The sequence below is a fragment of the Marinovum sp. PR37 genome, from assembly GCF_028807375.1.
In the GTDB taxonomy this organism is placed as follows: domain Bacteria; phylum Pseudomonadota; class Alphaproteobacteria; order Rhodobacterales; family Rhodobacteraceae; genus Marinovum; species Marinovum algicola.
Map to the genome: position 1 here is coordinate 1 of NZ_JARAML010000009.1, position 110,467 is coordinate 110,467.

Here is a 110,467-nt window from a genome sequence, read left to right on the forward strand (position 1 = left end):
CAACATTCGGCATGATGGCACCACAGAAATTGAGTCGGACCCAATTTTGCATGCCGATTGACAGCGTGGAACGCCCTGAATACCTGCTCGGTGATGCCGGGCTGATGAAAGAACTGAAGATCAAGCTGATGGAGCGGATGCTGGGCGCCGAGCTGACCGCGCATCTGGGCTATGAGGAGGGCAAGGAGGTTCCACCGGGTCAGGGCAACCGCCGGAACGGCACCTCGACCAAGGTGCTGAAGGGGCAGGACGGAGAGATGCCGGTGGCGGTGCCCCGCGACCGCGACAGCAGCTTCGAGCCCGAACTGGTGAAGAAGGGCCAGACCCGGATCGACGGGATGGATGACAAGATCATCGGGCTCTATGCCGCCGGGCTGACGGTGCGGGATATCCAAGCTCATCTGCTCGATCTCTACGGCCTGAAGGTCTCGCCCGACCTGATCAGCCGCGTGACCGACGCCGTTCTGGACGAGGTCCGGGAATGGCAGAGCCGGGCGCTGGAACGGATGTATCCGATCGTGATCTTCGACGCGCTACGGGTGAAGCTCCGCGATGCCGACAGCCGGACGGTCAAGAACAAGGCCGTGTATGTCGCCTTGGGCGTTACCCGCGATGGCCAGCGCGAGGTTCTTGGCCTCTGGATCGCCGAAAATGAAGGTGCCAAATTCTGGCTGTCGGTGATGAACGAGCTGAAGAACCGCGGCACCCAGGACATCCTGATCGCGGTCGTGGACGGTCTGAAGGGCTTCCCCGAGGCCATCACCGCCGCCTTCCCGGAGGCCATGGTCCAGACCTGCGTTCGCCATCGGTCTCGAACCGATGGCGACCAATGCCTCACTGCATCTGGTGCGCCATTCCCTGAATTTCTGTTCCTGGAAGGACCGCAAGGCCGTGGCCGCCGACCTGCGCCGGGTTCACAGCGCCCCGACCGCAGATATGGCCGAGGCCGAGCTCGATGCCTTCGAGGAGAAATGGGCCGGGAAATACGCCTCCATCGCCCCGGCCTGGCGCCGGGCCTGGCAGGAGGTGATCCCGTTCTTTGGTTTCGATCCCGCGATCCGCAAGATCATCTACACCACGAATGCCATAGAAAGTCTGAACCGCGTCATCCGGAAATCTATCAAGACACGGGGCTCGTTCTCGACCGACGAGGCCGCGACCAAGCTGATCTACCTTGCAATCCACAAATTCGAAAAGGATGGCCGAAATGTCCGGGAATGGTTTGCCGCCCGCAATCAGTTCGCCATAATGTTCGGCAAGCGCTTCGACGCCTGAGTATCTGAAACCGCATGGACCGGGCCAGATACACAGAGTTCATGACACTCCCGTGCGCGGCGCGAGGCCATCGGCACACGGGCCCCGATCTTGGTCGAGGCACGGCCCAACGCCCGGTGGCCGTTGGATTTCGTCCATGACCATCTCGCCTGTGGCCGCCGGTTCCGTATCCTGAACGTCGTCGACGACGTGACCCGGGAATGCCTCGCCGCGATCCCAGACACGTCGCTCTCCGGGCAGCGAGTCGCCCGGGAACTGGGTCGTCTGATTGAGCGACGCGGCAAGCCAGGCATGAGTGTCAGTGACAACAGTACCGAACGTACCTGCCGTTCGGCGCCCCGGGCGGTGCGTTGCTGTGCCATTTTCTCAGCAAACTCTACGAGCGCACAAGCGTCATCATCACCACCAACCTGAGCTTCAGCGAGTGGGCCAGCGTCTTCGGTGATGCCACGATGACCACCGAACTGCTCGATCGCCTGTCCCATCGCTGCCACATCCTCGAGTCTGGCAACGACAGCTACCGCTTCAAGGCCAGCTCCGAGACGGCGGAAAAGAAACGGAAGGAGGCAGCAGCATTGACCTCATCATGAATTAGCAAACATAGCGACAGCGCTAACACCGGGCGGGTCAGATCTCGATGACAATGCTGGGTCAGTTCTCATTGACATCCAACAAGCCGCTGATCCTGCACGCCGTCCGGCCCGTGTTTCCGGTCGCGCGTCACGCCGGCCAAAGCGCGTCGTTCGGCCCCGGTTCTCCGGATGGGGCCGCTTTGCGCAGGGGCGACTCACCCCGCCTGGCCGGAACAGCCATGCCGCCCGGTGTCGCGGCCCTCAGGCCCGAGCCAGCACCTCGACGCAGAGCACCGTCGGCAAGTGGCGCGCGATCTCGTGCCAGGTTTCGCCTTCGTCGCGGCTGGCAAAGACCGAGCCGGAGTTGGTGCCGAAATAGACCCCGGCCGGGCGGGCGCGGTCGGTGGCAAGGGATTGACGCAGCACCGTGAAAAAGCAGTTCTCCGTCGGCAGCCCGGCCTGTTTCTGCTGCCAGCTGTCGCCGCCGTCGGTGGATTTCCAGATCGCGGCCGAGGCGTCCGGCGGATACCGCCCCTGGCTGTCGCCGTTGAGCGGCAGCACCCAGATCGTGCGGCTGTCTTCGGGATGCACGGCGATGGGAAAGCCGAATGTCGACGGCAGTCCGGTGGTGATCTCATGCCAGCTGCGCCCGCCATCCTCGGAGCGGAAGGTGCCGTGGTGGTTCTGCTGATAGAGCAGGTCGGTGCCACCACCCTGTTCGGCGCGCACCATGTTGTGCACGCAAAGCCCGGTCTCGTCGCCGGTGCCGGCCGCCGGATGGTCCGACGCAGGGGCCGGGCCGTCCAGATTGCTGCGGCGGTTGCGCCGCTCCCAGCTTGCGCCGCCGTCCTCGCTGGCAAAGACCCCGGCGGCGGAGATGCCCAGCCAGAGCTTGGCCGGATCTCCCGGATCGGTGAGAATGGTGTGCAGCGTCAGCCCGGCGGCGCCGGGCTGCCAGTCTTCGGCCGAGGGGTGCTGGTTGAGCGCCGGCAGCTTCTCCCAGCTTTCGCCGCCGTCGGAGCTGGCGAAAAGCGTGGCGGGCTTGGCTCCGGCATACAGCCGGTCGCCGCCCCGGCGAATCGACCACAGCGCCTCGATCTCGCCGGTAAAGGGCGCCGGCGGGCTGGGCTCCGTGCCGAAGGTCCTGGCCATCTCGGGGTCATCGGCCAGCCAGGCGTCCATCTGGCCGTTGGCCAGTTTGCTCAGTTGCCAAGAGGCGCCATGATCGGACGACCGCCAGACCCCGGCGCCACACCAGTCGTTGCCGCCCGCCGCCCAGAGCGCGCCGCTTTCGGAGTCGCCGGCCATGTGGTTGATCGGCCAGCCGTCACAGAACGGGCCGGCGACGGACCAGGCGTCGCGGTCTTCGGTGCCGTCCAGCAGGAAGGCACCTTTGGTTGTTCCGACAAGAACGGTCGTCCGGGGCATGGGGCACCTCGAGGCAGGGCAAAGGTGGCGCGAGGATACCATCGGTGCGCCCCGGGACCGAAGGGATTTTCAGCTTACCCGTTCGAACGAAAGCCGGGTCTCGCTGCGCCAGGTCTCGCCGGGGCGCAGGAGCGCCTGCGACGCCCAGCTCTGGTTCGGCGCGTCGGGCCAGGCCTGCGGTTCCAGCGCGATGCCGGCATGGGGACCATAGGGCGCGCCTTGCAACCCGGGCCGATTTGTCCTGCCGAGCGCGGCGCCGTCATAGACGTGGAGCCCGGGTTCGGTGGTTTCGAGCGTCATGTGCAGCCGTGCGGCCTCGAGCGTGGCGGCGGGGCCAAGCGCGGTGCGGGCTTCGGCGCGGCAGAAGGTGTGATCGAGCGGAGCGGTCAGCCCGGCGGGGGTGCGGAAATCGAACGGCGTTCCCGCCACATCCGCGGGCGCACCCAGCGGGATCTGGCGCGCATCGACCGGCAGATAGCGTTCGGCGGTGATGCAGAGCCGGTGCTCTTTGATATCGGCCGCGCCGGTGAGGTTGTAATAGGCATGGCTGGCCAGGTTGCAATAGGTCGTCGCGTCGCTGCGCCCGGTCAGCAGGATGGTCAGCGTCGACCCTCGAGTGCTGTAGCGGCAGCGCAGGTCGAGCGCGCCCGGAAAGCCCATGTGACCGTCTTCCAGCATCAGCCCCAGGGTGACGTGATCGTCGGCGGATTCGAGCAATTGCCAGCTTTGCGCCGAGGTGCCCAGGCTGCCGCCATGCAGGCATTGCACGCCGTTTTCATTGCGGTCGACCTGGTGGCCGCGGCCGTCGAGCGTGAACCGCCCATCGGCGATGCGGTTCGCGTAGCGGCCGACAATCGCCCCGAGATAGCCGGGATTGTCGAAATAGGCCTCGGGTTCGGCATGGCCCAGCACCACCGGCACGTCATGCCCGCCCAGCCGCAGGTCCTGCAAGGCCGCGCCGAAGGTCAGGATGCGGGCTGTCAGCCCGCCGCCGCCGATGGTGATGCTCTGAAAGACCTTGCCGTCCGGTGCGATTCCGAGGTCGGTGATATGTCGCTGTGCCATGCGCGCCCCCTTTGCCGCGCAGCAAAGTCGATGCCGACGGGCGCGTCAATGGGCGCGACGCGTCACTTGGTCAGGATCAGCTTGCCGGCCTTGGTAATGCGCAGGGTATAGACCTTGCCATCAAGCAGGATGCGGGCGGTGGCATTGTTGCCCACCAGCATGCGGGCGTCATAGATCGGCCCAGTGTCTTCGGGGGCAGGCGAGGCATTGGCGCGGCGCAGGTCCATGGGGCGGGCAATGGCGTTCAATTCCGGCCCTCCAGACGGTCAAAGAGCGCCTCGAGCCGGATATCGGCCGGGTAGCTGCCGCCGAGGGCGGTGCTGAGAAGATCGACCCACTGCGGCGTGGGGCGGGTGAGATCACGGGAATATTCTGTCGCCATTTTAACTCTCCAGAACTAGGGAAAAACCGGGCTGTCCTAGGAGGATGGCTGGGCGTTGCATTTAAGTTGACTGAAATAGTAGGATATGTCAAGCGAGGCCGGGCCGACGTTTTCGGCGCGCGGGCGCGGGGTTTCGGTCGGGTTTTTGCGGAGCGCAGGGAGACGGCGGGACGTGCCCGGCGCCGCCGGGCCGCACGACACCGGCGGTTGGCGCGCCGGATTCGCAGGTCGGGAGATCAGAGAGGCTGGTGGCGGTTACGATCGGGGCGCGGAAAATTGCCCGCTCAGGCCACCAGGCCACCGTCGCTGTCTTCGCCGGCCTCTTCGAGCAGCCGGTCGAAATCGGGCACCGACACCTGGCGATTTCCCGTCAGTTCGATCACCCCGTCGCGTTTCAGCGACGACATCTGCCGGCTCACCGTCTCGAGCGTCAGGCCGAGGTAATCGGCCATCGCTTCGCGCGTCAGGGGCAGTTCGAAGGACATGCCATCGACGGTACCGATCAGCCGCAGCGAGGCGTCGCGCCGGCCGATGATCGACAGCAGCGAGGCGATCTTTTCGCGCGCGGTCTTGCGGCCCAGCACCAGCATCCATTCGCGCGCGGCATCGAGCTCGTCCAGGGTCATTTCCAGCAGCCGATGCGCAATATGCGGCGTGCGGTTCATCAGCGCTTCGAAGGGTTTCTTGCGAAAACAGCACATCACCAGATCGGTGGTGGCCACCACGTTGTAGGCGGCGCTGTCGCGCCCCGGGCGGCCGACGAAATCGCTGGGCAGCAGCAGGCCCACCATCTGGGTGCGGCCATCCTCCATGGTCTGGGTCAGCGTGGCGATGCCGGTGACCACCGAGCCCACGAATTCCATCCGGTCGCCGGACCAGACGATGGTCTGGCCGGCCTCGTAGCTGCGGTAATACTTGATGTCTTCGAGCAGGCTCAATTCGTCGCTGTCACAGCGGGCACAGACGGCCCGATGCCGGATCGGACAATCGCCGCATTGCAGGGACAGGTCGGGGGACATCTTGCTTGGCATTGTCGTAAATCGTGGCTTCGGCTTGATCTGGGTCAAGGATCGCGGCGCGTCCCTTGCCCTAGAGCTATGCCCATGGTTACGAGAACACAACTGTCCGCACTGGGGCTTTTTGACGCGAAGGTCCCGCGCTACACCTCCTATCCCACCGCGCCGCATTTTTCGCCCGAGGTGGGGCCGGAGCATTTCAGCCAATGGATCGCGGAGGTGCCGCCCGGCGGCGAGATTTCGCTTTACGTGCATGTGCCGTTCTGCCGGCGGCTCTGCTGGTTCTGCGCCTGCCGCACCCAGGGCACCCAGAGCGACGCGCCGGTGCGTGCCTATCTGGGGACACTGCTGGCCGAGTTGCGGCTGCTCAAGGCGCATCTGCCGGCCGGGGTGCATCTGTCGCGGCTGCATTGGGGTGGCGGAACGCCGACGCTGCTGGCGCCCGACATGATGGAAGAGCTGGGGCAGGCGATCTTCGAGGTCGCGCCGCTGGGCCCCGCGGGCGAATTTTCGGTCGAGATCGACCCGAACGAGATCGACGCCGCCCGGCTTGACGCGCTGGTGGCCTTGGGCCTGACCCGCGCGTCGATCGGGGTGCAGGATTTCGACCCGGCGGTCCAGGAGACGATCGGACGCTTGCAGAGCTTCGAGGTGACCCGCGCCGCCTGCGACATGCTGCGGGCGCGCGGCGTGGCCAGCCTGAACGCCGATATCCTGTATGGGCTGCCGCATCAGACCACCGCGCGGATCACCGATTCCGTGCAGAAGCTGTTGTCGCTCGGCCCCGACCGGGTGGCGCTTTACGGCTATGCACATGTGCCCTGGATGGCGCGGCGGCAGGCGCTGATCCCGGAAGCGGCGCTGCCGTCGCCGGAGGCCCGGCTCGACCTGTTCGAAACCGCGCGGCGGCTCTTTTTCTGGGATAGCTACGACGAGATCGGCATCGACCATTTTGCCGCCCGCCACGACGGGCTGGCCGAGGCCCGGCGCATGGGCCGGCTGCGGCGAAATTTCCAGGGCTATACCGACGACACGTCCGAGGTGCTGATCGGGGTGGGGGCCTCGTCGATTTCTCGGTTTCCGCAGGGCTATGCCCAGAACGCGCCGAGCACCGGCAAACATACCGGCGCGCTCCGGCAGGCGCGGTTTTCCACCGTCAGGGGCCATGTGTTCTCTGACGAGGACCGGCTGCGCGGCCGGATGATCGAGGCGCTGATGTGCGATTTCCGCATCGACGCGGCGGAGATGGCGGCGCGCTTTGGGCTCGACGCCGCCGGTTTTGCGCGGCGCGTGGCACCGCTGCGACAGCGGTTCGGCGCGCTGGTGCAGGTGACGGAGACCGAGGTTTTCGTGCCGGTCGAGTCCCGGCCCCTGACCCGGATCATGGCGCGGACGCTTGATGCCTATGACCTGAGCAGGGCGGGGCATTCCTCGGCGGTGTGAGGGGGCGTGCCATGGCGGGGGGGGATTGCGTGGCGCCGGGGGCGCTGCCCCCCGGCGCCAGCGGTATTTTCAAACAGAAGAAGCTGGGTCGGGCGCCTCAGGCCACCGCGGCAAGCAGAGTGCGGGCATAGTCGGTCTGCGGCGCGGTAAAGATCCGTTCGGCCGGGCCGGCCTCGACCACATCGCCCTGTTTCATCACGATGACATGGTGCGACATGGCCCGGACAACCTTGAGATCGTGGCTGATGAAGAGATAGGCAAGCCCGTATTTGCGTTGCAAGGCGCGCAGCAGTTCGACGATCTGCACCTGCACGGTCATGTCGAGCGCCGAGGTCGGCTCGTCCAGAACCACCAGCTTGGGCCGCAGGATCATCGCGCGGGCGATGGCGATGCGTTGCCGCTGGCCGCCGGAGAATTCATGCGGGTAGCGGTCCATCATCGCCGGGTCGAGGCCGACCTCCTCCATCACCTCTGCCACCTTCTCGCGTCTCGGGCGGGTGTCGCCACGGTCGCCGTGCACGCCCAGGCCCTCGGCGATGATCTCGGCGCAGGACATGCGGGGAGAGAGCGAGCCGAAGGGATCCTGAAAGACGATCTGCATCTCGGCGCGCAGCCGGCGCAGGTTGCGGGTGGTGTAATTGCGCAGGTCGGTGCCGTCGAAGGTGATCGCGCCCTCGGAGGAGATCAGCCGCATGATCGCCAGCGCCAGGGTGGTCTTGCCGGAGCCCGACTCGCCGACGATGCCGATGGTCTCGCCGGCACGGACGGCAAAGCTGGCGTCATTGACGGCCTTGACGTGGCCGACGGTGCGTTTCAGCAGGCCTTTCTGGATCGGGAACCAGATCTTGAGGTTTTCCGCCTTGGCCACCACCGGCGCATCCGATGCCACCGGATCGGGCTGGCCGGTGCTTTCGGCGGCCAGCAGCATCCGGGTGTAGGGATGGCGCGGGTTGGCAAAGATTTCCGCGGTCTTGCCGGTTTCGACGATTTCGCCGTTCTTCATCACGCAGACCCGGTCGGCGATGCGGCGCACGATGCCGAGATCATGGGTGATGAAGAGCAGCGAGAGGTTCTCGGCCTCCTTGAGCTCGGCCAGCAGATCGAGGATCTGCGCCTGAATGGTGACGTCGAGCGCGGTGGTAGGCTCATCCGCGATCAGCAGGTCGGGGCCATTGGCCAGCGCCATGGCGATCATCACCCGCTGACGCTGGCCGCCGGAGAGCTGGTGCGGATAGGCGGTGAGCCGGTCCTCGGGGTCGCGGATGCCGACCTTGTTGAGCAGGTCGATGATGCGGGCGCGCGCCTCGGCGCCGGTGACCTGCTGGTGCAGCTCCATCGACTCGCGCAGCTGTTTCTCCAGCGTGTGCAGCGGGTTGAGCGAGGTCATCGGCTCCTGGAAGATGAACGAGATGTCGTTGCCGCGGATCTGGCGCAGGGTCTTGTCGTCGGCATGCACCATCTCGCGGCCGTCATAGGTGACCGAGCCCTCGACCTCGGCCGAGCCGCCCAGAAGCGAGACGGTCGAGAGCGCGGTGACCGATTTGCCCGAGCCCGATTCACCCACCAGCGCCACGGTTTCACCGCGTTCGACATCGAAGGAGACGCCCTTGACCGCCGCGACGCGCTGGCCATCCTGGCGGAAGCCGACCTTGAGATTTCGGACCTTGAGAAGCGCCGTCATTGAAAGGTTTTCCTTGGGTCGAAGGCATCCCGCACGCCCTCGAAGATGAAGACGAGCAGCGAGAGCATGAAGGCAAAGACGAAGAAGGCGGTAAAGCCCAGCCAGGGCGCCTGGAGGTTCTGTTTCGCCTGAAGCGTGAGTTCGCCGAGGCTGGGCGCCGAGGATGGCAGGCCGAAGCCGAGGAAGTCGAGGCCGGCCAACTGGCTGATCGTGCCGGTCACCAGGAAGGGCAGGAAGGTGACGGTGGCGACCATGGCATTGGGCAGCATATGGCGGAACATGATGGTGCGGTTCGGCACGCCGAGCGCCTTGGCGGCGCGGACATATTCGAGGTTGCGGGCGCGCAGGAACTCGGCCCGCACCACGCCGACCAGCGCCGTCCAGCCGAAGAGCACCATCAGGAACACCAGCAGCCAGAAGCTGCGTCCGAGGATCGCGAAGAGGATGATGATGATGTAAAGGCTGGGGGTGGCACCCCAGATCTCGATCACCCGCTGGAAGATCAGATCGAGCCAGCCGCCGAAATAGCCCTGGAGCGCGCCGGCGATGATGCCGATCACCGAGGCCAGGGTGGTGACGATCAGGGTGAAGAGGATCGACAGGCGGAAGCCGTAGATGATCCGCGCAAGCACATCGCGCTTGGTGTCGTCTGTGCCGAGCCAGTTCTGCTCGTTCGGGGGCAGGGGGGCGGCGCCGGGGCGATCGACCGGTGTGTCATAGCTGTAGGGAATCGGCGGCCAGATCATCCAGCCCTCCACGAAATCGCCACTGGGCGTGCCGCCGGCATCGACCGTCTCGACAAGGCCTTCGGGGTCATCCCAACAGGTCTCGAGCCCGCCGGTGCGGATCAGGCATTTGACCTCGATGTCGCGATAGATCGCTTCGGTCCGGAAATCGCCGCCAAAGGTGGTTTCGGGGTAGAAGTTGAAAACGGGGGTGTAGAACTCGCCGCGATACTTGACGAGGATCGGTTTGTCGTTGGCCACGAATTCGGCAAACAGCGTGATGGTAAAGACGATCAGGAAGATGATCAGCGACCAGAGCGCCCGGCGGTTGGCCTTGAAGTTGCGCCAGCGGCGCTGGTTGATCGGAGAGAGGGCCATGGCTCAGCCCTCCCGCTTTTCAAAGTCGATGCGGGGATCGACGAAGACATACATCAGGTCCGACAGGATGCCGACCAGGAGGCCCAGCAGGCCGAAGACGAAGAGCGTGCCGAAGATCACCGGGTAATCGCGTGCCACCGCCGCCTCGAACCCCAGCCGGCCGAGACCGTCGAGCGAGAAGATCGTCTCGATGATGATCGAGCCGCCGAAGAAGACGCCGATGAAGACCGCCGGGAAGCCGGCGATCACGATCAGCATGGCATTGCGGAAGATATGGCCGTAAAGCACCCGCCGCTCGGTCAGCCCCTTGGCGCGGGCAGTCATCACATATTGCTTCTTGATCTCGTCCATGAAGCTGTTCTTGGTCAGCAGGGTCAGCGTGGCAAAGGCCGAGATCGTCGAGGCCAGCACCGGCAGCGTGATGTGCCAGAAGTAATCGCCGATCTTGCCCAAGAGGCTGAGGTTTTCGAAATTGTCCGAGGTCAGCCCCCTGAGCGGGAAGATCTGCCAATAGGAGCCGCCGGCAAAGAGCACTAGCAGCAGGATGGCAAAGAGAAAGCCGGGGATGGCATAGGCCACGATGATCACGCCAGAGGTCCAGGTGTCGAAGGTGGTGCCATCCCTGACCGCCTTGCGGATGCCCAGCGGGATCGAGACCGCATAGGCGATCAGCGTCGACCAGAGGCCCAGGGTGATCGAGACCGGCAGCTTTTCCAGCACCAGCTCGAGAACGCCGATCGATCGGAAATAGCTCTCGCCGAAATCGAGCCGCAGGTAATTGCCCATCATGATGAAGAAACGTTCGCCGATGCCGATGTCTTCCTTGAGACAGGCCGGATCGTCGAGGTCGGGTGCGCCGGTGTGACCTTCGTCACAGACGATGCGGGCAAAGCCGAAATCCACCTCGAGCTGTTCGATGAATTCCTTGTCGAGCCCGCGCGCGCCGACATAATCGCTGTCGGAGCCGAAGGTCTCTTCTCCCACGTCCTCGCCGCCCCCGGAGAAGCCGCCAAAGACGTCGCCCTCGCCCTGGATCTGGGCGAGCATCTGTTCCACGGGGCCGCCGGGCACGAATTGCACCAGAGCGAAGTTGATGATCATGATCCCCAGAAGCGTGGGGATCACGAGCAGAAGTCTGCGAAGGATATAGGCGCCCATGGGTTACTTCAGTGCGCCCGCGGTTTTCAGAGCCTCGTATTTCTCCTGGTTGAACCACCAGAAATCCAGCACTCCGAGCGCCAGAGGCGGCAGCGGGTCGGGCCGTTCGAACATGTCGTAATAGGCCACCCAGTACTCCGGCACATAGCCGTCATGGGTCACGATCCGCTCGTACCGCAGCGCCCGGTCGAGCGCCTTGAGCGCGGTGATCTCGTCTTCGCGGTTGTCGGTGTCGAGAGCGGCATCGATCAGCGCATCCACCAGCGGGCTGCGCAGGGCGGCGCTGTTGTACGACGACACTTCGGCGGTCTCGGAGCCGAAGAGCTGGCGCAGCCCGGTGCCGGCGACCGAGAAGGTCAGATAGCGGGTGTGGATCAGGTCGTAATCCTTGTCGAGGAACCGCTGCTGGCCCTGGGCGCTGTCGATCGCCTCGGCGCGGACGGCGATACCCCAGCTTTCCAGTGTCTGGGCATAGGTCTCGATGATCGCCTTGCGGGTGTCGTCCCAGCTCGACAGCACGAGGAAATCGAGGCTGAGTTGCTGGCCCTCGGCGTCGACCATCCGGCCCTGGTCGTCGACGTTGTAACCTTCGTCAGCCAGCAGTTTCAGCGCGGTCCGCTGGTTGCGGCGGTCGCTCGGGTCGCGCGGGTTCGAGCTGTGCGGCATGACCACCTCGGTGGTCAGCATCTCCGGCGGCACGACGTCGCCCAGCGATTTGAGCAGTTCGAGCTCGTCGCCCTCGGGTACGCCGGTGGCCTGCCAGTCCTGGCCTTCGGCAAAGGAGCTACGCTGGGTGGTCAGGCCGAATTGCAGCGAGTCGCGGACCCATTCGAAATTGAACGCCAAGGACAGCGCATGGCGCACGTTGCGATTGTCGAGTGGCGGGCGCAGGGTGTTGAAGATGATGCCCGAGTTGTTGGGCGCGGTGCCGTCGGCGATCTCTTCGCGCACCACATGGCCCCTGTTGAGCGCGGGAAAGTCGTAGCCGGTTGCCCAGCGCTTGGTCGAGCCTTCGGCGCGGAAGGTGTAGATGCCCGCCTTGAAGGCCTCGAATTCGGCGGCGTCATCGGCAAAATATTCAAAGCGGACGCGGTCGAAGTTGTGCCGGCCGACATTGAGCGGATGATCCCAGCCCCAGTAGTTCGGGTTGCGTTCGTAGACGACGTAGCGATTGAATTCGTAGTCGCCCACCTGATACGGCCCCGAGGCCATCGGCGAGGCCACTGAGGGTTCATCCAGCCGTTCGCCGGTCTCCTTGTACCAATCCTCGGAAAAGATCGGCGTGCCGCCGACCTGGGAAATCAGCGACCGGCGCGAGATCTCGTCGGCGAAAGTGTAGCGGATGGTCAGATCGTCGATCACCTCGACGCCGGTGATCCGTTCTTTCACCGCGCGGGCGTAAGAGCGGATGCCCTGTTCGAGAAACAGGTTGTGGGTAAAGGCCGCGTCGCGGGCGTGCAGCGGCTGGCCGTTGCGAAAGGTGACGTCGTCGCGCATGTGAAAGACGCACCAGGTCTTGTTCTTGGGGTATTCGACCTCGCGGGCGATCAGGCAATAGGCATCGGTGATCGAATCCGCCGGCAGCCCGCCGCCCCAGGGCATTTCGCCGAACATCGCCTCGGCGACGATGCCCGAGTTGCTCTCGGCATTGCCGCGCCAGGCCCAGCGGTTGAACCCGTCAAAGGTGCCGCGGGTGCCAAGCGAGATCTGCCCGCCCTTGGGGGCGTTCGGATTGACATAATCGAAATGCTTGAAGCCTTCGGGGTATTTCAGGTCGCCGTAGAAGGAATAGCCGTGGCTGACGATGATCTCTTCGCCCTCGCTGGTCTGGGCGATCACCCGCGCGGGCGGCAGAGCGGCACCAAGCGCCGTCGCGCCGAACATGCCGAGGGCGGCACGGCGTGAGAATTCGAACCCTGTGCGGGGGAGGTATCGTTCGTCGGTCATTCAGTCGCTCCTGTTGGCCACGTGACGCGGGGCGCGCAAGCTCAAGGCGTCTTGGCCCTGTACGCTAGAGCGGTGCGGCGGGATCAATCAAGTCGATATTCCGTGAACTTGAGTGAGAACCTGCCGAAACACCGGGACGCAAAGAAAAACCGCCGCTCCCGAGGGAACGGCGGCCAAAATCGGTGCGGGGTGCGCGCGCGATCAGCCGTCGAGGCTGTCGAGCCATGCGATCAGGTTGGCCCGGTCCTCGGCGTCCTTCAGACCCGAGAAAGACATCTTGGTGCCCGGTGCAAAATCCCTGGGATTCTCGAGGAAGGCTTGCAGGTTTTCCGGTGTCCAGACATCGGCGACGGCGACAAGCGCGCCCGAATAGCCAAAGCCGGCAACAGAGCCCACGTCACGGCCCACAACACCGAACAGGTGCGGGCCGGTGCCGTTCGCGCCGTCCTCGACCTTGTGGCAGGCGCGGCATTTGCCCCAGACGCGTTCGCCCTTGCCCGGATCGGCCGCGGCCAGAAGTTCGGCGAAAGGTACGGCCTCTTCGGCTTCGCCGCTGGTTTCTTCTTCGCCGGTATCGATGACATAGGCCTGCTCTTCGCCGCCATGGCCGCTACCGGTTTGATAGATCTCTTCCGCCGCCCATTTGCCGAGCAGGAAGATCAGGAAAGCGCCGCAGAAGCCCCCCAGAATCTTGGTCGAGGTCATTGTATCCATAACACGCGAGTCCCTTAGCTTGGTCTTGTTCGGGGTCTTACGGCTTCCCCTTCGCGGAGGCAAGGTATAGAAACCGCGACGAAACGCCCGGGGCCGGGCCGAAATATGGAAAATCAGCCATGACAGGACGCATCGCCTTTCAAGGGGAGCCCGGAGCCTACAGTCACGAAGCCTGCCGTGACGCACGGCCGGATATGGAGCCGCTGCCCTGCGGCAGTTTTGAAGAAACCATCGCCGCAGTGACGTCCGGCGCGGCCGAGCTGGCGATGCTGCCGGTCGAGAACACCACCTATGGCCGGGTGGCCGACATTCACCGCCTGCTGCCGCAGAGCGGGCTCAGGATCGTCGGCGAAGCCTTTGTGCGGGTGCATGTGAGCCTGATGGCGCATCACGGCGTGCAGATCGAGGATGTCGAAACGGTGCGCGCGCATATGGTGCTCTTGCCGCAATGCGCCGACTTCCTGAAGACCTATGGCATCCGCGGCGAGGCCGCCGCCGACAGCGCCGGGGCCGCCGCCGAACTGGCCGAGAGCGGTGACCGGCGCTCCGGTGTGCTGGCCTCGGACCTTGCGGCCGAGATCCACGGGCTGCACATCCTCGCGCGCCATATCGAGGACCATGCACACAACACCACGCGTTTCCTGCTGATGGGGCGCGAGCCCGACATGTCGCGGCGCGGCGATCACGGCATGCTGACGACCTTTGTCTTTCAGGTGCGCAACATTCCGGCGGCGCTGTACAAGGCGATGGGCGGCTTCGCGACAAATGGCGTCAACATGACCAAGCTGGAAAGCTACATGGTGGGCGGGTCGTTCACCGCGACGCAGTTCTATGCCGATATCGAGGGCCATCCCGACGATCCGGCGGTGCAACGCGCGCTGGACGAGTTGGATTACTTCACCGACATGCTGGAAATCCTCGGCACCTATCCGCGCGATCCGCGGCGCGATTGAGGCGTCCTGCGGTTGCCGTCGACTGGGACGGTGGCCGATCGGCGGGGGCTAGATCAGCAGGCTGGCGGCCCCTTCGTGCCGCAACAGCCAGACCTTGGTTTCCACGCCGCCCTTTGCCGAGAATCCGCCCAGGCCCGAGGCCCCGAGAATGCGGTGACAGGGGATCAGCACCGGGATCGGATTGGCGCCGCAGGCCTGACCGATGGCTTGAGCCGGCACCTGCATCTCGCGCGCTAGATCGCCATAGGTGCGGGTTTCGCCAAACGGGATGGCCTGCATCGCGGCGCAGGTGCGGCGGGTGAGGTCTGAGCCGCGCGGCGTGAGCGGCAGATCAAAGCTCTGGCGGGCTCCGGCAAAATAGGCGTCAAGCTGGCGCGCGGCCTCGATCAGCAACGGATCGTCATCGCAGCCGCCGGCCCGCCAGTGCAGGGCGGTGATGGCGCCGTTTTCCGCTTCCAGCGTCACGGGGCCGAGGGTTGTGGTCAGGCTGCGTTCCGGCATGGAGGCAGATTGGCCTGTCTTGGCGGCAGGCTCAATCCGGTTCCTGCGGATATCAGGCGTTTTCCAGCTTGTCCTGGGTGCGGGTCTCGAAATCCTCGGCCGCGTGACGCTCGTGCAGTTGCGACGAGAGGTCGCCGCCGGTGCGGTTGACCATGCGGCCGCGCCGTACCGCGGGGCGGGCGTCGATGCGTCTGGCCCAGTCCATCACATGGGCATAGCTCTCGACGTCGAGGAATTCGGCGGCATTGTAGAGCCGGCCCAGCACCAGCTGGCCGTACCAGGGCCAGATCGCCATGTCAGCCAGGGTAAATTCGCCGCCGACCATCCAGTCGCGCTCGGCCAGGTGCCGGTTCAGCACGTCGAGCTGGCGCTTGCTCTCCATGGCATAGCGGTTGATCGGATATTCGTATTTCTCCGGCGCGTAGTTGTAGAAATGGCCGAAGCCGCCGCCGAGGAAAGGCGCGCTGCCCATCTGCCAGAACAGCCAGGACAGAAGCTCGGCCCGATGCTCGGGCGCGCCCTGGAAGGCATTGCCGAATTTCTCCGACAGATGCAGCATGATCGCCACGGATTCGAACACCCGCACCGGGGTCTCGCCCGAGCGGTCCATCAAGGCGGGGATCTTGGAGTTCGGGTTGATCTCGACGAAGCCCGAGCCGAACTGATCGCCATTGCCGATGCGGATCAGCCAGGCGTCGTATTCGGCGGCGTGGCCGGCGGCCAGCAGCTCTTCGAACAGCACCGTGGCCTTGACCCCGTTGGGCGTGCCCTGGGAATAGAGCTGGAAGGGATGTTTGCCGACCGGCAGCTCCTTGTCATGGGTGGGGCCGGCGATGGGGCGGTTGGTCGAGGCGAACTGGCCGCCGTTTTCCTGATCCCATGTCCATACCTTGGGGGGCGTGTAGCTGTCGGTCATCGGTCCGTCCTTGGATTGCGTCTTGGTGCAGACCTAGGGCGTAGCGCGGGTTCAGCCAAGGTCTGCACAGGGCTTGTGCGTTTATATGGGGGCTTTGCCCCCCGGCCTGCGGCCGCCCCCCAGGAATATTTGGGGCCAGAAGAAGCCGGGGGGCGGTTCGGGATCGCTCAGGTCAGCGCGGCGTTGCAGCGGGCGCAGGTGGCGGGGTGGGCATGCGTGCCGACGTCGGGCAGGATCTTCCAGCAGCGCTGGCATTTCTCGCCTTCGGCTTTCTCGAAGACCACGCCGACGCCGTCGATCTCGGGCAGGCGGAAGGCCTCGGCCGGTTGCGGATCGCCGGTCAGCGACATGCCGGAGGTGATGCAGATGTCGTCGAAGTTGATCGACGTCAGCGCCGCCAGCATCTCCTTGTCGCGGATATGGACCACCGGGGCCGCCTCGAGCGAGGCGCCGATCACCTTGTCGCTGCGCTGGATTTCCAATGCGGCGGTGACCACGCGGCGGGCCTGGCGGACCTTGGCCCATTTCGCCGCCAGCGGCTCGTCGAGCCAGTCGGCGGGGGTTTCCGGGATGTCGGTCAGGTGGACCGAGCTGTCCTCGCCGGGGAAGCGTTCGAGCCAGACCTCTTCCATGGTGAAGACCAGGACCGGTGCCAGCCAGGTGGTCAGCCGGTGGAACAGCAGGTCCATGACGGTGCGCGCGGCCCGGCGGCGCTGGGTGTCGCCGTCGCAATAGAGCGCGTCCTTGCGGATGTCGAAGTAGAAGGCCGAAAGCTCGACCGTGGCGAAGTTGAACAATTGCTGGAAGACGCCCTGGAAATCGAACGCCGCATAGCCCCTGCGCACCACATGATCGAGCTCGGCCAGCCGGTGCAGGATGTAGCGCTCGAGCTCGGGCATCTCGGCGGGTGCGACCCGGTCGCTTTCCTCGAAATGCGACAGCGCCCCCAGCAGGAAGCGCATGGTGTTGCGAAGCCGTCGATAGCCGTCGGCCACGCCCTTGAGGATCTCGGGCCCGATGCGCTGATCGGCGGTGTAATCGGTCTGCGCCACCCAGAGGCGCAGGATGTCGGCGCCGTATTGCTTGACCACCTGGTCGGGGGCGATGGTGTTGCCGAGCGATTTGGACATCTTGTTGCCCTTCTCGTCCAGCGTGAAGCCATGGGTCACCACGTTGCGATAGGGGGCACGGCCGAGGGTGCCGCAGGCCTGCAACATCGAGGAATGGAACCAGCCGCGGTGCTGGTCGGTGCCCTCCATGTAGACATCGGCGATACCGTCCTCGGTGCCATCCTCGCGGTCGCGCAGCACGAAGGCATGGGTCGAGCCTGAATCGAACCAGACGTCGAGGATGTCGAAGACCTGATCCCAGTCGTCGGGGTTGTGATCCGCGCCCAGGAAGCGTTCCTTGGCGCCGTCCTTGTACCAGGCGTCGGCGCCCTCGGCCTCGAAGGCTTCGAGGATGCGGGCGTTGACCGCCTCGTCCCGCAGCAGGAACGCGGGATCGGTGGGCAGGGCGCCCTTTTTCGTGAAGCAGGTCAGCGGCACGCCCCAGGCGCGCTGCCGCGACAGCACCCAGTCGGGCCGGTCCTCGATCATCGAATAGAGCCGGTTGCGGCCGGTCCTGGGCGTCCAGTGCACGAGCTGATCGATCGAGGTCAGGGCGCGTTGGCGGATGGTCTTGCCGTATTGATCCTGGCCGTCGCCGACCTCGCGGTCGATGGCGGCGAACCATTGCGGCGTGTTGCGGAAGATCACCGGTGCCTTGGAGCGCCAGGAATGCGGGTAGGAGTGCTTGATCTTGCCGCGCGCCAGAAGGCCGCCGACGGAGGCGAGCTTGTCGATGATCTTCTTGTTGGCGTCGCCTTCGCCGCCCTTGCGCGACAGGATGTAGCTGCCGCCAAAGAACGGCAGATCGGGCCGGAAAGACCCGTCGTCGAGCACGTTGTAGGTGATGACCTTGTCGAGCATGTTCAGGTCACGGTAGAGCTCGTATTCCTCCATCCCGTGGGAGGGCGCGCAATGCACGAAACCGGTGCCTTCGGTATCGGTGACGAAATCGGCGGCGCGGAAATCGCGCGGCGCGTCCCATTCGCCGTTCGCGCCCTCGGCGCCCGCCAGCGGGTGCAGCAGGGTCAGCCCGGCCAGCAGATCGGCGCTGACGCTGCGGACACGGGCGTACTGATCCTCGTTCAGGCGGGCGCGCTTGAAGACATCGGCGGCCAGGTTGTCGGCCAGCAGGAAGCGGTCGCCGGGGGCGGCCCAGCACTCCTCGGGCGCGCCGGTCACCTCGTAGAGCCCGTAAGAAATGTCGCGGCCGAAGACCACGGCCTTGTTCGAGGGCAGGGTCCAGGGGGTGGTGGTCCAGATCACCACATGCGCGCCGATCAGGTCATGGGCGACTTGTTCCTCGGCGGCCATGACGGCGCGGCCTTCCTCGGCCTCGGTCTCTTCGCCGGCCAGCGTCAGGTCGGGGAAATCGACATTGGAGACGCGGAACTTGACCCAGACGGTAAAGCTCTCCTTGTCGTGGTATTCGACCTCGGCCTCGGCCAGGGCGGTCTTTTCCACCGGTGACCACATCACCGGCTTGGAGCCCTGGTAGAGTGTGCCGTTCATCAGGAATTTCTGGAACTCTTCGGCAATCACCCGCTCGGCGTGGAAATCCATCGTCAGATAGGGCGCGGGCCAGTTGCCGGTGACGCCCAGCCGTTTGAATTCGTCGCGCTGGACATCGACCCAGCCTTCGGCAAAGCGGCGGCATTCCTGGCGGAAATCGATGACCTCCACCTCGTCCTTGTTCTTGCCCTTCTTGCGGTATTGTTCCTCGATCTTCCATTCGATCGGCAATCCGTGGCAGTCCCAGCCGGGGATGTAGCGCGCGTCGAAGCCCATCATCTGGTGGCTGCGGACGATCATGTCCTTGATCGTCTTGTTCAGGGCGTGGCCGATGTGCAGGTGACCGTTGGCATAGGGCGGGCCGTCGTGCAGGGTAAAGGGCTTGCGGCCCGCTGCACGCTCGCGCAGGCGGTCGTAGATGCCGATGCTTTCCCAGCGCTCGAGCCATTCGGGTTCGCGCTTGGGCAGGCCGGCGCGCATCGGGAAATCGGTCTTGGGCAGGTTCAGAGTGTCTTTGTACTCAGGCGTATCGGCGCACATGAAGGGCGTCCTTGTCGGTTTATTCGGATGTCAGGGGTGAGGCGGCGCGGCAGTCCATACGCCTTGTCCCGGCGGCTCGTCTGATCAGAGCGCCGGGCATGTAATTCGAATGATGATCGCGAAATGTGCCATCTTGGGGTTGCTTATAGGCGCGGGGGAAACGGGCGTCCAGTGGGCCCGGATGGCATGGGGGCGGGCGCCGGGGCGCAGGTGCACCCGATAGACCGCGCTGCAAAATGAAAGGCCGGCCTCGGTGGTGCAACTCCCCCAGGGTCATTGCGCCATCCAGGCCGGCCCGCTCTAGAACACGCACCTTCAAAGGTGCGGCGGTTTGGTCATGGGTCCGAAGACCCGCAAAAGAACTGTAAGAAACGCTCCCCCCTGAATATCGCGGCAGGCTCAGGTATCAAACGCCCGAATCCCGGATCGGCCTAGTTAATCTTCGTAAATTTTTGCTGGATTTCGTGAGTTACCTAGGGTCAAATTTCACGATGCGTGAAACTTTGGCAGAGATCTGGGCCTCCATCGACTGGGAACGCAAGATCATCGCGTTCTTTGGCGGGGTGCTGGTGATGACCCTGGCCGGGCCCTTCGGAACCTATGAGTACATGAGCTTCAACCAGAGGCTGGTGTTCTGGCTCGTGGTCTTTACCGGCGTCGGGTTTTTCATGCATGTGTTCCAGACCACGGCGCTCAAGTCGGCTTATCTGGGCCGGATGCCCAGGCTGTTGCGCCTTGGCATCGGAGCGGTGCTGGCCGGGCTGCCGGGGGCGGCGGTGGTGATCTTTGTCTACGGCGTGTTCCGCCCGGCGATGATCTCGGCCGAGGCGTTGCCTGTGATCTGGATGCAGGTGGCACTGATCGGCTGGGCCGTGGGGACCGTCGAGTTCTTTGAGTGGCGTCAGGCCAGCGCGCCGGAAGAGACGCCGACCCGGCGCACCGTCTTTCACAAACGCCTGCCACCGGCGCTGGGCGACGATATCATCTCGATCTCTATGCAGGACCATTATGCAGAGGTCACCACGCCGCTGGGTTCGCATCTGGTGCTGATCCGCCTGTCGGACGCGTTGGCCGAGCTCAAGGGCGCCGCCGGGCTTCAGGTGCATCGCTCGCATTATGTCATGACGGCACATATGGAACGGCTCTGCCGCGAGGGGGGGCGGTTGCGCCTGCGTCTGACGGACGGACGCGAGCTGCCGGTCAGCGCGCGCTACGCCGACAAGGTGCGCGTCGCGCTGAAACAGAAAGCGGCGGCGTGATCACAAGTGCGCTCCGGACCGCTGTTGTCGCGCCGGGCAATGCCCGGGGGCCGGCCGGCCCCGCTGGAACGGCCCGGATTCGCAGGGAATCACTGATGTGATCACAAATCGGCGGTCATGAGACCATAGTCGCGGTTTTTCCGCCCCGGATGGCATCGCCGGGACGCGGCGGCGACACGCCTGCAAATTTGTCGCAGGCCTCGCGCAAGATTGTTAGCGTCCCAAATCTGGCGGCCGAGCGGAAATTTACTAATTCCTGTCGGCGCGGGCAAAAATGCAAACATCTGACGTAACGGCATTTTTCGCTGCAATGGCACAAAAATTTACTGATTGACAGCGCCGCCTGTCGATTTCTTTACAGAAAAAGCCTTAAGCTTGAGTGACCCGCATCAAATTCCCGCAATCCTCTGTAAACTTGCCGCGACGTTGTTCATCGGGGCGCATGGAGGAGCCATGCTGCGCCCCGGCAAAGGGAAAAAAGGGGGACCACATGCCCAACGATCATTCCGCACGCCAGTACCATGTCGACGCAGCCAAATATCAGGAAATGTATGCCGCATCGGTTGCTGATCCGGAGGCGTTCTGGGCCGAGCAGGGCAAGCGTATCGACTGGATCAAACCCTACAGCCAGGTCAAGGATGTGAGCTTTGCCCCCGGCGACATTCACATCAAGTGGTATCACGACGGCACCCTGAACGTTTCCGCCAATTGCATCGACCGCCATCTCGAGACCCGCGGCGACCAGACCGCCATCATCTGGGAGCCGGACGACCCGGAGGAGCCGGCGCAGCACATCTCCTACAGGGAACTGCACGCCAACACCTGCAAGATGGCCAATGTGCTGACCGATCTGGGCGTGACCAAGGGCGACCGGGTGGTGATCTACCTGCCGATGATCCCCGAAGCCGCCTATGCCATGCTGGCCTGTGCCCGCATTGGCGCGATCCATTCCATCGTCTTTGCGGGGTTCTCGCCCGATGCGCTGGGTGCACGGGTCAACGGCTGTGACGCCAAGGTTGTGATCACCGCGGACGAGGCCCCCCGCGGCGGCCGCAAGACGGCGCTGAAATCGAATGCCGATGCCGCGCTGGCGCAATGCAAGGACAGCGTGAAATGCCTGGTGGTCAAGCGCACCGGCGGCGAGACCTCCTGGAACGACGACCGCGATCACGATTATACCGCGCTGGCCAAGGATGCCGCCGACAGCTTCGATCCGGTCGAGGTCGGCGCCGAGGATCCGCTTTTCATCCTCTACACCTCGGGTTCCACCGGTCAGCCCAAGGGCGTGGTGCATTGCTCGGGCGGCTATCTGGTCTACGCCGCGATGACGCATGAGATCACCTTCGACTACCACGATGGCGATATCTACTGGTGCACGGCGGATGTCGGCTGGGTCACCGGCCACAGCTATATCGTCTATGGGCCGCTGGCCAATGGCGGCACCACGCTGATGTTCGAAGGCGTGCCGACCTACCCGGATGCCAGCCGCTTCTGGCAGGTCTGCGAAAAGCACAAGGTCAACCAGTTCTATACCGCGCCCACCGCCATCCGCGCGCTGATGGGGCAGGGGCCGGAGTTTGTCGAGAAATGCGACCTGAGCGATCTGCGCCTTCTGGGCACCGTGGGCGAGCCGATCAACCCCGAGGCCTGGAACTGGTACAATGAGGTTGTCGGCAAGGGCAATTGCCCGATCGTCGACACCTGGTGGCAGACCGAGACCGGCGGCCACATGATGACGCCGCTGCCCGGCGCGCACGAGCTGAAACCCGGCGCCGCGCAACAACCGTTCTTCGGCATCGAGCCCAAGGTGCTCGATCCGCAGACCGGCGAGGAAATCACCGGCAATGGCGTCGAGGGCGTCCTGGTCATCGCCGACAGCTGGCCGGGGCAGATGCGCACCGTCTGGGGCGATCACGAGCGGTTCGAAAAGACCTATTTCTCCGACTACAAGGGCTATTACTTCTCCGGCGACGGCTGCCGCCGCGACGAAGACGGCGATTACTGGATCACCGGCCGTGTCGACGACGTGATCAACGTCTCGGGCCACCGGATGGGCACCGCCGAGGTCGAAAGCGCGCTGGTGGCGCATCCCAAGGTCGCCGAGGCCGCGGTGGTGGGCTATCCGCATAGCATCAAGGGGCAGGGCATCTATTGCTATGTCACGCTGATGTCGGGCGATGCACCGACTGACGCGTTGCGCAAGGAGCTGCGCGATTGGGTCCGGCAGGAGATCGGGCCGATCGCCAGCCCGGATCTGATCCAATGGGCGCCGGGCCTGCCCAAGACCCGTTCGGGCAAGATCATGCGCCGCATCCTGCGCAAGATCGCCGAGAACGATTATGGCGCGCTGGGCGATACCTCGACGCTGGCCGATCCGTCGGTCGTCGATGACCTGATCGACAACCGGATGAACCGGGACTGATGGGCATGGAAGCTTCTGTGCAGACCCGTCCCGCCGTTCTGATCCTTCTCGGGCCTCCGGGCGCCGGGAAGGGCACCCAGGCCCGCAAGCTCGAAGAGACCTTCGGGCTGGTGCAACTCTCGACCGGCGACCTTCTGCGCGCCGCCGTGGCCGCCGGCACCGAGGCCGGCCGCCAAGCCAAGGCGGTGATGGAGGCCGGCGGGCTGGTGTCCGACGAGATCGTCATCGCCATCCTGCGCGACCGGCTGGCCGAGCCCGACACCGCGCGCGGCGTCATCCTCGATGGCTTCCCGCGCACAAGTGCGCAGGCCGAGGCGCTCGACCGGCTGCTCGACGAGAGCGGCCAGAAGATCACCGCCGCGATCTCGCTCGAAGTGGAGGATGCGGCCATGGTGACGCGGATTTCCGGCCGCTACACCTGCGCCGACTGCGGCGAAGGTTATCACGACAGCTTCAAGCAGCCGGTCGAGGCCGGGATCTGCGACAAATGCGGCGGCACCGAGTTCAAGCGCCGGGCCGATGACAATGCCGAAACGGTGGCGTCGCGGCTTGCCGCCTATCACGCGCAGACCGCGCCGCTGATTGCCTATTACGACGGCCAGGGCGTGCTGAAGCGCGTCGATGCCATGGGCGAGATCGGCGCCATCGCCGCCGCGCTCGAAGAGATTGTCGCCAAGGCCCGCTAGGGCCGGGGCGACAGACCAACCTACGCACAATCTGCGTTGGAGCAACGCGGGGGGCCTCGGCCGCCCGCGCACAGGGAAGGTGCGTCCGCGCCATGGTGGCCGGATGCTTTGGAGAGAGAGGGGAGAGACCGACATGTCGGACAACTCTGAAAACAATGGCTACTGGCAGGCGAATATTCGTCTCGTCAAGATTTGCCTGGTCATCTGGGCCCTGGTGTCCTTCGGCTTCGGCATTCTGCTGCGGCCGATGCTCGGCGGCATCCCGGTCGGCGGCACCGACCTGGGCTTCTGGTTCGCCCAGCAGGGATCGATCATCGTCTTCCTGGCGCTGATCTTCTTTTACGCCTGGCGGATGAACAAGCTCGATGCCGAACACGGCGTCGACGAGCAATAAGGGACGGAGATCATGGATCAATTTACCATCAACCTGCTGTTCGTAGGCGCCTCTTTCGCGCTCTACATCGGCATCGCGATCTGGGCCCGGGCGGGCTCGACCTCGGAGTTCTATGCCGCAGGGCGGGGCGTGCACCCGGTCACCAACGGCATGGCCACGGCGGCCGACTGGATGTCGGCGGCCTCCTTCATCTCGATGGCCGGCCTCATCGCCTTTACCGGCTATGACAATTCCACCTACCTGATGGGCTGGACCGGTGGCTATGTGCTTCTGGCGCTGCTGCTCGCGCCGTATCTGCGCAAGTTCGGCAAGTTCACCGTGTCCGAGTTCATCGGCGACCGGTTCTACAGCCCCACCGCGCGCATGGTGGCGGTGATCTGCCTGATCGTCGCCTCGACCACCTATGTGATCGGCCAGATGACCGGCGTCGGCGTGGCCTTTGGCCGCTTCCTCGAGGTGTCGAACACCGCCGGCCTCCTGATCGGCGCCTGTGTGGTCTTTGCCTATGCGGTCTTTGGTGGCATGAAGGGCGTGACCTACACCCAGGTGGCGCAATACTGCGTGCTGATCATGGCCTATACGATCCCGGCCGTCTTCATCTCGCTGCAACTCACCGGCAATCCGATCCCGGCGCTGGGTCTCTTTGGCGATCACGCCGCCAGCGGCGAACCGCTTCTGGCCAAGCTTGACCAGATCGTGCAGGAGCTCGGGTTCAACGAATACACCGCGCACCATGGCGACACCTTCAACATGGTGCTCTTTACCCTGTCGCTGATGATCGGAACCGCCGGGCTGCCGCATGTGATCATGCGCTTCTTTACCGTGCCCAAGGTGTCGGACGCGCGCTGGTCGGCCGGCTGGACGCTGATCTTCATCGCCCTGCTGTACCTCACCGCTCCCGCGGTCGGCGCCATGGCGCGGCTGAACATCACCGAGCAATTCTGGCCCAATGGCACCGAAGGCCAGGCGGTCTCGGTCGAGCAGATCGAAACCGACGAGACCTATGCCTGGATGCAGACCTGGCAGAAGACCGGCCTGCTGGGCTGGGAAGACAAGAACGGCGACGGGCGCATCCAGTACTACAACGATGCCAACCCCGAAATGCAGGAACGTGCGGCGGCCAACGGCTGGGACGGCAACGAGCTGACCAACTTCAACCGCGATATCCTGGTGCTGGCCAACCCCGAGATCGCCAACCTGCCGGGTTGGGTGATCGGTCTGGTCGCTGCCGGTGGTCTTGCGGCCGCGCTGTCGACGGCGGCGGGCCTGCTGCTGGCGATCTCCTCGGCGGTCAGCCATGATCTGCTCAAGGGCCAGCTGACGCCCAACATGTCGGAGCGCGCCGAGCTGATGTCGGCCCGGATCGCCATGGCGGTGGCCATCGCGGTGGCGACCTACCTGGGGCTCAACCCGCCGGGTTTTGCGGCGCAGACCGTGGCGCTGGCCTTCGGCCTCGCAGCGGCCTCGATCTTCCCGGCGCTGATGATGGGCATCTTCTCGAAGCGGGTGAACAACACCGGCGCGGTTGCCGGCATGCTGGTCGGCCTGCTGGTGACGCTGGTCTACATCTTCCTGCACAAGGGCTGGTTCTTCATCCCCGACACCAACAGCTTTACCGACGCCGATCCGCTGCTCGGCACGGTCAAGTCGACCTCCTTCGGGGCGATCGGCGCCCTGCTGAACTTCGGCACCGCGATCCTCGTGTCGAAGCTCACGGCGGAACCGCCGAAGCACATCCAGGAACTGGTCGAAAGCGTGCGTGTGCCGCGTGGCGCAGGTGCGGCCGTCGAAGGCCATTGAGATGGTGCGGCCCGGTATCCCCCGCGATATCGGGCCGACCTCTGGCGGCGTGCCTCGGTTTCCCGGGCGCGCCGCCGTCATTTGCTGTAAGCCTTGATCCAGAGCAAGGCGGGGCGACCGGACATGCCCCGAACCGGACCCGACACACAACCAGAGGCGCCCATGGCCCTTGAGACGACCAGCACGCTGGCATTCCTGCAATCGGTCCACCCCTATGACGCCATGGCGCCGGACCGGCTGGCGCAGGTGGCGGCGGCGATGACGCCCGCCGGCTTTCAGCCCGGCGCGCCGATCTATGCGCTGGGCGAGGTGCTGGCCGGGCTTTGTCTGATCGTCTCGGGCGAGGTCACGATTTCCGATGCCAACGGCGTGCAGGTCTCGGCACTGGGGCCGCGCAACTCCTTTGGCGAACGTGGTCTGCTGCGCGACCGGCACGCCGTCACCTCGGCCCGCGCCAAGACCGCGGTGCGCCTGCTCATACTGCCGGCGGCGCTCTTTGAGACGTTGCTGCGCGAGGACCGGGCCTTTGCCCGCTATTTCGATCGCGTCCGGCCGCGCCGGGCCGCCGCGCGCGACCTGGCCGAGATGCGGGTCGGCTACCTGATGGCGCCCGATCCGCTGTCCTGCCCGCCCGACACCACCGTGCAGCAGGCCGCCGCGATGCTGCGCGAGGCCAAGGTGTCGTCGATCGGGGTGGTCGAGGGGGGGCGGCTGCTGGGCATTCTCACCACCCGCGATTTCACCACCCGCGTGCTGGCCGAAGGCCTGCCGGGCGACACCCCGGTGAGCCGGGTGATGACGCCCGATCCCGCGGTGCTGAGCGTCAACGATCTGGGGTCGGACGTGCTGCACCTGATGCTCGAGCGGCGGATCGGCCATGTGCCGGTGACCGAAGCCGGCAGCTTTCACGGCATCATCACCCAGACCGATCTGACCCGGCAACAGGCGATCGGCGCGGCGGTGGTGGTCAGCGACATCGCCTTTGCCGAGAGCGTCGACGAGCTTGGCGGCTTCACCCTGCTGATCCCGCAGGTGCTGGCGCAGCTGGTGGCCACCGGCAAGCCGCATGATGTGGTGACCCGGCGGACCACCGATATCGCCGATGCGGTGACCCGCCGGCTCTTGAAAATGGCCGAGGCGGCGCTCGGCCCTCCGCCGGTGCCCTATCTCTGGCTGGCCTGCGGCAGCCAGGGCCGCCGCGAGCAGACCGGGGTCAGCGATCAGGACAACTGCCTGTTCCTGGACGACAGCGCACAGCCCGAAGACGACGCCTATTTCGCGGCGCTGGCCCGGTTTGTCTGTGACGGGCTCGACGCCTGCGGGTATTACCATTGCCCCGGGGAGATGATGGCCACCAACCCGCGTTGGCGGCAGCCGGTCGCCACTTGGCGCGGCTATTTCGCCGCCTGGGTGGCCACGCCCGACCCCATGGCGCAGATGTTGGCCTCGGTGATGTTCGACCTGCGGCCGATTGCCGGCGACGCGCGGCTGTTTGCCGACTTGCAGGCCGAGACGCTGGCGCGGGCGGCGGGAAATTCGATCTTTGTCAGCCACATGGTGTCGAATTCGCTGAAACACGTGCCGCCGCTCAGCCTGTTGCGGGGCTTTGCCACCATCCGCTCGGGCGAGCACAAGGACACCATCGACCTCAAGCACAACGGCGTCGTGCCGGTCGTCGATCTGGCGCGGGTCTATGCCCTGACCGGCCGGCTCGGCCCGACCAACACGAGGGCACGGCTTCTGGCGGCGCAACAGGCGCAGGTGATCTCGGCCACCGGCGCGCGCGACCTGATTGCCGCCTATGACCTGATCGCCCAGAGCCGGCTTGAACATCAGGCCCGTCAGATCAAGCACGGCGCCGCGCCTGACAATTTCATGGCCCCGACCAGCCTGTCCGATTTCGAACGCGGCCACCTGCGCGACGCCTTTGTCGTCGTGCGCACCATGCAATCCGCCCTCGGCCACGGCCGCGGCACCCTGGGATGACAGATCATGTTCTATGAACTTCTTGCCACGATCTTTGCCGGCCTCGCCGGCGGCGGCCTGATCTACGGGCTCAGCCGGCTGACCCGGGGGCGCATTCCGCGCTCCTGGACGATTGCCGGCGCGGCGCTGGTGATGATCGCCTTTTCAATCTGGAACGAATACAACTGGTTCTCCCGCAGCGCGGCGCAATTGCCCGACGGCGTCGTGGTGGTGGCGGCCAGCGAGAGCCGTGACTGGTATCGGCCCTGGACCTATGCGCTGCCGGTGGTTCCGCGCTTTGCCGCGCTCGACACCAATTCGATCCGACGCAACCCGGACGTGCCGCAGCAGCGCATCGCCGATCTCTATTTGATGGAGCGCTGGCGCGCGGCGGTGGGCGTCCGGATCGCGGTGGATTGCGCTCGCCCGGCGCAGGCGCGGCTCGAACAGGTGACCTATGGCGAGGAGGGGGCCATGATCAGCGACAGCTGGGAGCAGATGGCCACCGACGATCCGCTGATCGTTGCGGCCTGCGGGTAGGGGGAGCGATGACCGGGAGCACGGAAGGCGCGCGTATCCTTTTGGTGGAGGACGAGCAGAACATCGCGCTGGCGCTGAAATTCCTGATCGAGAAGATGGGCCACCAGGTGACCCATATCGACGACGGCCACCGGGCGCTGCAAGAGGTGGCGGGGCTGGCGCCGGATCTGGTGCTGCTTGATGTGACGCTGCCGGGGGCCTCGGGCTACGAGATCTGCCAGCACATCCGCGCCAGCCGTGCGCTCGATGCCACCCGCGTGCTCATTCTCACCGCGCGCGGTGCCGATATCGAACGGCGCAAGGCATTGGCGCTGGGAGCGGATGGCTTCATGTCGAAACCCTTCGAGATGTCGGAGCTACAGGCACGGGTCGCGGCGCTTCTGGCGCGGCCAAGGGAGGCGTGACCCGATGCTCGCCCGCAAGAGCCTGCGGCTGCGCGTCTTTCTGTTTTTTGTCCTGCTGGCGCTGGCCAGCCTCTCGCTGATCGCCGGCGGTCTCTGGCTGGGCTATGCCCGTGCCAGCGCGCCTCGCGACCCGGCCGGTTTCATGTTGGCGGGCGCTGTGGCGGGCTTTGCGGTGCTGGGGCTGGTGACCTGGATCTGGCGGCTCTTCGACGAAAATCTGGCCCGCCCGATGCAGGCACTGGCGGCGCAGATGCGGGTGCTGGCCCATGCCGAGGACACCCGCCTGCCGGACCCGGAAAGCGCCCGCTACCTCGGCGATCTGGCGCCCGCCGCCCAGGCCATTGCCGCGCGCCTGGCCGAGACCCGGGGCGACCTTGCCCGGGCCATCGAACGCGAGACCACCCGGCTTGCCGAGGAAAAGGCCCGGCTCGAGGCGCTGCTGGCCGATGTCAGCGCCGGCATCCTGCTCTGTTCGGCGGATCACATGGTGGTGTTCTACAATTCCGTCGCCCGCGATCTTCTGCAAGCCGGCAACGCACCTCGGCTCGATCAGCCGGTGACGGCCTGCCTGCGCGAAGGGCCCCTGCGGCATGCCCATGACCGTCTCTGCCGGCCGGGCGCGACTCAACAGGAAACCCAGTTTCTTGCCGCCACCCCGGACGGCCGGGCGATGTTCACCGTGACGATGCGGCTGGTCGGACAGGGCGCGGCGCGGGCCGGGGGCTACGCGCTCACCCTGCGCGACGTCACCGCCGAGATCGGCCTGCACGCCGAGCGCGAGGCGCTCTTGTCGGAGATGATCGAGGACATGCGCCGCAAGGCCGCCAACCTCGACACCCTGAGCCGGTTGCGCCGCGCCGGGGCGGATCCGCTGGAGCAGGCGTTTCAGCAGGAGACCCGTGATCTGGCGCAGGCGGTCGACACGTTCGGCCAGCGCTACAACGAGATTGCCCAAAGCCACTGGCCGCGCTCGGAGATTGCCGCGCGCGACCTGATGGACAGCCTGCGCGCCAGGCTGCGCGGCGACGGGCTGGCCTTCAGCACCGATCACCAGCGGCTCTTTGTGCTCTGTGACGGCTTCATGATGGTGACGCTGCTGGCACGGCTGGCCGGGCAGGTGGTGGCGCAGGGCCATGGCGCCTCGGTCGCGGTGGCGCTGGGCCCGGGCGCGACGCCGGACGAAGCGCTGGTGACGCTGAGCTGGCAGGGCAGGCCGGTGGCCCTTGGCGCGCTGGAGGACTGGCTTGCCGCGCCGCTCGACCCGGCACAGCCCGAGCTGACCGGGCGACGGGTGCTGGCGCATCACGGCACCGATGTCTGGCCGGAGGACGGAGCCCGGGGGGACGCGCGGCTCTGCCTGCCGTTGCCGCGTGTGGAAGAGACCGGCGCGCAGGGCCTGCGCGGCGCGGTCTATGATTTCGCGCTTTTCGACAAATCCCGCGCCGCGCCGCTGGCCGACCGGCGGCTGAACGAGCTGACCTATGTGGTGTTTGACACCGAGACCACCGGCTTGCTGCCCAGCCAGGGCGACGAGATCGTGCAGATTGCGGCGCTGCGGGTGGTGGGCGGACGGCTGCTGGAGGCCGAGCGGCTCGAGATGCTGGTCGATCCCGGCCGCAGCATTCCCGCGGCCTCGACCCGGGTGCATGGCATCACGCAAGCGATGGTGGCGGGCGCCCCGGGGATTGCCGAGGCCGGTCGCCAGTTGCACGATTTCGCCCGCGGCGCGGTGCTGGTGGCGCATAACGCACCGTTCGACATGGCGTTTTTTCACAAGCACGCGGATGCGATCGGGCGCCGCTTCGACAACCCGGTTCTGGATACCGTGCTGCTTTCGGCCGTGCTTTTCGGTCTGACCGAAGAGCACAGGCTCGATGCGCTCTGTGCCCGGCTTGGCGTCATCCTGCCCGAGGAGCAGCGCCACACCGCGATGGGCGATGCGCTGGCCACCGGCAGGGTCTTTGTGAAAATGCTCGGGATACTGTCAGCGCAGGGGTTTGACAGCTTTGGCCAGGTGCATGACGAGATGAAGAAGCAGATGCGGCTTTATCGGCGCTGATCCGGCGGCACGTGGGGGGCGTGCAGGGGCTGCCATCACGCCATGCAGGCGCTGCGCTTGCCCTCCTGTTTCGGGGCGGCGCGCGCGGAACCGAGGGTGTTCCGAGGCATTTGCGCGGGGCGGGCCTGTGGGATGGCCCGCCCCGACTTGGGTCAGGCGGCCCGGGCGGCGGGGCCGAAACGTTTGTAGAAGCTCTGACCCTTGGCGGCCATCTCGCGCAGGAGATCGGGACAGGCAAAGCGCGCGCCATGCGCCTCGGCCAGCTGGTCGCAGCGTTCGGCGGCATAAGGCGCGCCGATCATGTCGAGCCAGCTGAACGGGCCACCGGACCAGGGCGCAAAGCCCCAGCCGAGGATGGCGCCGACATCGCCTTCTCGGATGTCCTCGAGCACGCCTTCCTCGAGCGCGCGCACCGCCTCGAGCACCTGGGCAAAGAGCAGACGGTGCTGCACCTCGGTCAGATCGGGCTGATCCGCGGCCTGCGGGTACTGCGCCTTGACCGTTTCCGACAGCCCTTGGCGTTTGCCGGCGGCGTCATAATCGTAGAATCCGGCCTTGGTCTTGCGGCCGAGCCGGCCTTCGGCCTCCATCCAGAAGATCACCTCGTCGACCTCGCCATCGGGATAGGCGTCGCCCATCGCCGCCCGGGTGGCACGGGCGATCTTGGCGCCGAGATCGATCGAGGTCTCGTCTACCAGTTGCAGCGGGCCGAGCGGCATTCCGAGCATCTTTGCGGCATTCTCGATCAGCACCGGGGAGACGCCCTCCTTGACCATGCGCATGCCCTCGTTGATGTAGGGGATGATGCAGCGATTGGCGTAGAAGAAGCGGGCGTCATTGACCACGATCGGGGTCTTGCGGATCTGGCGGACATAATCCAGCGCCTTGGCCACCGCGCGGTCACCGGTTTGCTTGCCTTTGATGATCTCGACCAGCATCATCTTTTCCACCGGCGAGAAGAAGTGAATGCCGATGAACTGCTCGGGGCGGCTCGAGGCCTTGGCGAGCTGGGTGATCGGCAGTGTCGAGGTGTTCGACGCAAAGATGCAGTCGTCGCCGATCACCGCTTCGACCTTGGCCGTGACTTCGGCCTTGATCTTGGGGTCTTCGAACACCGCCTCGATGATCAGGTCGCAGCCCTCGAGCGCGGCGTAATCGGTGGTGGCTGTGATGAGCGACAGCGTGGCCGCTTTCTTCTCTTCGGTGGCTTTCTTGCGCTTGATGCCCTTGTCCATGTAATCGGCGGTATAAGCCTTGCCCTTGTCCGCCGCTTCCTGCTTCTGGTCGATCAGCACCACCTCGATGCCGGCGAGGGCCGAGACCAGGGTGATGCCTGCGCCCATCATGCCGGCGCCCAGTACGCCCACCTTCTTGACCTTTTGGTCGGGGGCCTCGGGGCGGTTGGCCCCTTTCTCTAGCGCTTCCTTGTTGATGAAGAGCGAGCGGATCATCGCCGCCGACGACGGGTTCATCAACACGTTGGTGAACCAGCGCGCCTCGACCTTGAGCGCGGTGTCGAAGGGCACCAGCGCGCCTTCGTAGACCGCCGAAAGCAGTGCCTTGGCGGCCGGATAGACGCCCTTGGTCTTGCCGTTGACCATGGCCGAGGCGCCGACGAAGGTCATGAAACCGGCCGGGTGATAGGGCGCGCCGCCGGGGATCTTGTAGCCCTTTTCATCCCAGGGTTTGACGAATTTCGGCTCGGACAGGATCCACTCTTTCGCGGCGGCGACGGGATCATCCGCCACCTCGTCGATCAGCCCGGCCATCTTGGCCTTTTTCGGATCCGAGAGCTTGCCTTCGAGCAGGAAGGGCGAGGCCGCCATGGCGCCCATCTTGCGCACCAGACGGGTGGTGCCGCCGGCGCCGGGGAAGATGCCGACCATGATCTCGGGCAGGCCGATCTTGGCCTTCGGGTTGTCGGCGGCAAAGACCCGGTGGCAGGCCAGCGGAATCTCGAGCCCGATGCCCAGCGCGGTGCCGGGCAGGGCGGCGGCCACCGGCTTGCCGCCCTTGTTCTTGTCGTCCATGCCGCCGCGCTCGATCTTGCGCAGGATGGCGTGCATCTGCATGATGCCGTCGAACAGCCCGCGCGCGGGATCGTCGCCGGCGCTTTCCTTCATCTTGGCGATCACGTTGAGATCCATGCCGCCGGCAAAATCCGGCTTGGCCGAGGTGATAACGATGCCCTTGACGGCGTCATCGGCCAGGGCGGCATCGAGATGGCCGTCAAGCTCGGCCAGCCCGTCGAGGGACAGCACGTTCATGCTCTTTTCAGGCACGTCCCATTCGATGATGGCCACGCCATCGGCGTCCTTGCGCAGGGTAAAATCGGTCATTCTGGCTCTCCCAAATCCTTGAACGGCGCTCACAGGCGCTCGATGATCGTTGCGGCCCCCATGCCGGACGCAATGCAGAGCGTGGCGAGACCCACGCCCTTGCCGCTGCGCTCCAGCTCGTCGAGCAGGGTGCCGATGATGATCGCGCCGGTGGCGCCCAGCGGATGGCCCATGGCGATGGCGCCGCCGTTGACGTTGACCTTGTCATGATCGACATCGAACGCCTGCATGAAGCGCAAGACGACGCTGGCAAAGGCCTCGTTGACCTCGAAGAGATCGATGTCGGAGATCGACATCCCGCTGTCGGCGAGAATTTTCTCGGTCACCGGCACCGGGCCGGTCAGCATGATCGTCGGATCGGTGCCGATCTTGGCGGTGGCGCGGATGCGGGCCCGGGGCTTGAGCCCATGCGCCTCGCCGAATTCCTTGTTGCCGATCAGCACGGCGGCGGCGCCATCGACGATGCCCGAGGAATTGCCGGCGTGGTGGATGTGGTTGATGCGCTCGAGATGCGGATATTTCATCAGCGCCACGGCATCGAAGCCGGGCATGGTTTCGCCCATGTCCTTGAAGGCGGGCTTGAGGCCGCCGAGGCTTTGCATGTCGGTGCCAGGCCGCATGTATTCGTCCGCTTCGAGGATCGGCAGCCCGTTGACGTCACGCACCGCGACAACGGATTTGTCGAACCGCTTGTCCTGCCAGGCGGCGGCGGCGCGCTTCTGGCTCTCCACCGCCAGCGCATCGGCGTCATCGCGGTAAAAGCCGTATTCGGTGGCGATGATATCGGCCGAAATGCCCTGCGGCACGAAATAGCTCTCCATCGCCAGCGACGGATCGACGGCAATCGCCGCGCCATCGCTGCCCATGGCGACGCGGCCCATCATCTCGACCCCGCCGGCGATATAGGCCCGGCCGGCGCCGCCGCGCACCTGGTTGGCGGCCAGGTTCACGGCTTCCATGCCGGAGGCGCAAAAGCGGTTGATCGAGAGGCCGGGAATGCGTTCGTCAAGATCGGAGGCCAGCACCGCCGAGCGCGCCAGGCAGCCGCCCTGTTCGCCCACCTGGGTGACATTGCCCCAGATCACGTCCTCGACGGCATGGCCGTCAAGCCCGTTGCGGTCCTTGACCGCGTTCAGGATCTGGGCCGAAAGCCGCAGGCTGGTCACCTCGTGCAGGGAGCCATCCTTGCGGCCCTTGCCGCGCGGACTGCGCAGGGCGTCGTAGATATAGGCGTCGGTCATCATGTCCTCCTCAGGTGGCCCGGTCGGCTGGCGAGCCGGGCATCAGGTCGTAGGGGTGTTTCCACCCCGGTGTCTCGGAAATCCGGGTGAGCCAGGCGTCGATATTGGGCCAGTCGGCCCGCTCGAAGCCGAAGGGCTCGGGATAAAAGAGATAGCCGCAGCAGCTCAGATCGGCGTTGGTGAGGCCCGCGCCGACGATCCAGTCGCGGCCGGCCAGATGGGCATCGAGCACCCCGTAAGCGGCCTTGAGCCGGCCCTGCATGAAGGCGATCACCTCGGCCGGGCGTCGGTCTTCCGGCAGAAAGTTCATCAGGAAGCGCAGCGGGCCGTTCTGGCCGGACAGCTTGTGATTGTCCCACAACACCCAGCGCAGCACCTCGCGCGCCTCTTCCGGCGTGGCGCCGCCGAACTTGCCGGTCTTTTCCGTGACATAGGACTGGATCACACCGGACTGGCTGAGCCGGGTGTCGCCATCCACCAGCACCGGCACCTCGCCCATGGCGTTGATGGTCTCGCGGTATTCCGGCGTGCGGGCCGCGCCATTGAAGAAATCGACATAGACCGGCGTCCAGTTGAGGCCGGAGAGTTCCAGCGCCAGCGCCGCCTTGTAGGCATTGCCGGATTCGCCGAAGCAGTGGAGTTTCATGGTCATGTCTTCCCATTCCTGATCTGGTCGCCCCTGGCGGGCGTGGCACTGGCGTATTTTTCAAAGAGAAGAAGCAGCAGGGGGTAACCCGTTGTTAAGGTTAATCGGCGAGGCTCGAAGGTGCGGTACAGGCTGGCGAGCCGATGACCGCAAGAGGAGAAGCCCCGTCGCCCCGCCAGCAGCCCGCCGCGGGTCCGGGCCGGGTGACGGGGTGGACCTCCCTTTCGTGTTTCTTCTCTTTCCAAATACGCCTTTCTGCGGGCGGTCCGGGCCCGCGTGACTTTGGACGCTGTCGCGCCGGTCGCTGTCACCTGCCGCGCCCTCATCGCTTCCGCGCATCCAGGTCCGAGTTGAAGAGCCGCAGCCTGTGGGTCAGCGCCTCGTTGTCGGTGATGCTGTCGAAATGCTCGAAGACGAAGGACAGCGCCTCGCCCTCGTCGAGACCGGCGGCCTCGGCAAAGCGGCGCAGCCGGCGATAGCCGTCTTCGGTCATCGCCGCGTTGAACCGGCGGGTGAGGCGAAAGCGTTTGGGCATCGGGCGGTCCTTGATCTGAGAGGTCGGGTGGGGGGTGTTCCCCCACCGTATTTTCAGAAGTTCTCGGCCGCCAGCCCCATCACCGGCGCCGCGCCGGTCTCGATCCGCGCCAGATGCGTCTTGGTCATCGGCAGTTGCCGCGCCATGTAATAGCGCCCGGTGGCGAGCTTGGTTTCGTGGAAGTCGCGGTCGGCGGTGCCGGCGGCCAGCGCTGCCTGCGAGGCCTTGGCCATCCGCGCCCACATCAGCCCGAGGCAGACATGGCCGAAGAGATGCATGAAGTCATGGCTGCCGGCCAGCGCCGCGTTGGGGTTCTTCATGCCCTGCTGCATGAAGAACATGCCGGCCGCCTGAAGATCCTTCGAGGCGGCTTTCAGCGGCTCGACGAAGTCCTCGAGATCCGCGTCGTCGGCGTTCTCCTTGCAGAAGCCCTTGACCATGTCGAAGAAGCCCATGACGTGTTTGCCGCCGTCCTGCGCCAGCTTGCGGCCGACGAGGTCGAGCGCCTGCACACCATTGGCGCCCTCGTAGATCATCGCGATCCGGGCGTCGCGGGCAAATTGCGACATGCCCCATTCCTCGATGTAGCCATGGCCGCCGTAAACCTGCTGCGCGGCGACCGTGCAGTCAAAGCCCTTGTCGGTGAGGAACCCCTTGATCACCGGCGTTAGCAGCGAGATCAGCCCCTCGGCCTGCGGGTCATCGTTGCGGTGCGCCCGGTCGATCAAATTGGCGCCCCAGAGGCCAAAGGCCCGCGCGCCTTCGACAAAGCTCTTCTGGTCGAGCAGGTTGCGCCGGATGTCGGGATGCACGATCAGCGGATCGGCCGGGCCATCCGGGTTTTCCGTGCCGGTCACCGCCCGGCCCTGAAGCCGGTCCTTTGCATAGGCCAGCGCATTGTCATAGGCCACCGCGGCCTGGCCCAGGCCTTGCAGGCCGACGGCGATGCGCGCCTCGTTCATCATGGTGAACATCGCCCGCATGCCCTTGTGTTCGGTGCCGAGCAGCCAGCCCTTGGCACCGTCGTAGTTCATCACGCAGGTCGAATTGCCGTGGATGCCCATCTTTTCCTCGATCTTGCCGACCGAGACGCCGTTGCGGTCGCCGAGGCTGCCGTCGTCGTTCACCAGGATCTTGGGCACGATGAAGAGCGAGACGCCCTTGATCCCTTCGGGGCCGCCGGGAATTTTCGCCAGCACCAGGTGGATCACGTTGTCGCTGAGGTCATGATCGCCGGCCGAGATGAAAATCTTCTGTCCGGTGATGGCGTAGGAGCCATCGGCCTGCGGCTCGGCCTTGGTGCGCATGAGCCCGAGGTCGGTGCCGCAATGCGGCTCGGTCAGGTTCATGGTGCCGGTCCAGTCACAGGTGACCATCTTCGGCAGGTACATCGCCTTTTGCGCCGCCGTGCCATGGGCATGGATGGCGGAATAGGCGCCATGGGTCAGGCCCGGATACATCTGGAACGCCATGTTCGATGCGGTCAGCATTTCGCCCACCGCGGTCTGAACCAGGTATGGCAGCCCCTGCCCACCATACTCCGGGTCACAATCCAGGGCCGTCCAGCCACCTTCACGCAGCTGATCGAAGGCTTGTTTGAACCCCTTCGGCGTGCGCACGACGCCGTTCTCCAGAGTGCAGCCTTCGGTATCACCCACCACGTTGAGCGGTGCGAGCACATCGCGCGCGATCTTGCCGGCTTCTTCCAGCACCGCGCTGGTGAAATCAGCATCCAGCTCGTCATAGCCGGGCACATCCTGCGCCGGTGCGTTCAGCACCTCGTGCAGAATGAATTGCAGATCCTTGGTAGGCGGTGAGTAGCTGGGCATCTGGGTCTCCCTAGGGGTCTTACATGGCCGCTATTCTGCGGCCTTCTTGTGAGCGGACATCGAGGCGATCATCTTTTCGCCCCACTTCAACTGGTCCTTGAGGTCCTTGATGTTGGCGTCGAGTTCGGCACGCTGGCGCTCCAGATCGTCAAGCCGCTTGCTGGCAAGCTCGTAAGTCTGGCGCAGCTGCGTCTGCTGCTGATCGCCGATATCGTAGAGGTCGAGAAGCTGGCGGATTTCCTCGAGCGAAAACCCGAACCGCTTGCCGCGCAGGATGAGCTTGAGCCGGGCCCGGTCGCGGCGGGAAAACAGACGTTTCTGCCCGTCGCGTCGGGGGAACAAGAGTTCCTTGGCTTCATAGAAGCGGAGAGTTCTTGGAGTGACCTCGAATTCATCGCACATCTCGCGGATTGTCATCGTTTGTTCTGTCATTGGTAGCACCTGTTGATCATCGTCGACCAAGGTGCAGTTGCAAATCGCACCCTCTGCCTACAATGGGAAAAATGGGTGACGTAACCCAAACGCTACGTCAGTTTCAGGGTGACGTAAGATCACTGCGCATCACCCTACGTCAGCGCAACATTCTAACCGCTTTGAAAAGGGCCGGAGGCCGCTTCGGCCCCGTCGTTCAAGGTCTCTGCGGTCTCTTTGCGAAGGTCGCTCAGCTCGCGCATCGCGGCGTCGAGCTGTTCTTTCTGCTCGGCCAATGCGAGCAGCTGACGGTCGGCCATATCGAGAAACACCCGCATCTGCGCGCGGGTGCCTTCGTGGTCGTAGATCATCAGCCATTGCCGGCATTCCTCGAGCGAGAAGCCAAAGCGCCGGCCGCGCATGACGAGTTCCATCCGCGCGATTTCGCGCGGGCCGTAAAACCGAGAACGGCCTTCGCGCTCTGGCGAAAGCAATTCGATATACTCGTAATAACGCAAGGTTCGTGGTGTGACGTCAAACTTGGCGCACATCTCCTTGAAGCTGAGCCTTGTCTCGCTCATGCCGCATTCCCCCGGTTGCTCTGCTGCCTGCCTCACACCGAAACACCACCCCCAAGGCGGCTTGCGCTCCGGGCATCGGGCCATCCGCGGACAGATTAGGCCAAAAAGGGCGGGGGGCGCAATGACCGCTCGCCGCTTGCAACCGGTGAGCGGGAATGCGCATAAATCGGAAACACTGCAAGGACAGAACATGCCGACCGACAAGACTTCCTTTGCCCGACAGTTCATCGGCAGCATCCCGCATTCACGCGAGCTTGGCATGACGATCACCGAGGTTTCGGACGGCAAGGCCGAGATCGCCATGGGATATGACACCCGCTTTGTCGGCGACCCCGAAACCGGGGTGATCCACGGCGGCGCGGTCTCGGCGCTGATGGACACCTGCTGCGGCACCGCGGTGATGAGCCATCCGCAGGTCGGCGGCGCCACCGCCACCATCGATCTGCGGATCGATTACATGCGGGCCGCCACCCCGGGGCAGACGATCACCGCGCGGGCGGAATGCTACCATGTCACCCGGACGGTGGCCTTTGTCCGCGCCACCACCTACGACGAGGATTTCGACCGGCCGGTCGCCACCGCAACCGGCGCCTTCACCGTCGAGAAAAGCTGAGCCCCGAAACCGCCTGACCCCGAGGTCGCCCCATGCCCCAGAACCGCCGTGAACCCCTGCAACAGGTCAAGCACCGTCGCGACGCCGCCCTGCGCGCCCTGGCCGGCGGCATTCCCTATGCGCAATACCTGGGCATCACCTTCGACCGGCGCGGCGACGAGTTGACGGCGCTGCTGGCCTATGACGACAAGCTGATCGGCAACCCGATGCTGCCGGCATTGCACGGCGGGGTGACGGCGGCCTTTCTCGAGGTGACGGCGATTGTCGGCCTGTCGTGGTCGTTCATCTGGGAAGACATGGAAAGCGGCGCCCTGCCGCTCGAGGAGGTCGAGGCCGGCACATTGCCTCGCCTGCCCAAGACAATCGATTTTACCGTCGATTACCTGCGCTCGGGCCTGCCGCGCGACAGCTATGCCCGCGCCCGGGTGACCCGTTCGGGCCGGCGCTATGCCAGCGTGCACGCCGAGGCCTGGCAGGACAACCGCAACCGGCCGCATGCCCAGGCGACCGGGCACTTCCTGATGCTGCCCCGTGACTGACCCCGCCACGGGCCCGGCGCCGGGGCCCGCGCCGTTGACCCATCGGCGGGTGCTGAAAATCTCGCTGCCGATCATGCTGGCGGCGATGACGACGCCGCTGATCGGGGTGGTCGATACCGGCGTGGTGGGCCAGATCCCCGCCGCCGAACCGATTGCCGCGGTCGGTGTCGGTGCGGTGATCCTCTCGGCGGTCTACTGGATCTTCGGCTTTCTGCGCATGGGCACCACCGGGCTGACCGCGCAGGCAGCGGGGCAGGGCGATAGCGCCGAGGTGGCGGCGCTGCTCACCCGCGGGCTGATGATCGGCCTGGCGGCGGGGGTGATGTTCATCCTGCTTCAGCCGCTGCTCTATCCGCTGGCCTTCGCGGTCTCGCCGGCCTCGCCGGAAGTCGAGGCCATGGCGCGCGACTACATGCAGATCCGCATCTGGTCGGCGCCGGCCGCCATCGCCATCTACGGCATCTCGGGCTGGCTGATCGCCCAGGAACGCTCGCGTGCGCTGCTCGGGCTGCAACTCTGGATGAACGGCGCCAACATGGCGCTTGACGTGGTCTTCGTGCTGGGCCTCGGCTGGGGGGTCAGCGGCGTGGCGTTGGCCAGCTTCCTGGCGGAGTGGAGCGGGCTGGCCATGGGGCTCTGGATGTGCCGCGCCGCCTTTCGTCACCCGTCCTGGCGCGACTGGGCGCGGGTCTTCGACCGGGTGCGGCTCAAGCGGATGGCGGTGGTCAATGCCGACATCATGATCCGCTCGGCGCTGTTGCAGGCAATCCTGGTGAGCTTTCTGCTTTTTGGCGGCCGTTTTGGCGATGCCACCCTGGCGGCCAATCAGGTGCTGCTGCAATTCCTCTACGTGACCGGCTATGCGCTCGACGGTTTCGCCTTTGCCGCCGAGGCGCTGGTCGGCCAGGCCTTCGGCGCCGGCGCGGTAGACAGGGTCCGGCGCGGCGCCGCGCTCACCACGCTCTGGGCGACGATCACCGCCGGGCTGCTGTCGCTCCTGTTCTGGCTGTTCGGCCCGGCCTTCATCGACATCCTGGCCAAGGCCCCCGACGTGCGGCTTCTGGCGCGCGAATTCCTGCCCTGGATGATCGCCGCGCCGGTGATGCAGATCGGCCTGACCATGCTCGACGGCATCTTCATCGGCGCCACCCGGTCGGCCGACATGCGCAACATGATGTTGCTGGCGGCACTCTGCTATCTCGCCGCGGTCTGGTTGCTGACCCCGGTCTGGGCCAACCATGGCCTGTGGCTGGCGCTGCATGTCTCCTTTGCCGCCCGCGGCCTCAGCCTCCTGGCGCGGTATCCGGCGCTGGAGCGGGCGGCCCATGCCGTAAGCGCCGCCCGGCAGGCAGGCTGATCGCGCCGCCACCGGGGCTGAAGCTGCGGAAGGATCAGCCCGCCACCGTCTCCCGGATCACCCGTTCCAGCTTTTCCAGCAGCTTCTGGTTGTCAAAGCGGTCCTCGGCCACCTGCCGGGCCTCGGCGGCCATGGCGGCGCGGTTCCCGGCGGTCATGGCGCTGCGGATCGCGTCGGCAAAACCGGCCTCGTCGTGCTCGTCCACCAGCCAGCCGGTGCGGCCTTCGTCGACCGCCTCGGGAATGCCGGCATGGCGGGTCGAGACGGTCAGGCAGCCGCAGGCCATGGCCTCCTGGATGGCGGTGGGCAGCCCTTCGGTGTTGCCGTTGGCGGCGGTGATCGAATGCTGGAGAAAGAACTCGGTGCCGGCCAGGCGGTCGCGCACCGCCTCATGCGGCTGGGCACCGTGGAAACTCACCCTGGCCTCGGCTCCGGCTTCGGCCACCAGGGCCCGGGCCGGCGTGAGCAGGGGGCCGTCGCCGATGACATCGAGATGCGCCCCCGCCAGCCCCTCGCTCGCCTTCAGGAAGGCGCGGAGGGTCACCAGCGGCGCCTTCTTCTCGACCATCCGCCCCACTGCGAGGCACGAGAGCGGGCGTTTCTCGGCGGGCCGGAACAGCTGCACGTTCACCCCCGAAGGGATCACATGCGCATTGGGATGGGTGACGCCGCGCGCCGCCAGATTATCGAGCAGGAATTGCGAGACCGAGAACACCCCGGCCAGCCGCGGCATCATCTTGGCATAGGCGCCGGGGATATTGCCCTGGTTCAGCGCCTTGGAGGCATCGGTGCCGCGAAAATAGGAAAAGCAGGGAATGCCCATCTCGTTCGCCAGCGGCGCCACCGCCAGCGCCTGGGTGCCGAACTCGGCCAGGACCCCCTCGATGCGCTGTGCTTTCAGAAAGGCCTTCAGCTCGCGTTTGGCCTGGCCGAACGGCAGCCGCCCGGTGCCGTGGCGCAGCCGGTTGACCCCGACGGCGAGGGGCATCATCAGCCGGTCGGCCAGCCCGGTGTCGCGGCCGCGCCGGTTGAACCAGGCCACGTCATAGGAATTTTCGCCGTGATAGCGGCCGCAGACTACCGCCGCCGCGCCGCCGAAGATGTGCTGGATATGACGGTTGATGAAGGTCTCGCCGGGCAGGTGATACTCACCGGTCACGATGCAGATGCGCATGGGCGCGGGGCCTTTCCTTGGTTCCGCGCCTGCCTAGCAGCGCCCCCCGATTGCCGCAAGCGCGGCCTTAGCGATCGCTCTTGAAGACCCCGGTCAGCGCGCTCTGCACGATGCCGCGCACCGAGGGGCGGGTCTTGACCCCGAAAGGCACCGGGCGACAGACATCCATCGCGGCAACGCCGACCCGCGCGGTCAGCGCCCCGTTGACCATGCCCTCGCCAAAGCGCCGCGAGAGCTTGCCCAGCAGCGAGCCGCCGAGGATCGGCTCGAGCATGTCGTCGCCCACCGCCACCGCGCCGGTGGCCACGATATGCGCCATCACCGCCTTGGTCAGCCGCCAGCTGCCCAGCGTGCCCGAGCGGCCGCCGTAGATCTCGGCGATGCGGCGGATCATCCGCAGGTTGGAGGTCAGCGCCGCCACCACGTCGGCCAGCGCCAGCGGCACCACCGCCGTCACCGTCGCCACCTGCCGCGCCGCCGCCTCGACCTCGCGCCTGGCGGCGGCATCGAGCGGCGCCAGCAGGTCAAGCTCGACCTCTCCGAGCATGGCGTCGGCGTCAAAGGCATCCTCCATCCCGTCGCGCAGCTTGTCGCGGCCCCAGCGCGTGTCCTCGCGCCCGGCGTAGAAGGTCAGGAGATCGGCGGCCACCGCACGCGCGGCCTTGAGATCGGAATTGGCCAGTGCCTCATCCGCTCTGAGCCGCAGCCTGTCGATCCGCCGCAGCCGGCCGAAGGCGGCGACCTCCTTGAGCGAGATCAGCGCCATCACCAGAAGCAGCGCGGCGATCAGCGCGGTCACCGCGTAGCCCAGGATCGGCTGCCGGTCGATCATCGCGGTGGCGAAATCCCAGGCCGCGACCGAGACCGCAGCGCCGATCACCGCCCCCAGCAGCCCCCAGAACCAGCGCGCCAGCCGCGACGGCCGCCGCGCCGCCAGCACCGCCGCCGTCTGCATCGCCTGGCCCTTGGGCGTCGGCGCGCCCAGTTCGGGCACCGGCGGCGCCTCGGCGGGCGAGGGGGTGTCTTCGTCAAGCTCGATCAGCACCGGTCCCTTGCTCATGTCTTGGCCTCCCAGGCATAGCGCACGTCGGGCAGTTGCTCCTGGTTGCCCGCGCCGTCGCTGCGCGTCACCTCGGCAAAGCCTTCGCGTTCATAGAATTTCTGCGCCCCGGTGTTGCGCTGGAAGGTCCAGAGCTCGAGCCGGTTCGCCCGGGCCTTGGCGTCGTCGAGCAGCGCCACCCCGACCCCCTGGCCGCGCTCCGGCGCCGCCACGAAGAGCGCATCGATCTCTTCGCCATTGCGGGCGATAAAGCCCAGGATGCGGCCGTCGCCGCTCTCGACCACCCGGACCCAGCCCTTGTCGATCATCCGGCCGCAATGGGCCACGTCCTGCGCGCCGCTGTGCAGGTTCGGCTTCCACGGCGGCGTGTCCATGGCTTCGGTCAGGATCGCGGCGATCTTGCCGGCGTCGGTCGAACGGGCGTCTCGGATGTCGGGGGTCACAGCTTGTCTCCGATCAGGAATTGCGCCGCCCGGTCAATCCGGATGTGGGGCGGGCCGTCGCCGGGTTTGAGTGTCAGCGGCGCCGGGGCGAAGCGCATCGCCTGGAAATCGCCGTCGAGCCAGCGCTCGGCGCCGTCGCGCGCCGGGCCGAGCAGGGAGTTAGGATCCTCCGGCAGTTCGCCGGGGTAGAAGGCCGCCTGCCGGCCGCCGTCGAGCAGCGCGCCGCGCACGCAATCGAGGCTGCGGCCCTTGTGGGCGAGGGTCTGTTCGGTGGTGGCGCGCAACGCCGCGATCGACATCGCCGCCGTATCGGCGCCGGCAAAGCGCGCCCGGTCGCGGGCGTCGCGGGTCAGCGCCTCCATGATCGCGGTCAGCCGGGGGTGCTGGACGTGGTGCAGGTGATCGGCCTTGGTGGCGGCAAAGAGGATCTTCTCGACCCGCTTGCCCATCAGCAGGCGGGTGAGGAAATCGTTGCGTCCGGGGCGGAAGGCCGAGAGGATGTCGGCCATCGCATGGCGCATGTCCTCGACCGCCTGCGGCCCCTTGTGGATCGCGCCGAGGGCATCGACCAGCACCACCTGCCGGTCGATCCGGGCAAAGTGATCGCGAAAGAACGGCTTCACCACTTCGCGCTTGTAGGCCTCGTAGCGCCGCTCCATCTCGCGCCAGAGCGCCTTGCGCGGGGTCTCTTCCGGCTGCGGCAGCGGCGCGAAGGTCAGCACCGGCGCGCCGGCCAGATCGCCGGGCAGCAGGAACCGCCCCGGCGTGCAGTCGTAGTATCCGGCGTCGCGGGCGGCGTTGAGATAGGTGGTGAAGCTCGCAGACAGCGCCTTGGCGACCGGCTCCCCGGCCGGCTGCGCCGCATCGGTCTGACCGGAAAGCACCAGAAAATCAGCGGCTTCCGAGCGCCCCTTGATCCGTTGCATCACCTCTTCCGACCATTCGGCATAGCTCTTGTCCAGAAGCGCCAGGTCAAGCAGCCATTCACCGGGATAATCGACGATGTCGAGGTGGATGACCCGCGGCCCCTGCAAGCCCGAAAGCAGCCCGCCGGGCTGCACCTTGAGCGAGAGCCGCAATTCGCTCACCGCCCGGGTGCTTTCCGGCCAATGCGGGCTGCGCGAGGTCAGGTCGCCCAGATGCGCCTCATAGTCAAAGCGCGGCACGGTATTGTCGGGCTGCGGCTGAAGATAGGCAGTGAGCAGCCGGCCCTCTGCGGCGGCGACCAGCCCCGGCATCCGCCCGCGATCCATCAGATTGGCCACCAGCGACGTGATGAACACCGTCTTGCCCGAGCGCGCCAGCCCGGTGACGCCCAGCCGGATCACCGGCTCGAAGAAGGTGCCGCTGACCGTATCGGTCACCGCTTCGACGCTGCGCAACACACCATCGGCCAAAGTATTGATGACCAAACCTGCCCCCTCGTTCTGACTGTTCCAGAGGATAGGCGCCGCGACGCCGCAGTTCCAGTGGCGCGAGGGGGATTGTTTCGGCCCGGCCCTCGGGGTAGATGCGCGGCCATGCCCAGATATGCGCTGAAAGTGGAATATGACGGCACCGGGTTCGCCGGGTGGCAACGGCAGGCCGATCAACCCTCGGTGCAAGGTGCGATCGAGGCCGCGCTGGCCCGTCTGGAGCCGCGCGACCACACCATCGCGGCCGCCGGTCGCACCGATGCCGGGGTGCATGCCCGCGGCCAGGTGGCGCAGTGCGACATGGTCAAGCAGTGGGATCCCTTCCGGCTCTCCGAGGCGTTGAACCACCACCTGAAACCCGCCCGCGTGGCGATCCGCGATTGCGCGCCGGTGGCCGATGACTGGCATGCGCGCTTCTCGGCGCTGGAGCGGCGCTATCTCTTCCGGCTGCTGTCGCGCCGCGCGCCCTGCACCATGGAGGCGGGGCAGGTCTGGCGAGTCAACAATCCGCTCGATCTCGAGGCGATGCGCGCGGGCGCGGCGCATCTGGTGGGGCATCACGATTTCACCACCTTCCGCTCGTCGATCTGTCAGGCGGCCTCGCCGGTCAAGACGCTCGACAGCCTCGAGATCACCCTGGCCGAGACCGATGCCGGGCCTGAATACCAGTTCCGCCTGGCGGCGCGGTCGTTCCTGCACAACCAGGTGCGCAGCTTCGTCGGCACGCTGGAACGGGTGGGCTCGGGCGCCTGGCCGCCCGATCGGGTCAAAGACGCGCTCGACGCCCGCGACCGCGCCGCCTGCGGCCCGGTCTGCCCGCCGCAGGGGCTTTACCTGATGGGCGTGGGCTATCCCGAGGATCCCTTTGCGCGATGAGCCCTTGCGCGCGGCGGCGTTCCGCCCTAGACAGCGCGCATGACACAGACACCCCGGATCCGACGAGATTTCTGATCTTCCCGCCGCGCCGCCCCGCGCGCGGCCCCGGCCTGTTTGTTTTCAATCCCATCAAAACCTTGACTTGACCGCGTGCCCTTGGCACCAATCGGCCTTCTTGCAAAGGATGACGCCATGATCCCTCCTGTCCTGCCAACCTACAACCGGGCAAAACTGCACTTCGCCAAGGGCGAAGGCAGCTGGCTGATCGAAGAGGACGGGCGCCGATTTCTCGACCTGGGCAGCGGCATCGCGGTAAATGTCATGGGCCATGCGCATCCGGCGCTGGTCAAGGCGCTGACCGATCAGGCGCAGGCGCTGTGGCATGTCTCCAACCTCTACGAGATCCCGCAGCAGGAGGCGCTGGCCCGGAAGCTGGTCGAGGCGAGTTTTGCCGACACCGTTTTCTTTACCAATTCCGGCACCGAATGCGCCGAGCTGGCGATCAAGATGGCGCGCCGGTATCATCACGCTGCCGGCCAGCCGGAAAAGACCGGCTTTCTTACCTTCGAGGGCTGTTTCCACGGCCGCTCCACGGCCGCCATCGCCGCCTCGGGCAGCGAAAAGATGACCCAGGGCTTCGGCCCCTTGATGCCCGGCTTCACGTCTCTGCCCTGGGACGATCTCGATGCCGTCGAGGCGGCGATCACCGAGACCACCGGCGCCGTGCTGATCGAGCCGATCCAAGGCGAGGGCGGCATTCGCCCGGCCTCCGACGCCTTCCTCAAGGGGCTGCGGGCGCTCTGCGATGCCCACGGTCTGCTTTTGATCTTCGACGAGGTGCAATGCGGCATGGGCCGCACCGGCCGGCTCTTTGCCCATGAATGGTCGGGGGCGACGCCGGATATCATGATGGTGGCCAAGGGCATCGGCGGCGGCTTCCCGCTGGGCGCGGTGCTGGCCACCGAGGCGGCGGGCGGCCCGATGACCGCCGGCAGCCACGGCTCGACTTATGGCGGCAATCCGCTGGCCTGCGCGGTGGGCTGCGCGGTGATGGATCACGTCGGCACGCCGGCCTTCCTCGACAGCGTCAACCGCAAGGCCGGGCTGTTGCGCCAGAAACTCGAAGGCCTGGTGGCCGATCACCCCGGCATCTTCGAGGGAGTCCGCGGCCAGGGTCTGATGCTCGGGCTGAAGTGCCGGGTCGCCCCGGGAGATCTGGTCGCCGCCGGCTATGACGCCCAGGTGATCACCGTGCCCGCCGCCGACAACGTGGTGCGCCTCTTGCCGCCGCTGACCGTCACCGAGGACGACATCGCCGAGGCCGCTCGCCGTCTCGACCGGGCCGCCGCCGCGCTCGCGGCCTGATCTTCTTCTGTTTGAAAATACCGCGGGAGCTTGGGGGCTGGCCCCAATCTTCCGCCAGAAAAGCGAATAGCCATGAACCATTTCCTCGACATCCACAAGACCGCCGCCGCCGACCTGCGGACCATCATCGACAATGCCCAGACGATGAAGAAGGCCCGGCTCGGCCGGACGCGCGGCGCGCCCGACGACGACCAGCCGCTGGCCGGCCGGATGGTGGCGCTGATCTTTGAAAAACCCTCGACCCGCACCCGGGTCAGCTTTGACGTCGGCGTGCGCCAGATGGGCGGGCAGACCATGGTGCTCTCGGGGCAGGACATGCAGCTGGGCCATGGCGAGACCATCGCCGATACCGCCCGCGTGCTGTCGCGCTATGTGGACCTGATCATGATCCGTACCTTCGATGAATCGGTGCTGATCGAAATGGCGGAATATGCCGATGTGCCGGTGATCAACGGTCTCACCGACCGCACCCACCCCTGCCAGATCATGGCCGATATCCTGACCTACGAGGAACACCGCGGGCCGATCCGGGGCAAGCGCGTGGTCTGGGCCGGCGACGGCAACAATGTCTGCGCCTCCTTCCTGCATGCCGCCGGGCAGTTCGGCTTCGACATGGTCTTTACCGGCCCGTCGCAGCTCGATCCCGAGGCCGAGTTCATCGGCCATGCCCGCAAGCAGGGTGTCAGCGTCACCATCGAGCGCGATCCGGTGCGGGCCGTGACCGATGCCGATCTGGTGGTGACCGACACCTGGGTGTCGATGCATGACAGCCAGTCCTCGAAGGAGCGGCGTCACAACATGCTGCGGCCGTATCAGGTCAATGCGGCGCTGATGCAGCACGCCCGGCCGGACGCGCTTTTCATGCATTGCCTGCCGGCCCACCGCGAGGAAGAGGCGACCTCGGAGATCATGGACGGCAAGCATTCGGTGGTCTTCGACGAGGCGGAAAACCGGCTGCATGCACAAAAGGCCGTCATGCGCTGGTGCCTGGGCGTCTGATCCCGGCGCAGAGGCGTGTCTCAGGGCGCTCAGGGCGCGTTCACGCCGATGCGTCGGCCGTGAGCGTCTTGGCCAGTGCGCCGGCCGCGGCCATGGCCGCGGCGCCGCGCAGCGGCCAGGTCTGCGTCAGCCCTTCGAACAACAGCAGCAGATGGGTCTCGCGTCCGGCAAGGCCGGTGGCGGCCGCCGCGCGGGCGGCGACTTCGGTCTTGTGGCGCTCGAGCAGGGCGCGCAGGTCGGCATTGCCGGGATCGGCGGCCACGGCGGCGTGAAACAGACAACCATGCGAGGCTTCGGTCTCCATCCATCCGCCGATCCGGGTCAGGATCTCGTCAAGCGCCGCCTCCGGCGCCGGCGGCAGATCGTCGAACACCCGCGCCAGATAGCGCCGGTGCCGGTTTTCCAGCGCCGCGCGCACCATTTCGACCCGCGAGGGGGTGTATTTGTAAAGCGTGCGTAGGCTTACCCCCGCCGCATCGCGCAGATCTTCGACGCTGGGCGCGGCAAAGCCGCCGCTGGCAAATGCGCGCTCAAGCCCGCTGGCGATCCTGGTCATCGTGTCTGTCATGCTTGACGATGTAGAATGATCTCTCTACTTGGGCAAGTAGAGAGATCATTCTACACATGGAGATTCCGCAATGACATTGCCCCGAACGATGAAAGCCGTTGTCCTGACCGGCCATGGCGGGCTCGACCGGCTCGAGTGGCGCGAGGACGTGCCGGTGCCGCAGCCGCGGGCCGGCGAGGTGCTGATCCGGGTCGGCGCCTCGGCGGTGAACAACACCGATGTGAACACCCGCACCGGCTGGTATTCCAAGGCGGTGCGCGGCGACACCGGCTCGGCCGCCGCCGGGGGTTATGACGGTGCCTCGGATGCCGATGGCGGCTGGTCGGGTGCGCTGAGCTTTCCCCGGATCCAGGGCGCCGATTGCTGCGGTGAGATCGTCGCCCTGGGCGCCGGTGTTGCGCCGGAGCGGCTGGGCGCGCGGGTGCTGGTGCGTCCGATGTACCGGCCTGAAGGGGGCGATGCGGATGCGCTGGAGACCTTCGGTTCGGAGCGTGACGGCGGTTTCGCCGAATATACCACCATCGATGCCGCCAATGCCGTCCCGGTCGACAGCGCGCTCTCGGATGTGGAGCTGGCCTCCTTCCCCTGCGCCTTCTCGACCGCCGAAGGGATGATCCAGCGCGCCGCCCTGGGCGCCGAACGGGTGCTGATCACTGGCGCCTCCGGCGGGGTCGGCTCGGCTGCGGTGCAACTGGCCAAGCGTCGTGGCGCCCATGTCACGGCGGTGACCAGCCCGGCCAAGACCAAGGCGCTCAGAACGCTCGGTGCCGATGCCACCCTGGGCCGCGACGATCAGCTGCCGCAGGACGCCTTTGACGTGGTGCTCGATCTGGTGGGGGGCACGCGCTGGCCCGGGCTGCTCGACGCGCTTGCGCCCAGGGGCCGCTATGTGACCTCCGGCGCCATTGCCGGGCCGATTGTCGAGCTGGACCTGCGCACCCTCTACCTCAAGGATCTGACCCTGATCGGCAGCACCCGGCAGGAGCCGTGGGTCTTCACCGATCTGGTGGGTTATATCGAGCGGGGCGAAATTCGCCCGGTGGTGGCCGAAACCCATCCGCTGCACGATCTGCGCCAGGCGCAGGAGGCCTTTCTGGAAAAATCCCACATGGGCAAGATCGGCATCCTGATCGCCGGCTGATGTCGTGGCGAAAATGATCGGGGCGCCCGGTGTCGGGCGCCCCGCCTGCGATCAATGCGCCGGGCGGATGAAGGTGTCGTTGCGCAGCTCTGCAAAGGCCTGGGTCAGCTCTTCGCGGGTGTTCATCACGATCGGCCCGTGCCAGGCCACCGGCTCGTTGATCGGCGCGCCGGAGATCAGCAGAAAACGAATGCCCTCGGGCCCGGCCTGCACCGTCACCTCGTCGCCGGTGCCGAAGCGCACCAGCGTGCGGTTGCCCGAAAGGTCGCGGATATTGACCTCCTGGCCCGCCACCTCCTTCTCAAGCAGCACGCCCTGCGGCCCGGAGGCATCGGCAAAGGCGCCGGCGCCCTCGAAGACATAGGCAAAGGCGCGGCGGTAGGTGTCGACCCTGAAGGTCTTCTTGACGCCCGCCGGGACAAAGACATCGAGATATTGCGGATCGGCGGCGATACCGTCGACCGGCCCGCGCTTGCCCCAGAACTCGCCGGTGATCACCTTGACCCGCGTCCCGTCGTCATCCATCACTTCGGGAATGTCCGGCGCATGGATGTCCTGATAGCGCGGCGCGGTCATCTTCAGCGAGGAGGGCAGGTTGGCCCAGAGCTGAAAGCCGTGCATCTGGCCCTTGGCGTTGCCCTTGGGCATCTCCTGGTGAAGAATGCCCGATCCGGCGGTCATCCATTGCACCGAGCCCGCGCCCAGGGTGCCGGAATTGCCGAGGCTGTCGGCATGATCCACCGCGCCCCCCAGAACATAGGTGATCGTCTCGATGCCGCGGTGCGGGTGCCAGGGAAAGCCGGCGCTGTAGTCGCCGGGCGTCTCGCCGCGGAAATCGTCGAACAACAGGAAGGGGTCGAGCTCGCTCGGATCCTGAAAGCCGAAGGCGCGGTGCAGTTTGACGCCGGCACCCTCCATCGTGGGTTGGGCGCGGCGGGTTTCTAATGTGGGTCGCAAAGACATGGTAAGGTCCTTTCTTGCCTCTTGCGGCAAAGTTAGGTCGTGCATCAGCGCGCTGCAATCGCGGTCGCCGAAGGGGTCATGTGCGTCAGGACACAGGTCCATTGGCCCGCAAGCCCCCTCGCACCCGATCGCAAAGCAGGGTAAGAGGCGGCGGAGCTGAGGAGAACGCGCATATGGCAAAGGTTTTGGCGGAACTGGCGGCATCGCCCGCACGGCGGTATTTCGGCGTCGGCACGATGTTCGGGCTGGGGCTGCTGGTGCTTTATCTGGCGCTGTCTCAGAGCTTTGATGCCTTTTACTGGCAGCTGGCGCTGATCGGGCTGGGCGGCGCGGCGCTTTATGCGGCGATGCGGATGCTTCAGGCCACCGCGCTGCGACTCGAGCTGCGCGATGACGGGCTTTTCGATTCCGAAGGTCATCTGCTGGCGGCCTTCGACGATATCGTCACCGTCGAACGCGGCATGCTGGCGATGAAGCCGTCGAACGGCTTCATGATCGTCACCCGGACCAGACAGCCCCGGCGCTGGCGGCCCGGGCTCTACTGGGTGATGGGCAAGCGGATCGGGGTCGGCGGGGTGACGGCGGCGGCGGATGCGAAATACATGGCCGACCTGATGAACATGCAGCTGGTCGAGCGGCGCGGCGGGCTCTGACAGGAGGAACAGACCGGACATTGCTGCCCGGTCTGTCGCTGGTCACAACACGTCTGTCGGTGTGCCTGTTGGGGGGTTAGCTTCCCAGCCAGACGAGTTGTGGCGCAAACCGGGGGCGGGTAAAGACGCGCGCGGTCAGCACGCCGTCATTGAACCCGAGCTCCAATGGCCAGTCGTAATCGACATAGGTTTCGACCACGATCAATTGTTCGCCGCTCACCATCACCGGCAGTTGGTCATGCTGGCCGGCAAGCTCGGCATCGGTCAGCGTCATGGCATGGGCGCCGCGCACCTCGCTCCATTCGACGTTGTAGCGTGCGCCCGGCCCGTCATAGGACACGACGCTGACGCGGATGGTGTTGTCGGCGTCGCCGGTGCCGGTGAGAAAGCCGAACAGGTCCTTGGCGCTGTCGACATACGCCGGCGTGATATAGGCGGTCTCGCGCGAGAGCATGTCGCCCAGGGTGTAGGTGGCCTTTTCGCCCATGCTGTCGCGGCGGAACGCATCGTAGAACACCATCGACACCGCCATCGTCAGCAGCAGAACCGGCATCAGGATGATGGCCTCGATATTGACGCTGCCATCGGCATCGCGGCGGAATTTATGCAGTTGCGAGGCGAGTTTTCCGAAATTTTTAACAATCATGACGAATTACCTCGGTTCCTGGACAAAGGAGGTTGCGGCCAACAGGGCATAGTCTCCGGCGTTGTCCTTCTGGAGAGACGGCGCCAGGAAGGTGATCGGAAAGATCGGCGTGACCTTGGCGCAGGCGCGCAGCACCATCAGCTCGTTGGTCTGGCCATTGACGAAGGCGCGCACCGGCGCGACCTCGAGCGCAGTGTCGGTGCAGTCGGCCGAGCCGGGCAGGGCCGTCCAGCCGCGCGGGTCGCGCTGCACCATCTCGAGCCGAAGGTTGGCGGTGCAATCGGGCAGGATCACGGCGCGTTCGCAGATCATGTCCTTGATCGCATCGTGTTGCGGCGCCGCCCCGGTCTCGAGCCGGATCGACCGGACGGTCTGATCCATGGCGCGTTCCAGCATTGTGGCACGGGCGGTATAAGCGCCCACCTCGAGCATTGTCAGCAGGATCAGCACGATCATCGGCATCCAGAGGGCAAAGGCCACGGTTTCGACCGAGCCCGACTCTTCGCGGACAAACCGGCGCATATGGAGTTTCAGGCGATGGGTCATTGGGTCAGCCTCAGTTGGGTGATGGTCCGGGCGATGGAATTGAAGGCGTCGGAGATCTCGACACCGGCGACGTCGAAGTAATGGGACGGAGAGGAGGCGCAGTTCTCCATCGCGTCCAGGCCGCGCTGGGGCGCCTCGAAGCCGATGGCGAAGACCACGATGCCTGCATCCCGGGCCTGCCCACAGATCGCCGCAAGCCGGGTGTCGGCGTGGTCGGCGTAAACGATACCCTCATAGGCGTTGTACTGCCCGGCATAGGTGCTGTAGGACACCCGGCCATCCCGGTAGGGCGTGCGATAGAACTTGGTGGCGCGGCCGCGGGTGCCCCAGCGGGCAAAGGTTTCGGCATTGCTCATCTGCCGCGCGTTGCTGCCGCCGTCGGGCGAATTGCGGTACTTGTAGCTGTTCGAGTAGTTCTCGTAGCGATCCCAGTAGTAGACATCCGAGGAGGTACCCGACTGGTCGACGATGCGGGACGAGAACCGGTCGTTCGACGGATTGTTGTCGCCGCGGTCGTCAATGAAGATCTCCGACATGCCGGTCTGGAACTCGGGCTTGAGATCATATTCGGTGGTATTGGCGCCGTCGGTCATCAGCACGATGATCTTGAGCGCGTCGGGATCGGTATAGGCGCTGGGACGGCCGGCGACGATGGGATCGGCCTGGCCATCGGCGATCATGTCGTCGACCAGCGATTGCGCGCTCGGATCGAGCAGGGCGGTGCCCCATTTCATCCCGAGGTCGATCGCGGTGTTGCCGCCGGCGCCGAGGTTGTCGATGTGGCCCTTGAGGGCCGTGGCATCGGCGCTTTGCACCACGATCGCGCCGTAATCGTCATCCGGGCACCACGGCTGCGAGATCTCGGTGGTGTATTCGTTGCTGCTCCAGGGGTCGAAATGGCTCAGCCGGTCAAGCTCGGAAGTGCGCGAAATGCCCAGAGTGTCGAAGGCGGTATCGGGAAAGATCGCGCAGCTCGAATAATTGTGCTCGGCCGAGAGGTTGAAATACTGCGACACCACCGATCCGAGGTTCACCGTGGCATTGTAGCTGACCAGGTTGACCGTGGTCAGGCTGGGGGCACCCTCGGGCTGGATCACCGTATCGACGAATTCGCGGGCGGCGGCGCGCAGGTTCTGGATCTTGTTGTTCGATCCCATCGAACCGGAGCGGTCGAGCACCAGCGAGATCTCGACGTTCGACATTCGTTCCATGGCTTCGCCGGCGGCCGGGGCGATCATCTGATCGATGCCGAGCACGCCGAGAAAGAGCGGGTTGGAGGACTGCTGGGCCGTGGCCGAGACCACGCGGTAATTCAGCCCGTCGTCCACCGAAGTGGAGCTGAGCGTGCCGTCCATGCCGGATTTGACGAAGTAATCGTCAACCACCGCGGCAGGATCGAGATCCTGTTCGAGATCGGCCGCGGCCAGGACGGCCCGGTCAAGCGTGGCCTGCAATTTGGCGCGCTTCATCTCGTTCATCATCAGATCGACGCCGAAGCCGCAGATCGCGATGATGCCGACAAAAATAATCATGGCAAGTACGGTGATGGTGCCCGCGTCGTCGCGCCGGAACCGGTGCAACCGGGTCGCCATCCTTTCCCTTACGGAAAGTGGCGGACCAGAAATGTCCTTATGCATTATTACAATCCTCACTCACTGAAGCCCCGAAGTTTCAGTCTGGCGCCGAAATGGCGGTGGAAGCAGCTGTTCCCGGGACGGACCTCGTGCTGCAATATCTATGCCCGACGAACTCGGCGAAATTAAGGCAAGTCACTGTATAATAACGTGTTTTTGTATCTGTTTCAGCGTTAGTGCAAATTCTTTCGGGGGATTGTCTGGGCGCTAGAAACAATTTGAGGGAAATTGGGCCTACTGCGCGGTGTCAGCTGTCCGACGCATGGCTTGCCCGGCCATCTCGTGCGCCGAAGCCCGGGGCGGCGGGGAAAATCCGGCAAGGAAAAACCGGAAAAAATGCTCGCGCGCCTTAACCTTAGCGTCATAGGCTTGATGCCAAAAGATTAATCAAATGGGCGAGTCGTCTGCCCGGACCCAATGGAGGAACCCAATGCAGCCAGCCAATGAACCGACATTCCGCGAGAGCGTCGATCTGATGTTCAACCGCGCGGTCTCTCTCATGGACCTGCCGCCGGGGCTGGAGGAAAAGATCAGGGTCTGCAACGCGACCTATACGGTGCGCTTCGGGGTGCGGCTAAGGGGGCGGATACAGACCTTTGTGGGCTATCGGTCGGTGCATTCCGAGCATATGGAGCCGGTCAAGGGCGGCATCCGCTATTCCAACGCCGTCAACCAGGACGAGGTCGAGGCGCTGGCGGCGCTGATGACCTACAAATGCGCGCTGGTCGAAGCGCCGTTCGGTGGCTCCAAGGGCGGGCTCTGCATCGATCCGCGGCAATATGACGAGCACGAGCTGGAACAGGTAACGCGCCGCTTTGCCTATGAGCTGGCCAAGCGCGATCTGATCAACCCGTCGCAGAACGTGCCGGCGCCCGACATGGGCACCTCGGAACGCGAGATGGCCTGGATCGCCGATCAATACGCCCGGATGAACACCACCGACATCAACGCCCGGGCCTGCGTGACCGGCAAACCGCTCAATGCCGGTGGCATCTCCGGTCGGGTCGAGGCGACCGGGCGCGGTGTGCAATATGCCCTGCGCGAGTTCTTTCGCGACCGGCAGGGCGTTGACAAGGCCGGTCTCTCGGGCACGCTCGACGGCAAGCGGGTCATCGTTCAGGGGCTCGGCAATGTCGGCTATCACGCCGCCAAGTTCCTGTCCGAAGAGGACGGCTGCCAGGTGATCGGCATCATCGAGCGTGACGGTGCGCTGTTCAGCGCCGAAGGTCTCAACGTCGAGGGCGTGCGTGAATGGATCGTCAAACATGGCGGTGTGACCGGCTATCCGGATGCCGCGCATCATTCCGAAGGCGCAGCGGTGATGGAGGAGGAATGCGACATCCTCATTCCGGCTGCGCTCGAGGGCGTGATCAACATGTCGAACGCCGAACGGATCAAGGCGCCGCTGATCATCGAGGCGGCGAACGGCCCGGTGACGGCCGGGGCCGACGATATCCTGCGCAAGAAGGGCACGGTGATCATCCCCGATATGTATGCCAATGCCGGCGGTGTCACGGTGTCCTATTTCGAATGGGTCAAAAACCTGTCGCACATCCGCTTTGGCCGGATGCAGCGCCGGCAGGAAGAGGCGCGCCACGAGCTGATCGTCAAGGAGCTTGAGCGGCTCAGCGATCACCTGGGCGACAAATGGTCGATGACGCCGCACTTCAAGGAGAAATACCTCAGGGGCGCGGATGAGCTCGAGCTGGTGCGCTCGGGCCTCGATGACACCATGCGCACCGCATTCCAGTCGATGCGCGATGTCTGGCATGAGCGTGAGGACGTCGACGATCTGCGCACCGCCGCCTATCTGGTGGCGATCGGCAAGGTGGCGTCGAGTTATCGCGCCAAGGGGCTCTAGGGCCAGACAGCTTTCGCCGCGGGGCCGACCCGCGGCGAAATGCGGCGGAGATCGCTGCGCTTTTCGGAAAGATAACGGCGCGATCACGCGCGGCCCGCTTTTGGCCCTGTTCCGTTGAATTCCCCCAACCTTCTGATTTTCAAGGAAAACACCATGTCTGCTTTGGGGCAGATGTGGCGGGATTTTCTAAATTCCTCGGATAAAACCCCTTTTTTGCCGCTTTTGCGCCCTCAGCGCGCACCAATTCTCACCCAATAGTAAATGCCTCACAGAGATCCGCTCCGTGGTCACAGAGGGAACGACAACATGACAGGATTTGCGAAAGGGCACCGCGCCTTTGTACGCCGCTTCTGGCAGGATGACTCCGGCAACGCCACCATCGTGTGCGTCTACCTGAGCCTCGCGATCCTGCTGACCACTGGCGCGGCCATTGACGTGATGCGCTATGAATCGATCCGCACCAAGATGCAGCACGTGCTCGACCGTGCCGTGCTGGCTGCCGCCGATCTCGATCAGGAGGCCGATCCGTCCGGCGTCGCCCAGGATTACGTCGCCACCGCCGGCGTCGCCGGTGCGCTGACGCAGGTCACCGTCGATGAGGGGCTCAACTATCGGACGGTCTCGGCCACCGGCAACACCGATGTCGAGACGCTGTTCATGCGCATGGCCGGGATCGACAGCCTGAACGCGCCGGCCCACAGTGTCGCGGAAGAAAAGATTTCCAAGGTCGAGATCTCGATGATCCTCGATATCTCGGGTTCGATGGGATCGAACAGCAAGATCCAGAACCTGCGCGCCGCCGCCAAGGAATTCGTCGATACGGTGATCACCCCGACTACCGACGCGATGGATCAGACCACCGTTTCCGTGGTGCCGTACAATGCCACGGTGAACCTCGGCCCGACCGTTTCGCAATATTTCAACATCGAGGACACGCACGACTATTCCAACTGCGTGATCTTCAACGACAATGAATTCGACACGGTCGATATCACACAGGACCAGCTGCTCAAGCGTCTGGCGCATTTCGATCCCTATTCGTCAAGCGAGACCACGACCGAGATCTCCAATCCCTGGTGCCCGGATGACGACTATGGCCAGATCGTCGTGGCCTCGAGCGATGCAAATGCGCTGAAGGCCCATATCGACTCGCTCGGGGCCGGCGGCAATACCGCCATCGACCTCGGCATGAAATGGGGGACGGCCCTGCTGTCCGACGCGGCCGCCCCGGTGTTCGACCAGATGCGCGCCGACGGCCACCTGTCGGAATCGGCCACCCAGCGTCCGGCAACCTTCACCGACACCGAGGCGATGAAAGTGGTGGTGCTGATGACCGATGGGCAGAACACCACGCAATATGACCTCAAACCCGAGTTCAAGACCGAATGGTCCGACGTCTGGATCGACGACCGGGGCACCACGTCGATGAGCGATGACCGCTTCTCGGTGCTTGTCGATGACAACACGGGCACCAGCAACGACACATACTACTGGGTGCGCTACGACGGCTGGAGCTGGGATTACCGCTATCGCAACTATCTCGACGGTGGCACGTCGGCTCGCCGGATGACCAACGCCGAAGTCTATGCCCGCTGGGGGGTCAAGGGCGTGGCCAAGAAGTTCTGGGAACGGCCCGAGCGCGACAACTTCATCTCGCAGAGCGCCTATTCCAACATCTACTACGGCTATACTGGCATCGTCGGTGCGACCTCGGCCGACACCCGTCTGTCGACGGTGTGCCAGGCAGCCAGGGACAAGGGCATCGTGGTCTTTGCCATCGCCTTCGAGGCGCCGACAGCGGGGCAGAACGCGCTCAAGGACTGCGCCTCCTCGGACTCGCATTACTTTGCAGTGGAGGGGATCGAGATCACCGAAACCTTCCACGCCATTGCCCGCCAGATCAACAACCTGAGGCTGATCCAATGACACGCAACCTGAAACAGGCAACCGCCCGGTTCTGCAAGGACGAAAGCGGCGCGGCCTCGGTCATCGAATTCGCCATCGTCCTGCCGCTGTTTGCAGTCTTCCTCGGCGCGATGGTCGAGATGGGCTGGATGAACATCCGCCACGCCATGCTGGAACGCGGCCTCGACACCACGGTGCGAGAAATCCGCCTCTCCACCGGTTTCGCGGCCAATTACGACACCATCCGCGAAAAGATCTGCGACACCGCCGCCATCATTCCCGAATGCACCGCAACGCTGCGGCTCGAGATGAAGGTAGTCGATCCGCGGGCCTTCGCCGGCATTCCGAGCGCCGCCGAATGTCAGAATTCGGCCGAAGACGCCCGGCCGCTGCGGAATTTCCAGAGCGGCGAGGACAACGAGATCATGCTGCTGCGTGCCTGCTACAAGTTCAAGCCGGTGTTCCCGACAACCGGTCTCGGGGGCCAGCTGGCCAAGGACAGCGAAGGCTTCACCGCAATCGTTTCTACATCCGCATTCGTCCAGGAACCGAGGTAATGGCCATGATGACCAGGATTCTGCAAAAACTGCGCCAGTTCACCGGCGACACCCGCGGCGGCGTCAGCCTCGAACTGATCATCTTCACCCCGGTGCTCTTCGTGATGCTGGCCGGCGCCTATGTCTACTATGATGCCTTCCGGCAAAAGGCGATCAACACCAATGCCGCCTATACCATCTCGGATGCGCTCTCACGCGAGACCGATGCAATCGATGACGACTATCTCGACGGGTTGCACAGCATGCTCGAATTCCTGACCCATGCGAACGATCAGGTCGGACTCCGGGTGACGATGGTGCGCTGGAACAAGCGCAAGAACGCTTACCGCCGCGACTGGTCACAGACCCGCGGGCCACTCTATCCGCTGAAGAACCGCGACCTGAACACCACCCTTGCCGAACATCTGCCGACGCTCTTGCACAATGAACGGGTGATTGTGGTGGAGACCTCCGCCATCTATTCGCCGATCTTCGACGTGCCGGGCATGAGCGAGGATACCGAGCTCTACAACTTCGCCTTCACCCGGCCGCGCTTTGCGCCCAAGCTGGAATGGGCCGGCATGTAACCCACCTCTGCCGTCATGGCCGCGAGAGGGCGCCCCGCGAGGCGCCCTTTTGCCGTGCTCTGCTCAGCGCAGATAGCGGTCGAAATGCGCGATCGTGCGGTCCCAGGCCAGTTCCGCCGCCGCTTCGTCATAGCGCGGCGTGCTGTCGTTGTGAAAGCCGTGGTTCACGCCTTCGTAGATATGCGCCTCATAGGTCTTGCCATGTTCGTCCAGCGCCGCCTTGTAGGCCGGCCAGCCCTCGTTGATGCGGCTGTCGAGCCCGGCATAATGCAGCAACAGCGGCGCCTCGATCCTCGGCACATCCGCCGCGCTGGCCTGACGCCCGTAGAAGGGCACCGAGGCGCCAAGCTCGGGATAGGCCACCGCCATGGCATTGCAGACCCCGCCGCCGTAACAGAAGCCGACGCAGCCCACCTTGCCTGTGGTCTCGTCATGACCGGCGAGGAATTCATAAGCGGCAAAGAAGTCGTTCATCAGCTTTTCGCGATCCACGGTCTGTTGCAACTCGCGCCCCTCGGCGTCATTTCCGGGATAGCCGCCGACCGAGGTCAGCCCGTCGGGCGCCAGCGCGAGAAAGCCGGCCTTGGCCACCCGGCGCGCGACGTCTTCGATATAGGGGTTGAGACCGCGGTTCTCATGCACCACGACGACGGCCGGCACCGGGCCCTCGACATTGGTCGGCCGCACCAGATAGCCGCGCACCTCGCCATGGCCGTTCGGCGAGGGGTAGGTGATATATTCCGGCAGGATGTCGGGATCGGTGAATTGCACCTGTTCGGCCAGCGCGTAATTCGGGCTGAGCATGCCCAGCAGCGCCGCGGCGGTGACCCCGCCGACGGCAAATTTGCCGGCGCGGTCGAGGAACTCGCGTTTCGTGATCTTGCCATGGGCGTAATAATCATAGAGGTCGAGCAGCTCCTGATCAAAATCCTTGGCGGTCATGCGGGGAGGGGAAATCTCGTTCATCGGTAGTCCTTTTTACAAACACAAGCCGGACGCCGGCCGCCCGACCGGTTCACGATACCGCGCAACGCCCAGTTGAACAGGTGAAAAGCCGGAGTTTGGCGCTGCCTCCGCTCACAGTTGCGTGCGTGGCGTCCCCTCCGCCCGCGCCGCCGGGCCTGGGCATTTCCCCCTGACCGGCCGCGGTCATCCATGATAGGGAGCGGCCGAAACGCCGAAACAACGGAGCGTGCCATGTCTGTCGTCAAACGCCGCCTCTGCATTCCGCGCGGGCGGGTCACGCTGCCGCCGACCACGTCCGAAGGATGACCGGCGCCATGCAGTCCACCCTGTCCATCGCCACCCGGGGCCCGGGGCTTTACGAGGTCACCCGCGAAGTCGCGGCCTGGGTTGCCGGCGGCCCGGCCGGGCCGGCGCTGCTGACGCTGATGATCTGCCATACCTCGGCCAGCCTGCTGATCCAAGAAAATGCCGACCCGGAGGTGCAGAGCGACCTGCGCGCTTTCTTTCACCGCCTGGTGCCGCCCTCGGACGATCCGGCGATGTCCTATCTCACCCACACCTACGAGGGCCCGGACGACATGCCGGCGCATATCAAATCCGCGCTGCTGCCGGTCTCGCTCTCCATTCCCGTGCTTGATGGGCGCCTGCGGCTCGGAACCTGGCAGGGGATTTACGTTTTCGAACACCGCCGCGCACCCAAATCCCGGGACATCGTGGCTCATCTGGCCTGACGCCCGCCGCCCCTGCCACTCCTGCTGCAAAATGCCCCCGGGGGAAGCCCCGCAGGGATAGCGGCCAACGCCTCCGATCTCCCGTTGTAGCGTGAAACCAAAATTTGCAGAATTTGAAAGCAATATTTGCAGCAGACGGTTTTTCGAATTCATCCTGCGACGCGGCGCTCGCGGAACGAAGGCATGACCGGAACGTCAATGGACGAGTCGATCAAATCGACGACGCTCTTGCCCCCCTTGATCGGCAACATCATCTCGCGCTGAGTGAGGTCCCTGGGCTTGCGATACGCATCGAGCTTGGACTTCTTCCGGCCGATCGCGGCGGCCGTCACCGTGTCGAGCATGGCCGGCACGTTGATCGTCGCGCCCGCAAACATCTCCGCCACGGTGATGATCTGAACCGCCGGAATTTGCCCGATAAATGTATCGATTTTGCCGAACTCCCGCGCGGCGTCGCGCATGCCCTTGGTCGGTTCATGAGCGCAAATGAGCACGCCGATGGCCTTGTCGTCCCGGGTCAGTCGACGCTGGGTTTCGACGGTTCCGCCAAGGTCACGAACCATCCCCGGATTGAGATTTCGGCCGCCCTTGACCGAAACGATCCCGCGACTGCGGTCATCGCTGGCTGTGAGATAGTAGAAGCTTCCGTCGATCCCGCCGTCGCCCCGGAACTTGCCTGAGTGCATCGCCCCGAGCGCCGTGACAGCCCATTCCTCGAACTTGAAAGGATGGTTCTCGGCCAGCCAGAGCGCGCCATCGGCGCTCTTCGGGATGCCGAACACGTCGTATTTGATGCCCGGAAAATGGTGTTTTAAACGGTCTTGAACAACGTGCATAGACTGGACTGCCACGTCGATGCCGATCCATTTGCGGCCGAGTTCCTGCGCGGCGTGCAGCGTGGTGCCGCAGCCGCAGAACGGATCCAAGACGACGTCGCCCTCATTTGACGACGCTTCGATGACCCTCCGCAGGAGAGCCAGAGGCTTTTGGGTCGGATATCCCAATCGCTCTTTGGCCTGGGAGTTCAAGGGGGGGATGTCTTCCCAGCAGTCACCGATTGGGCTCGTTTCGTCTTGCTTGGGGCGCAGCTTGCGCCTAGGCGACCCGGTCTTGGTCCACGCAAGATTGCCAGCTTCATCTAGCCTGATGAGTTCTGAGCGCTTCATGCGCCAACCAGCAGGCCCAGGAGTAAACCCCTTGTACTCGTACACCAGATTTGGCCTCGGGCCCATACTATTGGAACAAAGGACAGGTCCGTCGGCATAAGCTCCCAAGTCATCCTGGTACGGATATTTTGCTTCAATTTCCGCCTGCGAAAGCGGAACCCTCACTCGCTCGCCATGGAACTCGGCGGCGGCGCTCTTGGAATAAAAAAAGATCGCGTCGGTGCAAGGCCCGTACCGTTTCATTCGATGTTGAGACCCCTTGGGATTTCTTGAGCGAACCCAGGTCAGTTGGTTCCGGTACCCTTCGACGCCGAAAACGCCGTCCAGGATCACCTTCAAATAGTGGCTCGCGGTAGGATCGCAGTGCAGGTACAGGCTGCCGGTCTTCTTCAGGACCCGGTGCAGCTCGACCAGGCGGGCAGCCATCATCGTCAGGTATGCGAGCATGTCATTGGTGCCAAGGATCAAGCGCAGAGACATCAAGACGTCTGCCGTCTTGCCGGGCGTCGCAATGACTTCTTCGAACGCTTCGGCGGGGACATCGCCCCAACTCCAGGTGTCATCAAAGGTCGCGATCTGCGAGTCCGACCACCTGGTCTTGTCCGGACTCTTGAACAACAGGTTATAAGTAGCGTTCGAGTTGAACGGCGGGTCGAGATAGACGAGGTCGACGCTCTCGTCGGCCACGTACTCTCGCAAAATGTGGAGATTATCTCCGAAAAAAAATGCGTTGTTCATCAATTTGCCTCCGCCCCCCGGCGACGCGGGACTAATAAAGCACGCGATCGGTCTTGAATTATGGCACCGGGCCAAACATCCCGTTAATTGTGCCGAATTTGCAACCTTCGCATTCAACTCATCGCACGAAAGCGCGAAAAACACCTTCGATCACATAGGTAGCAAAACACAGCATGGTGGGCAAAGCCCCCCATTCATCAGTAGTTGCCACCGATCACGTACCATCCATCTGCAGCCACGCCGTCCGCGGTTGTCAGGCGCTGCAGGGTGATGAAGGCGCCGTTGGTCATCGCGATATTCGAGCCGCCCAGATAGAAATCGTCACCGCCCGCCTGGCTTTGGTCGATCAGGTTCCAGCCACCGGTCGAAATGATCTTGACCGTCTGCCCGCGCGAGTAATTGTCGATTGCCGCCAGATCGCCGTTTGCGCGGTGAATGTAGCTGGCAAAGGCGACCTGGGTCAGCGGATTGCCGACCGTCTGTTTGTGCCTTCCGGGCTGGACCCCGTCGATATCCATCCCCGACAGGTCGGTGTCGTCGGTGATGCTGATCTTGGATTGCGTGGTAAAATCGATCCGAGACATCCGGCCACGCAGGAACATCGGGTTCTGATTGTCGTTCACGACCACCTCAAAGCTGTTGTTCGGGCTGCGGAAGTCGAGGCGATCGAAGTCGAGGTTACGCACTTCGTTCGGGCTATTCTGCGACACCTGGAGCGACGTGCTGGCCGAGTTGACGTTGCCGCCGCCGTGCCAGATCAGCTTTCGGTTCCCGGTGATGTCCGCCGCGTTGCAGTTGTCGCCGCGCACGTTGATCAACTCCACGGTCACGCTGCTGGTCGCAGTGTGGGTGCCGCTCTGGCTGCCGGACGTCGCGATGTCCGACCCGCCCGGCGTGGCCGTGATCCGGAAACTGTCCTCTTCGAGGCCATCCTCGCTCACGTAGTAGATAGTACCAGAGGTGATCCCTGTGGGCAGCGCGCCGGTGGTCGAGAACGTCACCGGACGGCCCGCCGTCAAGTTGTGACCCGTCCAGCTGACCACGCCCGGCGTGGCGATGGTGAGCGTGACGGTCGCTGTCGGATCGTCCCCGCTGAGCTGGAAAAGTGTCGCGTTCGGCGAATCTTTGACCGATATGTCCCTGAGGTATGTGCTCCCGTTCAGTAGGAACGGCAGGCAGTTCGCGCCGGTGATATTCCGGACAACACCGTCCGATGCCACGAACTCCTCGGACTGGCGAACGCCGTCCTCGCCAGTGCCGAAAGCATTCACCACACCGTCAAATTCGAAGCCTTCGAGCTTGACCCGCTTCGAGCTGTAGAAATCGAATGCGGAACTGCCCGAAGCCCCGCCGCGCGCGATCGCGCGCAGGCCGCGCGCCACGACTTCGGTGCAAGCGGCAGGTTCCAGCCAGTCCCCGACGATCACGCCCGCCTCGTCCACCATCTCCACGACGCCCCATTCTGCATAGGCGAACCCGGAGCACTGCGGCCCCTCACCGCAGTCCTTGCAATAGAGATCCTTCAGAATGACCCGCTCACCCAAGCCCCCGTTAGCCAGGATATCCTGGCCGAGCAGAACCGGGTTGGAAAAGTGATCCTCCAGCCGCAGGCCGCCGCCCACAAAGTAAGTGCCAGTCGGGCTACCCGCCCCGAGGCTGGAAATGATGTTCCCGTTGGCGACCTGAGCGTAGCCCCCGGTCCAGCCGGTCTGCCCGGCCGTATTGCCAATGATCCGACCGAGACCATGGACGGCCACATTGCTGCGCGCATTCGCCCATGAGATGATTTCGACGGGCCCGTTGGCATCGGTCTGCTGACCATCGGCCAGCTTGAGGGTTGTGCCCGGGTGCGGAATGAAGATCTCGATATTGTCGCAGGGGATATAGATCGAGACGCGGCGCGTGGTCTTGGCCGGATTGTCGCCGGTGTCCTCCAGCAAATACGTGCCCGGCTCACCGAAGATAAGCCGCCCCCCACCGAGACCATCAAGATAGCTCAGCGCTCGGTTTGCGATCGCACCGTTGAGAGTTCCATTGTCGGCGGCACCGCCGAACTGCTCGACCTTGACCTCGCGGGAAATCGACACCGGCTTGTACCGCGCGCCGTCGGCGCCCACCAATACCGCCGGCGGATTGCTGGCGCTGGTTGTATCGGCCGGGTCATAGGCCCATTGACCGCCAAGGCCGTCAAATCCTGCATATCCTCCCTTGAGGCTCAGCACGCCCACGCCGGCCGCGCGGGTATAGCTTGCCACGTCAGCCATGGTGTCCAGCGTCTCGGTCGCGACCAGGTCGGCCGCCGCCTCTGCCGCTGCCGTCGCGGCCTGTGCATCGGCAATGATCTGCGACAGGTCAGCTATCTCGATTAAATGAAGGTCGGAGACCTCGGTGCTGCGCAGCGTCTCGACGGCCGTGGTGCCATCGTCGCCATAGGTCTGGATGAACGGGCAGGCATAGACCGCCCCGGATGGTGGGGCGGTCACATTATCAACTGCCAGCTGAGACACCCGGGCCGACAACTCGATCAGGCCCGACGAAGTGAGCGCGTCGGATTTTGTGGCCAGCGTCTCGACCGCACCGATCAACTCCTTGTCTTCGTCCAGCCATGCCGCGCGCAGCAGGATTGCGTGGTTGTTCGGATCGCTCGGGTTCGATGTCCGCCGGAACCGCGCCGTAAACTCGATCACGTCGTTGTTGAGGGCAACTGGGTGTCGCGCAGAAACCACGCCCGCGCCTGCTTGGACAAAAGCCAGCCCCGCCCCTGAAATAACCGTTCCGCCGCTCAGCGACGTCTTGTCGGCGCCTTGGCCAATATAACTGGTGGCGAACGCGTCCGGGTTGTCCCCAGGACGGTCGCTCGGTGCGCTCCCCATATCGGTGATCGTGTCCGCTTTGTCTTTCAGTACGGCAAGCAGACCATTGATCTCCGACATTTCGTGCGCGTGCGCGAAGGAGGCATATTCAGCGCGGTGCCAGTTCCCGTCGAATGTATCGGTCGCTGCATTGTCCACGAGGCAGATCAGAAGGTCGCTCTTGGAAAACTCCTCGCTATCCACTGTGCCAGCCGCACTGACTCGCCAAAAATCTCCCTTTTTGGCGCTCGACGGGAAAGCGTCGGTCGCCGGGTTCCATTCGCCTTGGAAGTCTTCCGGCGCCGCCACCGAAAACAGAGTTTGGAACGTATCTGTGGCTGCCAACTGCGCGGCCAGGTCTGCAACCGTCTGGCGGACCGTGCCGGAGGCAGACTCGCCCAGAATATGAGTGAGAGCGGATGCGAGGGTGAGCGTTGTGGTCGATTGGCCAGCCATGAAATGCCCTTTATGCGCGTTAGAGAACCCGCACCGACACTGGCCCGTCGAGCACGCCGGGAACATTCGCAACATTGTGCGGCGCGACGTAGTACTCGTAGAGCGCCGCCGGGATGCAGACCGAGGTCTCGAGGAAGCGCACCACAGCTGTCACCGTGCCGTCGAAATCCGCGCTGGCCTCCAAGGCAAAGCCTGTGGGCGCGCTGGCGGCGCTGTCGGCGTCGAGCGTCTGGCTGAATGGGCCATTTGCCGCGATCGCCGTGCCCGCGACCTCGTCGGAGCCGGTCAGGATCGGGGTGATCGTGCCCGCGGTCCGGCCACTCACCGTCAGGGCGATCCGCTGCTGGCCTGCGAGCGCGCCGGCGGCCTGAGACAGCCGGCCGGTGCTGCCTGCAGTGTGGGTGGCGTCGCCGGTGCCGATGTTCCAGCCGGTGCCCTCGGTCCAGTCGTCGGTGGTTGCAAAATCGCCATTCAACGCAAAATCAACGCGTGTTGAATCGCCGTCGATTACGGTGGCGAAGGTGCCAGGCGTAACCGAAACGTAGTCGCCAACGATGTGCTCGGAGCCCAGGGTCTCGCCGTCCGGCACCCGGAAGAGCAGGATCTTCGACCAGGCGGGATCGGTCACCGGAATAGTGAGCGTGGCGTGGCCAAGGCCACCCTCAACGGTGATCTCGTCGGAGGGCTGCGGCACCGCAGCGTCGGCTTGGATGAGCTGGCTTCCGATCGCGGTGTAGGCGCTCGGCGTGCCGTCGGCCGCCTTGGCCCGGGCGCGGTATTCTATCGTCTCACCGCCGTCGAATGGCCCCAGCTCGATGCCAGCTTCGGCGGCCGAGATGATCTCGATCGTCCAGGCGACGTCGCCGGCCTCGCGGTACTCCAGCTCGTATTCGGAGACCGGTGCCGTCGAGGCGAGCCCGGGCGCCAATTCGATCAACAGCTGATAGCCGACGACGAACTCGCTGCCGGAGAACTCTGAGGTGTTGACGATCAGCTCGGCGGTGACGAAGCGCGGCACCTGTGGGGCGATCTCCGAAAGGTCGATTTCCTCGCCGACGTAGCCGGTCCAGGGCGGTGGCACCTCGGCGTCGGTGAGCGTGTCGATCTCCGGCGCGGCGGCGATCATGTGCACCACCTGGGCAAACTCATCACCGGCCTCGATCCCCCGGATGCGCAGCGCGCGGCTCTCCTCGCCCAGCAGGCCGAAGTGGGCGATCTCGCCGATCCGCGGCGCATCGATCGCGGATTTGGCCAGCACGATCGACGACGTGCCGGCGCGGGTCACCAGCGGCACGACGACAGAGCTGCCGATCGCATCTTCGGCGTCGGTGTAGGTGCGGTAGCGCAGCGCATAGTCGGTGCCGGTCTCCATGGTCACCGGCTCGTCGAGGGTGATCATCTGGCCGTCGGCGGCGCGGATGCGCGCGGCGGTCAGGGTGCGGTCGAGCACATCGAAGGCGGCCATCACCGTGTCGCCCCGGGTGGCCACGCGAGCGCCGCCGTCCTGAAGAGCCGAGAAACTGTCGGGCCGATGGATCAACTCGTACTGCCGGCGGCGGGCCTCAATCCAGACCTCGTCGGGGTCGGTCTTGCCGATCATCGGCAGATCCTCGGTCAGGGTGATGTCCCCCTCGTGGTCTGGCCAGGGGATGATGCGCTCGGCCAGTTCCCAGTCGTTGGTCTCATCTCGGAACTCGACTCGGAACGCATGCGGCGGCTTGAGGTAATTGCGCCGCCAGCGGAACTCGCGGGCATTGCGCGGGCTGATGTGATCGACGACGGGATCGCCGGGCCGATCGATGACCACCCCCCATTTGACGCCGTCATGGCGCGGGGTGGCGCGGCCGGCGGCGCAGATGGTCAGGAGCATCTCGCCGAAGCTCTGGGGCTGCTCGTGGATGTGGTCGTATTTGAGGCCCTTGGCGACACACCACTCGTGCCAGTCCTGCAGCTGCTCAAGGTCGATCTCGGCGTCCGAGACCGGCCATGGGTTCTGGTCGCCCTGCAGCGCCGTGCGATAGGCGGTGGCCGGGTTGCGGCTCTCCTGCTCGGTCCAGGTGGTGCCGTCCCAGTCGAGCGCCTGGCGTTCGACCACGGCGTTCACCGAATCCAGCGCGCCGCTCAGCTGCTCGGAGGCCTTGATCCGGACGCCCAGGAGCGCGAGCGGCTTGTCGAAGTTAAGCGGGTGCTCCGGCCGGAAGCTCTGGATCGCCGCGAGGATGACGGTCCGCGACTGGCGCGCATCCTCGCCCTGGGTTGTCAGACGCATGACCTCGAACTCATACTTGCCGCGCGCCGGCAGCTGGGTGCGATACTGGCGGAAGAACGGTTTGCGCTTCTTGGCCTTGAAGGAAAGCGAAATCATGTCGGTCCAGGTCTCGGTACCGACAAGGCGCTGGCGGATCCGGACCTGCACCTCGGTGGTCTTGGTGTCGCCGTCGTCATTCACCTGGAAAAGCCCGGAGGGAAAGCCGAAGATGAAGGCCACCTCGGTGGCATTGCCGGCGCCCTGGCGCACGATCGGCTTGTCGGTCCAGACGCCCTCGATCCTGGGCCGGGTGAGCTCGACGCCCTCGCGCTGCTCCAGCACCTGGCGGGGATAGAGGGTCACCGGATCGTCATCCGTCCGCCCTTCGAAAAGCTGCAGCTCGACGTTGTCATACTCGTCGATCGAGGTGTCGCCGATCCGGATGTCGGAGACGGTCAGCGGGCCGTAGCCGAAGGTGAAGAGCGCGGTGACAAACTGATCGTCGCCGACGATCGTGGTATAGGGCGGCGCTGCAAAGGGCGGCGCGGTGCGCATCTTGCCCACGGCAAAGGGGATCGGCTCATTCGGGCGCGCCGTGTTCTGCCAGCCCTGAATGGTATAGGTCTGACCGGGTTTCGAGGGACCTTCCGGAGGCTGGATCGGGATCAGCGCGTTCAGCAGCATGGTGCCGGCAACGGTCAGCCCGGCGGTGATCAGCCCGCCCACCAGCGTCTGGCCGAGCCCGGCGGTGGGCACGATCGCGGCCGCCCAGAACTGGCCCAGGGCCATGGCCGCGACCGAGATCACCACGGTCAGCACCGTGCGCATCGCGTTGTCGCCTGCCGGCACCATGCGCAGTATGACCTGGACCTCGGGCTTGGGCCGCACGGTTGGCCAGAAGCGCGGATGCACGACGGCGACGTCGGCCGAGGTCACCATGAGCACCCGCAGGCCCGCCAGTTCCTCTTCGGTCGCCGCCGGAAACGCCCGCTCGATCATCTCGGAGATGGTGAGCCCGGCGGGCACCTCGACCGAGCGGACCTCGCCCATGTCGAGGACCGGGATCGACGTGGTCGACATCAGTTCACGGGTCATTGAACCGCCCCTTCAACGTATCTGAAACCGCCCCTGAACCGGTGCTGCCAGCGGCCGGTGCGATAGTGTTCGAGCTTGGCGCAGTCATGGCCCTGGACATGCAGCATCAGCCGCGCGTCGAGGGCGATACCCACATGGCTGCGCCACCGGCCAGCGCCGAAGGTCAGCACGTCGAAGGTCCGGATCACATGCGACGGCACCCATGGACCCCGGGCCTCTGCCGCGTTGATCAGCCGTGAAACTTCCGCCACCTCGCTCGGATCGGCGTAGGTCCCGGCATAGCTCGGCAGCTCGATGCCCAGTTCCTCGCGATAGACCAGCTCCACCAGCCCCCAGCAATCGACGCCCTGCCAGCCCCGACCGAGCTTTGCGGCCGGCAGTCCGACGTATCTGTCTGACCAGCTCATCGGAAAAGCCCCGGGAATCGCTGTGCCGTGAAGCGATCCATGGGCACGGTCTCGGCCTCTATCTCTTCGCGGGTGATCACCAGTTCGACGATCTCTGCATCGCCGTCGGCCGAGGTCATGTGAAGCCCGCGCGCCTCGCGCTCGATGACGTCGGGCGTCTCAGCCATGACAAGGGCCATGTTCACCGTGGCGGGCGTGGTGAAGGAGCGCAGGAGCTTGGCGATGTCATTGTCGACATTGGCCAACGTCAGCGAGAATGCGGTGGGCGCGTCTTCCTGATCCGAGGGCAGCGTGGCCGAGACCAGGACGAAGAAATAGGGGTCGGTCACCGGGTCAGCACCGTTCCAGCGCGAGCGCGTGCCATAGCGCAGCGGCTCGACAGAGAGGCGCTCGGTCGGGTCGGTCGACAGCCGCACCGGTGCCGACAGCGCCTCGTGGTCGATCGAGATCAGCATGACTTCGACGGCAGCGCTGTTAGCCTGTTCATGCGCGGTACGGGCGTTGATCGAGACCTCTCTCATGGCAGCACCGCCACCTGGAAGGCGATCTCGAACTCAAGCTGACCATAGATCGCCTCACTGGGCGGCTCGGTGATCAGGCAGAGCCAGTTGGCCGAGATCAGGAGCGGCGTGCCGTCCTCGGTAGTGAGCGGCGTGCCGTCTTCGGTGAGCAGCTGCCAGCCGTCGGTAACCGGGTCAGGCATCCAGAACGGCAGGCTGCCCTTCTGCAGGGTCTCGTCGAAGAACTGGTCGAAGTAGCCTTTCTGAAACCGGCTGCAGATGACGGACAGCGCCACCATCCGCGCCGTCGAGGAGAACCGACGGCGAAACCCCGGCGGACCGGTCTCGGCATTGCGGCGGATGCGCGCCTCCTGCGGCGATGCCTGGTACCCGGTCCGCGTGGGCTTGGGCAGCTGTGAGGGCCAGACGGGCACTGTCATCTCTTGGTGCCCCGCGGCTTGATGCCATAGCCCTGGCGCAGCTGCCGGCGGGCACCGCCGCCCGGCGTGGCCATCGCATCGCCCACCATGTCGGCCAGCACCATCTTGTAGGCCCGGCCGCCGCCAGGCGCCGCGACCTCTTGAACCTCTCCGGCCACCGGCGCCGAAGACCGGTTCTCGACGGTGAAGGAGACCGCCAAGGCGCCGCCGCCGCCCGAGCCGCCGCCACCGACCATCCCGCCCTGGGCCAGTGTCGGGAACTCTTCGCCAGCGTTGATCCGTTCCAGCAGGCCGCGATTGCGCGCCGTGGAACGGGCGTTGACCACATACTCGCCGTTCGAGGTCCAGGTCAGGTTGTCGTCAGAGGTGCCGCCACCCTTGCCGTAGATCATGCCGCCGGCGGCCCGGGCGTCGATGCTGCGCCATTCGGTGGGCCGCTGGGCGCTTCGCCTCGGTGTGGTGTCCACCATCCCGCCGGCCGCGAGCCTCTGCAGAGCCGGGTCTTCGCCGACGATGCCACCGGCGGCGCGCGTCTGTGGCGCCGCGCCACCCTTGCCGAGCAACGAGCCGGCCACCGCGTCTGCCAGGCCGGTGAGAAGACCCGTGCCGCCGAACAATCCGGCAAGCGGCCCCTCCCCCAGCAGGATCGCCTGGAAGACCATGTCAGCCAAGGCCTCGACGGCGCGGTTTGCCGCTGCGGTCAGGGCGTCGACGCCCTGTGTTGCGCTGGTAAAGAGGTCATAGCCCTCAGACTTCAGGAAGTCGGTCAGCTCGCCCTTGCGCTCCAGTGCCTCTTCTTCATCGGCATGCGCCTCGATCAGGTCGCGCACCGCCGCACGTTCGGCGTCGGTTGCCGCTTTGAGCACCTCGCGGTTGCGCAGCATTTCCTTCTGGATCGGATCGGTCTCGCGCAGGATCGCAAGCTGGTCTTCGAGGGTTCCGATCAAGTCGGCAACGGCGTCGCGCTCCTTTTGCGCTGCGCTCGCACCTCGCCCTCCGGTACGGCCGCGACGCCCAGAGCCCCCGCCCGCCAGGGTGCTCTGAAGCTTCCGGTACTCGGTATCCGCCGCATTAGCCGCCTGGTTCAGACGCTCGGCTTCCTCGGCTGCCGTGCGAACATCAGCCTCTGCGGCCGCCAGTTCACCGGCACGGCCGCCTGAAATGAGCCCATAGCCACCATCGTCGAGGCTTTCGCGAAAATCAATCACCGCCTCGCCGCCGGCGCGGGCCGCCGGATCACCAACCGTGTCGAGCCGGTTCTGAGCCCGCTGGGCCGAGACCCGCGCCGAGGCGACAGCAGCGCCCCGCAGCGCATTCATCTGGGCAACAGCCGCCCCGAGGTTGGCAGCCATTGCCGAAGCCGCGCTGGCCCCGTCCCAGATGCCTGAAGAGACGTCGATGCCAGAGATTGCCTGAAGGATGCTCAGTGTCGCCCGCGCTTCTTCAGTCAGCGCCTCGGATGCCTCGTAGGTGGCAAGCGTCTCCTCGAGGACGGCCCGTTCGGCCGCCGCACGATGCGCGGCGACTTCGGCGCTGTCTTCACCATGTTGGGCGATCAGGCGTTGCAGCTCGACCTGGCTCTCCAGCTCACCCAACATCTCGCGCACCGCCGCGACATTGGCGTCCGACTCGATACGGGTCTGACTGTAGAGACCGTAGATTTGCTCAAGCGCCGCAGCCTCACGATCGCGTGCGCTCTGCAGGAATGCCTCGCCCTGGATGCGCGACTGGTAATACTGCTGATAGGCTTCCAGCTGGGCGGTCGGTATCGCTCCTTCAGCGGGTTCCAGGGCTTCCATCTCGCGGAGCTTCAGCAGCAGTTCCTGAAGGGCGAGGATCCGATCGTTCTCGGACTTGGTGATCTCTCCCGAGGCCTGCGCGGCACGAGTGTAGCTGCCAATGAGGGTTTCGACCGCCGCCGCTTGCTGTGTCACCGAACCATCGGCTGCGCGGGCCAATTCGGCGTAGTCGCTCAACACCTCGTTGACCATGCCCCTGCGCGCACGAATGACTTCGGGATCGGGGTCGAACAGCGAAACACCGAACTCTTGAGCCATTCGATGGAGTGCTGACTCGTCGCCGCGTCCGAAGAGGCTCTCATCGATGTCTGCTTCGATCCTTGCCTTGATCTTGAATGTGACATCGCGCCGGGCAGCGGCCTTTTGTTCCTCCAGAAGCCGGCGCACTTCGCCGGCAGCTTCGCCGAACTTGGCGCGAAGCTCGTCGGTCCCCACTTCGGCTGCGTTGGCAGCTTCGGTGTAGGCGGACATCGCCTCTTCAAGTTCGCTCAGGATCTCCTCAAATGTCTTCGCTTCCTCGGCGCCACTGGAGAACCATTGCGTCATGGCACCGGCGGCAGCGATCGAGCCGATGGTGATCAGGTTGATCGGGCTCATCATCGACATGATGGCCCCGCCGACAAGACGGAAGGCGTCCTTGCCCTTCACGCCCATCTGGCCCCAGACCTGGTTGATCTGGGTGCCCTGCTGGATCGCCAGCTGCATCGGGTCCTGCCCGGCGATCAGCATGGTGAGGACGTCGTTGCCCTGTGCGACGAGGTTGCCCATTGAGCCGGCGGCACGGCGATTGGCGTCGGCCATCTCGTCGACCTGGCCACCGGCACCGCTGGCCGATCCGCCGAGCGTGCTGACCCCGCCGGCCGCCGTGCGGCTTTTGCGACCGAGCTCGTCGCTGGCCTTGGCAGCGCCGCGCTGGGCCTGCTCGACGCGCTTGACCTCCTGAACGGCTGCCTTGCCGTCTGCGTCGATCGTCAATGAGACCTTGAACGTCATTTCAACCCTCGTTCAATGCAGCTTTCGCGGCCAGCTCGATCACCTGGAATTGCTCCCAGAGGTCCGGCTTCACCGCGATGCCGGCATGTCGCAGCGCCACGTCGCAGCCGGCGTAATCGAGGCCCGCCGCCCGGTCCCTGGCGCCGTAGCGCGGCACCCAGCGCCACTGGGTCTGACAGGCAAGGAAGGCCTCGACGGCCGCGACGTTGTCCTGCCAGACCGCGCCGATGTCCGGATCCAGCTCATCCTCTGCGAGATCGACGCCCCAGAGGGCTGCGTCCTCGATCGCCTCGGCATGGGCGGCTTTGCCGGTGCAGAGCGTGCCATTGGCCCAAGCACGCCCTGCCCAGATCAGTTTCCCAGCTTGAACTTCGCCACGGCCGAGGAATAGGTCGACATCATCGCCAGGCGGACGTTGTCGAAGCCGAGCACCTGGTCGAGCAGCTCGGCCGAGAACGCGACTGGCGCGTCATCTTCGCCCACCACCTCGTCGAGGTTCGTCACCGCCTCGCGCAGGAAGGCCTTCTGATCCTCCAGCCGGTGCAAATTGAACTCGGCCGAGGGCGTGACCTTGAAGGTGGCTTTCAGGCTGTCCTCGCGGAATCCGTCGCCCTCGGGCGTCTGGATGACCACGGTGCGGGTGAAGGTCGGGCGGGCGGTTACGTTGAACATGGGGCGGTCTCCGGATCAGGTAAGGACGAGGGTCCACTGGTCGTTGCCAGAGGACGCCAGGGGAACCAGGCGCAGCGGCCATTCGGTAATGTTCTGGGCATTCTCCAAACCCTGAACACGCTGCATCTGTGCCGTCGGCGCATTGAGCGTGACGATCTTGCCAGCTGTGGTGCCATGGGTCACCGCAACGGCCACCTCGGACTGCGCCCGGGCCAGAGCGTAGGGATCGAAGGAGGTCAGCGGCTGCGCCTCGACGGTGGCCTCGATCACTTCCTGCCGATCGGTGATCAGCACACTTTCGGAACCGATCAGGAAGCGGTTCTCGACCTGGTTGCCGAGGTCGAGCGACAGCGCGCGGATCACGAAGTCGGTGCCGTCGATGGTGCCGGTGGGCGTGTTGGCCGAGGTGGCCAGCGAGGGCTTGAGGAAGGCCGAAAGGTCGGGCGTCGGCCGGGTGGCCTCGGCGGGATCGGTGAAGAGACCAGTGAACTCGAACTCGATGTAGGGGATGCCCTGGGCGCTCACGGTGAACTTGGCGTTGCCGCGCGTGCCCACCAGCTTGTGCAGGGTCTTGCCGACGTAGAAATAGAGCGTCCCGCTCTCGTGGTCATCCGAGACAGGGTTGTAGGTGACCGAGGTGGCGACGACCACGGTCTCGGCGCAGCCGCACATCCGCAGCAGCTTGCCCCAGCCCGGCGCAGTGCCGGCGGTGCCGGACCCCTGCAGCTCGACCTTGAAGCTCACCTTGGCATGCAGCTCCGCCGGGATGGTCGCATCGGCGCTGAGCCAGGGCGTCTCCAGGTTGCGGTTCACGTCGTTGCCTTCCATCGGCGTGATCGAGCCCTCGACGGTCAGGACGGCATCCGCGCCGTCAGGTGTCGCATCGGTGCCGTAGGTGCTTTCAAGATCGACCGTGACGATCTTGGTGTTCCAGTAAATCGGCATTTACGCCTCCTTCTCCGCCGCTTTCGCGGGGCGCTTGCGGCCGGGCTTCTTCGGCGCGGGGTTGGGGGTGAGAGAGCCGTCTGCCTCTCGGGTGTAGCTGCCGCCCGAGTCGGGCAGCGGGGCGGCATTGTCCTTGGCCGTCTCGGTCATGATGCGATCCTCAGTTGATCATTGATGGAAAAGTCGAGCTGGTAGCTCAGCAGCCCGCCGTTGATATCGACCAGCGCGCCACGGCTCAGCTGGAAGACGCCGATCTCGCCCGAGGGCTGCCAGCCGGCAATGGCTTCGATCACCGTGCCAATGAAGGGCCGCAGGTTGCCCAGGGCGCGCGCGCCGGTCTGATCATGGCCGCGCAGGAACAGCACCACGCCGACGCTCTCGGCGACCTGCTGGGTGAACATCCCGGTGATCGCCTCGGCCGTGCCGCCCCGCATGCCCAGCGGGATCACGTAAGCGGCGGGGTCGTTCTGCGGCGCGCCGCGACCGGCAAGAAGCCTCTTGAACTCAGCCGCGCCCTCGACGCTGCGCAGGTCGCTTACCTGGTCTCTCAGCCGGGCCACTACCGCGTCGATCATCAGATGAAGCCCTTCATGTTGGCTTCGGTCATCGGCCGTTCGCGGTCGGTCATCCGCGCGCCACCGGCGCCGGTGTCGGCCGGCGCGATGCCCGCTACCGGCAGCTTGATCGCACCGGTGCCGATGTCCTTCAGCTGGCGCAGCGCCTCCTTGTAGTCCTCGACGATCTTGTCGTCGGGCGAATAGACGTGAAGCTTGTAGATCGCGACGGTCTTGGCGATGTCGGCCACCAGCGGCGGCGTCTCGGCGAGCGGGAGCTTGTAGCGGTTGGCGAGATAGCCGTCGATCAGCGCGTCGGTGTCGCCCAGAACCTCGTCGATCACATCGGAATCGACCGCGCCCGCCGGAGGGTCGGCTCGGTCAGTGAGCGAGATCAGCGTGCGTTCGCCGTAGCGGTCGGTGAGGTCGGAAAGCGAGGTATAGGGCATGCTCTGGGCTCCGCGGTGAAAGTACCCCGGCCGGAGAGCTGCCTTCCCCCGGCCGAGGCTCTGGCTCTCGCGCGCGCCACCCGGGGGGAATGTTTCTACGCCAACGCGAGGGCCAAGGGTGTTCAGGTGCCGGTCTCTCCCGGCTGTCACGTCCATCCTCAGACGTTGCAGGCGCCAACTCGGGTGGGCCTCCCCTACTCGGATCGCCGGTGGCGGGGTCTGCTTATCTGCCCGGGCTCCACTCGGTTCGCGATTGATCCTTTCGCTCTGGAATTCAGTTATCGGCGGCGCGCACCACCACGGTCAGAAGCGGGTCGGCTTCCAGCGCCACGAGATCGTCTTCGGTCAGCTCGCCCGCGTGGAAGAAGACCGGCTCGGGCCCGAAGCGATGCCCGGCACGGCGACGGCCCTGCCTCGGTCCAGTGACCTCGACGACAGGTTCGACGCCCTCGGGCTCGGTGGATGCCGGCGGCGTCTGGCCCCCGGCATCCTGTCCCCCGCTGCCCTGGGCCGCTTCCGCAGCCAGGACCCGCTCTTCGAGCTTGGCGTCGCCGATGTTGTGCGGGTAGTCCAGGTCTTGCTTGGCAGCCCGGGCTTCCAGTTCCTTGCGCTTCTCGCTCTTGTCAGCCATCGCTCAACTCCCTCAGGCCAGCCAGGGCACGACGAGCAGCTCGGCGGTGCCTTTCCATTCGTTGGTCTCGCCGCCCGCGGCGTTTTCCGAGTTGAGGATCTTGCGCGCGGCGCTTTCCAGCGCTGGCGGCACGACCAGGAGGTTGGGCATGATGCCCAGCGGGCGGCCGTAGTCGCCCTTCATGCTGGACAGGCCCGAGCGCGCCGTGGCGTAGGTGGTCGCGCTCAGCGTCTGCTTCGAGCCCCAGGCGAATTGCCAGAAACCGAAGCCGACGTTGCCGCGCGCATCCGCGCCGTAGACGAACTCCTTGTTGTCGAAGACGTTGTCGTCGGTCAGCTTGTCCTTGGCGACGAACTCGAAGTCCTTGCGCTTCTGCAGGATGATCGGCTTGATCGCGCGGCTCACGTCAAGCAGGAACCAGGGGGTGCCGGACCCGCCATCGGTATTGGCAACCGAGGTCTCTTCGCCGGCTTCGTTCTTGACCGGGTGATCGGTGTCGAAGAAGAACTGGCCGTCGTAGCACTCGGTGGTGAAGCCCGTCTTCAGAAGCGCGAACACCAGTTGATCCCACTTCGAGCCGGTCGACATGCCCATCTCGGTGAACATCGGGCCGTAAATCCCGAGGTTGTCGGTCTCGATGTCGTCGCGATCGACGCCTATGGTCAGTTCCCAGGGCTTCTCCTTGATCGCGTAGTCGTGCTGTTCGAGGTTCTGCACGGCGCGGGCGCCGATCCATTCGCGCACGTTGGGGATCTTGCCCAGCCAGCCGTACTTCTGTTCTTTCTGGGTCGATTTGACTTCGGTCGACACACGGGCGTGCATCGTCGAGGCCTGCGACAGGCCACCCTGGAAGGCAGTGGAGAACCCGGTGCGCAGGGTGTTGAGGTTTGCGGCGTTTACCAGCATCAGGTGTCTCCCTTAAGACGCTTTGGTGAGGGCTTCGTCGAGCCGGACCCAGACGACGCCAGCGGCATCGACATTGGCCACGACGCCGGCGGGTGAGCGGGACGCGGTCCCGTCGGTCTTGGCGACGGTCTGATCGTCGACCGCGTAGACCACGTCGCCGATCTCGGCGATGGTGATCTCGTCGGCACCCGCCGAATTCTCGAACGGGTAGACGCCAGGGCGGAAGCTGACGGTCAGGTCGCCGTTCGAGCCCGAGCCATTGTCGACGCGCTCTTCGGCGCGACCAACGCCAACCAGGCCGGCGGCGGTCTGGCCTTCGACGATGTAGCCGGCGGCGTTGCGCATCAGCAGGGCGCCGGCGAAGATCGTGGTGGATGCGGCCACGAGACCCGACAGGACGTCGCCCTGCAGCCGCGGCGTGTTGCGGTCCTTGGTGAGAGCAGCCATCAGAGAGCCCCTTTCCGTTTCTCTTCAGCCGCCTTGGTGGCAGCCATCTTCTCGGGATCGATCCCCAGCATCGCGGCGACGTCGGTCTCCTGCGCGCTGAGCGCGGTGGTGCCCTCGGTCTTCGGCGGTTCGATCGTGGTGTTGGTGGCGTCGAGCTTCGGCAGGCCGGCGATCATCTTCTCGCAGCGCTCCGGGTTCTCGACGTGCAGCGCGACATATTCGTCCCGCGCGGACTTGACGCCGACGCGCCGGTCGCGGATCGCCTGATCGACAAAGGCCTCGGCGGCAGACGTCTTGCCGCCGTCGCGCAGTTCCTTGACCTCGGCCTGCAGCGCGGTCAGCGCCTCGGCGGTCTCGGTCTTCCCGGCCGTCAGGGTCTTGGCGAGGGTGGTCAGCGCGGCGACGTCCGCGCCTTCCTCCGCTCCCAGGGCCGTGGCCAGGCTGGCCAGCGCGGCATTGCCTTCGCCCTCGTCGCCGTCCTTCTTGGCGTCGAGCGCCTTTTGCAGGGCTGCGGTGACATCCTCTTCGGACGCGTCTTCGCCCAGACCAAGCATCTTGGCCAGTTTCTGCAGGAACATCTCCTGTGTCTCCTCTGTGGAAAGCGGGGTGAGCTCAGTGAGCGCCGGATCGTTGGTGAGCGCGGCGCGGGCCACGGCGTGAACATCGCCGGTGGTCTTGTCGAACTGGATGACCGGCGAGATGCCCCAGTAGGCGCGATCCGCCAGGAGTTCCTTGCCGCGGCGGGTCCAGTCGACGCGGCCCCAGATGCCATCGGCGCGCTCTTCCATCTCCGTGACGTAGCCGACGGCCGGAGCTTCGAGCCCCTGCTTGGCGGCGGTCTCGGTCGAGTGGTTGAGATCGATGTGGATGCGCTTGCGCGCGGCGAAGCTGGCGGTGATCAGATCTTGCGCATTGCCGTACCTCCAAGGACCACGTCCATCGCGCGCACCGAATTTCCCCTTGGGGATCAGGTGAACCCATTCGGGCACCTCCCCCAGCGAGGGCAGCTCCAGTGCTGAAAGCGAAATATGGGAAAACTTGCTCATGCGGCGATATTTGCCGCTCAGGGGCTTGTGCTTACACTCGCAACGCTGTGCGAGGGCGTGGCCCACTGCCCGTGGCGCCACTTTGCGTGGCCTCTCGGCTCAGGTCAAGCGGCGGTGATACGTGCCAGGTATTCGAGGATTTCAGCGTTCACATTGGCGCGCTCCTCGTCGGAAAGGCCAATGAACGGCCGCGCCGGGATGTCGCCCCAGGGGATCGAGCTGCCGTTTGCTGCCGTGCCGAACTGCCCCTTGCCGGCACCGAACTGCTGCACGGCCGAATAGATCAGCGCCGAGCCGATCTCCATGCTGGTTGTCCCGGCCTGGTAGAAGACCTCGGAGGAGAGCCGGCCGGTCGGACCGAAGAGCGGACGGAAGTCGACTCGAGCCTTCTTTTCGCGCTGCTGATAGCCGTCGATCGTGGTCTGGGATTTCGGGGCCCAGGGCGTGCCGTCGGGCGCTGCGCCTTCTGCAAACCGGCTTTTGGTGCTGTCGGTCAGCAACTCGCCCAGGTCCTGCATGAGGTCCGACATGTCGGTGACATGCGCCTTGATGCGCGCCAGGCCGGCAGTGAGTTCCGCGTCGTCGAGAGAGGTTTTGATCATGGTTAGGGCCTCTTGGCCTTGCGACGCTGCTTTCGAGCCGCCTTAACTTTATCTCGGTTCTTGCCGCTAGGCATGCGCGGCTGGCGAACTCTCGACCGGATGTCGGCAAGCTTTTCCTCGGCTGTCAGCGCAGAGGCGCCTGCAAGCAAGGCTGCCAGGACGGCAATTTCACGCGCGTTCATTGCAGTTTTTCCTCCAGCGCCTCGCGCAGCATATCCCGCGCCATGGGCCGCTCAGCCTCCGGCAACCGAGCCACCAGGGCTTCGATCCGGGCCTCTGCATCTGCCTTTGAACCGGGCTTTAACACCGTTTCAAATTCGGCCAGCAGTTCTTCAAACGTCACAGCCCTCGAAGGCGATACAGCGCTGGCCAGCGCCGTGCCGAGAGCCTGCGGCAGCTTTGCCCGCTTCTCCGCCACCATTCGGGTCACGTCCTCGGCCACGCTGCGACCCGGCGCATAAGCCCAGCCGCGGTCGATCCCCTCCGGCGCACCGGTCTTGGCGTCAGGCCTTTGCCAGCCGTCGCCGAGTTCCACCGCCGGATCGCCCCCGCGCCGGCGCGCACCCTCGATCGAGCGCGCGCCGGTGACATAGCAGCTGCAGCCCCAGCCGTTCGGCGGATAGTGGGTCTGCCAGAACAGATGACCGGCTTCCAGGATCAGCCCGTCCCAGCCCAGGTGCTGTTCGCGCGGCTCCAGCGAGCCGCCATGGCGGTAAATCCAGTAGGCAAAGCCACCCTCGGTCAGCTGGGCATAGCGCCCGGCGGCATAGGTGGTCCGGGCATTGGTGCGATAGATGACCCGGGTGCGCCAGGCCTGCCCGGCCTCGGTGTCTTCGCCGGTCCAGCCGTGCCAGCCATGCTTCTCGACCGTGGCGCGGAAATCCCGGCGGAACTCTTCGATGCTGCGCCCTTCGGAGATCGCCTTGTCCACCGCGCCCGCCAGATCGGCTAGAAGATCGGCCTTCGTCGCACTGGCCACCATGAAGGCGCGGTCATGCGCCTCCTGCCAGATGTCATCCCAGCGCGCCGTCGGCACCAGATTGCCCAGGCGCAGCCGGAAGGCCGCCACCTGTTCGGGAAACGGGCGGCGAAAGACGGCGGCCAGCGGATCAGCCACCGTCTTCCTCCTCCACCATGACGCGGCCCGCCGCAAAGGAGGCGACGAGCGCCTGCGCCATGACCTCGGTCAGCTGCTGGTTGTCGACATGCGGAAAGCCGGCCAGCACCATCTCGCGAAACTCTGCGAGGTCGGAGGCGGCGTCGAGCATCACTTCGACCTGGCCCAGCATCGCCTCCACCGCCGGCGCCGCCTCGGCCTCCAGCCGCGCGGCGACTTCGGCCGCAGGATCGAGAGGCGCTGTACGGCCCGCTGAGGGGCCTTTGGTCTGGAGTGGGGCCGATGCTCCGGAATTTGGCCCGCGGGTATCAAATGGGTATTTAACGCCGCGCTCAGAGGGTATCCCGTCGCCATTGCCCGCGTCTGACTGCGCCTGCGACCCGGATTTGGCCGTCGGACGCAGGATTTCGTCTCCAGCCTTGGGCGTGGCGAGCCCGAACTTCTCGCGCACTTCCTGCGCCCGTACCGTGAGGCCGCGATCGATCAACCCACCGATCGCATCCGAGAACGCCTTGAGGTCTTCGGCCTCCGGCCGGGCGATGACGATCTGCGGATAGCGCGCCTGTGGGCCGCGCTCAAGGATGACCCAGGGCTGCACCAGGTCGCGGTTGAGCACGGCCGAGAGCGCCTTGCAATCGGCGCGCTCGATGTCCTCCTGCACCTCGCGGTGTTCCTTGCCCGAGCCCAGCCCGCCGCTCTCGGCGTCCGTGGTCGCGGTCTGGCCCAGCACCGCCTTCGAGACCTGCTTATCCAGCCAGTCCGAGCGGCGCTCGTAATGATCGGTTGAGCTGCCGAGGTTGCCGGTCTCGACGAACTCGATCTGCATCGACTCGGGGATGATCGCGGCGCAGTCGCCAGCGATGTTGGCGACGGCGCGGAACAGCGTGTCCCTGTCGGTCTCGCTGGAGCCCGGGCCGAACTTGCCGACGCGCAGCGGCTGGCCGTAGGTCTGGGTGAAGATCGCCCAGTCCCGCTGGGTGTAGGCCTTGAACATCCAGCCCCAGACCACCGCACGGGCCAGACCAGAGCGCAGTGGCAGGCCGGATTTCGCGGCCATCTGGTTGTAGATGAACTTGTAGGCCGGAAGCGGTTCTTCCTGCCCCTGCGCATTCAGCATCATCGGCTTGGACAGCCCAACGCGATCGAAGCGGAACCAGCGCGGATCGCGATACTCCAGCCGCTCCGGCCGCCACTGCCCGGCCGAGGTGTCCCAGAGGATCTCGGTGAAACTGAAGCCCTTGCCGATCGCGTCGAGGATGTTGAACAGCTCATCCTGCAGCTCGTCGCGTTGCAGCCAGTCGCGCACCATCGTCGCCAGCTCTTCATCGAGCGCGCTCTCGCCGCCGGGCTTGACGGTGATCTCGATCTGGCTGACCGACCTTTTGCGGGTGCCCAACACGCCGAGGTAATGCAGGTCGCGCTCCTCGATCGTTTCGGCCAGCTCCAGGTAGCGCACCGGGTCGCCCATATCGGCCTCGCGCAGGATCGCCCCCAACCGCAGCGGGTTCAGCCCGTCGGCCGGATAGCCGGACATCGGGCTGCGCACGCCACCAAACGTTGGCGCGGCGACCTCCTGGCGCAGCTCAGTGCGTTTGATCGGACGGCCCCAGCGGTCGAGAATAATCGGCGAGTTGTTCATTTAACGGCTCCTTGAAAAAGAGCGAAAAGACAGGCGTCTGGTGGACAGGCTGCAATGCGCGGCAAACGTCCGGCGATGGATTTCACGAAAGGTTAACCTTTGGCGGACGGCGAGCATCACAGCCCTCCTCGCAGCCGGGCACCCAGCGGCGAACGCCACCAATCGTCACGTGCACCTTCGGCACCCTCAGCCTCTTCCGCCGTCCCGAGGCTGGCGCCAACTTGACCACTCAGGCCGCGATAGCCGTATTCGGTGTAGTCCTGGCGGCTGGCAAAGTAGCCCAGGGCGCAGGCGACGGCGCTGTCGCCGTGACGGGTCAGCCCGTCGGAGCCCTTGAAGCGGAAGTCGGCCGGCACCCGGATCAGCCCATCGACGTACTGCAGCGCCTGGTGGTCGCTCAGCACGTCTTCATGCGCCGGCAGGAGCACCGTTTTGTCGCTGAAGGCCTCGATGTAGGGCGGCATCTCGCGGGCGTACCATTCCCGGCTGAAGGAGACCTCGACGATGCGGCTGCCATAGCGCTGGGTGGCCTTCTCGGCGAGGTAGGCACCGTTGCCGGTCTTGTCCATCGCGCCCTTGGCGAAGTTGGGGATGCGATCGCAGATGTAGAAGAGGATGTCGCGCTGCTGATCGAAGGGAATGTTGCGCAGCTCGACAATCAGCTTGCAGCGCCGGACGAGGTCTTGGCCCAGCTCGAAAATCACGATGTCGGTCACGTCGCCGGAGCGGGCGAAGTCCTCTCCCATAAAGTGCTGGCGATCCTCGTCGAGCGATTTCAGCACAGGGCCAAGATGCGCCTTGCACCATTCGTCCGCCTGGCGCTTGCGCTCGCTGTCCTCGGCATTCTTGAAGTCGTCTCCCCGCGCCCACCGGTGCAGAGGAATGCCCTGCGCCATGCAGGCCTCGATCTGGACACGGGTGAGCGCCGCACCCTCCATGTCGGCCGGGATCGCGTCGAGCTCCTGCCCCATGGCAGCGGTGCGTCCGCCGTAGGAGCCGCGGATCTGCGCCTCCCAGGCCTCTTGGGCCTCCTGGCTCCAGGGCTTGCCCTTGATCAGGCACACGCGCTGATAAAGCCCGTTTTCCACCGCGGTCGAAAACGGGATGTGATGGATGTTGAACGGGTTCTTGCCAGCTTGGGCCTCGCGGATCAGCTCGTTGAACGGGTTGAGCCGGCCGTTGTGGGTCGAGATCACGCGCACCTTGCCGCCCCAGATCAGCAGGGCGTTCACCGCGTCGATGACCTCGCGCACATCGCTGTGGAACGCGGCCTCGTCGATCACCACCACGCCCTGAAGGCCCCGGATGTTGGCGGGGTTCGACGACAGGGCTTCGACGCGGTAGCCCGAGGCGAAGGTGATCCGGTAGGCGGTGATCATCTTCGACGAACCGTCGTCGCGCTTGTCCTCGAAGAGGAACTCCTCAACCTGGTGAAGCTCGCCGGCAATGACCTTGGCGAAATGCGCCACGTAGCCGATGAACTCGCGGCCCTTGTCCTTGGTGTCGCCGATGTAGAAGACGTTGTCGCCCCCGGCCGAACGGCTGGCCGCGGCGATCAGCGTGTCATCGAGCGCCTCGGCAAAGGTGATCCCGGTCCGGCGGCCTTTCTCGGCGATTTTCAGGTCACTGGTGTCCTCCAGCCACTCCTTCTGGTGCAGCATGAGAATGCCCTCGGCCAGCGGATCGAGGTCCGCGGGGATCGAGGCGCCGCGCGGCAGCTCGTCGGGCAGCCCGGTCTCGTCGCGGGCAAGCACCGGCTCCTTCGGGGCGATGGCTGCAGGGTCAAGCGCAGTCATCGCTCCAGCCCTTCGCCCTTGGCAATGCGGCGCACCTTGTCAGCTGGCCAGACCATCAGGCGGCAGAAGCTCTCGAAGGCGTCATTGCCGGTCCGGCCGGCATAGGTCGCTTTGTCTTCTTCTGCACCGGCGAGGAAGAAAGCCACTGCCGCGAGATCGTCGTGGCGATCGTTCTCGCTCATTGTCCCGGCTCCCAATACCCGCCGCTCAACTGAGCGGCGCAGCCGCGATGTGGAAGGCCGATCTTTTCCGCCAGGGTCGGGCTGGTCTCGTCGCCATTCCAACCGGCGTCCGGTGTGAGTGATACGGTGCCCATCTGACCGCAGCCGCAGGGGCAGAAGAATTGCAGCGTGGTGCCGCCCTGGGCGCGGCTGTCAATATAGATCGAACCGGGAATGCCGGCGTCTCGATGCCTGAGCTGGTCGACGAAGGGAATTGCTCTGATCATGCGAAGACCTCTTCAGCTTCGGCCCATGCGGCACCGTGGCGGGCGCACAGGCTGTCGGTGTCGTCGGTGGGCGTGGGGGGATTGTGGCGGAGCAGGTCGGGGCAGAAGTCACCGGCACCCAGTCGCCACAGGTGGCGCATGTTACCCGCGTTCACCACGTCGCCCTGGACCGGGTAGACCTCGATCGCGCGAGCGTCGCGGCCCCAGACCTCGTTCTTGACCGCCTGCAGCTGGTCCCAGGTGATGGTGCCGTCATGCCTGATGATCAGGTGGCCCAGCACTTCATGCTCTTCGGCCTCGATCCCGTCGAGGCCCTGGAAGCTGTACAGGTTGATGACGGGATCGCTCATGTTCTCAGCCCCAGGAAGTCGCGGCGCATCTTGGCCACCGTCTCTTCGCCCAGCCCGGCCTCTGCCACGGCCTCGTCGAAGCGTTCGGTCATCTCCGCCTGCGCCGCGGCGCGGGCCTCGCGGGCGATGCGATCGCGTTCGTCGGACATCAGCTTCTCGCGGATCCCCGAGGAGCTCATGACGTCCTTCATCATCTTGCCGAGGAAGTGCAGCTCGCGCGGATCGATTTCCTCGCCGGTCTTCAGCATCTGCGCCTTCAGCACCTTGAAGGCGACCGAAGTCATCATCTGGAACAGGACGCGGTGCTGCTCGGCCTCGTCTGAGAGATCGTTCTCGGACATCCATTGCTGCGCCCAGGCCCCGGCCTCCTCCTGCAGCTTGGCGAACTGCTCGTACTCCTGGCCGTAGTTGTGCAGCGCGGATTTGCCGATCCGCAGCTCCAACCCTTCCTCCTCAAGGCGGAAGTTCAGGGCTTCGGCCAGTCCGACGTAATCGCCGAAGCCGCGGGCCTTCAGCTCGTCGTGCAGCCAGGTGCGCAACTCGCCCGGCAGCAGTTCAACTTTCTTGGGGGGCGGCATCGGATCAGGCCTTCGGACGCGGGCGCTGGATCTCGGGATGCTGGGCACGGCCCCGGGCGATTTCAGCGCCGGCGCGGGTCGCCTCAACCACCACGAAGCCCGACTTGTCCTCCAGCGTCAGGAACTCGTTCTCCTTCAGCCAGTAGAGCTCGGTCAGCACCTGGCTGTGCGAACACGGCAACCCGACGCCGTCGAGCACGTCGGTCAGGATCGAGGCGTTCGAGGTGTAGTCGGTGCAGCCTTCAAGGTGGCGGAGGATCGCAAGACGGCGGTGCTTGCGGATGGTTTCGCTGTAGTCGCTCATTTAGCTGTTCCCCTTCTTGAGCAGGTGGTCTTCGTGCCGGGTGACGATGGTCTCCAGCCGTTCCATGACCTTGCTCGTGCCCTCGATCACGGCCTCCATCCGGGCCAGCGACCCGGCCTGGCGCTCCATGTGCAGCTCGATCGCATGGATGTCGTTGCGAGACGGCAGGCCTTGCACCGTCTGCTCGGTCCGGGCCAGGCGGCTGTCGAGCCGATCCATTCGCTCCGATCCCTCGCCGAAACGGCGATTGACGTCGGCGAACCGGGTCTCGACATCCTTCTGACGGGTGGCGACCCAAGTGTAGATCATGCCGGCGACGGGCAGCAGGAGCCCGAAGAGCGTTCTGAGGTCGGCCAGGGTAAACTCGATCACGCGCGACCGCCTTTCGCCACCCATTTCGAGGCGACATCCTTGACGGTGTGGCCGCCCATGTAGAGGCCGAGGTAGAGCGTCGCCAGCTGCAGGATGGTGGCCCATTCAACGGGCGGTAAAGCGATCTTTAAGGCGGCATTCAGCGAATGCAGGATCACCGCGTTCCACAGGATCAAGAAGCCCACGAGGTACATTCCGCCCGGCTTCCAGGCGCGGTACCAGAGCGGATCATTCTGCTCCGAGGACAGCTGGGCCATTTGGAATTCGAGCCCCTGGGCATAGAGCGCCAGCAGTTCCGGCGTCTGGGTCTCGACGTCGATGATCGCGTCCCGCACGCTTTCCGGACTCTCCTGCATCAGGGCATCGAGCTCAGGGCCCGACTGCACCCCGGCGCTGCGGGCAATGCGGGTGATCACCTGTTGCGCCAGTTCGGCATTGCCCTGGCCGATCCGACTGCCGAGGATGCGTTCGATCATCGGCGCGCCGATCTCGGCCGCAAGGGTCATGAGCAAGGCAGTGTTCATCAGAAGCTCCTCAGGAAACGGGCCGTGGCGGGCAAACGGCCCTGCACCTTGACGGCAATGACATCGCGGTAGCTCCAGGCGGTCCTGGCCAGCCAGAGCGCGCAGAGGCCGAAGACGATCCAGGCAGCCCAGTCGCCGCCCGGGACCTGAGCCGTCAGCTCCTCGGGCACCACGGTGGCCCCGCCGCCGGCCACGGCCGCGCCGGCGGTGGCGGTGGTGGATTTGGTAACGGCGTCGAGACGGCGCTGCAGGGTTGACAGCGTGGCGCGCCCCAGGAGGCCATCGATCGTCAGATCATGGTCCTCCTGGAAATCGCGGACAGCGCCCACGAGAATGCCGCGCTCGTCGTCACCGGGATCATAGCCGAGCTTGGCAAAGGCCTGGCGCGCCTGCTCCAGCTCAACCTTCGACAGCGCCACGACGATCCGCGCCATACCACTTGGCTTCGACGGGCTCAGCCCGGCACCATAATCGCCGTAGCGGACCAGCTGATATTCTTCCTCGCGACGGCGCACGAGACCGGGCAGAACCTTCCCGCCGCCCTTGCGCCAGGCGCGCAGACCATCGGCGATCTTGTCCCAAGGTGCCTTGGCGCGCCACGATTTGACCCAGCTCGCGCGACCGATGGCACCGGTGTTCCAATGGAAGCTCACGCCGCCGTCGAATTCGTGCTGCAGAGCCTTCGGCATGGCGCGCGCGACGGCCGGCTCGTAGTTCCGGCCAAGCGCCAGAGAGAGCAGACGGCTTGCATCGCCCTTGCTGATCACCATGCCGGCCTTCGGCGTGACCACGCCCGAGGCCTTGGTCAGCCCCGCCCCGATCGTCCAGATGCCAACCGGATCACGATAGGCCTTGAGCACGACGCCCTCGTGGCGCTCCAGAAAGGCGATGCCCTTTGGGGATGTCCGCATGATGATCTCCGCTGCATGGCCCGCCTTCACGGCGGTCGGCCCTCGCCTCAAAATGGCCTGAGGCGAGCACGGCAAAACACTCGCAAGGCTGTGCGAGGGGCGGGATCAGGTGGGGAGTATCAGAAGAGGTTCAGCTGCCGATCATCGCGACGAGGGGCGCGGTCGGTGCGAATGTCAGCGATGTTGCGGCGCACGGCGACATCGGTGGTCCGCAGTTTGCGGGCAATTTGCAAAACGGGCAAGCCTTTTGCGTAGAGCACCTGGGCCATCCACTTTTTCGGCAGCGGACAGCGCGCCGGCAACTGGTAGGGATGATCGCGCAGGGCGCGCACGGCCTCGGCGCCGATCAGCGCCTCGACCTCGGAGCGCCCGGCCGGGTTCTTGGCCAGGTAGACGGGCGTCCCGCCGAACTCGAGGAAATACTGGATCGCGAGGTCGACGCCCAACACCTCGACGAAGGGCGCGACATGCGCTGGCGGGCGCGGATAGAGCGGCTGGGGGACATCGGTCATTGCGGCGCTCCGAACTTGTCGGACTCGTTGCCCCAGACTTCGTTCCCCGGCCAAGGCTCGCGGGCAAAGAGTTCGCACTTGTGAGCGCGCGGCAGAAGACGCTCGATCATCTCGCGCATCTCAACCGGCTTGCGGGAATGTTCTCTTCGGATCGCCTCGATCTTGTCGGGGATCAGACCCGCCAGCGGGGCCTCGATCACGTTGCGCTCGGATTTCGAGGCGGTCTGCGGCTTGCCGATCCGGCCGACCAGATAGGGCTCGCAGGCCGAACGCTGGACGTAGCCGGTGCCAAAGGTCAGCTTGCCGGTCACCGTCCGCTTGATCCAGCTGCCACCGGTGACATAGGTGAAGCCCCACTCTCGCATCAGGAACATTGACAGGTTCAGGTGCGGCCAGGTGCTCCACATAAAGAGCAGGCAATCCGGACCTGCAAGGTCCGCCACTGGCAGCTCTCGGAGTTCGCCAATCGACATCGTGGCGTAATGCGCCTCCGGTGACTTGGCGTGTCCCTTCTCGGAGCGCATCTTGTACGCCCAGGGCGGATCGGCCAGGATTGCGCCGTACTTCATTGGCGTCAGTGCTCCGAACGGCCACCTGGTCAGCATCACTCGATCTCCCGGCGGCGTTTGCAGGACCCGATGTGCTTCGGCGGTTTGCAGGCCGGAAACAGGTCGGTGACCGTGCCGCCTGCCAGCACGAAATGCAGCCCGTCCACCCGGACGCCGCCGGCACCATGCTCCAGACCGGTCTCGACCTTGCGGCCGATGGTGGCGCGGATGGCCTCGATGTCGAGTCCGGTGACATGTTCCAGGTAGCGAACGACGACGCGGTCAGTGACCGGGTGGATGGACTTCTTCATTTCCTGTGCTCCCCGAAATCGAAATCAGCGTCTGCCCGTTCGGCCCAGGCTTTGAGCGCCTGGATCACGTCGTCGATCTGATGCCACTCCCGCAGCATGTCGACGTCGGCCGGCACGGTCTGCCAGACCTTCTCGAAGCGCGCGCGGATGAAAGTGTTCAGCCCTTTGCGGCTGGGGTCTCGCAGCGCGTCGGCCTCGCCCAGCTTCTTCCACAGGACATGGATCAGCCGCAGATCATTGCGCGGCGCGCGCTTGTGCCTGGCGCCCTGCTTCCTCGACTCGGGATTGAAGCCCGCTTGCTTCAGCCGCGCCAACACCTTGCGCTTTTCCTCGTCGGTCATGTCCGACAAGCTGGATTTGCCGGTGACCGCAAGCTGCAGATCGTGGCGCGCCTCGGTGTCGAGGCCCAGCTGCTTGCAGCCAACGAAGATCTTGCGTTGCAGGGCGCCGGTCATGTCGCGCACGCAAGTACGAAGGCCAGCCAGAGCCCGATGCTGACAATCCCGGCCGGGGCGAGCCACCAGCCCGGCGCGGGGTTCCAGGAGCCGTACCATTTCGTCAGCCGCCTCATCTGAAGTCCGCCTCGTCCGGGCAAAAGCGGATGATCCGCTTGCCGATGTAAATCTCGAAAGCCTCATCCCACCAGCCGAAGCCATACTTCCATTCGCTCGTGTCCCAGCGGTCGACGCGAAACAGGCGTTCCGAGGGTTTGAAAAGACGATCGAAGAGTGTCTTGAACATGGGTCTCAATCCTCCTTCAGGCTGCGTTCAACGGCGCGCAGCCACTTCTCCAGCGCGCCGATAAGGCCCATGCGAGAGGTGGCCACCCGGCCAAACCCCGCGATGGTGCAGTACTCGTCGTTCCGGCTGATCCGGCCGTCCTTGCAGAGGCGGCGAAACGCCGCCGCCAAGCCGTCGAGCGCAATAAAGAAGGCTGCCTCGAAGGCTTTGTAGTCACCGAAGTCGTGATGATCCGGCAATTCGCCGAGCACCTCGCGCAGCCCTGCGACCGCATTGCGCGCGCGACCCGGATCGGCCTGGCGAGGTTTGGACATCACCCGGGTCATGTCAGGCCTTCGCCAGGTCGATGGTGATCGCCTGCCACGGGCTCTCCTGCGTCTCGCGGCGATAACAGCGGACGTAGGTCTTGGATCCGACCACGCGCATCGCATCGCGGATCGCCACCATCGCCTGCTTCCAGCGGGTGTCGTCGATCTCCAGCCGCAGCAGCATGAAGATCTCCGCCCGGTTCACCTGGCCCGGTTTGTCGGTATTGAAGGCGCGGGTGACGATGGCGCGCAGGTTGTCATTGGCCTCGGCCGCCCATTCGTTGAGACAGTCGTCGATCAGCTCCTTGGCCACCTGCAGCTGCGGCCCGAAATCGATGTGATCCTGCACCGCGATCTGGACTTTCTTGAGCCCGTCGAAGCTGAGGAAGGTCTTGTTGCCCTTCTGCCCGCCGCGTGTCGCTTCGTACTCCTGCGCCAACAGCGCCTCGAAGTCGCCGAGATCGTCGAAGGTGTGCGCCTTGAACCGGGTCACCTGGGCGCTGAGGTCTTCGGCATGGCCGATGATCTTGCACACGGTCTCATGCTCCAGCAGGTCCTGCGGCTTGATGGTGCTGACCGGCTGCCAACGGCCCTTGCCGTCCTGCATGTGCGGGGTGCCGTTGATCATCTCGACACCGGGAATTGGCGTCTGCTCTGTCATCTCTGCTCTCCTTCGTTGAGAATGGGTGAGGTCGCGGCCATCGCGACGTCGACCTCGGCCATCGCGGCGTCGATCGCTTGATCGAGGTCCTCGCCGGTCAGAACCACGTTGTCGGGGGTGAGACCGGCAAAGACGCCGCCGGCCTCGATCGCATCGGGATTGCGCATCCGCAGCCAGCGGTACCGCGCAGCATCGCGGTCTTCGGCCAAAGCCTCCTCGAGACCCGCCAGGGCACCGGCTCCCATGTCGAGCAGCGTGCCGATCACGGCGACGATCTCGTCGTGGGTCACCATTTCAACGCCGCGCCGGCCGCGGAGGTGCACCTTCTTGATCGCGCTGGCGGTCAGCTCGATGACCTGCATCGGTGTCAGTTCCGGTTCACCCATGGCGCGCCACCTCGTCGTCGAGAATGGAATCGATCAGCTCGCACTGGGCCGCGCGCCGCACGATCTGACGCGCCAGCTCGTCGGTGCTGCACATCCGCCGGTTGGCATGCGGCCGCAGTGCCTGAACGGTCGCGGCGTCGATGCAGATCACCTTCCCCAAACGTGGGCCGCGCTGGAAGTTCGGGATGTCCTCTCCGGCACGGCGCGCCTCGCGCAGGTAGTGATAGACCGAGTTGACCGCGAGGCCGGTCCTGACAGCGATCTCGGCCGGCGGGTGTCCCTGTCGGGCCAGGGCGATTGCCTCGTCACGCTTACTGACCATCATCGGCTCCCTTGTGGATCGGGCACCGGTTGCAGGCCCGGAACATGGTGACATTGAGGGAATTGGCGCTGTTGAGCTTGCGCGCCTTCCGGCGCCACTTGCGGCAAATGTCGGTGGGCAACTCGCCCAATGCCGGACAGTCGGTGACCTGGCGGGCGTAGGCGCCGCGAACGATGTCTTCGACGCGGGTCATGTCGCCGGTATACTTGGCCCCCAGCACATTCGAGACCAGCGTTGCCGAGACGCCCAGGCGCTTGGCCACCTGGTTCTGGCTGGCGCCGGCGCAGGCGCTGGCGAGCAGAGCGACCCAGTCGGGCATGTCTGCACCCCAGGCGACGCGGGCCTTGGCAAGCGGATCCGAGGTCATGTCGTCACCCCGTCCGGCAGATGGGTGATCCGTTCGAGGTTGTCGTCCCAGATCACGCTCAGGCGGCGGACGCGGGGTGCGCGCGGCCCGGTGTTCTTCACCAGCTGATAGACCGCCAGCTTCTTGCCAGGCTGTTCCTTGCGCAGGACGCGCAGGTAGCCAGAGCGGCAGAGCATCCGGCAGAACTCTGCCGCGGCGCGTTCCGAGATCGTCAGCTCAGGGCTGTTGGCATACATCGCCACGTCGCGCGCATCGAAGGAACCGATCTTGCGGATCACCCGCCACATCCGGTCCTGAGCGGTATCCTTCCCCTCCTCGTCGAGGGCAATCCGCCCACGGTTCAAGTGCTGGGGGACCTGCATGTGCACATGCTGAGACCGCTCCGACGGCACGCGCTGCAGCTTGCCTTCCTTTTCCCAGTCGAGGCACAGCACGCCGATATACTTGACGTCCATACCGACGTCGGCACTCAGCTGTTGATAGGTGAACGGGCCGGACAGACTCAGCGCCTGCGCCTTGCGCCAGACATAGTCGAGACGCTCGGGGTCCTTGGTGCGCCAGCTCATGCGAGCCTCCGCATCTCGGCCGGGATGCCGTCATGCAGTTCGAACTTGCCGAGGTCGGCCAGTGAGAGCGCGCGGCGCACGCCGCGTACCTGGGCCTCCAGCCGGACGCTGTCGAGGTTGTTGACGATCAGCCGGGCCGAGCCACGGCTCGCACCCTTGATCGCCGCGACCAGGTCAGCGGCAAGCTCGACGTCCGGGCAGCGGATGTTCCTCAGAACCTCGAAGTCCTCGTCGTCGAGCGGTTGCGCCGGAACGCGCGCCAGCATGCGGCTGTTGATCCGTTCCCAGTGCCGCAGCTTCGAGGGCATCGCCTCCTCGCCGATCAGGATGACCGGCACCTGAGATTTCTCGTAGATGTCGCGGATCAGCTCGATGTACTTCTTGGCCACGATGTGATCGGCCTCGTCGATCATCAGCGGAATGCCTTCACTGGCCAGCGCCTGCTGGATTTGCTTGGCCATCCGCCAGACGGTCGACTGCGGCTTGATCCCCAGTTCGTCAAGGATCGCCTCGCAAAGCGCGGTGGGCGTCCAGCAGCTCTCGCACTGGACAAGGCAGGCCTCGGTCCGCATGGCGCAGTACATCGCCGCCATGCTCTTGCCGAAGCCGGCCGGGCCGTAGAAACACCCCATGCCGGGGATGCCGCTGCTGCGGCCGTCGAGGCGCTCGACCATCGTCATGAAGCTCATGACGTTCCTCAGGGGCGCCAATGTATTGTGGATCTGACTGCTCTCTGTCATTCTGACCTCGTTGTTTTCGTCAACAGGCGCTGGCGGGGGTCCAGCCCGCTGCGCCACCTTCACCCCGATCAATCCTGTCGCACGTCCCGAGCGGGGGTCTCTTTCTCGCGTTTGAAGACGCGATATTCCGGTGTCTGCCGATAGCCCTCCATCCAGCGGATTAGGTCCCGAGAGACCTCTTCGCCATCGGCCAGCCGGGCCTCGATTTCCTCGGCCCTGGCAAACCGCTCCCGCGCGTCGTCGCGCTTGGCGGCAGCTTCGTCTTTTGTTGACTTCCGCGCCTGGAAATCCGCCACGAAGGCAGCGCGCTGGGCAGTCTCCGCCTTGGACAGCGGCGCTGGTTTTGGGGTGCTCTTGGGCAAGCGCTTTTGGGGCGTCATCCGCACCACCTTGGTCTCCGGTGCAGGCGCCGGCTCCCGGGCCCCGATGCCGTCGAGGTATCCGCCCAGCTCGCGTGCGCGATACTTCCGCGCGGCCGCCGCGGCCTCCTTCTCGGCTTTCACCCATTTCTTACGCGCGGCATTGTGCTGGCGGGCCTCGTCGAGATCGAAGAAGCCGGCGGCAACGCGGCACTCGGCCTCTCCCAGGTATCCCCCGCCGAGCGCGTAGATATGCAGCGGCGCGCGCAGGTCGGCCGGATCGAACCGGGCCACGACGCGGTCGCCGGCGATCTCGTACATCCATTCGGCGTGGTATTCGTTGCCCATGAAGCGGATCAGCCCGTTGCGACTGTCGGCTTTCACCCCCTCGGCCCCCATCAGCCAGAGCCGGCGTTGCTCCGGCGTCGCCTTTCGGATCGGCGCATTGGCATAGGACTCCTCGAAGGTCTCGATGATCGAGCGCCCTGCCGTGGTCTGCCCGCGCCGACCGGGCCGGGCGTTGTGCTCTTCGATACCCTCAGCCACGACGCGGATGAAGTCTTCCAGGGGGATCGCCGCATTGCCGTAGTTCTCCGGTTTGGCATCGACGCCATTGCCGGTGTAGGCGCCCTCGAAACGCGGATCCTTGGCAATGTCGTCGGCCAGGTCTTTGAAGGCCCGTTCAATCGGCTTTGACTGGCCGCTGTAGGGCGTCGCCCAGTGTATTTCGACGCCCAGCGTGGTCAGGACACCCGGAATGTCGTCATCCTTGACCTTGAAGCGGAAACGGGTCTTCACACCGCCGGTCAGGAACTTGTTGGCAAACTCCCGGCCGTTATCCAGAACCACGTGGTCGGGAATGCCAAAGCGCTCGATCATATCGCCCAGGGCAAGCGACACGCCCACCTTGTTCGGCGTCTTGTCCAGCCGCCAGCTGAGGATGCGGCCCGAATGCAGATCCTGAAAGGCCACAAGCTGCGGCCGCACGATTTCCCCCTCACTGCTGTTGGAGCCGGGCTCGGCCGGCCACCGAACGAAGACATCGAGCCGGTGATAGTCGGCATTGACCGCTTCCATCGCATGCAAGGACATCCGGTCGCGGGTCTGAGAGGGAAAGAGCGCCTTGAGCGCGTCCACACCCTTGCGGCAAAGCGTGATGGTCAGCTGCGGCACCTCGCGATGCAGCCGGTTGCGCAGCGTCCGCTCGCTGGCGGTCTGCCAGCCGTGCTCTTTCGCGATCCGCACGGCACGGCGGTAGCAGCTGGAAAAGCTGGGGCGCTCGGGACGCAGGTAATCACTTTTGACCACCTCCCAGAATTCTTCGCTGCATTCGGCCTGGGCGACCCTGCGTTTGGCGATACGGTGGCGCGGCGCGAGATACGGCAGCCGATCATCGGCCCGCACACCTTCGATCAGACCGAGCCAGTTCCAAATCGTCCGGGCACTGATCATCTCGATCTGCGCAATCTCGCGCACGGCCAGGTCACGGCCCAGACCGCCACGCTCTAGGGCCTCGGTCTTCTGGATCACGAGCAACCGCCGCTCGGCGGTCTCCCGAGCCAAGTCGGGAAGCGACCCGAACCACTCCCAGGCTTCGCCGCGCGACAATACCTCCGGCACCTTCGGGTCTTTGACCGCCGCAAGCAGAGCCTGCTGGGCGCGCATCGGAAAGAGCGTGTAATGGTACTCCCACCCACCGCCTTTGCCCTTGCGTCGCCGCGCCTTGCCGGGAACAGCGCGCCAGTTGAAGCGCGCAGCCAACGCGTTGATACGACGGGGCGTGGAAGGCATGTCCACAAGTTCGGCAGCAGCGATCTGCTCGGCGGTCCACCACACGCGATCGGGAAGGCAGGGGTCACTCATCGCCGTCGACCTCATCTTCTCGGGTTTCGGCGGCGACTTTCTCCAGGAAGCGATCTCGAACAGATTTGCGCGCCCGGCCCCAAGCCTTCAGAAGCGATTGAAACTCGGCTTCAACGGGATCGACCGGCGTATGAGCCTTGCCAGATTCGGAGGCAAAAAGCTTGCGAGCTTTGGAAGCCTTTTTGGCCTCACCACTTGCCAGCTTGTCGACAACAAAGGCGCGCTCATCGTCCTCGCCGATCCTGCCGATATCGGCGATATCCTTGAAAGACACCCAATGGGGAGCCGCTCGAACAGCATCGATTTCCGACTTTGACAGGTGGCGCGCGGCATTGATCTGCCGCCGGATTGTACTCTCATCCTGTCCAGTAAGTTGCCCGACCATCGCCGCGAAGGATGCGACGGGCACAGTGCCCGTCGCATTCCACCGCTTGGCAGCCAAGGCTTCGCCAATCGCGGCTTTCGCTTCGGGATACTTTTCCTCGTAGGCGTCTTTGTAGCCCAGCAGGAAAACCGCCCTGTCGATCGGCTTCATCTCGGCCCTGGCCAGATTGCGTTCGATTTCCAGAAGCCTGGCATCAAGTCTTGTACCTTCCCAGACCGATGCCGGAATAACGTCGCGACCGAGACGCTTCATCGCTTCCAGACGATGCGCCCCATCCACCAGTCGGTAGCTTTCCGCCTTGCCTTTCCGCACGCGCCGAACGTCGATTGGGTCGGTGATCGATTGGCCCTCAGCCACCGTCGAAAGAATGGCCGCAACGCCGAGCTCGTCGACTGGCCGCAACCTTCCTTCGACCTCGATATCGGCAATGGGCAATTCGCAGGTTTCTATGTGGCGCAGCTGGCTCATCACAATACTCCGGCTGAAATGATCCCGATCACAGCAGCCGCGGCGAAGCACAGCGCGCCAACAATGCTACCGGTCCAGGTGTCATCGGAACGGGCAAACCACTCGCTGGCTTTTGCCAGGGCTACGCGCATACGTGCGCGCAGCCCTGGCTCAGGATCGGGCGTTTCGGCGTGAGTGGCGGCAGCCCGATCCAGCAACTCTTCCCGCAAAAAGACAGGCAGCCTCTCATCGGGCGGACCCGCGCAAAAGTTCCCCTCTGCAAAGGCCTCGCGATCAGCGGCAATGGCCGCTTCAAGGCGCACGTCGCGACAATGCTCGGCGGTCATTCCGAGGAACATGTCGAGCTGGTGGAAATCCTCCGGATCATCGACGCCTTGGACTAGCCGCCAAGCGACAGCAAGACGCTCAGTATGGGTCAGCCCGCGCGCGGCCGTTTCGGCCCGGCGGATCGGGTCACAAACGCTCCAGCTCATGATTTTCCCTCATATCCAACCCACGATTTCGGATCGTTCACTGGCTCAGCACGAACCGCATTTCCGGGCTCAAACCGCAGGTATTTCGCTCCCCGTGCTGGCCACTGTGGGTTTCGCATCGTGATCCGGGATGGCATCGGCGCAAGATTGCAAAGTTGGCGTACAGTACCGTCTGGCATTCGGGATAAGACGACGCAGAGCCGGGCATAGACCTCTTGGGAAACTCCGCGACCTGCCTCGACGTGGCGGAGCATTCGCACGACCCAATACGCGTCTCGTTCAATCAACGCCCTCACCTGTGGAACGAAGTATTTGATGGCGCTGGCGTCAATTTCTCTTTCAAGAGAATCTCTGACATCGCCGATCACGACGCACAGCAGGCGAGCGCGCCTTTGGTTCGCAGCCCGCGAGCGCGCAGTTTCCGGACCGTGCACAACCCCGACCAGATCAACTATTTTCTTTCGTGCCATCACGCCGCCCTCCGAGACGGGCGCTCGACGCTAGTTGGCCACTCCAAATCTTCTGCCCAGTTCTGATCGAACCAAGTCAGGATACGATCGATGCGTTCCGCCGTGATTGTGTGGTTGCCGGACTTCAGGCGGCTCAAGGTATCGCCGCTTCCCGTTGCCCATCTGACGACCGTGCTTTGCGCGCGGCCCACGTGAACCGCCAACGCTGCCGCCAGAATGTCCAAGTCGGAAGCGAACTTTTCGGTCCTGCTCTGATCTTTTTTTGTTGGCATGTCATTTCCAGACTGTGCGTTACACGACACAATGTGTTATGAATTGCACACCTAGTCAAGAAGATATTTTTCTGCAATGTGCAATTCGTGACACGCATTTTGAGAGATCGGCTATCCGAGCTCGTGAACGAAGGCATTCATGAGCATGGGCTTCGCGGATTAGCGCGAGAGCTCAATGTGGATATTGGTCCGTTGCGAAGCATTCGGGACGGCAAGGATGTGCATCTTTCCACAGCCGTTCTTCTTCTCGAACGCTTTGGACTGGAGGCAGAGGTATTCCCGTCCGGAAGCAAACCGGTTTCGGCAATCGGTTTTGCCGAGGCCGCCCAAGAGTACGTTCGTCCCTCCCTGGACGGCAGCCCCGAAGCGCTGGAACATGGCTATTTGCCGATTCCCTTTCACCGCGCCGATCTCGTCCATCGCGATCTGAGTCAGCTCGCCTTCGCGCGCAGTTGGATCGAAGATCAGGGATTGGATGCGGAACACTTGAACGCAATCTTCATGCCCAACGATGACATGTGGCCCGCGATCAACCCCGGCGACCTCCTCCTAATCGACGGCACCTTTAAGCCCGAGCTCGAGCCGACGCTCTGCGCCTTCACGGTCGGCGATACTATCAAGGTAGGATGGTTGACCGTACCCAAGGCCGGTTGTCTAGTCGGCCTCTTTCAGCGCAGTTTCACGCCGCCGGTGGTGCGGGCGGGCAAGTCGGGCGCACGTATCGAATGTTTAGGACGCGTCGTGGCTCGGCTGGACGCCGCGCTTGGGCCGTGGATAGACGCCACAGAAAAGCGCCGTATGATTGACCACGCAAGGCAGATCGCGAATGTAAACAACGTCAGCTAATTGAACTTAAACTTATACTTAGAGAGAGTTGAGATAATGATTGGCCTGAAGAACCTCGTACTCCTTTTTGTTGTGCTTTCAGCTTGCGCCCCGGCGAGCGCTCCGGTGTCGAAAGACGAGCCAGGTCGCCTTTCCTACAAGGACGGAAACTACCACATACAAATCTTCCCTGATGGCAGCGGCTCTGTAGCGTTGGGGCCCGACGTGCTCGACTTTGCCTGGCGAATCGATTGCCGCGTTGATGCGATGTCGGATAATCGAAAATGTAACATCACGTCAGGGCGCGACGGGATCTTCGTCTACTACGGTGAATCTCAGCGTCCTCGGCAAGTGTGTGTCTCTGGACATGACTTCCCCGGCAGACGGGGCATGATCCGGGTTAACACGGGTTCACCCGTCAGCACCGACACCGACGGATGCGTTCAGGCCGGGTCGCTGCTGTCACAGCTTCGAACGGGCACATCCGTAACAACTCGCCGGGTGGAGTGGCCCTATGACTATCCCGTCGACGCAACAACGACGCTAGCCGGATTTTCCAAGGCCATGGAAGTCGTCGAAGGTATTCGATCTGGCACTCTCGGTCCCTGAATGCTCCCGAAAAACGCGTCCGAGTTCCAGCCCTGCGTTGCACCGCCGCGAAATCTCCAAGTGATTGTTCTCACGGTCGAAATCCCGTTCTCGGACGCCTGAACCTTTCTCGGACGCCGACGTCCGAGAATATTGCTCGGTATGCGCCTTGGAATCCATCCTGAAGACCGGTTCAAATGTCGATTTTACGTGTATTGAACAGGGCTTACACGAACCATCAACGCTATGACCTCCCGACCGCCGAGAATAGCCGTTTCACGCCCAAACCACCGTTTTCGGGGTGTTCTGCATGAATCGCAACTTCGCCGGAACAACGGCTCGCGAGAAGCCTCAACGCCCTTATTTTAAAGGCCATCCGGCAAAGTCCGGCATCTTCTTAGGTCTTCCGGTATCCCCTGAAAGAATGTGTTTCAACTAACACCCGTCTCCAACTTGGCGCGCCCAGGCAGAGACCGGGTAAACCAAGACAAAATTCCCCTTGACCCATGCGCCACACAATATTGTTGTGCGATTTTCGCTCTACCCAAATGCGGGCGGCTCTCCTATACTTTGTGGATAAGTGGGCGAGGAGACCCATAAGAGGCGGATTAGAGGAAAAGGGGAACGGCCAATGCGCTGTCCGTTTTGCGGAAATATCGACACTCAGGTCAAGGATTCACGGCCCGCAGAGGACCATGTCTCGATCAGGCGGCGGCGCTTTTGCCCGGCCTGTGGCGGGCGCTTCACCACCTATGAACGGGTGCAGCTGCGCGATCTGGTGGTGATCAAGACAAACGGACGGCGTGAGGATTTCGACCGCGACAAGCTCGAGCGCTCGATCCGAATCGCCTTGCAGAAACGCCCGGTCGAACCCGAGCGCATGGATCAGATGATCTCCGGCATCGTGCGGCGGCTCGAAAGCATGGGCGAGACCGACATCCCCTCGAAGCAGATCGGCGAGATCGTGATGGAGAGCCTGGCCCGGATCGACACCGTTGCCTATGTGCGCTTTGCCAGCGTTTACAAGAACTTTCAGGCCGCCGACGATTTCGACAAATTCGTCAGCGAGCTTCGCCCGGACGCCCCGAAAGAAGGGTGAGGCGAAAGGCCCGCGGCATGAGAGACGAGGATCGGCGCCACATGGCGCATGCGCTGGTGCTGGGCCGCCGCGGCCAGGGCCGCTGCTGGCCCAATCCGGCGGTGGGCTGCGTGATTGTCCGCGATGGCCGGGTTGTCGGGCGCGGCTGGACCCAGCCGGGCGGGCGGCCGCATGCCGAGACGCAGGCCCTGGCCCGGGCCGGGGCGGCGGCGCGGGGCGCCACCGCCTATGTCACGCTGGAGCCTTGCGCCCATCACGGCCAGACACCGCCCTGCGCCGAGGCGCTGATTGCCGCCGGCGTGGCCCGGGTGGTGGTGGCGGTCGAGGATGACGACTCGCGGGTCGCGGGTCGGGGTCTCGCCATGCTGCGCGCCGCCGGCATCGCGGTCGAGACCGGCGTGCTGGCGCAGGAGGCGGCGCGCGATCACGCGGGCTTTTTCCTCAAGACCGGGGCGGGCCGGCCCTTCGTGACGCTGAAGCTTGCCACCACGCTCGATGGCCGCATTGCCACTGCCACCGGCGAAAGCCAGTGGATCACCGGGCCCGGCGCGCGCCGCGAGGTGCATGCGCTGCGCGCGCGGCATGACGCGGTGATGGTGGGCGGCGGCACGGCGCGGGCGGATGACCCGGCGCTTACAGTGCGCGGCCTGGGCATCCGGCATCAGCCGCTGCGCATCGTGGTCTCGCGCAAGCTCGATCTGCCGCTGACCGGGCAATTGGCCCAGACCGCCGGCGATGTGCCGGTCTGGCTCTGCCTCGGCCCCGACGCCGATCCGGGGCTCTGCGAGGCCTGGGAGGGGCTGGGGGCACGGCTGGTATCCTGTCGGCTGGCCGGTCGCCAGGTCGACATGCGCGATGCCTTGCACGGGCTGGGCGCCGCCGGGCTGACGCGGGTGTTCTGCGAGGGCGGCGGGCAACTGGCCGCCTCGCTGCTGGCGGCCGGGCTGGTGGACGAGCTGATCTGTTTCACCGCCGGCATGGCGCTGGGTGCCGAGGGCCAGCCGGCCATCGGCGCGCTGGGGGTGGAACGGCTGGCCGAGGCGCCGCGGCTGGCCCTGGCCGAAGTGCGCCCGGTGGGGGCGGATGTAATGTCGGTCTGGCGCAGGGTCTGAGGGCTGTTTCAGCGCCGCCAGAGATGCGCCTGACTGGCAAAGAGCCCCTGGAGTTTCGCCAGCAGCCGATTGGCCGGGCCGGGCCCGGGCAAGGCGCCGCCGGCGAGCCGCTGCACCACCACCTCGGGCGGGCAGGGCAGGCCGGTGACCGGATCGTGATAGCGTGGATAGGCAATCAGCGTGGCATGCACCAGCGCATCCAGCGACACCCGCGCCCGGCGCCGGACGGGCACCGCACCGTGATCGCGGGTCAGCCCCCAGCCGGCATAGAAGGGCGCGCCCAGCGTGGTCACCGGCACCTCGCGTAGCAGCGCCTCGAAGCCCAGCAGCGAGGTCAGTGTCCAGACCTCCTGCACCTGATCGAGCAGCGTCACCGGGTCGGCGTGATCGAGCACCAGATCGGCCAGATCCCGCGCCTCGGGCACGGCCCCCCGGCGCAGGCCGGCCTCGACGTCCGGGTGCGGCTTGTACAGGATCACCGCCTGCGGATTGGCCGCGCGCGCCGCCTCGAGCAGCCCGCGGTTGGTGTTGATCCCGGCGCAGCCGGTGAGGATCGAGGCGTCGTCCTCGACCTGCCCGGGCACCAGAATGCGATGGCCCTCGGGCAGGGCAGGTGTGGCGCCCGCCAGGTTGTATTTGCTCAGCCGGGCCTTGAGGATGTCGCGTCGCAGCCCGTAGGCGCGGTGCAGCTCGTCGGGGCGCAGGCCCTCGCTTTCGGCGATCAGCCGCTCCAGCCGGCTCTCTCGGCGCGGATCGTAGTAGATGCCCAGATCGTCGGCGACCAGCGAGAGCGGCGGCACCAAATTCGCGCCCAGCCCGCGCGAGCGCAGGAACCCGTCCTCGACCCGCACCACTGCGTCCCCGTCCCCCGCCTTGCCGGCCCAGGCCATGCGGCGGCGGCCTTCGGTCTCGGCGCGGCTGCGCGCCTTGGCGGGGTCCGCTTCGAAGACCATGGGGCGCTCGCGGCCGAACACCTTCTGCAACGGCCGGCGCTTCCACAGCCGCATGCCCGAGGCGACCCAGCCGCGATGATCCTCGCGCCAGGCGCGGGTGCGGGCCTCGAAGGCGTCGAGCGCGGTCTCGATGCCGCAGAGTCGGTCGGTGAACGGATCATACCACCGCGGATAGAGGATCATCGCGGCGGCAAAGAGTTGATGCCGGGTCAGTCGGCGTTCGCGCCGGGGCACCGGGGTCTCATCCGTGGTCAGCCCCCAGCCGGCATAGAAGGGCTGGCCGAAGACGCGGGGCTTGTGGCCGGCGAAAATCGCCTCGAAGCCCATCTGCGACGACAGGGTATAGACCCCGACAGCGCCCTCGAACAGCCGCCAGGGGCTGACCGGCTCGCTCAGCAGGGTGATGCGGTCGTTGGCGTCGGCCTCGGTGAAATGGCCGGGGCGCAGGCCGCGGGCGGTCTCGGGGTGGGTCTTGATGACGACCGGCGTGCCGGGGTGTTCCTCCTGGGCAAAGACCAGCATCTCCTGAAACTGCGCCCGCGCCGCGCCCGAGGCGGTGACCGAGGCATCGCCGCGGGTCTGGTCGATCACCAGCACATAGCCGGGCGCCGGTGCCGGGGTCATGGCGTCGAAACCGCTGTATTTCGTCAGATGTGCGGCCCGGATCCGGGCAATGGCGTCGCCGGCGCGGGTCATCAGCGCGGCATCGTCGAGCGGCGCCTCGGTCAGCAGCCGTTCGAGATCGCTGATCCTGGCGGCGTCGAAATGCACTCCGGCATGGTCGATCATCAGCCCCAGCGGCGGCTCGCCGCCGGCACGGCCGGGGTGGAGCGAGCGCAGAAAGGCATCCTCGATGCGGACAAGGCCGGCGCCGCGACGGGCGGCAACGGCTTCGCCGCGATGGGCCGTCGGGCTCTGGCCCCAGACCGCCACCAGGTCGTCGGGGCCGGGCAGGCCGATGCGGATGTCGTAGCCGGCCAACGTGAGGATGCGGCGCAGTCGGGGCTGGGTCAGGAAACCGCCGTTGTAGACATAAAGACGCCGGGGCCCTGCGGCCCCGGCGCGGTTGTCGTCATCGGCTGTGCTCACTTGGTCAGCCGCCGGTCAGATCGCCGGAGGCCAATGCGCTCACCGAGGTCGCCGTCGAGGACAGCGTGGTGATCGCGCCAAGGCTGCCGGTGAGGGCGGCGATGGTCTTGTTCCACTGCGACAGCGGCGCTTCGGTGACATAGAGCAGGTCGTCGTCGCGGACGATGAAATCGCGCGCCAGGAACAGCCCGTTGGGCTCGGTCAGATCGAGCACATAGACCATGCGCTGCGGGCCTTGCAGATCGTCGCGGCCCAGCACGTTCTCGGCGATCACCTCGGCCTCGTTGCGCAGGACAAAGACGCCGGTCGGATCGGCCGAGGTCGACAGCAGCCCGCCGACCTGGGCGATGGCCTCGACCGCCGAGAGGGTCTGTGTCTCGAAGGGCACGCGCGATTGCGCGCCGGTGGCGCCGAGGGCGACAAAGGCGCGGGTGTCTTCCTCGATCAGGATCTTGTCGCCGCCACGCAGGGCGATGTCCATGCGCGGATGGGCATAGAGATCCTCGAACCAGATCTTGCCGGTCTGACCGCCACGGGTGACGGTGATCTGGGCGATTTCGGGCTCGATGGTCACGCCCCCGGCACGGGCCATCATCGACGACAGCGTGCGGGTCGGCCGCTCGATCGCATAGACGCCCTGGGCGCCCACCGCCCCGACCACCGAGACGGTGGCGCCGTCACCGGCCTCGCGGCGGATTTCGACCTGCGGATCGGGGGTCTGTTCTTCGAGCTTGCGGGTGATGATGCGGCGGACGGCTTCGGTGGTGTTGCCGGCGGCCTTGATGCGCCCGGCATAGGGCACAAAGATGAAGCCCGCGCCATCGACCTGTACCGTCTCGAGCAGGGTGGAGGAGGAGGTTTCGCCCGCCAGAAGCCCGTCATCGACGTTTTCCCAGATCGTCAGTCCCAGCGTATCGCCGGGACGGATGACGTCAGAGCCGATCACGCCGGCGGATTTGAAGGTCTCGGAAAAGCCCAGTGCGGGCACCACACCGGTGGCGCGGGTCACGCGATCATTGACGCTGACGATGAAGGCATCGCCCTGGCGCTGCACCGATCCGGCAAAGATTTCACGCTTGTTCGGGCCAGAGCGCGGCAATCCGCAAGACGCCGCAAGCGATACGGCAAGAAGCAGGGCCACGGAACGGGCCCATCCTGTCTGATGGTTTTTCACTGCTCGGTCTCCTCGACCTTGTCGTTATGCTGCCTCAGCTTTTTGCCGCAGGCTACGGGAATCCGTATCAAAACGCCAGAGGCCGCACCTGTGGATATCAGGTCACGAGCCGCAACTGTTGCCGTGGGGCCGCGGTGCCGGAATTGAACCCGTCATAGGGATCTTCCGGTGAGAGCATCATGTCGACCACCAGCCGCAGCAACTGGCGGCGGCCCTTGGCCGAGTAGAAACCGCCCGGCACCTGGCTGGTTTCCAGCAGGTAGCGGCGGTAATCCTTGTAGGCGCGGTTGTCGGGCCGCTCGGGCGCGGCAAAGAATTCCTTGAGCGGCTGCATCGAGACGAATTCGGGTTTGGCATAGACCGCGCGGCCGAAGACCCGGAGCGGAATGCCGCGCCAGAGCACCTGCTGACCGGCGGTGGAATTCACCGTCACCGCGCTTCGGGCATCGTTCAGCAGCGGCGCAAGCTTGCCGCCGCGGACATAATGCACCCGGCCCCTGACACCGTATTTCTGCGCCAGCCGCCGAAGCTCGCGGCGGATGTTGGTGCGGCCGTTTTCCAGCGGATGCGCCTTGAAGACAAGGTGATGATGGCCCGGCGCGCCCTGGGCAAAGCCTTCGACCACCAGTTCGAGAAACTCGGTCATCCGCTTGAACGGCGAATGTTCGAGGAAGGAGCTGTCATGCTCGAGTTGCAGCAGGCAGAGGTGATAGGGATAGCCGCCGTGCCGGATGCCGAAGGTCGCGGCGCGGCGCTCCAGCGCGTGCAACGGCATCAGCAGCAGCCGCTTGAGATACAGCGCGAATTCCATTGTCACCGGCAGGTCGCGATGGGCGCGGAAATTGCGGTAATCGCCGTTTCGGAACATAACGAACCAGTGGTAAAGCGCGCCATAGAACACATGTTGCCGGGTGTCGCCCCAGTGGCCCGGCGGCAGCGGCGCCTCCATGTCCGACAGTTGCAGCGCCTTCTGCATCTCGTCGACCGGCATCTCCATCAGACGCGAATGGCCGTTCGCTCCGCCGCGCTCATAGGTCACCCAATAGGGCCGCATGTAGCCCTCTTCGAAGACATGCACGGTGAGCCCCAGATCGCGGGCGATCCGGATCGCCTCGGCGTGGATGGTGCGGGTGTCGCCATACAGCACGATGTCGGTGACCTGCCGTTCGGCGATCATCCCGGCAAAGGCCTCGGGCCAGCCTTCGGGGGTGCCGGTGTAGGGGATGAAGCTCTTGGGGTGAAACCAGAATGCCCGGTCGCCGGCGTTGAACCCCACCCGCCAGACCTGCGCCCCGGTGAGCCGCAGCATCCGTCCCAGACGGTGAAAGAACGGGCCGTGCGGACCCTGTAGGAACAGGAAGACCCTTTTCTCTCCGGCGGCGTTGCCCATCAGGCGGATTTCCCTCATACGGTTGCGGATGGCGGCTGTGTAGCAAGCCATCTGGACGAAAATATGGCCGAAAGCGCCAGCAGCGGCGAGGGAAAACGATGTTTACCGGGATCATCACCGACATGGGCCGGATTGCGGCGCTTGAGAAGCGCGGCGACCTGCGGGCACGGATCACCACCGGATATGACACCGCGACGATCGAGATCGGCGCTTCCATCGCCTGTGACGGCGTCTGCCTGACGGCGGTGGCGCTGGGGCCGGACTGGTTCGACGTGGACATCAGTGCCGAGACGGTGTCGCGGACCAATCTCGATTTCTGGGCCGAGGGGCGTACGATCAATCTCGAACGGTCGCTCAAGGTCGGGGACGAGCTGGGCGGCCATATCGTTTCGGGCCATGTCGACGGCGTGGCCGAGATCGTGGCGATGTCCGACGAGGGGGATTCGACGCGGCTGACCCTGCGGGCGCCGGAGGCGCTGGCGAAATACATCGCCTCCAAGGGCTCGGTGGCGCTCAACGGCACCTCGCTGACAGTCAATGAGGTGGCGGATTGCACGTTCGGCATCAACGTCATTCCGCATACCCAGGAGGTGACGACCTGGGGGCGGGCGCAGGTCGGCGACCGGGTCAACCTCGAGATCGACACGCTGGCGCGCTACGTGGCGCGGCTGCGCGACTGGGGCTGACCGGCGACACCAAAGCCGCGCCAAATCGGCGAAATCTGCAAAATTAACCCATCGGCAAGGATGTCGGGCTATCGTCGCTGAAGAATGTGTTCTTCTCGATTGGGCGGAGCCTGTCGATGACCCGTGATCTGACCCGCCGGCGCCGTGACATGCCGGACTGGACGAACCTTCTTGCGGTGCTGCCGCTGGCCTGGGCGCTGCTGGTGCTCGGGCTGGGCTGGGGGCTGGGGTACGAGGGGCTGGTGCGGCTGCGTGCCGATCTTCCGGCGATGGTGCCGGAAACCGCGCTGGCGCTGGTCTTTGCCGGCATCGGAACGCTGGCCACGATCAACCGCTGGCCGCCGGCGGTGGCGGCGCTGGCCACCCTGGCGCTGGCGGCGGTGGTCGGGGCCTATTTCATCGAGCCGGTAATGCGCCGCGGGCTGGCCGCGGGCGAGCGCATCTTGCCCGCCCCCGGCGACGGCATGGCAATGGCCACGGGCTTCTGTCTGCTGTGCCTCGGCATCGCGATCGCGGCGCTGGCGGTGCCGGTCCGCGGCGCGCGTGCGGTCGCCATCACCGCCAGTGCGCTCTGTGCCTTGGTGTCGGGCACGGCACTGATGGCACATGGCTTGTCTTCGGCCTCGGTGCGCGATGTGCTGGGCTTCAAGGAAATGTCGCTCTCCACCGCGGCGGGCGTCTTCCTGCTGAACCTCTCGCTGGTCTTGTCGCACCGCGACAGCCCGCATTTTCGCGGCCTGTTCGGCTCGCGCCGGCAGAGCGTGATCCTGCGGGCCTCGCTGATCCTGTCGATCCTCGGGGTGCTGGTGATCGGCGAGCTGACGCGGTTCATGACCCTGCGTGACTGGATCACCCCGGATTTCCGCCTGGTTTTCCTGTGCAGCGCGATGATCGCCTTGCTGGTCGCCTCGGCGCTGATCGTCGGCTTTCTGATCGACCGGCTGGAGGCCGAGAAAAAACGGATCACGGCACTCGAGAGCGCCTCGGACCGGGCTTTGCAAAACATCGAGATCAACAACGCCCGGGATGAGAACCTGCGCATCCTGGGCCAGATCGTCGCCGGGGTGGCGCATGATTTCAACAATGCTCTCAAGGCCTTGCGCGGCAATCTTGAACTGATGGAAATCGATCCCTCGAAATCCGGCACCTACCTGCGCGAGGCGATCAGCGCCGCCGACCGCGCTGCCGGGCTGACCAATCAGCTGCTGGACTCCGGCCGCCAGACCCGGCTGCACAAGGGCGACGGCGATGTCGTCACCATCGCCGAACAGGTCGTCGAGCTGTTCAAGCGGGTGGCGCCGATCAACATCGGCGTGACCCTGACCGCGCAGCCCGCCACCCTGGGTCGGGTCGGGATCGACGATTCCACGCTCGAGCGGGCGCTGCTCAACCTGCTGGTCAACGCGCGCGACGCCATGCCCTCGGGCGGCGATCTTCATGTCACGATCTCGCAGCGGGTCATCACCAACGGCTTTGCCGCGACCTTCAATTTCAACGCCGGCCTGACCCCCGGCGAACATGTGGTCATCGAGGTCACGGACACCGGCTCGGGGATGGATGAGGCGACGGTGCGCAGGGCGGTGCAGCCCTATTTCACCACCAAGGAGGTGGGCAAGGGCAGCGGCCTCGGGCTGGCCTCGGTCAATGGCGTCTGCCAGCAGATCGGCGGCGGCCTGCTGATCAACAGCGCACCGGGGGCGGGCACCACCGTCGTCGTCGCGCTGCCGGTCGCGCCCGCCGAAGACGACCAGGCCACGCCGGCCGGGGAGGGCAGCGCCCCGGTCGATATCCTGCTGGTGGCCAACAGCGCCTGGCGGCACCGCGACGTTCTTGGCTATCTCGATGGCCAGGACCGGCATGTGCGCCGGGTGGGCACCGAGCAGGAGGCGCTGGAATTTCTTGACATCACCCGGCTGCCCTCGGTGGTGCTGATCGACGAGGGGCAGTTCGGCGGCATCGACGGCGAGCAGATCCGCGCCGATATCGAAAACCGCTTTCCCGATCTTCCGGTGGTCTATGTCGGTGACTACGGCGAAAGCCGCTTTGACCGCGCCGCCCCGTCCGACAAGGGCGACCGCACCCTGGCCTGCGCCTGAGCCCGGGGCCGCGGCATCCTTTTCCCCGCCGCCCCTTGCAGCCCCCCAAGCCCATGACTAAGACTCTGGTAATTCCGGCGGGGTAGAAACCCCCAGAGCACAAGAGGCAGGCTGCGATGCACGACCCGTTAGACACCTACATGAATACGCTCGTCCCGATGGTCGTCGAACAGACGAGCCGCGGCGAACGCGCCTACGACATCTTTTCGCGCCTGCTGAAGGAGCGGATCATCTTTGTCTCCGGCCCGGTGCATGACGGCATGTCGTCGCTGATTGTGGCCCAGCTTCTGCACCTCGAGGCCGAGAACCCCTCGAAAGACATCTCGATGTACATCAACAGCCCCGGCGGCGTGGTGACCAGCGGTCTTTCGATCTATGACACGATGCAATACATCAAACCCAAGGTTTCGACCCTGGTGATCGGCCAGGCGGCCTCGATGGGCTCGCTGCTGCTGACCGCCGGCGAAAAGGGCATGCGCTTCTCGCTGCCCAACAGCCGCATCATGGTGCACCAGCCCTCGGGCGGCTATCAGGGCCAGGCGACGGACATCATGATCCATGCCGAGGAAACGCTTAAGCTGAAGAAGCGGCTGAATGAAATCTACGTGAAGCACACCGGCCAGACCCTGAAAAAGGTGGAAGCCGCGCTGGAACGCGATAACTTCATGTCTCCCGAGGACGCAAAGGACTGGGGCCTGATCGACGAGATCGTCGAAAATCGCGCCAAGGCGGGCGACGAAGACTAAGCAAGGGGCGGCAGGGGACATTTTGCAATTGTGACCCCTTGCCGCCTGTCCTAAGCTGGGTGAAAGCCTGTGGCGGTGGTGAGCGCAGCGTCACAAGAGCACAAGACGGCTCCGAAAGGTAAGACATGGCGACGACAACCGGCGGTGACAGCAAGAACACCCTCTATTGCAGCTTCTGCGGCAAGAGCCAGCACGAGGTGCGCAAGCTGATTGCCGGACCGACGGTGTTCATCTGCGATGAATGCGTCGAGCTCTGTATGGACATCATTCGCGAGGAAACCAAATCGGCCGGGCTCAAGAGCTCGGACGGGGTGCCCACGCCGAAAGAGATCTGTCAGGTGCTCGATGACTACGTGATCGGTCAGGCAGTGGCCAAGCGGGTGCTTTCTGTCGCGGTGCACAACCATTACAAGCGGCTCAATCACGCGGCGAAATCCGGCGATATCGAGCTTCAGAAATCCAATATCCTGCTGATCGGCCCCACCGGCTGCGGCAAGACGCTGCTGGCACAGACGCTGGCGCGCATCCTCGACGTGCCGTTCACCATGGCCGACGCCACCACGCTGACCGAGGCCGGTTATGTGGGTGAGGATGTCGAAAACATCATCCTCAAGTTGCTGCAATCCTCGGAATACAATGTCGAGCGGGCGCAGCGCGGCATCGTCTATATCGACGAGGTCGACAAGATCACCCGCAAGTCGGAAAACCCCTCGATCACCCGCGACGTCTCGGGCGAGGGTGTGCAGCAGGCGCTGCTCAAGTTGATGGAAGGCACCGTCGCCTCGGTGCCGCCGCAGGGCGGCCGCAAGCATCCGCAGCAGGAGTTCCTGCAGGTCGACACCACCAACATCCTGTTCATCTGCGGCGGCGCCTTTGCCGGTCTCGACAAGATCATCGCCCAGCGGGGCAAGGGCTCGGCGATGGGCTTTGGCGCCGATGTGCGCGACAATGACGACCGTGGCGTTGGCGAG

The 110,467-nt window shown here is 65.1% G+C and carries 111 protein-coding genes and 3 pseudogenes (1 of these 114 cut by a window edge); 35 read left to right on the forward strand and 79 right to left on the reverse strand.

Translation table 11 applies throughout. The features are described from left to right. The first annotated feature begins 50 nt into the window (after window positions 1-50). The 3 pseudogenes from PVW49_RS09590 to PVW49_RS09600 form a co-directional block, all read left to right on the forward strand. Window positions 51-1,275 (forward strand): annotated as a pseudogene (locus PVW49_RS09590) (IS256 family transposase). Window positions 1,276-1,326: 51 nt separating this feature from the next. After that, a pseudogene (locus PVW49_RS09595) lies at window positions 1,327-1,599 on the forward strand (DDE-type integrase/transposase/recombinase); the annotation flags it as partial. Continuing rightward, window positions 1,596-1,865, forward strand: a pseudogene (locus tag PVW49_RS09600) (ATP-binding protein); the annotation flags it as partial. The pseudogenes PVW49_RS09595 and PVW49_RS09600, both read left to right, overlap by 4 nt. Window positions 1,866-2,108: 243 nt before the next feature. On the opposite strand, the gene PVW49_RS09605 reads toward PVW49_RS09600, so the two are convergent. The 5 genes from PVW49_RS09605 to fnrL form a co-directional block, all read right to left on the reverse strand. Then, window positions 2,109-3,275 carry a WD40/YVTN/BNR-like repeat-containing protein gene (locus tag PVW49_RS09605; RefSeq protein ID WP_074834743.1) on the reverse strand — a complete coding sequence of 389 codons (1,167 nt, stop codon included), beginning with the start codon at window positions 3,273-3,275 and terminating at the stop codon, window positions 2,109-2,111. Window positions 3,276-3,344: 69 nt separating this feature from the next. Further along, window positions 3,345-4,340, reverse strand: a complete 996-nt coding sequence (locus PVW49_RS09610; RefSeq protein WP_274590450.1) for an aldose epimerase family protein — start codon at window positions 4,338-4,340, stop codon at window positions 3,345-3,347. Window positions 4,341-4,402: 62 nt separating this feature from the next. Further along, window positions 4,403-4,588, reverse strand: coding sequence for a hemin uptake protein HemP (gene hemP / locus PVW49_RS09615; RefSeq protein WP_244526417.1), 186 nt, complete (start codon window positions 4,586-4,588; stop codon window positions 4,403-4,405). Beyond that, complete coding sequence (locus tag PVW49_RS09620) at window positions 4,585-4,722, reverse strand: hypothetical protein (protein ID WP_170850501.1); 138 nt, start codon at window positions 4,720-4,722, stop codon at window positions 4,585-4,587. The genes hemP and PVW49_RS09620 overlap by 4 nt, the downstream gene beginning before the upstream one ends. A 284-nt stretch (window positions 4,723-5,006) precedes the next feature. Beyond that, on the reverse strand, window positions 5,007-5,753 hold the full coding sequence (gene fnrL, locus PVW49_RS09625; protein WP_274590451.1) for a transcriptional regulator FnrL: 747 nt from the start codon (window positions 5,751-5,753) through the stop codon (window positions 5,007-5,009). Window positions 5,754-5,825: 72 nt separating this feature from the next. Between fnrL and hemN the strand changes: the two genes are divergently transcribed. Next, window positions 5,826-7,181, forward strand: coding sequence for an oxygen-independent coproporphyrinogen III oxidase (gene hemN / locus PVW49_RS09630; RefSeq protein WP_274590452.1), 1,356 nt, complete (start codon window positions 5,826-5,828; stop codon window positions 7,179-7,181). Window positions 7,182-7,278: 97 nt separating this feature from the next. Here the strand turns inward: hemN and PVW49_RS09635 are convergent, their stop codons facing one another. The 5 genes from PVW49_RS09635 to PVW49_RS09655 all read right to left on the reverse strand — a co-directional run bounded on the left by PVW49_RS09635 (window position 7,279) and on the right by PVW49_RS09655 (window position 13,784). Further along, on the reverse strand, window positions 7,279-8,862 hold the full coding sequence (locus PVW49_RS09635) for an ABC transporter ATP-binding protein (RefSeq protein ID WP_274590453.1): 1,584 nt from the start codon (window positions 8,860-8,862) through the stop codon (window positions 7,279-7,281). Continuing rightward, window positions 8,859-9,965 (reverse strand): ABC transporter permease, encoded by a 1,107-nt coding sequence (locus PVW49_RS09640; protein ID WP_074834752.1) that lies wholly within the window; start codon window positions 9,963-9,965, stop codon window positions 8,859-8,861. Before PVW49_RS09640 ends, PVW49_RS09635 begins: the two co-directional genes overlap by 4 nt. A 3-nt stretch (window positions 9,966-9,968) precedes the next feature. Beyond that, on the reverse strand, window positions 9,969-11,123 hold the full coding sequence (locus PVW49_RS09645) for a microcin C ABC transporter permease YejB (RefSeq protein WP_274564819.1): 1,155 nt from the start codon (window positions 11,121-11,123) through the stop codon (window positions 9,969-9,971). 3 nt (window positions 11,124-11,126) lie between these two features. Further along, window positions 11,127-13,070, reverse strand: coding sequence for an extracellular solute-binding protein (locus PVW49_RS09650; protein ID WP_274590454.1), 1,944 nt, complete (start codon window positions 13,068-13,070; stop codon window positions 11,127-11,129). Between the two features lie 201 nt (window positions 13,071-13,271). Next, the gene (locus tag PVW49_RS09655; protein ID WP_074834758.1) at window positions 13,272-13,784 is read right to left on the reverse strand and encodes a c-type cytochrome; all 513 of its coding nucleotides are present in this window, start codon (window positions 13,782-13,784) and stop codon (window positions 13,272-13,274) included. A 119-nt stretch (window positions 13,785-13,903) separates the two neighbouring features. Between PVW49_RS09655 and PVW49_RS09660 the strand changes: the two genes are divergently transcribed. After that, window positions 13,904-14,737, forward strand: a complete 834-nt coding sequence (locus tag PVW49_RS09660) for a prephenate dehydratase (protein WP_048532466.1) — start codon at window positions 13,904-13,906, stop codon at window positions 14,735-14,737. A gap of 48 nt (window positions 14,738-14,785) precedes the next feature. On the opposite strand, the gene PVW49_RS09665 is transcribed toward PVW49_RS09660, so the two are convergent. The 3 genes from PVW49_RS09665 to ileS all read right to left on the reverse strand — a co-directional run bounded on the left by PVW49_RS09665 (window position 14,786) and on the right by ileS (window position 19,312). After that, window positions 14,786-15,238, reverse strand: coding sequence for a methylated-DNA--[protein]-cysteine S-methyltransferase (locus PVW49_RS09665; RefSeq protein WP_274590455.1), 453 nt, complete (start codon window positions 15,236-15,238; stop codon window positions 14,786-14,788). A gap of 52 nt (window positions 15,239-15,290) precedes the next feature. Next, on the reverse strand, window positions 15,291-16,154 hold the full coding sequence (gene yghU / locus PVW49_RS09670) for a glutathione-dependent disulfide-bond oxidoreductase (protein ID WP_274590456.1): 864 nt from the start codon (window positions 16,152-16,154) through the stop codon (window positions 15,291-15,293). Window positions 16,155-16,321: 167 nt separating this feature from the next. Next, window positions 16,322-19,312, reverse strand: coding sequence for an isoleucine--tRNA ligase (gene ileS, locus PVW49_RS09675; protein WP_274590457.1), 2,991 nt, complete (start codon window positions 19,310-19,312; stop codon window positions 16,322-16,324). A 491-nt stretch (window positions 19,313-19,803) separates the two neighbouring features. Between ileS and PVW49_RS09680 the strand changes: the two genes are divergently transcribed. The 9 genes from PVW49_RS09680 to PVW49_RS09720 all read left to right on the forward strand — a co-directional run bounded on the left by PVW49_RS09680 (window position 19,804) and on the right by PVW49_RS09720 (window position 30,841). After that, entirely contained in the window at window positions 19,804-20,571 is a 768-nt protein-coding gene (locus PVW49_RS09680; protein WP_274590458.1) for a LytTR family DNA-binding domain-containing protein, read from the forward strand. Window positions 20,572-21,061: 490 nt separating this feature from the next. After that, complete coding sequence (acs, locus tag PVW49_RS09685; RefSeq protein ID WP_274590459.1) at window positions 21,062-22,993, forward strand: acetate--CoA ligase; 1,932 nt, start codon at window positions 21,062-21,064, stop codon at window positions 22,991-22,993. A gap of 5 nt (window positions 22,994-22,998) precedes the next feature. Further along, on the forward strand, window positions 22,999-23,679 hold the full coding sequence (locus tag PVW49_RS09690) for an adenylate kinase (protein WP_048533883.1): 681 nt from the start codon (window positions 22,999-23,001) through the stop codon (window positions 23,677-23,679). Between the two features lie 133 nt (window positions 23,680-23,812). Further along, window positions 23,813-24,073 (forward strand): DUF4212 domain-containing protein, encoded by a 261-nt coding sequence (locus tag PVW49_RS09695; RefSeq protein WP_074834769.1) that lies wholly within the window; start codon window positions 23,813-23,815, stop codon window positions 24,071-24,073. 12 nt (window positions 24,074-24,085) lie between these two features. Continuing rightward, window positions 24,086-25,873 (forward strand): sodium:solute symporter family protein, encoded by a 1,788-nt coding sequence (locus PVW49_RS09700; RefSeq protein ID WP_074834771.1) that lies wholly within the window; start codon window positions 24,086-24,088, stop codon window positions 25,871-25,873. Window positions 25,874-26,035: 162 nt separating this feature from the next. Then, complete coding sequence (locus PVW49_RS09705) at window positions 26,036-27,859, forward strand: DUF294 nucleotidyltransferase-like domain-containing protein (RefSeq protein WP_274590460.1); 1,824 nt, start codon at window positions 26,036-26,038, stop codon at window positions 27,857-27,859. A gap of 6 nt (window positions 27,860-27,865) precedes the next feature. Next, window positions 27,866-28,378, forward strand: a complete 513-nt coding sequence (locus PVW49_RS09710) for a hypothetical protein (protein ID WP_048532456.1) — start codon at window positions 27,866-27,868, stop codon at window positions 28,376-28,378. Window positions 28,379-28,386: 8 nt separating this feature from the next. Next, entirely contained in the window at window positions 28,387-28,782 is a 396-nt protein-coding gene (locus PVW49_RS09715) for a response regulator transcription factor (protein ID WP_274590461.1), read from the forward strand. Between the two features lie 4 nt (window positions 28,783-28,786). After that, window positions 28,787-30,841: a 3'-5' exonuclease gene (locus tag PVW49_RS09720; protein WP_274590462.1), complete on the forward strand. Its 2,055-nt coding sequence runs from the start codon at window positions 28,787-28,789 to the stop codon at window positions 30,839-30,841. Between the two features lie 152 nt (window positions 30,842-30,993). Here PVW49_RS09720 and PVW49_RS09725 read toward each other — a convergent pair whose 3' ends face one another. From PVW49_RS09725 to PVW49_RS09755, 7 genes are all read right to left on the reverse strand, one after another. Then, the gene (locus PVW49_RS09725) at window positions 30,994-33,180 is read right to left on the reverse strand and encodes a 3-hydroxyacyl-CoA dehydrogenase NAD-binding domain-containing protein (protein WP_274564860.1); all 2,187 of its coding nucleotides are present in this window, start codon (window positions 33,178-33,180) and stop codon (window positions 30,994-30,996) included. Window positions 33,181-33,209: 29 nt separating this feature from the next. After that, a complete protein-coding gene (locus PVW49_RS09730; protein ID WP_274590463.1) occupies window positions 33,210-34,421 on the reverse strand; it encodes an acetyl-CoA C-acetyltransferase in 1,212 nt (403 codons plus the stop codon). A gap of 10 nt (window positions 34,422-34,431) precedes the next feature. Continuing rightward, window positions 34,432-35,073 carry a glutathione S-transferase family protein gene (locus PVW49_RS09735; protein ID WP_274590464.1) on the reverse strand — a complete coding sequence of 214 codons (642 nt, stop codon included), beginning with the start codon at window positions 35,071-35,073 and terminating at the stop codon, window positions 34,432-34,434. Window positions 35,074-35,389: 316 nt separating this feature from the next. Further along, on the reverse strand, window positions 35,390-35,602 hold the full coding sequence (locus tag PVW49_RS09740; protein WP_048532451.1) for a hypothetical protein: 213 nt from the start codon (window positions 35,600-35,602) through the stop codon (window positions 35,390-35,392). A 53-nt stretch (window positions 35,603-35,655) separates the two neighbouring features. Beyond that, the gene (locus PVW49_RS09745) at window positions 35,656-37,431 is read right to left on the reverse strand and encodes an acyl-CoA dehydrogenase C-terminal domain-containing protein (protein WP_274590465.1); all 1,776 of its coding nucleotides are present in this window, start codon (window positions 37,429-37,431) and stop codon (window positions 35,656-35,658) included. Window positions 37,432-37,461: 30 nt separating this feature from the next. Then, window positions 37,462-37,863 carry a MerR family transcriptional regulator gene (locus PVW49_RS09750; RefSeq protein ID WP_048532449.1) on the reverse strand — a complete coding sequence of 134 codons (402 nt, stop codon included), beginning with the start codon at window positions 37,861-37,863 and terminating at the stop codon, window positions 37,462-37,464. A 152-nt stretch (window positions 37,864-38,015) separates the two neighbouring features. Then, window positions 38,016-38,423 carry a MerR family transcriptional regulator gene (locus PVW49_RS09755; RefSeq protein WP_274590466.1) on the reverse strand — a complete coding sequence of 136 codons (408 nt, stop codon included), beginning with the start codon at window positions 38,421-38,423 and terminating at the stop codon, window positions 38,016-38,018. Window positions 38,424-38,613: 190 nt separating this feature from the next. Between PVW49_RS09755 and PVW49_RS09760 the strand changes: the two genes are divergently transcribed. The 3 genes from PVW49_RS09760 to PVW49_RS09770 all read left to right on the forward strand — a co-directional run bounded on the left by PVW49_RS09760 (window position 38,614) and on the right by PVW49_RS09770 (window position 40,932). Then, window positions 38,614-39,036 carry a PaaI family thioesterase gene (locus tag PVW49_RS09760; protein WP_074834786.1) on the forward strand — a complete coding sequence of 141 codons (423 nt, stop codon included), beginning with the start codon at window positions 38,614-38,616 and terminating at the stop codon, window positions 39,034-39,036. A 32-nt stretch (window positions 39,037-39,068) separates the two neighbouring features. Beyond that, window positions 39,069-39,575, forward strand: coding sequence for a PaaI family thioesterase (locus tag PVW49_RS09765; protein ID WP_048532446.1), 507 nt, complete (start codon window positions 39,069-39,071; stop codon window positions 39,573-39,575). Between the two features lie 73 nt (window positions 39,576-39,648). Further along, window positions 39,649-40,932, forward strand: coding sequence for an MATE family efflux transporter (locus PVW49_RS09770; protein ID WP_082154596.1), 1,284 nt, complete (start codon window positions 39,649-39,651; stop codon window positions 40,930-40,932). A 34-nt stretch (window positions 40,933-40,966) separates the two neighbouring features. Here the strand turns inward: PVW49_RS09770 and PVW49_RS09775 are convergent, their stop codons facing one another. The 4 genes from PVW49_RS09775 to PVW49_RS09790 all read right to left on the reverse strand — a co-directional run bounded on the left by PVW49_RS09775 (window position 40,967) and on the right by PVW49_RS09790 (window position 45,021). Continuing rightward, on the reverse strand, window positions 40,967-42,106 hold the full coding sequence (locus PVW49_RS09775; protein WP_274590467.1) for a glycosyltransferase: 1,140 nt from the start codon (window positions 42,104-42,106) through the stop codon (window positions 40,967-40,969). Between the two features lie 67 nt (window positions 42,107-42,173). Beyond that, a complete protein-coding gene (locus PVW49_RS09780) occupies window positions 42,174-43,166 on the reverse strand; it encodes a YcjF family protein (protein ID WP_274590468.1) in 993 nt (330 codons plus the stop codon). Then, entirely contained in the window at window positions 43,163-43,609 is a 447-nt protein-coding gene (locus tag PVW49_RS09785) for a GNAT family N-acetyltransferase (protein ID WP_274564874.1), read from the reverse strand. Before PVW49_RS09785 ends, PVW49_RS09780 begins: the two co-directional genes overlap by 4 nt. Continuing rightward, window positions 43,606-45,021, reverse strand: a complete 1,416-nt coding sequence (locus PVW49_RS09790) for a YcjX family protein (protein WP_274590469.1) — start codon at window positions 45,019-45,021, stop codon at window positions 43,606-43,608. The genes PVW49_RS09785 and PVW49_RS09790 overlap by 4 nt, the downstream gene beginning before the upstream one ends. 108 nt (window positions 45,022-45,129) lie before the next feature. Between PVW49_RS09790 and truA the strand changes: the two genes are divergently transcribed. The 3 genes from truA (at window position 45,130) to argF (ending at window position 48,264) form a co-directional block, all read left to right on the forward strand. Beyond that, window positions 45,130-45,900: a tRNA pseudouridine(38-40) synthase TruA gene (truA, locus tag PVW49_RS09795; RefSeq protein WP_274564876.1), complete on the forward strand. Its 771-nt coding sequence runs from the start codon at window positions 45,130-45,132 to the stop codon at window positions 45,898-45,900. A gap of 192 nt (window positions 45,901-46,092) precedes the next feature. After that, entirely contained in the window at window positions 46,093-47,265 is a 1,173-nt protein-coding gene (locus tag PVW49_RS09800; protein ID WP_274564877.1) for an aspartate aminotransferase family protein, read from the forward strand. Between the two features lie 72 nt (window positions 47,266-47,337). Continuing rightward, entirely contained in the window at window positions 47,338-48,264 is a 927-nt protein-coding gene (argF, locus tag PVW49_RS09805; RefSeq protein ID WP_074834802.1) for an ornithine carbamoyltransferase, read from the forward strand. A gap of 40 nt (window positions 48,265-48,304) precedes the next feature. Here argF and PVW49_RS09810 read toward each other — a convergent pair whose 3' ends face one another. Beyond that, window positions 48,305-48,820 carry a TetR/AcrR family transcriptional regulator gene (locus tag PVW49_RS09810; RefSeq protein WP_274590470.1) on the reverse strand — a complete coding sequence of 172 codons (516 nt, stop codon included), beginning with the start codon at window positions 48,818-48,820 and terminating at the stop codon, window positions 48,305-48,307. An 82-nt stretch (window positions 48,821-48,902) separates the two neighbouring features. Here PVW49_RS09810 and PVW49_RS09815 point away from each other — a divergent pair, with 82 nt between their 5' ends. After that, window positions 48,903-49,973, forward strand: a complete 1,071-nt coding sequence (locus PVW49_RS09815) for an alcohol dehydrogenase family protein (RefSeq protein ID WP_274590471.1) — start codon at window positions 48,903-48,905, stop codon at window positions 49,971-49,973. A 51-nt stretch (window positions 49,974-50,024) separates the two neighbouring features. Here the strand turns inward: PVW49_RS09815 and PVW49_RS09820 are convergent, their stop codons facing one another. Next, the gene (locus PVW49_RS09820; RefSeq protein WP_274590472.1) at window positions 50,025-50,936 is read right to left on the reverse strand and encodes a pirin family protein; all 912 of its coding nucleotides are present in this window, start codon (window positions 50,934-50,936) and stop codon (window positions 50,025-50,027) included. A gap of 173 nt (window positions 50,937-51,109) precedes the next feature. Between PVW49_RS09820 and PVW49_RS09825 the strand changes: the two genes are divergently transcribed. Continuing rightward, a complete protein-coding gene (locus PVW49_RS09825; RefSeq protein WP_274590473.1) occupies window positions 51,110-51,589 on the forward strand; it encodes a hypothetical protein in 480 nt (159 codons plus the stop codon). 76 nt (window positions 51,590-51,665) lie between these two features. On the opposite strand, the gene PVW49_RS09830 is transcribed toward PVW49_RS09825, so the two are convergent. The 3 genes from PVW49_RS09830 to PVW49_RS09840 are packed head-to-tail and all read right to left on the reverse strand — an operon-like array spanning window position 51,666 to window position 54,373. Further along, complete coding sequence (locus tag PVW49_RS09830; RefSeq protein ID WP_274590474.1) at window positions 51,666-52,235, reverse strand: TadE/TadG family type IV pilus assembly protein; 570 nt, start codon at window positions 52,233-52,235, stop codon at window positions 51,666-51,668. A 6-nt stretch (window positions 52,236-52,241) separates the two neighbouring features. Beyond that, a complete protein-coding gene (locus PVW49_RS09835; RefSeq protein ID WP_274590475.1) occupies window positions 52,242-52,781 on the reverse strand; it encodes a TadE/TadG family type IV pilus assembly protein in 540 nt (179 codons plus the stop codon). Continuing rightward, window positions 52,778-54,373, reverse strand: coding sequence for a TadE/TadG family type IV pilus assembly protein (locus tag PVW49_RS09840; RefSeq protein ID WP_274590476.1), 1,596 nt, complete (start codon window positions 54,371-54,373; stop codon window positions 52,778-52,780). Before PVW49_RS09840 ends, PVW49_RS09835 begins: the two co-directional genes overlap by 4 nt. A gap of 472 nt (window positions 54,374-54,845) precedes the next feature. On the opposite strand from PVW49_RS09840, the gene PVW49_RS09845 reads away from it, so the two are divergent. From PVW49_RS09845 to PVW49_RS09860, 4 genes are all read left to right on the forward strand, one after another. Next, on the forward strand, window positions 54,846-56,276 hold the full coding sequence (locus tag PVW49_RS09845; RefSeq protein ID WP_074834812.1) for a Glu/Leu/Phe/Val family dehydrogenase: 1,431 nt from the start codon (window positions 54,846-54,848) through the stop codon (window positions 56,274-56,276). 306 nt (window positions 56,277-56,582) lie between these two features. After that, window positions 56,583-58,202, forward strand: a complete 1,620-nt coding sequence (locus PVW49_RS09850) for a TadE/TadG family type IV pilus assembly protein (protein ID WP_074834814.1) — start codon at window positions 56,583-56,585, stop codon at window positions 58,200-58,202. Further along, window positions 58,199-58,738, forward strand: coding sequence for a TadE/TadG family type IV pilus assembly protein (locus PVW49_RS09855; RefSeq protein ID WP_074834816.1), 540 nt, complete (start codon window positions 58,199-58,201; stop codon window positions 58,736-58,738). The genes PVW49_RS09850 and PVW49_RS09855 overlap by 4 nt, the downstream gene beginning before the upstream one ends. Window positions 58,739-58,743: 5 nt before the next feature. Then, complete coding sequence (locus PVW49_RS09860) at window positions 58,744-59,304, forward strand: TadE/TadG family type IV pilus assembly protein (RefSeq protein ID WP_074834881.1); 561 nt, start codon at window positions 58,744-58,746, stop codon at window positions 59,302-59,304. A gap of 63 nt (window positions 59,305-59,367) precedes the next feature. Here PVW49_RS09860 and yghX read toward each other — a convergent pair whose 3' ends face one another. Continuing rightward, complete coding sequence (yghX, locus tag PVW49_RS09865) at window positions 59,368-60,270, reverse strand: YghX family hydrolase (RefSeq protein WP_274590477.1); 903 nt, start codon at window positions 60,268-60,270, stop codon at window positions 59,368-59,370. Between the two features lie 314 nt (window positions 60,271-60,584). On the opposite strand from yghX, the gene PVW49_RS09870 reads away from it, so the two are divergent. Continuing rightward, window positions 60,585-61,001 (forward strand): secondary thiamine-phosphate synthase enzyme YjbQ, encoded by a 417-nt coding sequence (locus PVW49_RS09870; RefSeq protein ID WP_274590478.1) that lies wholly within the window; start codon window positions 60,585-60,587, stop codon window positions 60,999-61,001. Window positions 61,002-61,150: 149 nt separating this feature from the next. On the opposite strand, the gene PVW49_RS09875 is transcribed toward PVW49_RS09870, so the two are convergent. The 46 genes from PVW49_RS09875 to PVW49_RS10100 form a co-directional block, all read right to left on the reverse strand. Next, window positions 61,151-62,905, reverse strand: coding sequence for a DNA methyltransferase (locus PVW49_RS09875; RefSeq protein WP_048532373.1), 1,755 nt, complete (start codon window positions 62,903-62,905; stop codon window positions 61,151-61,153). A 197-nt stretch (window positions 62,906-63,102) separates the two neighbouring features. Further along, the gene (locus tag PVW49_RS09880; RefSeq protein WP_148562866.1) at window positions 63,103-66,213 is read right to left on the reverse strand and encodes a hypothetical protein; all 3,111 of its coding nucleotides are present in this window, start codon (window positions 66,211-66,213) and stop codon (window positions 63,103-63,105) included. Window positions 66,214-66,232: 19 nt separating this feature from the next. Beyond that, window positions 66,233-69,556: a host specificity protein J gene (locus PVW49_RS09885; protein ID WP_048532374.1), complete on the reverse strand. Its 3,324-nt coding sequence runs from the start codon at window positions 69,554-69,556 to the stop codon at window positions 66,233-66,235. Further along, complete coding sequence (locus tag PVW49_RS09890) at window positions 69,553-69,963, reverse strand: NlpC/P60 family protein (RefSeq protein WP_048532375.1); 411 nt, start codon at window positions 69,961-69,963, stop codon at window positions 69,553-69,555. The genes PVW49_RS09885 and PVW49_RS09890 overlap by 4 nt, the downstream gene beginning before the upstream one ends. Beyond that, window positions 69,960-70,484, reverse strand: a complete 525-nt coding sequence (locus PVW49_RS09895) for a hypothetical protein (RefSeq protein WP_048532376.1) — start codon at window positions 70,482-70,484, stop codon at window positions 69,960-69,962. The genes PVW49_RS09890 and PVW49_RS09895 overlap by 4 nt, the downstream gene beginning before the upstream one ends. After that, entirely contained in the window at window positions 70,481-70,903 is a 423-nt protein-coding gene (locus PVW49_RS09900; protein WP_048532377.1) for a hypothetical protein, read from the reverse strand. Before PVW49_RS09900 ends, PVW49_RS09895 begins: the two co-directional genes overlap by 4 nt. Next, complete coding sequence (locus tag PVW49_RS09905) at window positions 70,900-73,695, reverse strand: phage tail length tape measure family protein (protein ID WP_048532378.1); 2,796 nt, start codon at window positions 73,693-73,695, stop codon at window positions 70,900-70,902. Before PVW49_RS09905 ends, PVW49_RS09900 begins: the two co-directional genes overlap by 4 nt. Window position 73,696: 1 nt before the next feature. Continuing rightward, complete coding sequence (locus tag PVW49_RS23715; protein ID WP_338020386.1) at window positions 73,697-74,050, reverse strand: DUF1799 domain-containing protein; 354 nt, start codon at window positions 74,048-74,050, stop codon at window positions 73,697-73,699. Beyond that, window positions 74,047-74,367, reverse strand: a complete 321-nt coding sequence (locus PVW49_RS09915; RefSeq protein ID WP_048532379.1) for a hypothetical protein — start codon at window positions 74,365-74,367, stop codon at window positions 74,047-74,049. Before PVW49_RS09915 ends, PVW49_RS23715 begins: the two co-directional genes overlap by 4 nt. A gap of 15 nt (window positions 74,368-74,382) precedes the next feature. Then, window positions 74,383-75,312 carry a phage tail tube protein gene (locus PVW49_RS09920; RefSeq protein ID WP_048532380.1) on the reverse strand — a complete coding sequence of 310 codons (930 nt, stop codon included), beginning with the start codon at window positions 75,310-75,312 and terminating at the stop codon, window positions 74,383-74,385. Next, window positions 75,313-75,462, reverse strand: coding sequence for a hypothetical protein (locus PVW49_RS09925; RefSeq protein ID WP_158499038.1), 150 nt, complete (start codon window positions 75,460-75,462; stop codon window positions 75,313-75,315). It abuts the gene before it with no gap. Further along, window positions 75,459-75,887: a phage tail terminator protein gene (locus PVW49_RS09930; protein WP_048532381.1), complete on the reverse strand. Its 429-nt coding sequence runs from the start codon at window positions 75,885-75,887 to the stop codon at window positions 75,459-75,461. The genes PVW49_RS09925 and PVW49_RS09930 overlap by 4 nt, the downstream gene beginning before the upstream one ends. Continuing rightward, window positions 75,887-76,315, reverse strand: a complete 429-nt coding sequence (locus PVW49_RS09935; protein ID WP_048532382.1) for a gp436 family protein — start codon at window positions 76,313-76,315, stop codon at window positions 75,887-75,889. Before PVW49_RS09935 ends, PVW49_RS09930 begins: the two co-directional genes overlap by 1 nt. A gap of 274 nt (window positions 76,316-76,589) precedes the next feature. Beyond that, window positions 76,590-76,946 carry a hypothetical protein gene (locus PVW49_RS09940; protein WP_048532383.1) on the reverse strand — a complete coding sequence of 119 codons (357 nt, stop codon included), beginning with the start codon at window positions 76,944-76,946 and terminating at the stop codon, window positions 76,590-76,592. Between the two features lie 12 nt (window positions 76,947-76,958). Beyond that, window positions 76,959-77,852, reverse strand: coding sequence for a Mu-like prophage major head subunit gpT family protein (locus tag PVW49_RS09945; protein ID WP_048532384.1), 894 nt, complete (start codon window positions 77,850-77,852; stop codon window positions 76,959-76,961). Between the two features lie 12 nt (window positions 77,853-77,864). Further along, window positions 77,865-78,299 carry a hypothetical protein gene (locus PVW49_RS09950; RefSeq protein ID WP_048532385.1) on the reverse strand — a complete coding sequence of 145 codons (435 nt, stop codon included), beginning with the start codon at window positions 78,297-78,299 and terminating at the stop codon, window positions 77,865-77,867. Next, the gene (locus tag PVW49_RS09955) at window positions 78,299-79,345 is read right to left on the reverse strand and encodes a phage protease (RefSeq protein WP_048532386.1); all 1,047 of its coding nucleotides are present in this window, start codon (window positions 79,343-79,345) and stop codon (window positions 78,299-78,301) included. Before PVW49_RS09955 ends, PVW49_RS09950 begins: the two co-directional genes overlap by 1 nt. A 104-nt stretch (window positions 79,346-79,449) precedes the next feature. After that, window positions 79,450-79,947 (reverse strand): phage virion morphogenesis protein, encoded by a 498-nt coding sequence (locus PVW49_RS09960; protein WP_048532387.1) that lies wholly within the window; start codon window positions 79,945-79,947, stop codon window positions 79,450-79,452. A 2-nt stretch (window positions 79,948-79,949) separates the two neighbouring features. Then, entirely contained in the window at window positions 79,950-80,129 is a 180-nt protein-coding gene (locus PVW49_RS09965) for a hypothetical protein (protein ID WP_048532388.1), read from the reverse strand. Continuing rightward, window positions 80,126-81,064, reverse strand: coding sequence for a phage head morphogenesis protein (locus tag PVW49_RS09970; RefSeq protein WP_053083364.1), 939 nt, complete (start codon window positions 81,062-81,064; stop codon window positions 80,126-80,128). Before PVW49_RS09970 ends, PVW49_RS09965 begins: the two co-directional genes overlap by 4 nt. Continuing rightward, on the reverse strand, window positions 81,057-82,703 hold the full coding sequence (locus PVW49_RS09975; RefSeq protein WP_048532389.1) for a DUF935 domain-containing protein: 1,647 nt from the start codon (window positions 82,701-82,703) through the stop codon (window positions 81,057-81,059). The genes PVW49_RS09970 and PVW49_RS09975 overlap by 8 nt, the downstream gene beginning before the upstream one ends. Before the next feature lie 116 nt (window positions 82,704-82,819). Then, the gene (locus PVW49_RS09980) at window positions 82,820-84,499 is read right to left on the reverse strand and encodes a phage protein (RefSeq protein WP_048532390.1); all 1,680 of its coding nucleotides are present in this window, start codon (window positions 84,497-84,499) and stop codon (window positions 82,820-82,822) included. Beyond that, window positions 84,496-84,681: a hypothetical protein gene (locus PVW49_RS09985; RefSeq protein ID WP_048532391.1), complete on the reverse strand. Its 186-nt coding sequence runs from the start codon at window positions 84,679-84,681 to the stop codon at window positions 84,496-84,498. Before PVW49_RS09985 ends, PVW49_RS09980 begins: the two co-directional genes overlap by 4 nt. Next, window positions 84,678-84,947, reverse strand: coding sequence for a DUF6527 family protein (locus PVW49_RS09990; RefSeq protein WP_048532392.1), 270 nt, complete (start codon window positions 84,945-84,947; stop codon window positions 84,678-84,680). The genes PVW49_RS09985 and PVW49_RS09990 overlap by 4 nt, the downstream gene beginning before the upstream one ends. Next, complete coding sequence (locus tag PVW49_RS09995; RefSeq protein WP_053083365.1) at window positions 84,944-85,297, reverse strand: DUF7694 domain-containing protein; 354 nt, start codon at window positions 85,295-85,297, stop codon at window positions 84,944-84,946. The genes PVW49_RS09990 and PVW49_RS09995 overlap by 4 nt, the downstream gene beginning before the upstream one ends. Further along, complete coding sequence (locus tag PVW49_RS10000; RefSeq protein ID WP_048532393.1) at window positions 85,294-85,875, reverse strand: phage protein Gp27 family protein; 582 nt, start codon at window positions 85,873-85,875, stop codon at window positions 85,294-85,296. Before PVW49_RS10000 ends, PVW49_RS09995 begins: the two co-directional genes overlap by 4 nt. A gap of 4 nt (window positions 85,876-85,879) precedes the next feature. After that, on the reverse strand, window positions 85,880-86,179 hold the full coding sequence (locus tag PVW49_RS10005; RefSeq protein WP_048532394.1) for a VpaChn25_0724 family phage protein: 300 nt from the start codon (window positions 86,177-86,179) through the stop codon (window positions 85,880-85,882). Continuing rightward, a complete protein-coding gene (locus PVW49_RS10010; protein ID WP_274590479.1) occupies window positions 86,180-86,551 on the reverse strand; it encodes a DUF2730 family protein in 372 nt (123 codons plus the stop codon). Then, on the reverse strand, window positions 86,548-87,075 hold the full coding sequence (locus PVW49_RS10015) for a hypothetical protein (RefSeq protein ID WP_048532396.1): 528 nt from the start codon (window positions 87,073-87,075) through the stop codon (window positions 86,548-86,550). Before PVW49_RS10015 ends, PVW49_RS10010 begins: the two co-directional genes overlap by 4 nt. After that, window positions 87,075-87,986, reverse strand: a complete 912-nt coding sequence (locus tag PVW49_RS10020) for a glycoside hydrolase family protein (protein ID WP_048532397.1) — start codon at window positions 87,984-87,986, stop codon at window positions 87,075-87,077. Before PVW49_RS10020 ends, PVW49_RS10015 begins: the two co-directional genes overlap by 1 nt. 119 nt (window positions 87,987-88,105) lie before the next feature. Beyond that, on the reverse strand, window positions 88,106-88,498 hold the full coding sequence (locus PVW49_RS10025) for a hypothetical protein (RefSeq protein WP_048532398.1): 393 nt from the start codon (window positions 88,496-88,498) through the stop codon (window positions 88,106-88,108). Next, window positions 88,495-89,103 (reverse strand): MT-A70 family methyltransferase, encoded by a 609-nt coding sequence (locus PVW49_RS10030; RefSeq protein WP_217623480.1) that lies wholly within the window; start codon window positions 89,101-89,103, stop codon window positions 88,495-88,497. The genes PVW49_RS10025 and PVW49_RS10030 overlap by 4 nt, the downstream gene beginning before the upstream one ends. Continuing rightward, entirely contained in the window at window positions 89,103-89,357 is a 255-nt protein-coding gene (locus PVW49_RS10035) for a hypothetical protein (protein WP_082154505.1), read from the reverse strand. The genes PVW49_RS10030 and PVW49_RS10035 overlap by 1 nt, the downstream gene beginning before the upstream one ends. Then, entirely contained in the window at window positions 89,354-89,812 is a 459-nt protein-coding gene (locus PVW49_RS10040) for a gp16 family protein (RefSeq protein ID WP_048533877.1), read from the reverse strand. Before PVW49_RS10040 ends, PVW49_RS10035 begins: the two co-directional genes overlap by 4 nt. 112 nt (window positions 89,813-89,924) lie before the next feature. Beyond that, entirely contained in the window at window positions 89,925-90,098 is a 174-nt protein-coding gene (locus PVW49_RS10045) for a hypothetical protein (RefSeq protein ID WP_158499039.1), read from the reverse strand. A 5-nt stretch (window positions 90,099-90,103) separates the two neighbouring features. Then, the gene (locus PVW49_RS10050) at window positions 90,104-90,424 is read right to left on the reverse strand and encodes a hypothetical protein (RefSeq protein WP_048532400.1); all 321 of its coding nucleotides are present in this window, start codon (window positions 90,422-90,424) and stop codon (window positions 90,104-90,106) included. 1 nt (window position 90,425) lies between these two features. Then, the gene (locus PVW49_RS10055) at window positions 90,426-91,067 is read right to left on the reverse strand and encodes a DUF3164 family protein (RefSeq protein ID WP_048532401.1); all 642 of its coding nucleotides are present in this window, start codon (window positions 91,065-91,067) and stop codon (window positions 90,426-90,428) included. Further along, window positions 91,064-91,453: a hypothetical protein gene (locus PVW49_RS10060; RefSeq protein WP_148562867.1), complete on the reverse strand. Its 390-nt coding sequence runs from the start codon at window positions 91,451-91,453 to the stop codon at window positions 91,064-91,066. The genes PVW49_RS10055 and PVW49_RS10060 overlap by 4 nt, the downstream gene beginning before the upstream one ends. Next, window positions 91,446-91,775: a helix-turn-helix domain-containing protein gene (locus tag PVW49_RS10065; RefSeq protein ID WP_048532403.1), complete on the reverse strand. Its 330-nt coding sequence runs from the start codon at window positions 91,773-91,775 to the stop codon at window positions 91,446-91,448. Before PVW49_RS10065 ends, PVW49_RS10060 begins: the two co-directional genes overlap by 8 nt. Next, a complete protein-coding gene (locus PVW49_RS10070; RefSeq protein WP_048532404.1) occupies window positions 91,765-92,142 on the reverse strand; it encodes a hypothetical protein in 378 nt (125 codons plus the stop codon). The genes PVW49_RS10065 and PVW49_RS10070 overlap by 11 nt, the downstream gene beginning before the upstream one ends. Next, window positions 92,139-92,708, reverse strand: coding sequence for a hypothetical protein (locus tag PVW49_RS10075; protein ID WP_048532405.1), 570 nt, complete (start codon window positions 92,706-92,708; stop codon window positions 92,139-92,141). Before PVW49_RS10075 ends, PVW49_RS10070 begins: the two co-directional genes overlap by 4 nt. After that, a complete protein-coding gene (locus tag PVW49_RS10080) occupies window positions 92,705-93,448 on the reverse strand; it encodes an AAA family ATPase (protein ID WP_082154506.1) in 744 nt (247 codons plus the stop codon). The genes PVW49_RS10075 and PVW49_RS10080 overlap by 4 nt, the downstream gene beginning before the upstream one ends. A 68-nt stretch (window positions 93,449-93,516) precedes the next feature. Further along, on the reverse strand, window positions 93,517-95,670 hold the full coding sequence (locus PVW49_RS10085; RefSeq protein ID WP_048532407.1) for a transposase domain-containing protein: 2,154 nt from the start codon (window positions 95,668-95,670) through the stop codon (window positions 93,517-93,519). Continuing rightward, window positions 95,663-96,523 (reverse strand): ParB N-terminal domain-containing protein, encoded by an 861-nt coding sequence (locus PVW49_RS10090; RefSeq protein ID WP_048532408.1) that lies wholly within the window; start codon window positions 96,521-96,523, stop codon window positions 95,663-95,665. Before PVW49_RS10090 ends, PVW49_RS10085 begins: the two co-directional genes overlap by 8 nt. Next, window positions 96,523-96,996 (reverse strand): hypothetical protein, encoded by a 474-nt coding sequence (locus PVW49_RS10095; protein WP_048532409.1) that lies wholly within the window; start codon window positions 96,994-96,996, stop codon window positions 96,523-96,525. The genes PVW49_RS10090 and PVW49_RS10095 overlap by 1 nt, the downstream gene beginning before the upstream one ends. Before the next feature lie 469 nt (window positions 96,997-97,465). Then, window positions 97,466-97,738 carry a hypothetical protein gene (locus tag PVW49_RS10100; protein WP_048532410.1) on the reverse strand — a complete coding sequence of 91 codons (273 nt, stop codon included), beginning with the start codon at window positions 97,736-97,738 and terminating at the stop codon, window positions 97,466-97,468. An 87-nt stretch (window positions 97,739-97,825) separates the two neighbouring features. On the opposite strand from PVW49_RS10100, the gene PVW49_RS10105 reads away from it, so the two are divergent. The 4 genes from PVW49_RS10105 to ribD all read left to right on the forward strand — a co-directional run bounded on the left by PVW49_RS10105 (window position 97,826) and on the right by ribD (window position 101,362). Further along, a complete protein-coding gene (locus PVW49_RS10105; protein ID WP_148562868.1) occupies window positions 97,826-98,584 on the forward strand; it encodes a hypothetical protein in 759 nt (252 codons plus the stop codon). Between the two features lie 36 nt (window positions 98,585-98,620). Next, window positions 98,621-99,172 carry a hypothetical protein gene (locus tag PVW49_RS10110; protein WP_148562869.1) on the forward strand — a complete coding sequence of 184 codons (552 nt, stop codon included), beginning with the start codon at window positions 98,621-98,623 and terminating at the stop codon, window positions 99,170-99,172. Window positions 99,173-99,782: 610 nt separating this feature from the next. Continuing rightward, window positions 99,783-100,250, forward strand: coding sequence for a transcriptional regulator NrdR (gene nrdR, locus PVW49_RS10115; protein ID WP_048532372.1), 468 nt, complete (start codon window positions 99,783-99,785; stop codon window positions 100,248-100,250). Between the two features lie 17 nt (window positions 100,251-100,267). Beyond that, on the forward strand, window positions 100,268-101,362 hold the full coding sequence (ribD, locus tag PVW49_RS10120) for a bifunctional diaminohydroxyphosphoribosylaminopyrimidine deaminase/5-amino-6-(5-phosphoribosylamino)uracil reductase RibD (RefSeq protein ID WP_274590480.1): 1,095 nt from the start codon (window positions 100,268-100,270) through the stop codon (window positions 101,360-101,362). A gap of 8 nt (window positions 101,363-101,370) precedes the next feature. On the opposite strand, the gene PVW49_RS10125 is transcribed toward ribD, so the two are convergent. From PVW49_RS10125 to PVW49_RS10135, 3 genes are all read right to left on the reverse strand, one after another. Further along, window positions 101,371-103,404, reverse strand: coding sequence for a capsular polysaccharide biosynthesis protein (locus tag PVW49_RS10125; RefSeq protein WP_274590481.1), 2,034 nt, complete (start codon window positions 103,402-103,404; stop codon window positions 101,371-101,373). Window positions 103,405-103,408: 4 nt separating this feature from the next. Beyond that, window positions 103,409-104,539: a polysaccharide biosynthesis/export family protein gene (locus tag PVW49_RS10130; RefSeq protein WP_148562923.1), complete on the reverse strand. Its 1,131-nt coding sequence runs from the start codon at window positions 104,537-104,539 to the stop codon at window positions 103,409-103,411. A 136-nt stretch (window positions 104,540-104,675) separates the two neighbouring features. After that, complete coding sequence (locus tag PVW49_RS10135; protein ID WP_074837184.1) at window positions 104,676-105,968, reverse strand: capsule biosynthesis protein; 1,293 nt, start codon at window positions 105,966-105,968, stop codon at window positions 104,676-104,678. 98 nt (window positions 105,969-106,066) lie between these two features. Here PVW49_RS10135 and PVW49_RS10140 point away from each other — a divergent pair, with 98 nt between their 5' ends. From PVW49_RS10140 to clpX, 4 genes are all read left to right on the forward strand, one after another. Beyond that, the gene (locus tag PVW49_RS10140; RefSeq protein WP_274590482.1) at window positions 106,067-106,654 is read left to right on the forward strand and encodes a riboflavin synthase; all 588 of its coding nucleotides are present in this window, start codon (window positions 106,067-106,069) and stop codon (window positions 106,652-106,654) included. A 116-nt stretch (window positions 106,655-106,770) separates the two neighbouring features. After that, window positions 106,771-108,750: a sensor histidine kinase gene (locus PVW49_RS10145; RefSeq protein ID WP_274590483.1), complete on the forward strand. Its 1,980-nt coding sequence runs from the start codon at window positions 106,771-106,773 to the stop codon at window positions 108,748-108,750. Window positions 108,751-108,866: 116 nt separating this feature from the next. Beyond that, window positions 108,867-109,496: an ATP-dependent Clp protease proteolytic subunit gene (locus PVW49_RS10150; protein WP_048532365.1), complete on the forward strand. Its 630-nt coding sequence runs from the start codon at window positions 108,867-108,869 to the stop codon at window positions 109,494-109,496. A gap of 125 nt (window positions 109,497-109,621) precedes the next feature. Continuing rightward, window positions 109,622-110,467 carry the 5' portion of an ATP-dependent Clp protease ATP-binding subunit ClpX gene (clpX, locus tag PVW49_RS10155; protein WP_048532364.1) on the forward strand. 420 nt of this gene lie beyond the right edge of the window, so 846 of the gene's 1,266 nt are visible here — the first part of the coding sequence; the start codon lies at window positions 109,622-109,624; its stop codon lies beyond the right edge, outside the window.

Coding starts and splice junctions, on each gene's coding strand:
- PVW49_RS10000 (WP_048532393.1), bottom strand. CDS start 85,875: ATGCCGCCCCCCAAGAAAGTTGAACTGCTGCCGGGCGAGTTGCGCACC.
- PVW49_RS09690 (WP_048533883.1), top strand. CDS start 22,999: ATGGAAGCTTCTGTGCAGACCCGTCCCGCCGTTCTGATCCTTCTCGGG.
- PVW49_RS09605 (WP_074834743.1), bottom strand. CDS start 3,275: ATGCCCCGGACGACCGTTCTTGTCGGAACAACCAAAGGTGCCTTCCTG.
- PVW49_RS09650 (WP_274590454.1), bottom strand. CDS start 13,070: ATGACCGACGAACGATACCTCCCCCGCACAGGGTTCGAATTCTCACGC.
- PVW49_RS10090 (WP_048532408.1), bottom strand. CDS start 96,523: ATGAGCCAGCTGCGCCACATAGAAACCTGCGAATTGCCCATTGCCGAT.
- PVW49_RS10040 (WP_048533877.1), bottom strand. CDS start 89,812: ATGACCGGCGCCCTGCAACGCAAGATCTTCGTTGGCTGCAAGCAGCTG.
- PVW49_RS09965 (WP_048532388.1), bottom strand. CDS start 80,129: ATGAACGCGCGTGAAATTGCCGTCCTGGCAGCCTTGCTTGCAGGCGCC.
- PVW49_RS09750 (WP_048532449.1), bottom strand. CDS start 37,863: ATGACAGAACAAACGATGACAATCCGCGAGATGTGCGATGAATTCGAG.
- PVW49_RS09695 (WP_074834769.1), top strand. CDS start 23,813: ATGTCGGACAACTCTGAAAACAATGGCTACTGGCAGGCGAATATTCGT.
- PVW49_RS09870 (WP_274590478.1), top strand. CDS start 60,585: ATGCAGTCCACCCTGTCCATCGCCACCCGGGGCCCGGGGCTTTACGAG.
- PVW49_RS09635 (WP_274590453.1), bottom strand. CDS start 8,862: ATGACGGCGCTTCTCAAGGTCCGAAATCTCAAGGTCGGCTTCCGCCAG.
- PVW49_RS09705 (WP_274590460.1), top strand. CDS start 26,036: ATGGCCCTTGAGACGACCAGCACGCTGGCATTCCTGCAATCGGTCCAC.
- PVW49_RS10030 (WP_217623480.1), bottom strand. CDS start 89,103: ATGCTGACCAGGTGGCCGTTCGGAGCACTGACGCCAATGAAGTACGGC.
- PVW49_RS09775 (WP_274590467.1), bottom strand. CDS start 42,106: ATGCGCATCTGCATCGTGACCGGTGAGTATCACCTGCCCGGCGAGACC.
- PVW49_RS10045 (WP_158499039.1), bottom strand. CDS start 90,098: ATGTTCAAGACACTCTTCGATCGTCTTTTCAAACCCTCGGAACGCCTG.
- PVW49_RS09760 (WP_074834786.1), top strand. CDS start 38,614: ATGCCGACCGACAAGACTTCCTTTGCCCGACAGTTCATCGGCAGCATC.
- PVW49_RS09940 (WP_048532383.1), bottom strand. CDS start 76,946: ATGGCTGACAAGAGCGAGAAGCGCAAGGAACTGGAAGCCCGGGCTGCC.
- PVW49_RS09800 (WP_274564877.1), top strand. CDS start 46,093: ATGATCCCTCCTGTCCTGCCAACCTACAACCGGGCAAAACTGCACTTC.
- PVW49_RS09725 (WP_274564860.1), bottom strand. CDS start 33,180: ATGACCGATTTTACCCTGCGCAAGGACGCCGATGGCGTGGCCATCATC.
- PVW49_RS09840 (WP_274590476.1), bottom strand. CDS start 54,373: ATGGCGACCCGGTTGCACCGGTTCCGGCGCGACGACGCGGGCACCATC.
- PVW49_RS10140 (WP_274590482.1), top strand. CDS start 106,067: ATGTTTACCGGGATCATCACCGACATGGGCCGGATTGCGGCGCTTGAG.
- PVW49_RS09900 (WP_048532377.1), bottom strand. CDS start 70,903: ATGACAGTGCCCGTCTGGCCCTCACAGCTGCCCAAGCCCACGCGGACC.
- PVW49_RS09915 (WP_048532379.1), bottom strand. CDS start 74,367: ATGTTCAACGTAACCGCCCGCCCGACCTTCACCCGCACCGTGGTCATC.
- PVW49_RS10070 (WP_048532404.1), bottom strand. CDS start 92,142: ATGACCTCGGATCCGCTTGCCAAGGCCCGCGTCGCCTGGGGTGCAGAC.
- PVW49_RS09985 (WP_048532391.1), bottom strand. CDS start 84,681: ATGAGCGAGAACGATCGCCACGACGATCTCGCGGCAGTGGCTTTCTTC.
- PVW49_RS09610 (WP_274590450.1), bottom strand. CDS start 4,340: ATGGCACAGCGACATATCACCGACCTCGGAATCGCACCGGACGGCAAG.
- PVW49_RS09920 (WP_048532380.1), bottom strand. CDS start 75,312: ATGCCGATTTACTGGAACACCAAGATCGTCACGGTCGATCTTGAAAGC.
- PVW49_RS09885 (WP_048532374.1), bottom strand. CDS start 69,556: ATGACCCGTGAACTGATGTCGACCACGTCGATCCCGGTCCTCGACATG.
- PVW49_RS09880 (WP_148562866.1), bottom strand. CDS start 66,213: ATGGCTGGCCAATCGACCACAACGCTCACCCTCGCATCCGCTCTCACT.
- PVW49_RS09990 (WP_048532392.1), bottom strand. CDS start 84,947: ATGATCAGAGCAATTCCCTTCGTCGACCAGCTCAGGCATCGAGACGCC.
- PVW49_RS09735 (WP_274590464.1), bottom strand. CDS start 35,073: ATGACCATGAAACTCCACTGCTTCGGCGAATCCGGCAATGCCTACAAG.
- PVW49_RS09820 (WP_274590472.1), bottom strand. CDS start 50,936: ATGTCTTTGCGACCCACATTAGAAACCCGCCGCGCCCAACCCACGATG.
- PVW49_RS09860 (WP_074834881.1), top strand. CDS start 58,744: ATGATGACCAGGATTCTGCAAAAACTGCGCCAGTTCACCGGCGACACC.
- PVW49_RS09700 (WP_074834771.1), top strand. CDS start 24,086: ATGGATCAATTTACCATCAACCTGCTGTTCGTAGGCGCCTCTTTCGCG.
- PVW49_RS09665 (WP_274590455.1), bottom strand. CDS start 15,238: ATGCCGGAACGCAGCCTGACCACAACCCTCGGCCCCGTGACGCTGGAA.
- PVW49_RS09810 (WP_274590470.1), bottom strand. CDS start 48,820: ATGACCAGGATCGCCAGCGGGCTTGAGCGCGCATTTGCCAGCGGCGGC.
- argF (WP_074834802.1), top strand. CDS start 47,338: ATGAACCATTTCCTCGACATCCACAAGACCGCCGCCGCCGACCTGCGG.
- PVW49_RS09875 (WP_048532373.1), bottom strand. CDS start 62,905: ATGAACAACGCATTTTTTTTCGGAGATAATCTCCACATTTTGCGAGAG.
- PVW49_RS09980 (WP_048532390.1), bottom strand. CDS start 84,499: ATGACTGCGCTTGACCCTGCAGCCATCGCCCCGAAGGAGCCGGTGCTT.
- PVW49_RS09975 (WP_048532389.1), bottom strand. CDS start 82,703: ATGAACAACTCGCCGATTATTCTCGACCGCTGGGGCCGTCCGATCAAA.
- PVW49_RS09765 (WP_048532446.1), top strand. CDS start 39,069: ATGCCCCAGAACCGCCGTGAACCCCTGCAACAGGTCAAGCACCGTCGC.
- PVW49_RS09950 (WP_048532385.1), bottom strand. CDS start 78,299: ATGGCTGCTCTCACCAAGGACCGCAACACGCCGCGGCTGCAGGGCGAC.
- PVW49_RS09710 (WP_048532456.1), top strand. CDS start 27,866: ATGTTCTATGAACTTCTTGCCACGATCTTTGCCGGCCTCGCCGGCGGC.
- PVW49_RS10020 (WP_048532397.1), bottom strand. CDS start 87,986: ATGCGGACATCCCCAAAGGGCATCGCCTTTCTGGAGCGCCACGAGGGC.
- PVW49_RS10065 (WP_048532403.1), bottom strand. CDS start 91,775: ATGGTCAGTAAGCGTGACGAGGCAATCGCCCTGGCCCGACAGGGACAC.
- PVW49_RS10005 (WP_048532394.1), bottom strand. CDS start 86,179: ATGAGCGACTACAGCGAAACCATCCGCAAGCACCGCCGTCTTGCGATC.
- PVW49_RS09780 (WP_274590468.1), bottom strand. CDS start 43,166: ATGAGCAAGGGACCGGTGCTGATCGAGCTTGACGAAGACACCCCCTCG.
- PVW49_RS09660 (WP_048532466.1), top strand. CDS start 13,904: ATGACAGGACGCATCGCCTTTCAAGGGGAGCCCGGAGCCTACAGTCAC.
- PVW49_RS09960 (WP_048532387.1), bottom strand. CDS start 79,947: ATGATCAAAACCTCTCTCGACGACGCGGAACTCACTGCCGGCCTGGCG.
- PVW49_RS09815 (WP_274590471.1), top strand. CDS start 48,903: ATGACATTGCCCCGAACGATGAAAGCCGTTGTCCTGACCGGCCATGGC.
- PVW49_RS09895 (WP_048532376.1), bottom strand. CDS start 70,484: ATGAGAGAGGTCTCGATCAACGCCCGTACCGCGCATGAACAGGCTAAC.
- PVW49_RS10135 (WP_074837184.1), bottom strand. CDS start 105,968: ATGGGCAACGCCGCCGGAGAGAAAAGGGTCTTCCTGTTCCTACAGGGT.
- PVW49_RS10080 (WP_082154506.1), bottom strand. CDS start 93,448: ATGACAGAGAGCAGTCAGATCCACAATACATTGGCGCCCCTGAGGAAC.
- PVW49_RS09745 (WP_274590465.1), bottom strand. CDS start 37,431: ATGCCCAGCTACTCACCGCCTACCAAGGATCTGCAATTCATTCTGCAC.
- PVW49_RS10055 (WP_048532401.1), bottom strand. CDS start 91,067: ATGACAGAGCAGACGCCAATTCCCGGTGTCGAGATGATCAACGGCACC.
- PVW49_RS09845 (WP_074834812.1), top strand. CDS start 54,846: ATGCAGCCAGCCAATGAACCGACATTCCGCGAGAGCGTCGATCTGATG.
- PVW49_RS09850 (WP_074834814.1), top strand. CDS start 56,583: ATGACAGGATTTGCGAAAGGGCACCGCGCCTTTGTACGCCGCTTCTGG.
- PVW49_RS09835 (WP_274590475.1), bottom strand. CDS start 52,781: ATGACCCATCGCCTGAAACTCCATATGCGCCGGTTTGTCCGCGAAGAG.
- PVW49_RS09655 (WP_074834758.1), bottom strand. CDS start 13,784: ATGGATACAATGACCTCGACCAAGATTCTGGGGGGCTTCTGCGGCGCT.
- PVW49_RS09905 (WP_048532378.1), bottom strand. CDS start 73,695: ATGACGTTCAAGGTCTCATTGACGATCGACGCAGACGGCAAGGCAGCC.
- PVW49_RS09680 (WP_274590458.1), top strand. CDS start 19,804: ATGCGTGAAACTTTGGCAGAGATCTGGGCCTCCATCGACTGGGAACGC.
- PVW49_RS09955 (WP_048532386.1), bottom strand. CDS start 79,345: ATGAGCAAGTTTTCCCATATTTCGCTTTCAGCACTGGAGCTGCCCTCG.
- nrdR (WP_048532372.1), top strand. CDS start 99,783: ATGCGCTGTCCGTTTTGCGGAAATATCGACACTCAGGTCAAGGATTCA.
- PVW49_RS09945 (WP_048532384.1), bottom strand. CDS start 77,852: ATGCTGGTAAACGCCGCAAACCTCAACACCCTGCGCACCGGGTTCTCC.
- PVW49_RS10050 (WP_048532400.1), bottom strand. CDS start 90,424: ATGACCCGGGTGATGTCCAAACCTCGCCAGGCCGATCCGGGTCGCGCG.
- PVW49_RS09890 (WP_048532375.1), bottom strand. CDS start 69,963: ATGAGCTGGTCAGACAGATACGTCGGACTGCCGGCCGCAAAGCTCGGT.
- PVW49_RS10060 (WP_148562867.1), bottom strand. CDS start 91,453: ATGGGTGAACCGGAACTGACACCGATGCAGGTCATCGAGCTGACCGCC.
- truA (WP_274564876.1), top strand. CDS start 45,130: ATGCCCAGATATGCGCTGAAAGTGGAATATGACGGCACCGGGTTCGCC.
- PVW49_RS09825 (WP_274590473.1), top strand. CDS start 51,110: ATGGCAAAGGTTTTGGCGGAACTGGCGGCATCGCCCGCACGGCGGTAT.
- hemN (WP_274590452.1), top strand. CDS start 5,826: ATGGTTACGAGAACACAACTGTCCGCACTGGGGCTTTTTGACGCGAAG.
- PVW49_RS10110 (WP_148562869.1), top strand. CDS start 98,621: ATGATTGGCCTGAAGAACCTCGTACTCCTTTTTGTTGTGCTTTCAGCT.
- acs (WP_274590459.1), top strand. CDS start 21,062: ATGCCCAACGATCATTCCGCACGCCAGTACCATGTCGACGCAGCCAAA.
- yghX (WP_274590477.1), bottom strand. CDS start 60,270: ATGAACGAGATTTCCCCTCCCCGCATGACCGCCAAGGATTTTGATCAG.
- PVW49_RS09935 (WP_048532382.1), bottom strand. CDS start 76,315: ATGCCCTATACCTCGCTTTCCGACCTCACCGACCGCTACGGCGAACGC.
- PVW49_RS10145 (WP_274590483.1), top strand. CDS start 106,771: ATGACCCGTGATCTGACCCGCCGGCGCCGTGACATGCCGGACTGGACG.
- ileS (WP_274590457.1), bottom strand. CDS start 19,312: ATGTGCGCCGATACGCCTGAGTACAAAGACACTCTGAACCTGCCCAAG.
- PVW49_RS09720 (WP_274590462.1), top strand. CDS start 28,787: ATGCTCGCCCGCAAGAGCCTGCGGCTGCGCGTCTTTCTGTTTTTTGTC.
- PVW49_RS09770 (WP_082154596.1), top strand. CDS start 39,649: ATGCTGGCGGCGATGACGACGCCGCTGATCGGGGTGGTCGATACCGGC.
- PVW49_RS09640 (WP_074834752.1), bottom strand. CDS start 9,965: ATGGCCCTCTCTCCGATCAACCAGCGCCGCTGGCGCAACTTCAAGGCC.
- PVW49_RS10025 (WP_048532398.1), bottom strand. CDS start 88,498: ATGACCGATGTCCCCCAGCCGCTCTATCCGCGCCCGCCAGCGCATGTC.
- PVW49_RS10085 (WP_048532407.1), bottom strand. CDS start 95,670: ATGAGTGACCCCTGCCTTCCCGATCGCGTGTGGTGGACCGCCGAGCAG.
- PVW49_RS10015 (WP_048532396.1), bottom strand. CDS start 87,075: ATGAACACTGCCTTGCTCATGACCCTTGCGGCCGAGATCGGCGCGCCG.
- ribD (WP_274590480.1), top strand. CDS start 100,268: ATGAGAGACGAGGATCGGCGCCACATGGCGCATGCGCTGGTGCTGGGC.
- PVW49_RS09730 (WP_274590463.1), bottom strand. CDS start 34,421: ATGACCGACGCCTATATCTACGACGCCCTGCGCAGTCCGCGCGGCAAG.
- PVW49_RS09755 (WP_274590466.1), bottom strand. CDS start 38,423: ATGAGCGAGACAAGGCTCAGCTTCAAGGAGATGTGCGCCAAGTTTGAC.
- PVW49_RS10100 (WP_048532410.1), bottom strand. CDS start 97,738: ATGCCAACAAAAAAAGATCAGAGCAGGACCGAAAAGTTCGCTTCCGAC.
- PVW49_RS10035 (WP_082154505.1), bottom strand. CDS start 89,357: ATGAAGAAGTCCATCCACCCGGTCACTGACCGCGTCGTCGTTCGCTAC.
- yghU (WP_274590456.1), bottom strand. CDS start 16,154: ATGACCGACAGCTACACGCCCCCCAAGGTATGGACATGGGATCAGGAA.
- PVW49_RS10075 (WP_048532405.1), bottom strand. CDS start 92,708: ATGAGCTGGCGCACCAAGGACCCCGAGCGTCTCGACTATGTCTGGCGC.
- PVW49_RS09830 (WP_274590474.1), bottom strand. CDS start 52,235: ATGATTGTTAAAAATTTCGGAAAACTCGCCTCGCAACTGCATAAATTC.
- PVW49_RS09930 (WP_048532381.1), bottom strand. CDS start 75,887: ATGATCGACGCGGTAGTGGCCCGGCTGAGAGACCAGGTAAGCGACCTG.
- PVW49_RS09645 (WP_274564819.1), bottom strand. CDS start 11,123: ATGGGCGCCTATATCCTTCGCAGACTTCTGCTCGTGATCCCCACGCTT.
- PVW49_RS09855 (WP_074834816.1), top strand. CDS start 58,199: ATGACACGCAACCTGAAACAGGCAACCGCCCGGTTCTGCAAGGACGAA.
- PVW49_RS09925 (WP_158499038.1), bottom strand. CDS start 75,462: ATGACCGAGACGGCCAAGGACAATGCCGCCCCGCTGCCCGACTCGGGC.
- PVW49_RS10150 (WP_048532365.1), top strand. CDS start 108,867: ATGCACGACCCGTTAGACACCTACATGAATACGCTCGTCCCGATGGTC.
- PVW49_RS09995 (WP_053083365.1), bottom strand. CDS start 85,297: ATGAGCGATCCCGTCATCAACCTGTACAGCTTCCAGGGCCTCGACGGG.
- PVW49_RS09620 (WP_170850501.1), bottom strand. CDS start 4,722: ATGGCGACAGAATATTCCCGTGATCTCACCCGCCCCACGCCGCAGTGG.
- PVW49_RS09715 (WP_274590461.1), top strand. CDS start 28,387: ATGACCGGGAGCACGGAAGGCGCGCGTATCCTTTTGGTGGAGGACGAG.
- fnrL (WP_274590451.1), bottom strand. CDS start 5,753: ATGCCAAGCAAGATGTCCCCCGACCTGTCCCTGCAATGCGGCGATTGT.
- PVW49_RS09740 (WP_048532451.1), bottom strand. CDS start 35,602: ATGCCCAAACGCTTTCGCCTCACCCGCCGGTTCAACGCGGCGATGACC.
- PVW49_RS10095 (WP_048532409.1), bottom strand. CDS start 96,996: ATGAGCTGGAGCGTTTGTGACCCGATCCGCCGGGCCGAAACGGCCGCG.